Source organism: Streptomyces saintjeani, from assembly GCF_055409605.1.
Map to the genome: position 1 here is coordinate 7,714,306 of NZ_CP189624.1, position 115,343 is coordinate 7,829,648.

A 115,343-nucleotide genomic window follows, 5' to 3' on the forward strand; every position below is an offset into this window, starting at 1 on the left:
AGGCCGTCGTCCGCCTCCACGCGCGCGTGGCCGACGCCGTGCACAGCATCGCTGTCACGGCGGGCGCACTGTCCCGGCCCCCGCGCGCGGGGCGTCATGTGTACGTCGATCTGGGCCCCCTGCATTCCGCTCTCGCCGCGCGCGGGGTCGGCGACGCCCAGGAACTGGAGGACCACCTCACCGGACGGCTCGGCATGCCCGCGCCCGGCGGCCACCGGTTCGGCGACGATCTGGGCGCCCTGCGCGTACGCCTGTCCACGGGCGCCCTGCTGGGTGCGACGGACGCCGAACGGGCGGAATGCCTCACGTCACCCTCGCCGTTGGAACTGCCACACGTGCACCGCACGTTGACCCACATGAGGTCGGTCTTCGACGGCCTCCGGAGCGACGCTCAGCGATGGGAGCCCCGATGACGCAGCAGTCCGAGTCGGCAGCGGCCACAACCACGCGGGACAGCACGGTCCCGGCGGACCCCTCCTCCCTCGCGCCCCCGTACCCGCCGCTGGCCGAACCCCGGCCGCTGGGCGAGCGCAGGGTGTGGCCGCGGGCGTTCCACGACCGGCTGACCGCGCCGCTGCCCGGCCTGAAGGCGATGGCCCGCTTCGCCCGCGAGGGCTCCGTGCGCCCCGGCAGGCAGGGCCTCGCGGACGTCACCCGGCTGCCCGTCACCCCCGGCGCACCGCCCCGCGTGGACGCCGGCACGATCGCCGTCACCTGGGCGGGACACGCCAGTTGGGTGGTGGGCGTCGGCGGGCTCACCGTCCTCACCGACCCGGTCTGGTCGCGCCGCATCCTCGGCACGCCCGCGCGCATCACCCCCGTCGGCGTCCCCTGGGAGACCCTCCCCAAGGTCGACGCCGTCGTCATCAGCCACAACCACTACGACCACCTCGACGCCCCCACCCTGCGCCGCCTCCCGCGCGACACGCCCGTGTTCGTGCCCGCGGGGCTCGGCGTCTGGTTCCGGCGGCGCCGCTTCACGCGCGTGACGGAACTCGACTGGTGGGAGGCCGCCGAACTCTCCGGTGTGCGCTTCGACTTCGTGCCCGCCCACCACTGGTCCAAGCGCACCCTGACCGACACCTGCCAGTCCCTGTGGGGCGGCTGGGTCCTCACCGCGCCCGACGGGCGGCGCGTCTACTTCGCCGGGGACACCGGCTACGGCCACTGGTTCTCCCGCATCGGCCGGCGCTACCCCGGCATCGACCTCGCCCTGCTGCCGATCGGCGCCTACGACCCGCGCTGGTGGCTCAGCGACGTGCACTGCGACCCCGAGGAGGCCGTACGCGCCGCGCGGGACGTCGGCGCGCGCAGGATGGCGCCGATGCACTGGGGGACGTTCGTCCTGTCGGCGGAACCCGTCCTGGAACCCCTCACGCGCGTGCGGGCCGCCTGGGAGACGGCGGGGCTGGACCGGGACGACCTGTGGGACCTGCCGATCGGAGGGTCCAGGCTGCTGGCCTAGTGCGCCCGCGACGGCCCCCGCAGCCGCCGCCACAGCACCGGCGCCGCGCTGATCGACACGGTCAGCGCGACCGCCGCGACGACACCCTCCCAGGGCTCCGGGAACAGCGAACCGCCCAGGATGCCGATCAGCTGGTAGGTCACCGCCCACGCGAGACAGGCCGGCAGGTTGCCCCGCACGAAACGCCGCAGCGGCCAGTCCGCGAGGAGACACGCCAGCATCACCGGGAGCCGCCCGGCGGGGACGAGCCGGGACAGGACGAGGACGGCGATGTTGTGCTCGGCGAGCCGCGCCTGTGCCTGCGCCAGCTTCTCCTCCGGCGCCCGCGCGCGGATCGCCGCCAGCCACCGCGAGCCGTTCTTCGACCTCATCCCGCGCCGCCCCAGCCAGTACAGCGCCGCGTCCCCGCAGAACGCCGCGAAGGACGCCGTCACGAACACCAGCGCCAGCGCGAACGGCGCCGTCTGATGGAACGCCACCACGGCCGCCGAACTCACCAGCGCCCCCGTCGGCACCACCGGCACCAGCGCCCCGAGCAGCACCAGCAGGAACAGCGTCGGATACCCGATCGCCTGCTGTGTCGACTCGGTGGCCCCGGTCGACGCGCCCGCCGCCAGCCACCCCCAGCTCACCGGGCGACCTCCGGGCGCACGCTCTGCCCGTGCGCCAGCTTGTGCACCGCGACCTGGGGTGCGCGCTCGGCGGCCAGGCGCACGAACTCGTCACCCGGCGCATGGAACTCATGGGGGCGCACGGCGTCCATCCCGATCGGCCAGTACGTGCCGTAGTGCACCGGAACGGCGCTGCGCGGCCCCAGGAGCGCGAGCGCCTCGGCCGCGCGCCCCGCGTCCAGATGCCCCTCCCCGAGGTACGGGCCCCAGCCGCCCACCGGCAGCAGCGCCACGTCGACCGGCCCGACCTCCTTCGCCATCCCCTCGAACAGCCCCGTGTCCCCGGCGAAGTAGGTCCGCGCCGCGCCCTCCACGACGTACCCCAGCGCGGGCGCGCGCTGAGGGCCCACCGGCAGCCGCCGGCCGTCGTGCCGCGCCGGGACCGCGCGCACGCGCACCTGCCCGACAGCCGTCTCGTCACCCGGCGCCACCTCGGTGACGTCCAGGTGGGACAGGCGCCGCAGACCCGGGACGGCGCGCGGAGCACCCCGGGGCACCAGCAGGCGCGTACCCGGCGCGAGCCGCGCCAGCGAGGGAATGTGCAGATGATCGGAGTGCAGGTGGGAGACGAGCACCGCGTCCGCGCGCAGGGCCTCCTCGGGGGGTGTCGCGCCCCGCCGCCGCCTCAGGTGCGCCAGTCTGCGTGCGAACAGGGGGTCGGTCAGCAGGCGCACGTTCGAATCCGTGACCGTGCAGGTGGCGTGACCCCACCAGGTGATCTCCACCGGCACCCCTTTGCCTCCTTCGCGCGACTCCCCCGAAGCCTACGGGCAGGAGTAGGGTCGGCGGCGAAACCCAGAGGTGAGGGGGCGCCATGGGACCGGTGCGCGTCACGGCGATCGCGAGTCTGACGCCGCTTCAGGAGCTCGACGACGACCCCTTCCTCGTGGACTCCCGCACCCAGCACGCCATCTGCGCCCGCTGGGCCGAGGAGCACGGCTACACCGTCGTCCGCGAACTCGTCGTCAGCGGACTCCGCGCCGACCACTGCGTCCTGTGGGACGGCGTCCGCCCCGGTGCCGACCTGTTCGTCGCCCCCAGCGCGCGCGTACTGGCGAGCGCCCTGTCCTCCGTCGAGGAGTTCACCGCCGAGTGCACCCGCCGAGGTGTGCGGGTGGAGACCGTGGGCGGCGCGGAACCGGCGTACGACGCCCAGATGAAGGCCCGCGTCCACCGCAGGCTGTCCATGCCGACGGCCGGGTACGACGGCCGGTAGGCGGCTTGCGGACGGCGTTGTCAGTGGCGTGTGACAGGGTGGAACCGTGAAGAGCGGAGGGCACTGGCGGCGGATCGCCAGCCAGATCGGGCGCAGCATCACGGTGTGGGCGGCGTCCACGCTCACGATGCTCATCCTCGCCGGGATCCTCCCCGACTTCCGGCTCACCTCGAACGACGGCGACAGCGCCACCCGCATCGCCGTCACCGCCGGCGCCGGAGCCGGTGTGTTCGGTGTGCTGTCGGCGCTGGCCTGGCCCGTCCTCGTCCGGCTGCTGCTGCTCGTCCCCGCGCTCGTCCTCGGCCTGCTGGTGTTCGCGCTCAACGGCTCGCTGCTGCTGGTCGCGCTGCGCGTCAACCCGTCCGCGCAGGGCGCAGCCGCCCCCGAGACCGCCGTGATCGTCGCCGCCGTCATGTCCGCCGTCGCCTCCGCGACCGGCGGCGCGCTCGCGGTCCGCGACGACGACGCCTACCGCCGCCGCCTCTACCGCCTCGCGGACCGTCGCCGGCGCAGCGGCCCCGCGAGCCCGCAGACGCCCGGGACGGTCTTCCTCCAGTTCGACGGCGTCGGCCACGACCTCCTGCACACGGCCGCGCACACGGGCCTCATGCCGACCGTCGCCCGCTGGCTCGACACGGACGGCGGCAGTCACCGCCTCACCCCCTGGCGCACCGACTGGTCCAGCCAGACCGGCGCCAGCCAGCTCGGCATCCTGCACGGCTCCAACCACGACATCCCCGCCTTCCGCTGGTACGAGAAGGACACCCGGGAGGTCATGGTCTGCAACCGTCCCACCAGCGCCGCCGAACTCCAGCGCCGCGCGGTCGAGCGCACCCGCGACACCGGCCTGCTGTCCGCCGACGGCGCGAGCCGTGGCAACCTCTTCGGCGGCGGCGCCGACGAACAGGCCCTCGTGCTGTCCGTCGCCGCCCGCCGCAGGCGCGAGAACCGCTCCCGCGCCGGGTACTTCGCCTACTTCTCCGACCCCGCCAACGCCGTACGCACGGTCTTGTCGTTCGTCGCCGAGGTCGGCCGGGAGATCGGGCAGTCCACCCGCGCGCGGGTACGCCGCAAGCGCCCGCGCGTGAAGCGCGGCGGCCTCTATCCGCTGGTGCGCGCGTTCGCGACGGTCGTCGAACGGGACGTCGTGGTCGCCGCCGTCATGGGCGACATGCTCGCCGGGCGCACGTCCGTGTACGCCGACCTCGTCGCCTACGACGAGGTCGCCCACCACTCCGGGCCGCTCAGCCGCGACGCCGAGAAGGTCCTCGCCCGCCTCGACCGCTCCCTCGCGCTGATCGAGAAGGTCGCCGAGCACGCGCCGCGCCCGTACCGGATCGTCGTCCTGTCCGACCACGGCCAGAGCCCCGGCGAGACCTTCCAGGCGCGCTACGGCCTCACCCTGGGCGACCTGGTCCGGGCCGGCTGCGGGCTGCCTGTGCCGCGCCGCGCGGAGCGCACGCACAGCGGCGCCGAGGCGCGGGCCGCCGTCCGCGCGGCGCTGCGCCGGCCCGTCGAGGAGCGCGGCGAGCGCCACCGGCCCGCGCGCCGCTCCGAACCGATCGTGCTGGCCTCCGGGAACCTCGGCCTGATCTCCTTCCCCGACGTCCCGCACCGGATGACCAAGGAGGAGATCGACGCCCGCCACCCCGCGCTGCTGACGACCCTCGCGAACCACCCCGGCGTCGGCTTCCTGCTGGTGGCCAGCGCCGAGCACGGCGGGGTCGTCCTCGGCGCGTACGGCGCGGAGATCCCGGTCGCCGAACTCGCCGACTGCCGGGGGCCGTTGACCGCCTTCGGACGCGGCGCCGCCGACGCCGTACGCCGGACGCACGGCTTCCCGCACACCGCCGACGTGATGGTCAACTCCTTCCACGAACCGGCCGACGGGGAGGTGCTCGCCTTCGAGGAGCAGATCGGGTCGCACGGAGGGCTCGGAGGTGCGCAGGGGAAGCCGTTCCTGATGTCCCCGCGCGCGTTGTCGCAGCCCGTCGAGGAGGGGGCGGAGCTGGTGGGCGCGGAGCAGGTGCACCGGGTGCTGCGGCGCTGGCTGGGGGAGGCGAACGGGCCGCAGGTACCGGTGCAGGACACGGACGAGGACCGGCAGGCGGCATAGGCGCGGGGGCGCGGTGCGCCGGGTGAGTCATAGTCGTACAAGCCGAAAATAAGCTGCAAACCTTCACGGCGCCCACCCACACTGTCCTGGTGCAAGCAGCCGTCACCATCACGCCCGCCCGTCTCCCCGAACTCCTCCTCGGTCTCGCCACCGTCCGGCCGGTGTTCGTGTGGGGTGCGCCCGGCATCGGAAAGTCCTCCCTGGTACGGGAGTTCGCCGCCTCGCTGGGACTGGAGTGCGTGAGCCTGCTCGGTACGCAGCTCGCCCCGGAGGACCTGATCGGGGTGCCGCAGATCCGGGACGGCCGCTCGGTGTTCTGCCCGCCGGAGACGATCGCCCGCGACGAGCCGTACTGCCTGTTCCTGGACGAGCTGAACGCGGCCACCCCTGACGTGCAGAAGGCGTTCTACTCGCTGATCCTCGACCGCCGCATCGGCACCTACGAACTCCCCGAGGGGTCGATCGTCGTCGGCGCCGGGAACCGCGCCACCGACAACGCGCTCGCCCGCCCCATCTCGTCCGCGCTGGTCAACCGCCTCGCGCACGTCCACCTGGAGGTGTCCGCGAAGGACTGGCTGGCCTGGGCTGCGGGCGCCGGCATCCACCCGTGGATCCTCGACCACCTCACCGACCGCCCCGACCACCTCTGGTCCAAGCCCCCGAAGACCGAGGAGCCGTTCTCCACGCCCCGCTCCTGGCACATGCTCTCCGACGCCCTGCACTCCTTCGGCCAGGGACTCGACGAGGAGACCCTCAAGGTCCTCGCGCACGGCACGCTGACGCCCGCGCACGCGACCGCGTTCAGCGGGTACGTCAAGATCGTGCGCAGCCGCTTCGGCATCGAGGCCGTCCTGCGCGGCGACGCCCGCTGGCCGCACCGGGTCGAGGACCGCGACCTGCTGTACTTCCTCGCCGAGTCGTTCCGCGAGCGCCTCGTGAAGGAACTCCCCGCGAGCAAGGAGCACATGTCGGCGAACGGCCGCCAGACCGCGTACCGCGCGAAGGCGCTGCTCGTCCAACTCGCCGAGATCTCCGTGGAGATCGCCCAGGGCGTCATCGCCTCCGACGCCGACGGCAACCCTCTCCTGCCGTCCTGGTTCCTCGTCGAGGCGGCCCGCGACATGCCCCGGCTCGTCGAGGCGCGCAAGTGAGCCGGGGCGGGCGGCAGAAGAAGAAGCGGGACGTCGCCGGGGAGGCGTTCGCCGAGGGGATGCGGCTCATGCGGGCCAACCCGGCGCTCAACTCCGTGCCGCTCAGCACCTGTCGGCACGAGGACTGCCGACTCGCGCCCCGCGACGGCCTGTTGCGCGTCCGGTCCGACGGCGTCGCCCACGCCGACCCGGCCCGGTTCGCCGAACCCGCCGACTGGGCCTGGGCGTTGGCCCACGCCGCCCTCCACCTCGGCTTCGGCCACGTACCCGCCGCGCGCGGCGAACGCGTCCAGCCCGACCGCTTCGACCTCGCCGCGCGCTGCGCCGTCGTCAACCGGTTCCTGCTCACGTTCCCCGTCGGCCGCACCCCCGAGGATCTGCCGCCCTCCTATCCCGACGGTGACGAGGAGCAACTCGCCGCGCGCTGGCGGCGCGACGGGATTCCGCCCGCCTACGACCGCTGCGGCACGGCCGGTTCCGGGGCCGACCAGGTGCTCGTCACCTGGGGCGACAAGTACACCCAACCCCCGGACTGGCAGCCGGAGTTCGCGCAGGCCCTCACCCGTACGATGAGCGCCGCCCTGGACGTCGCGGGCGGGCGGCGCGACAGCGTCACCGGCGAGCGGGAACCCCTGCGGCCCTGGCATCGGGCGCTGAGCTGGTTCGTCTCCTCCTACCCCCTGCTCGGCGGCATCGCCTCCGGCATCACCCTCGTCGCCGACGCCGAACTCGCCCGCGCCCACGGCATATCCGTCGCCGCCGTCGACGCCGAGGCCGGGGAGATCTACGTCAACCCGCTGTGCCAACTGGAGGACGAGGAATGGCGGTTCGTCCTCGCGCACGAGATGCTGCACGCCGCCCTGCGCCACGGCGACCGGTGCGGACCCCGCGACCCGTACCTCTTCAACGTCGCCTGCGACTACGTCGTCAACGCCTGGCTGCGCGAGATGCAGGTCGGCGTCATGCCCCAAGGGCTGCTGTACGACGCCGAGTTGACGGGGCTGTCCGCCGAGGAGGTGTACGACCGGATCGCCGGAGACCTGCGGCGGATGCGGCGCCTGGGGACCCTGCGCGGGAAGGGGCTCGGCGACCTGCTCGGCGGGCCCGTCGGGGCGCCCCGCGAGCATGTCGACCTCGACGAGTTCTACCGGCGCGGGCTGTGCCAGGGGTTCGAACTCCACGACCGGCAGCAACGCGGGTACCTGCCCGCCGGGTTGGTCGAGGAGATCCGGGCGCTCAGCCAACCGCCGCTGCCGTGGGACGCCCGACTCGCCCGCTGGTTCGACGAGTTCGTGCCACGTCCCGAACCCCTGCGGACGTACTCCCGGCCCTCCCGGCGGCAGGCCGCCACCCCCGATGTCCCGCGCGCCGGGCGGTACTTCCCGCCCGAGGAGGTCGCCCGCTGCACCTTCGGCGTCGTCCTCGACACCTCCGGGTCCATGGAACGGACGCTGCTCGGAAAGGCGCTCGGCGCGATCGCCTCGTACGCCGAGGCCCGGGACGTGCCCGCCGCGCGCGTCGTGTTCTGCGATGCCGCGCCCTACGACGCCGGGTACCTGCCGGTCGCCGAGATCGCCGGGCGGGTCCGGGTGCGCGGGCGTGGCGGGACCGAACTCCAGCCCGGCATCGACCTGTTGACGCGCGCCGGGGACTTTCCCGAGGGAGCGCCCGTGCTCGTCATCACCGACGGGTGGTGCGATGTGCTGCGCGTGCGGCAGGAGCACGCCTACCTTCTTCCCCAAGGGCGCCGGCTGCCGTTCACCCCACGAGGGCCGGTCTTCCACGTGCGGTGATGTGGAGTGTGATCGGATAGGGGGTACGACGTCCCGGTACCGGGACCGATGTGACAGCGAAAGGGACTCAACGTGGCCACCACGCGTACCGCACACACCGTCTGGGAAGGCAACCTGGTCGAGGGGAACGGGACCGTCTCCTTCGACTCCTCCGGCATCGGCTCGCAGGCCGTGTCGTGGCCGTCGCGCGCGGAGGCCGCGAACGGGAAGACCAGCCCCGAGGAGCTGATCGCCGCCGCGCACTCCAGCTGCTTCTCCATGGCGCTCTCGCACGGCCTCACCGGCGCCGGGACCCCTCCCACCCGGCTGGAGGCCAAGGCCGACGTCACGTTCCAGCCCGGTACCGGGATCACCGGGATCCACCTCACCGTCCGTGGTGAGGTCCCCGGCCTCGACGCGGAGGGCTTCGCCGCCGCCGCCGAGGACGCGAAGAAGAACTGCCCGGTGAGCCAGGCGCTCACGGGCACGACGATCACGCTGACGGCCGAGTTGGTCTGAAACAGGGCGTAAGCGGTTACTGCCGTTTGCCGGCGCGCGGGTCTCCTTCGAGGGCCCGCGCGCTTTGTCGTGTGGCGGATGCGGGGCGGTGGGCGGGGCGGCTGTCCGCCGTTGCGGGACGGTAGGCCCCCTTGACAAGGGGGTGCTCAAGTTTTCTGCTGGAGAGTCCGAGGTGCCCGGTAGGGAAGGGGACGGCTATGGGACGGCCGGTCGGGATCGATCTGGGGACCACGAATTCGGTGGTGGCCGTGCTGGAGGGTGGGGAGCCGACCGTTGTCGCCAATGCCGAAGGGGCGCGGACCACTCCCTCTGTCGTCGCCTTCGCCAAGAACGGGGAGGTGTTGGTCGGGGAGGTCGCCAAACGGCAGGCCGTCACCAACGTCGATCGGACCGCCCGGTCCGTCAAACGGCATATGGGGGACGGGAGTTGGCGGTTCCCCGAGCAGGGGGAGATCGACGGCGCGCGGTTGCGGGCTCAGGAGCTTTCCGCGCGGGTGTTGCAGAAGCTCAAGCGGGACGCGGAGGCTTACCTCGGTGAGGACGTGACCGACGCCGTCATCACCGTGCCCGCCTACTTCGACGATTCCCAGCGGCAGGCGACCAAAGAGGCCGGGGAGATCGCCGGGCTGAAGGTGCTGCGGATCATCAACGAGCCGACGGCCGCAGCCCTCGCGTACGGACTCGACCGGGGCGACGAGCAGACCGTGCTCGTCTTCGACCTCGGCGGCGGCACGTTCGACGTCTCGCTCCTGGAGATCGGCGACGGCGTCATCGAGGTCAAGGCCACCAACGGCGACACCCTGCTCGGCGGGGACGACTGGGACCAGCGGATCGTGGAACACCTGGTCAAGAGGTTCAAGAACCAGTACGGCGTGGACCTCGGCAAGGACAAGATGGCCGTCCAACGCCTGCGCGAGGCCGCCGAGAAGGCGAAGATCGAGCTGTCGTCGTCGACCGAGACCACCGTCAACCTGCCGTACATCACCGCGTCCGCGGAAGGCCCCCTCCACCTCGACGAGAAACTGACGAGGGCTCAGTTCCAGGAGCTCACCGCCGACTTGCTCGACCGCTGCCGCACACCGTTCCACCAGGCCGTCAAGGACGCGAAGGTGAAGCTCTCGGCGGTCGACCACGTCATCCTGGTCGGCGGCTCGACGCGGATGCCCGCAGTGTCGGACCTGGTACGGGAGTTGACCGGCAAGGACCCGCACAAGGGCGTCAACCCGGACGAGGTCGTGGCGCTCGGTGCCTCGCTCCAGGCCGGGGTGATCCGGGGCGACGTGAAGGACGTCCTCCTCCTCGACGTCACCCCGCTGTCCCTCGGCATCGAGACCAAGGGCGGCATCATGACGAAGCTCATCGAGCGCAACACCACGATCCCCACCCGGCGTTCGGAGATCTTCACGACCGCCGTCGACAACCAGCCGTCCGTAGGCATCCAGGTCTACCAGGGTGAACGGGAGATCGCCGCGTACAACAAGAAGCTCGGCGTCTTCGACCTCACCGGGCTGCCGCCCGCCCCGCGCGGAGTCCCGCAGATCGAGGTCGCGTTCGACATCGACGCCAACGGGATCATGCACGTCTTCGCCAAGGACCTGGCGACGGGCCGCGAGCAGAAGATGACCGTCACCGGCGGCTCGGCGCTGCCCAAGGACGCCATCGACCGGATGATGCGCGACGCCGAGCAGTACGCCGACGACGACCGCAGGCGGCGCGAGTCCGTCGAGATCCGCAACCAGGCCGAGCAACTCGTGTACCAGACCGAGAAGTTCGTCCGGGAGAACGAACAGAGCGTCCCGGCGGAGACCCGCGCGGAGGTGACCGGCGCGGTCGGCGAGGTGAAGACGCTGCTCCAAGGGGAGCCGGACACGGCCGAGTTGAGGGCCGCGGTCGAGAAACTGTCCGCCGTGAGCCAGCGGATGGGGGAGGCGATGTACGCGCGCGCCCAGGAGCCGGCCGAGCCGCAGTCCCGGCCGGAGGAGGACGGCGTGGTGGACGCCGAGATCATCGACGACGAACAGGAGAAATAAGGCGGAGCGGCGTAGAAACCGCCTACTGAAACGCGGCTGGGGAAATCACCCCGCGCATGCGTACAGTGGCCGAAAGAGGTACGAACAGGGGGAGTGGTCATGGCCACCAGAGAGCAGGTCGGCGCCGAGCAGATGATCGCGGAGGCGCGCAAGGCGTTCTTCGTGATGTTCGCCTTCGTGGCCGTCGTCTGGGCGATCCAGCTCGCCAATTTCGCCGACGACTACGCCCTTTCCCGCGACTACGGCATCGTCTCCGGCGACGCGGGCTCCCTCACGCACATCCTCACCGCGCCGTTCCTGCACTGGAACTGGGACCACCTGGAGAGCAACTCGGGCCCGCTGTTCGTCTTCGGGTTCCTCGCCGCGTACCGGGGCGTCGCCAAGTTCCTCGTGCTGTCCGGGCTGGTCGCCGTGGTCAGCGGCGCGGCCGTCTGGCTCTTCGAGGCCGACCGCGTCTCGACCGTCGGCGCGAGCGGGCTGATCTTCGGTTACTTCGGGTACGTCGTCGTCCGCGGCCTCTTCGACCGGCACCTGATCGACAGCCTCGTCGGCGTCGTCATGGGCGCGTCGTTCGCGTACCTCCTCACGGTCGCCGTCCCCGGCACGCCCGGCGTGAGCTGGCTCGGCCACCTCGGAGGGCTCGTCGGCGGGCTGCTCGGGGCGTGGCTGCTGCGCGACCGCAGGGCGAAGGCGCCGAAGAGCGAGCCGAGCGCTCCCGCGACGCCCTCGGTGACCGGCGGGGGCGGTACGAAGGGCGAGCTGCCCGCGTCGCCGGCCGACGGCTCACGGGCCGACCTGCACAAGGAACTCAAGGACCTGGGGTTGTTGTAGCAACCGGTTGCGGCAACCGGTTGCTACGGAGTCACCGCTTTCGGTACCGGAGCAACCGCTTTCAGTAACTGTCGCGGATCTCGCGCAGGATGTCCTGCGTACGCTGCGCCGACGCCGCGTGCGTCGTCATGTGGTCCAGGACTTCGAGGTGCGCCGAGACCTCCTTGCGGGAGTCGAGGTAGAGCGCGCCCGTCAGGTACTCGGTGACGACCATGTCGGGGAGTTCGGGTTCGGCGAAGCGGAACAGGGAGAACGGCGCGTACGTCCCCGGATGCGGGCCCGCCGCGAACTCGGCGACCTGGAGCGTGACCCGGTCGCGCCGGCTGAACTCCAGGAGCCTGTCGAGCTGTTCGCGCATCACCGAGCCGTCGATGCTGACCGGGCGGCGCAGCACCGTCTCGTCCATGACGGTCCACAGGTGCGGCGGGTTGTCGCGCTCCAGGAGGGACTGGCGGGCGATGCGCAGCGTGACGTGCCGCTCGATGGTCTCCGGGGTGGTGTGCCCGACCGTCCCCGCCTCCAGGACGGCGCGCGCGTACCGCTCGGTCTGGAGGAGGCCCGGCACGAAGTGCGGCTCGTAGGAGCGGATCATCCGCGCCGCGCCCTCCAGGCTGACGTAGAGGCTGAACCACTCGGGCAGCACGTCGTGGAACCGCTGCCACCAGCCGGGCCGGTTGGCGTCCTCGGCGAGCATGACGAACGCCGCCGCCTCGTCGTTCGGCACGCCGTACGTCTCCAGCAGGACCTGGACGTACGGGATCTTGAGGGCCACCTCGGCGGTCTCCATGCGGCGGACCGTGGCGGGCGCCACCCGCAGGGCGCGGGCCGCTTCCTCCCGGCCGAGGCCGGCCGTCTCCCTCAGCTCCTGGAGCCGTCTGCCGAGTACCACCTGGCCCACGGTGGGCGCGGGTCGCCGCTCACTCACGCCACGTCTCCCCTGCGCGTCGAGAACTGTGTGCAGTGTGTCATGTTCCGGTGTGCGTCTCACGGGGGTGAAGAGAGAAACGGGGGCGAGACCGTGGGTGCATGATCTGTGACATATGGTACGCCATTCGGGTGGTCTGTGACATGTCACGGACCGTGGTTTTACCTTTCCGGTGCCGGCCTTTGTCTTGACGGACCATCAGGAATCCGGCTCCTGAAGGTACTTCGCGGTCGCCGGGTCGGCCGGGAGGAACGTCTCCACGGCCAGTTCGGCGACCGTCACGTCCATCGGGGTGTTGAACGTGGAGATCGACGACACGAACGACAGGGTCCGTCCCCCGTGCGTGATCCGCAAGGGCAGCGCGAACGCCGGGGCGGCGGGGGCGGGTTCGGCCTCCCGCGTCCGCCGGGGCACCGGGTACGCGGCGACCTCGTCGTACAGCTCCCGCAGTTTCGGCGAGCGGTGCAGGGCCAGCTGGCGTTCCATCTGGTGCAGGAGATGGCCGCGCCACTCGGGGAGGTTGAGGATGCGCGGCGCGAGGCCCTCCGGGTGCAGGGTCAGGCGCATCGCGTTGAGCGGGGGAGCCAGGAGGGTGTCCGGGACGCCGTCCAGGAGCATCGCGATGCCCCGGTTCGCGGCGACGACCGTGTAGACGCCGTCCACCACCATGGCCGGGTACGGCTCGTAGCCCTGGAGCAGCTGGTCCAGGCCCGCGCGGACTCCCGCGAGCGCCGGGTCGTCGAGCGGGGTCTGCGCGTAGCGCGGGGCGTAACCCGCCGCCAGCAGAAGGGCGTTGCGCTCGCGGACCGGAACCTCCAGGTGCTCGGCGAGCTTCAGCACCATGTCCTCGCTCGGCTTCGAGCGTCCCGTCTCCACGAAGCTGATGTGCCGGGCCGAGGAGTCCGCGCGGAGCGCCAGCTCCAGTTGGCTGACCTTGCGGTGCTCCCGCCAGGCGCGCAGCAGAGGTCCGACGCTCTGTCCGGGGGCGGTGGAAGGGGGCTCGGTGCGGCTCGTGACCATGGTCATGCGGATGACCGTATCCGAACGACCGCAAGGGGGAACCGGTTGCGTGAAAAGGGGGAGTACGCCAGTTGGCAACCGGTTGCTGGTGGCAGGCTGGAAGAACGCCCGCAGCCAGGAAAGGGAATGCCGCCATGCCCGCCGAACCGTTGTCCCGGAAAGAGGTCGAGGAGCAGCTCGCCGAACTGCCCGGCTGGACCGTCGAGGGCGGTGCCCTCGGCTGTCGGTACCGGTTCTCCTCCCACTTCGCCGCCACCGCCTTCGTCGTCCATGTCGCCCGTATCCAGGACGAGTTGAACCATCACTCCGACCTCACCCTCGGATACGACACGGTGACCCTGGCCGTCCGTACCCACGACGCCGGGGGCGCCCTCACCGCCCTCGATTTCGGGCTCGCCCGGCGGGTGCGGGAGTCGGCGGTCGCTCACGAGGCGCGTTGAGTTGCTCGACTACGACAAGGAGGCCGAGCGGTACGACGCGCTGCGGGGTGGGGAGCCCCGGGCGCAGGCCGCTGCCGGGGCCGTACTCGGGCTGATTCCCCAGGACGCCCGTTCCCTCCTCGACCTGGGGTGCGGGACCGGCATCGTCACCCGACGGCTCGCCGCTGCCCGGCCGGGGCTGAGGGTGGCCGGCGCGGATCTGACGTACGGGATGGCGCGCCATGCGGCGGCTCGGCTCCCCGGTGCGATCGTCCTTGCGGACAGCCGGCAACTGCCCTTCGGGGAAAGTCAGTTCGATGCCGTGACCAGCGTCTGGCTGCTCCATCTTCTGCCCGACCCGGACGACGTCCGCCGTACCGTCGCCGAGTGCGCGCGGCTGCTGCGGCCGGGCGGGGTGTATGTCACGACGGTCGACAAGGGGCCCTCGCACAATGTCGGGAGTGACATCGACGCCGTCCTCGCCGGGCGTCCCAGGTCACCGGTGCCGGACAGGTCCGAGGTGGTCGAGGGGTACGCCGCCGAGGCGGGGCTGAGTCCGGCGGGCGAGGCGGGGTTCACCGGGCGGGGACAGGGGCGCAGCCCACGCCGGACCATCAGCGATCTCAGGCGGGGCTGGTTCATGACCCTGCCGCCGGGGCACCCCCTCGCGGCCGGCTTCGAGGAACGGCTCGCCGCGCTGCCGGACCAGGAACGGCCGCGCCCGGACCCGGAGTTCAGGCTGAGGGCGTTCAGGAGAACGCCGTAGCCCCCCGGCAACTCCTCCCGCCCGGTGACTTCGTCGGTGAACCCGGCAACTCCTCCGACCCGCCCGGCAGATACTCCCTCTCACCCGGCAACTCCCCTCCCCCCGGCGGCGACTGACCCACCAGAAGCCGTCCGCCCTTCCGGGAGGTACCCCCACCATGCAGCACCCGCACCGAAGGAAGCCCACCCCCCGCCACAGACACCCCCTCGCCCTCCTCGCCGCAACAGCCCTCGCGGCGACCGGACTTGTCACCCTCACCCCCCACACGGCCACCGCCGCCACCGCCCGCCAGGTCGAGGCCCTCGACCGAGGCGTGGTCAGTGTCCACACCGACGCCGGGAACCTGGTCAGCTGGCGGTGGCTCGGCACCGACTCCAACGACGTCTCGTTCAACGTCTATCGAGCCGGTACGAAGGTCAACTCCACCCCGGTCACCGGCTCGACGAACTACTTCCACTCCGGCGCCCCCAGCCAGGCCGACTACACGGTCCGCGCGATCGTCGGCGGCGTCGAGCAGGCCGACTCCGTGCACGCGGTCCAACTCCGCACCGGATACAAGGACGTTCCGATCTCCCCGCCCGCAGGCGGCACGACCCCCGACGGCGTCGCCTACACCTACGAGGCGAACGACGCGTCCGTGGGCGACCTCGACGGAGACGGCGCGCTGGACTTCGTCCTCAAGTGGCAGCCGACGAACGCGAAGGACAACTCCCAGTCGGGGTACACCGGGAACACGATCCTCGACGGGATCAAGCTCGACGGCACCCGGCTGTGGCGGATCGACCTGGGCCGCAACATCCGTTCCGGCGCGCACTACACGCAGTTCCAGGTGTACGACTACGACGGCGATCGCAAGGCCGAGGTCGCCGTGAAGACGGCCGACGGGACGGTCGACGGCGGTGGCACGGTGATCGGCAACTCCGGTGCCGACCACCGCAATGCGAGCGGGTACGTGCTGTCGGGGCCGGAGTACCTGACGATGTTCAACGGCCTGACAGGCCGCGCGATGCAGACCGTCGACTACGTCCCGGCGCGCGGCACGGTCTCGTCCTGGGGCGACTCGTACGGCAACCGGGTGGACCGATTCCTCGCGGGTACCGCCTACTTGGACGGCGCCCGGCCCTCGCTGATCATGGCGCGCGGCTACTACACGCGCACCGTGATCGCGGCCTGGGACTGGCGAGGCGGCGCCTTCACGCGCCGGTGGACCTTCGACACCACCTCGTCCACCAACTCCGGCAGGGGGTACGACGGTCAGGGCTCGCACAGCCTCTCCGTCGGGGACGTCGACAACGACGGCCGGGACGAGATCGTGTACGGCGCGATGGCCGTCGACGACAACGGCAACGGGCTGTGGACCACGAAGACCGGTCACGGCGACGCGCAGCACCTCGGCGACCTCGACCCCTCGCACGCGGGCCTGGAGTACTTCAAGGTCTCCGAGTCGACGTCCCAGCCCGCCGAGCTGTACATCAACCCCGCGAACGGCACGGTCGATTGGCGGCTCGCCGCCTGCTGCGACAACGGGCGCGGTGTCGCCGGTGACATCTGGGCCGGCAACGACGGCGCCGAGGTCTGGTCGGCCTCGGACAGCTCGATCCGCGACGAGGCGGGCGCGGCCAAGGGACGCGAGCCGTCCAGTACCAACTTCCTGTCCTGGTGGGACGGTGACACCGTCCGCGAACTCCTCGACGGCACGCACATCGACAAGTACGGCCCCTCGTCGGACACGCGGCTGCTGACCGGCTCGGGGGTCCACTCCGACAACGGCACGAAGGCGACCCCCGCGCTGTCCGGCGACATCCTCGGCGACTGGCGTGAGGAAGTGGTCTGGGCGACGTCCGACAACACGGCCCTGCGGATCTACTCGACGCCGTACGAGACGTCCACGAAGATCACGACCCTGCTGCACGACCCCATGTACCGCACGGGTCTTGCCTGGCAGAACACCGCCTACAACCAGCCCCCGCACCCCAGCTTCTTCATCGGCGACAAGATGCCGACCGCGCCGAGGCCGACGGTGTACACGCCGTGACACCGCGCTAGCCGGGCACCGATGCCGAGGCGGCCACCCCCACGAGAGGTGGCCGCCTCTCGGCTGCCTCTCACAGCTGACTCTCGGCCGTCTCAGGCCGACTCCGGCCATCTCCGGCCGACGGCCGACTCCGGCGCTCCCGGCTCTCGCCCGGCGCTCCCGGCTCTCGCCCGGCGCCCCCAGCTCCTGCCCGGCGCCCCCGGCCCCCGCCCGGCGCCCCGGCCCCCGCTCACTGAACCGACGGCGCCGGAATCACCTTGCCGTTCTCGTCCAGCGTCCGCGTCTGCCAGTACTCGTCCCACTTGTCCCCGACCTTCTCGGGAACCTTCCCCGCCGGGTACCGGGCCCAGCCCTTCTCCGGTTCCTGGCCGTTCGTGACGCAGGCGCTGCCGGAGTTGCCCACGGCCAGCGCCGGGTACTCGCCGTCGGAGCAGATCGACTCCTCGATGGAGCAGCCGGTCAGCAGGGTGCCGGCCAGCCCGGCGAGGGCGAGCAGCGGCAGAAGGCGGTGGCGTGACATGGTGGGCTCCCTGGTCGGTGGATGTGACCAGCCTGCCGGAGACGCCACCGCCTCCTCATGAGTAGCCGTACTCATCCGTACTGGGTGATCAGAGCACCGTGCAGCTCTGATCACCCACCTTGAACGCGGCCGGTTTCCCGTTCGTCCCCGACCAGCTCCCCGTGAACCCGAAGCTCACGGACGACCCGGCCGCGACGCCCCCGTTCCAGCCGGCGTTCTTCGCGGAGACGGCGGCACCGGACTGCGTGTACTCGGCGTTCCACATGGACGAGATGGCCTGGGAGTTGGGGAACGACCACCCCAGCGTCCACGAAGTCCACGCCGACGTACCGGTGTTGGTGAGCTTCACGTCCGCTTGGAAGCCGCCGGACCACTGCCCGGTGACCGTGTAGGCGACCGAACAGGCGCCCGTGGGCTGAGGATCGCCGCCACCCCCACCGCCGCCGCTCGTGTCGGACGTGTCCCCGTAGATCACGCCCCGCCCGTTGGTGGAGACGTACACCCGCCCGTACACCCGAGGGTCACCGGTGATCGCCCCACCCGTCCAACCCCACTGGTGTGCGTCGTCGTTGACCCGGACCCAGCTCGCCCCCTTGTCCGTCGACCGGAAGATGCCCCGCACCCCGCCGATCTTCGCGCTGGTGAAGAGCGTCTGGTACGAGGCCCCGCTCGCCGCCTTCCCGAACCCGACCGTGTCGGCCTGTTCGACGTTCGACAGCTTCGTGAAGGTCGCCCCGGAGTCGGTGGAGTGCCACAGCCCGTACGCCGAGTCGCTCGCGCCGCCCGCCAGCCAGATGTCGCCCTTCACGCCGGGCAGCGCCTTGAAGCGGACGCTGTCGCCCGCGGGCAGGCCGGTCGCGGCGGACGCGGCGAAGGTCGCGCCGCCGTCCGAACTGACGTAGAACTTGCCCGACTTGAAGCCGTAGAACGTCTTCGCGTCGACCCGGTCCGACTCGACGATCGCACCGGCCGGGATACCGCTGGACGCCTGCCAGGACGTACCGAACCCGGTCGTGTACTGCACGCCGGTCCCCGCCGGGGACCACACGAAGCGGCTGCCGTCGGAGGACGCCGCGACCGTGCCGCCGCCGCTCACGCCCGAAGGGTCGCTCCCGGCGAACCAGTTGGCGCCGTTGTCGGTCGAGAACGCCACGTGCGGACCGGAGTCGAGGTCCCCGACGCGCACGACCGTGTTCGGGCTGGTCTCGGCGAAGTCGAGGCTCGTGGTCGTCGTGAAGTTCGGCTGCGTGAACATCATCGGCGGTACGGCCGTCAGGCTCGTGTGCCGGAACCCGCCGATGTCACCGAGCGCGCTGAGCAGGGGGGCGCCGGCGGGAGGCGAGGCGAGGTCGTTGACGGCCGTCTCCTCCAGGCCCTGCACCATCGGCTTGATGGTGAACTGGCCGCCGCTGTCCCAGTTCCCGAGGTTCTCGGTGCCGTAGACCGTCGCGCCCGTCCCGTACATCATCCGTGCCGAGTTGAACGGGTCGATCTCCAACGCCTCGGTCATCCAGCCGAGTTTGGGCGTCTGCTCGGGCGGCGCCGGGTTCGCGCCCCAGGTCAGCCACGGCGTCGAGGAGACGTCCATGGTGAAGCGGTTCGCGCGGCTCGGGTACGACGTGTAGTCCCACGCCTTCGTCCAGGTCGCCCCGGAGTCCGTCGAGCGGAAGATCTGCGTGTCCGGCCACCAGGAGCTGTACGCGGTCGCCATGACCGTACCCGGCTTCTGGCGGTCGACCGTCAGGCCGCTGAAGCCGAAGTAGGTGTCGGCCTCGGCGACGGGGCTGATGTCCGTCCAGGTGCCCGTGGCCGTCGCGTACCGCCACAGCCGGCCCTTGCCGCCGTCGTACGGGCCGCCCTTGTCGCTGTACGCGAGGTACAGGCTGCCGCCCGCCAACACCCCTTTGTGCGGGAGGTATCCGGTCGGCTGGCCGGCGAGGCGGGACCAGGTGGCGCCCGCGTCCGTGGAGCGGTAGACGGCGTTGTCCTTGTCGGCGACGCCCACGTAGATCGTGCGGGTCGCGTTGCCCGAGGTGCCCGTCGACTCGTCGAACGTGACCCAGACGACGCCCTGGTTGTCGCTCGCGTACCCGCTCGTGTCGGTCGGATCCTGCGCGTAGTTGCCGGCGTTGGGGAACGCCGTCACCTGCGACCAGGTCACCCCCGAGTCCGTCGAACGCCACAGCCCCTTGCCGCTCGGCGCCGCCAGGTACAGCACGCTGTTGCGGTTCGGGTCGACGGCCAGGCGCTCGCCCATGCCCCGGCCCGGCATGTTGCCGCCGAGCTTGAACGGCAGGTCGGTCTTCTGCCAGGTCGCGCCCCGGTCGCCGGAGCGCAGGACCGCGCCGTTGCCGGGGTCCCAGCTGTTCGTGTACGTCCCTACGGCCGCGTACACCTTGTTCGCGTCGACCGGGTCCGCCGCGAGGCTCGCGACGCCGGTGTGGCCCCAGTCGGTCCAGCCGACCGAGTCCAGCAGCGGCGTCCAGGTCTTCGACGACTCCTGCCAGCGGTAGGCGCCGCCGATGTCGGTGCGCGCGTAGAGGAGGTTCTTCTCCTTGCGGCTGAACACGATGCCGGGGACGAAACCGCCCCCGTCGATACGGGCGTTCTTCCAGGTGTACGACTCCGCCGCGAGCGTCGGCGCGGGCGCGGCGTCGGGGGAGGCGAGGGCGGACGGCGCTCCCGCGAGCAGACCGGCGGCGAGCGCCAGTACGGTCGTGAGGATGCGGGTTCTTCGCACGGTGGGGGTTCCTTCCTCGTGCGGCCATGTGCGGAAGGTGCGTTGACCCTGAAACAGGTCGACGACCGGGCGACCCCCTGTGCGGGTGGGGGTCGCCCGGCGGATACACGGAGCCTCAGCGGGGACTTATTCGAGCAGCTCCGCGTACGAACCCAAGGCCAGTGCGATGTCGGCCTGGGCCCAGAACCGGTGGTAGGTGAACGTCGGCGCGGCTCCACCCGCGAGATACGCCTCGATCTTCGACCAGTTGGGGTCGTTCTTGTAGAACGAGCGCAACGAGGCGAACGTCGAGGAGGAGTTGATGGTGTCGCCGTTCGGCATCTTGCCGGTCCAGCCGCTCGGGACGTACACGCCGTCGTCGAAGCGGTTGTAGTCGGCCCGGGTCTCCAGGATCGCGACGCCGAGGCTGTCCTGGTAGTGCGACCACATGCCGTCGAGCAGCGCCTTGGCGACCGTCTTGGCCTGTGCGTTACCGGACTTGGCGGCGTAGTACGTCAACGTCCGTGCGTACGCGCCCGCCACGCCGACGTCGCTGGTGTAGTCGACGACGTTGACGTGAAGTCCCGCGTTGGCGCCCGGACTCGACGCGCTCCAGGTGTCCGGCTGACCGGACCAGGCGAGCGTGGACGGGAACCGGTAGGTGCCGTCGGGGTTGACGGTGGTCTGCGACAGCGCCCAGTCCACCCACTTGTCGAGGACGGCCTTGGCCTGCGCGTTGCCCGTCTGCTGGTAGTACTCGGCGACCCGCTCCATGGACCACGCCTGGAAGCCGAACCACTGGTTGGACGGCGGGTCGTGGTAGACGGGCTGCTCGTCGTAGTACATGCCGTAGAAGGTCGACTTGCCGGCCGGGGGAGTGGCGTACCGCCCCGCCCAGCTGTTCGTCGCGCCACCGGCGATGGCGCCCTCGTTCGACTGGAGCCAGCGGTAGAACTCCAGCTGGCGGGTGAGCGAGGTCGCCCAGTCCGCGGAACCCGTCGCCGACTTGGGCTTCAGCGGCGCGTAGGAGCTGAGCGCGTAGGCGGCCAAGGGGTTCTGGTAGCCGCTGTGGCTGTGGCTGGAGCCGATCCGCCAGGCCCAGCCCGCTGAGGTGTCGGTCGCGCCGCCCCAGGCGTAGTACCAGGACAGCAGATAGGCCGAGGAGTTCTTGCCGGACCCGGCCGGGCAGGCGGACGGACCGACGCAGTTGCCGATCTTCTTGAAGTACTTGTCGTACATCGAGTACCGCAGATAGTCGCCCATCTTCGCGGCCTTGCCGACGGCCGCCGAGACGTCGGCGCCCTTGCCCTGCTGCTTGGCCCAGACGTCCGCCCAGTACGCGGCCTGCACGGCGCGCGCGTCGGCGTCGGGGGCGTTGGTGAACTTCCACTGCTTCGAGTAGGAGTTGTCACCGGTGAACAGGTCCAGGTACCCGTTCGTGCCACCGTACTTGAACTGGTCGCAGGTCGGCTGCGGCACGGTCTCCCACACGGATTCCTGCGCACCGCGCTGGAAGGTGTTGATGTACGAGGGCCCGGTGGCCGTCGGCCCCGCCTCGCACTTGCCGGGCTCGTTGCCGTACCCGTAGACGTTGTCCACGTCCTGGAGCCAGTGCATGCCGTAGATGTCGTCCGTGCCGTACGCGGACTTCAGCTCGGCCGCGATCGGGTCCTGGCCCACCGACACGGACGTGTCCAGGCGTGCCGGGTACTCGTTCGGGGTGTCCAGCTCGGGCGCGTAGGTCGCCGGCTTGGAGGCGTTGTAGAACGAGTTGGTCGGCTGGTCGGCGTGGGTGGGGATCATGTACTTCTCCATGAGGTCCCACGCGCCGTTGAACTTCGACCAGTCGCCGGTGATCCTGCCGTACGTCGCCTGGAGCCACAGCAGGTAGCTGTACGCCTCGGACGTCGTCTCGTGGCCCTGGTCCGGCGCCTCGACGATCAGCGTCTCCACCGAGTGGTACGGGATGCCCTCCGGCGAGAAGTAGCCGCTCGCCGGGTTGGTGATCTTCCCGTACAGCTCCAGGAACCGGGCGTCGTACGTCTTCTGCCCGGCGATCTGGGTCGCCGTGACCGTCGCCTTCGCGAGGCCCGTCGCCGTCGAGTCGAACGCCGCAGCGCCGGTGCCGGTCGCGTTGCCGGTGATCGTCACCGTCTGCGGGGTGTTCCAGTTCGACGAGGTGAAGGTGAGCGAGGCGCCGCCGGTCACCGTCAGGCCGGTGTTGCCGGAGACGCGCGCGGTCGACACCGTCACGTTCGACGAGGGCTGCGTCGACAGCCGCAGCGTGTACGTCCCCGTCTTCCCCTGCTGGACGGCGAGTTGGGTCACCGACGCGACGACCGCCGGGCCCGAGGCCACGGTGATGCCGACCGGCGTCGAGGTCCCGGCCGCGCCGAGGCTGTCGTACGCCTTCGCGACCAGGGAGTGCGCGCCGACGGCGAGGCCGGTCGCGGAGAACGTGTACGGCGCGGTGGTGTCCGTGCCGAGCAGCGTCGTGTCGTCGTAGAACTCGACCTTGCTGATCGTCGCGTTGTCCGCGGCGGCGGCGGTCGCCGCGAGCGGTACGGCCGTGCCCTGCGAGTAGATCGCGCCGGCGGTCGGGCTGGTCAGCACGGTGATCGGCGGCTGGTGCGCGCCGACGCAGGAGGTGCCGTTGATGGTGAAGGCGGTCGGCGCGGCGTTCGTGCCGCTGTACGAGAACTGGGCGCCGGTGCTCACGGCCGCGCCCGCCGCGATGTTCGCGTTGTACGTGGCGCTCTGGACGGAGACCGTGCTGCCGGACTGCGTCCAGGTGCCGTTCCAGCCGTTCGACAGCTTCTGGTTGCCGCTGTACGCGTAGCCGAGCGTCCAGCCGTTGATGGGGTCGGTGCCCCGGTTGGTGATCGTGAGGTCGGCGGTGAAACCGCTGCCCCAGTCGTTCGTCTTGTAGTCGACGCTGCACTGAAGTGCCGCCGCCTGGGCGGTGGTCGACAGTGTGCTCAGGGTGGCCAGCGGGAGCGCGAGGGCCGCCAGTGCGGCGGTCCACAGGCGCCGTGTCCTTCGGCGTCTGCGTCGTGGGTCCATGTGCTGGTTCCTCCTTGCGGCTCGGGGAGTGCTCGGCGGAAGAAGTGGGGGAGGAGCAACAAGCCTTGAACCAGTGGGAGCGCTCCCATAGTGGGGATGGGGGTGTCAGGGGTCAAGGCTCTTGAAGAGTCGAAAAGATTCGACGCCCGTTCGTTGAGGGAAAGTCAGTGACTCCCCTGTTCTTTACCGGGCCTTGCCGCTAGCTTCGTTGACACCAGTGGGAGCGATTCCATCAGTCGGTGCGTCCGCCTTGACGTGCCTGAGCTGCGAGGAGTCGCTCATGCGACACCCTTTGCGTTCAGTCTTCTTCGCCGCCGCGCGAGCCGCCGCGGCCTGCTCCCTGAACCGTGCGTCGCTCGTTCCTGGGCCCGTCTCGTGAAGTGGTCCGACGATCACGCGCGCGCCGTCGATGGATGACCCCGTGAGCAACCCCGCAAGGAACCCCTCAAGGAAACGAGAAGCACCCGCACCCCCGAAGAGAAGGAAACCCGCACTCATGAGCCGTAGCAGAACAGCGATGCTCGCCGCCGTGGCGCTCGTCGCCGGCGCCTCCGGGACCGCGCTGGCGATGGTCCCGGACGCCGGGTCGATCGCCGCGATCCCGTGCACCGTCGACTACCAGGTCCAGAACCAGTGGGGCACCGGCTTCACCGCCAACGTCGTCGTCACCAACAACTCGGCCGCCAAGTCGAGTTGGGCCGTGAAGTGGTCGTACGGCGGCAACCAGCAGGTCACCAGTGGCTGGAACGCGAAGGTCACCCAGGCCGGGACGGCCGTCACCGCCGCCAACGAGACGTACAACGGGTCGCTGCCGACGGGCGGTTCGGTCAGCTTCGGGTTCCAGGCGTCCTACAGCGGCAGCAACGCGCTGCCCGCGACGTTCACGCTCGACGGCGTCACCTGCAACGTCGACAGCGGCGGCGGCACCGGCAGCCCGACCCCCACCCCGACCCCGACCGGCTCCGGCGGCCCCTCGAACCGCGTCGACAACCCGTACGCGGGCGCCAAGGTGTACGTCAACCCGGACTGGTCGGCCAAGGCGGCGGCCGAGCCCGGCGGTTCGCGGGTCTCCAACCAGCCGACCGGCATCTGGCTCGACCGGATCGCCGCGATCACCGGCACGAGCACCGGCCGCGGCCTGCGCGCCCACCTCGACACGGCGCTCACCCAGAAGGGCAGCGGCGAGATGGTCGTCCAGCTCGTCGTCTACGACCTCCCCGGCCGCGACTGCTCGGCGCTCGCCTCCAACGGCGAACTCGGCCCGACGGAGATCGACAAGTACAAGACGCAGTTCATCGACCCGATCGCGGCGATCCTCGCCGACCCCAAGTACGCCTCGCTGCGGATCGTCAACGCGGTCGAGATCGACTCGCTGCCCAACCTCGTCACCAACACGGGCAGCCGTCCCACCGCTGTCCCGGCCTGCGACACGATGAAGGCCAACGGCAACTACGTGAAGGGCGTCGGGTACGCGCTCAACAAGCTCGGCGCGATCCCCAACGTCTACAACTACGTGGACGCCGGTCACCACGGCTGGCTCGGCTGGGACGACAACTTCGCCCCCACCGCCCAGATCCTCCACGACGCCGCGACCGCCGAGGGCGCGACCGTCGACGACGTCCACGGCTTCATCACCAACACGGCCAACTACAGCGCCCTGAAGGAGAACAACTTCTCCATCGGCGACAACGTCGCCGGGAAGTCGGTGCGCGAGTCGAAGTGGGTCGACTGGAACCGCTACACGGACGAGCAGTCGTATGCGCTGGCCCTGCGCAATCAGCTGGTCACCGCCGGGTTCCGGTCCAACATCGGCATGCTGATCGACACCTCCCGCAACGGCTGGGGCGGCAGCGCGCGGCCGGCCGGTCCCGGCCCGCAGACCAGCGTGGACACGTACGTCGACGGCGGGCGCTACGACCGCCGTATCCACGTCGGGAACTGGTGCAACCAGTCCGGTGCCGGGCTCGGCGAACGCCCGAAGGCCGCTCCCGCCGCCGGGCTCGACGCGTACGTGTGGATGAAGCCGCCGGGTGAGTCCGACGGTGCCTCCTCGGCGGTCCCGAACGACGAGGGCAAGGGCTTCGACCGCATGTGCGACCCGACGTACACCGGCAACCCGCGCAACAACAACAACCTGTCCGGCGCCCTGCCGGGCGCGCCGCTGTCCGGGCACTGGTTCTCCGCGCAGTTCCAGCAGCTGATGCAGAACGCGTACCCGCCGCTCAGCTGACTTCCCCGTTCCCGCGTCCGCCGGACCCCGGCGGACGCGGGCGCCACAGCCGAGCCGGTTTTGCCGGTACCGCAGTTTTTTGCGGTACCGGCAAGAGAACTGGCCCCCTCCCGGTGCGGCGGCGCACGCTGTCGCCACCACCGACGAGAGGGTGACCGTCATGGCACACCAGCACCACGACCACACGCACGACCACGGCGCCGACACCGGCATCGACTGGGCCGCGATGTCCCACCACCTGGAGTCCCAGGCCGAGTTGTACGCCCCCTGGTACGAGCGGGCGCTCGCCTGGCTCGGCAGGGAGATCACCGAGCCCGGCCTGATCGTGGACCTCGGCAGCGGACCCGGCGTCGTCACCGGCCTGTTCGCGGAGACGTTCCCCGGCGCCCGCGTCATCGCCGCCGACGGCTCGCAGCCGTTGCTGGACCGGGCCCGCGAGCGCGCGCAGCGCCTCGGGTACGGCGACCGGTTCGCCTCCCTCGTCGGCGAACTCCCCGGCAGCCTCGCCGAGTTGGACTACCCCGCCGACCTGATCTGGGCCGGCCGCAGCCTGCACCACCTCGGCGACCAGCGTGCCGCACTCGCCGCCTGCGCGCAGCGCCTCGCCCCCGGCGGCACCCTCGCGCTCATGGAGGGCGGCCTCCCCGCCCGCTACCTCCCCCGCGACCTCGGCTTCGGCCGCCCCGGTCTGGAGTCCCGCATCGAGGCGCTCACGGCGGACTGGTTCGCCCGGATGCGCGCGGACCTGCCGGGCGCGGTGGAGGAACGCGAGGACTGGGCGGGCCTGTTGACCTCGGCGGGCCTCAAGCACACGCGTACCCGCAGCTTCCTCCTCGACCTCCCGTCCCCCGCCTCGGACCGCGCCCGCACGTACGTCGTCGAACAGTTCACGCGGGTCCGCGACGGCATCGGCGAACACCTCGACGCGCAGGACCGGGAGACGATCGGCCGTCTGCTGGACCCGCGGGACCCGGCGAGCATCCAGCGCCGCCCCGACCTGTACGTGCTGGCGGCCCACACGGTGCACACGGCGGTGCGACCGGCGTGACGCACTGAACCGGCGTGACTCCCTGAACGCGCTTGACTTCGAGAGCGCTCCAAATGGTGAACTCCCTCTCGTTCACGCACGACACAGGGGGTACACCATGACTCGCGTAGCTCTCATCACCGGCGGCGGCAGCGGCATCGGCGCCGCAGTCGCCTGCCAACTCCTCGCCAAGGGCTGGAAAGTAGCCGTCACGGGCCGGGGCGAGGACCGTCTCGCCGCCTTCGCCAAGGAACTCGGCAATCCCGAAAGCCTGTTGACGTTCCCCGGCAGCACGGCCGAGTACGCCGACGTCCAGCACGCCGTCGGCAACACCCTTCAGGCGTACGGCCGTCTGGACGCCGTCGTCGCCAACGCCGGTACGGCCACGCACGATTCGGTCGCCGAGGGCGATCCGTCCGGCTGGCCGGAGATGATCCTCACCAACGTGCTGGGCCCGGCGCTGCTGATCCGCGCCTCGATCGACGCCCTGAAGGAGACCAAGGGCCGGATCGTGCTGGTCGGCAGCGTCGCCGGGTTCGTCCACGGCCCCGGCAACCTGTACGGGGCGACGAAGTGGGCGATCACCGGACTCGCCGAGAACACCCGCCGCCAGGTCACGGAGTGGGGGGTGGGTGTCACCCACATCGCCCCGGGCCGCACCGAGACGCCGTTCTGGGACAGCTACGGAAGCCTGCCGCCGGGCCACCTCCTGACGGCGGATCAGATCGCCGACTCGGTGGTCTGGTCGATGGACCAGCCGGAGGGCGTGGACGTCAACACCGTCGTCGTACGGCCGATCGGCCAGCCCAACTAGCGCGAAAGGGGCGGGACATCACGTCCCGCCCCTCAAGTCGCCGTGCGTCAGGCGAGGTTGAACTCCGCCGGGTCGGGACCGATGCGCCGGTCCTCGTTCAGCGCGCTGATCGCCGCCAGGTCCTCGGTGTCGAGGGAGAAGTCGAACACCTCGATGTTCTCCTTGATCCGCGACGGGGTCACCGACTTGGGGATGACGACGTTGCCGAGCTGGAGGTGCCAGCGGAGCACGACCTGGGCCGGGGTGCGGCCGTGCTTCTGGGCGATGGCGACGATCGCCGGGACCTCCAGGAGGCCCTTGCCCTGGCCGAGCGGGGACCACGCCTCAGTGGCGATGCCCTGCTCCGCGTGCGCCTCGCGCAGCGCGTGCTGCTGGAGGTGGGGGTGCAGCTCGATCTGGTTGACCGCCGGGATCACCGAGGTCTCGGCGATGAGCCGCTCCAGGTGGCCGACGGGGAAGTTGGAGACGCCGATCGCCTTGACGCGGCCGTCGGAGTACAGCTTCTCGAACGCCTTGTACGTGTCGACGTACAGGTCGCGCGCCGGGGTCGGCCAGTGGATCAGGTACAGGTCGACGTAGTCGAGGCCCAGCTTGCCGAGGGACTCGTCGAACGCGCGCAGCGTCGAGTCGTAGCCCTGCTCGGTGTTCCACAGCTTCGTCGTGACGAAGAGGTCCTCGCGGGCCACTCCGGAGGCGGCGACCGCCTTGCCGGTGCCCTCCTCGTTGCCGTAGATCGCGGCCGTGTCGATGGAGCGGTAGCCGGCCTCCAGGGCGGTGGCGACCGCGCGCTCCGCCTCGTCGTCCGGCACCTGCCACACGCCGAAGCCCAGCTGGGGCATCTCGACGCCGTTGTTCAGGATGATCGGGGGGACCTTGCTGCTCACGCGCTCTCGATCCTTCGGTTGTCCGTCATGGATGCTTCCATAGTCAACGATCACGGTACGCGGCGCATTCCTCCCGAGGGAATCCGGCTCAGGAGCGGTACAGCGCCTCGACCTCTTTCGCGTAGGCGTTCTCGATGGCCTTGCGCTTCAGTTTCAGCGACGGCGTCAGCAGGCCGTGCTCCTCGGTGAACGGCTGCGCGAGGATGCGGAACGTACGGATCTGCTCGGCCTGCGAGACCAGCGTGTTCGCGGCGACGACGGCCCGGCGCACCTCGGCCTCCAGGTCGGCGTCGCGCACGAGTTCGGTGGGGGACAGGCCGGGTTTCCCGCGCATCCCGAGCCAGTGCTCGACGCCCTCCAGGTCCAGGGTGACCAGCGCGGCGACGAAGGGCCGGTCGTTGCCGACGAGGATGCACTGGCCGATCAGCGGATGGTCGCGCACCCGCTCCTCCAGCAGCCCCGGCGAGACGCTCTTGCCGCCGGAGGTGACCAGGATCTCCTTCTTGCGGCCGGTGATGGTCAGATAGCCGTCGCCGTCGAGGGAGCCGAGGTCGCCGGTGGCGAGCCAGCCGTCGTGCAGGGCCTGGTCGGTGGCCTTCGGGTTGTTCAGGTAGGCGGGGAAGACGTTCTCGCCGCGCAGCCAGATCTCGCCGTCGTCCGCGATGTGCACGGTCATGCCGGGGATGGGCCGGCCGACCGTGCCGTAGCGGGTGCGGCCGGGCGGGTTCGCGGTGGCGGCGGCCGTCGTCTCCGTCAGCCCGTACCCCTCGTAGATCTGCACGCCCGCGCCCGCGAAGAACAGCCCGAGCCGCCGGTCCATCGCCGACCCCCCGGACACCGCCTGCCGGACCCGGCCGCCCATCGCGGCGCGGACCTTCGCGTACACCAGCTTGTCGTAGATCTGGTGCTGCATCCGCAGCCCGGCGGACGGCCCGGGACCGGTGCCCCACGCCTTCGCCTCCACGGCCTCCGCGTACGCGACGGCGATGTCCACGGCCTTCTCGAACGGCCCCGAGCGGCCCTCGCGCTCCGCCTTGCGGCGGGCGGCGGAGAACACCTTCTCGAAGATGTACGGCACGGCGAGGAAGAACGTCGGTCTGAACGCGGCGAGGTCGGGCAGCAGGACGGCCGCCTGCATCTGCGGCTGGTGCCCGAAGCGCACCTTGCCGCGCAACGCCGCGACCTGCACCATCCGCCCGAAGACGTGCGCCAGCGGCAGGAACAGCAGCGTCGCCGGCTCGTCGCCGCGCCGGGAGCGGAAGATCGGCTCCCAGTAGCGGATCACCGTGTCGGCCTCGAACATCAGGTTGCCGTGCGTGATCACACAGCCCTTGGGGCGGCCGGTCGTCCCCGAGGTGTAGATGACGCTCGCCACCGATTCCGGGGTGACGGCCTCGCGGTGGCGGTGGACCACCTCGTCGTCGAGGTGCGCGCCGCCGTCGTACAGCTCCCGTACGACGCCGGTGTCGAGCTGCCACAGTTCGCGCAGTCGCGGGAGGCGGTCGATGACGGTGGCGATCGTCATCGCGTGGTCCTCGTGCTCGACGACGGCCGCGACGCAGTCACTGTCGTACAGCATCCAGAAGCACTGCTCGGCGGACGACGTCGGGTACACCGGCACCACGTGCGCGCCGATCGTCCACAGGGCGTAGTCGAAGAGCGTCCACTCGTAGCGGGTGCGGGACATGATCGCGACGCGGTCGCCGAAGCGGATGCCGCGCGCGAGCAGGCCCTTGGCCAGCGCGAGGACCTCGTCGCGGAACTCGGCGGCCGTGACGTCCCGCCACTGACCCCCCTCGTCGCGGCGCCCGAGCGCGATGTACCGGGGGTCGTCCTCGGCGTACCGGAACACGGAATCGGCGAGGCCGCCGACGGGCGGGGGCAGCGCCAACGCAGGGTTGGTGAACTCGCGCAACCTCACACCCCGCTTCTTTCCGGCCGTTTTGCGCGGTGAAAGCTACCCCACGGGGGCGAGGGGCGGGAGGGTGCCGAAAGTGGAGTGATGCTCCGATACGGGGTGGCCGGGACGGGAGAAAGGTGCACACAGGGGAAGAGAACGGACAGAAAACTGACGGTTCGGTAAGTTTCGGTGCCGCAATCTCCACGGAATCTGCGCGCGGACGGTCACGGTCGGTGCAGGCGTACGCCGCCCGCGAGGATCGCCGCGGCCAGCGCGTCCGCCGCCTCCGTCGCCGGGGGCCTGCTCCGGCCGTGCACCAGGACGAAGTCCACCGGCCCCAGCTCCGGCAGCCCGAACCGGTCCGGTACGCGGACCAGGCCCGGCGGCATCACCGTCCGCGAGTGCGCCATCACCCCGAGCCCCGCGCGCGCCGCCGCGACCAGCCCGTTCAGGCTGCCGCTCGTGCACACGATCCGCCACGGCCGGCCCTGCCGCTCCAGCGCCTCCAGCGCGAGGGCGCGCGTGATGCCGGGCGGCGGGTAGACGATCAGCGGTACGGGGCGCTCCGCGTCCAGCCTCAGCCGCTCGGCGCCGATCCACACCAGCTCGTCGTGCCAGACCAGCTCGCCCCGGGGGTCCTCGGGACGCCGCTTGGCGAGGACGAGGTCCAGCTTCCCGGCGGCCAGCCGCTCGTGCAGGGTGCCGGACAGCTCGACCGTCAACTCCAGGTCCACCTCGGGATGTTCGTACCGGAAACCCTCCAGGATCTCCGGCAGCCGGGTCAGCACGAAGTCCTCCGACGCGCCGAACCGGAGGCGGCCCCGCAGGCGCGTGCCCGTGAAGAACGCGGTGGCCTGCTCGTGCACGGCGAGGATGCGCCGCGCGAAGCCGAGCATCGCCTCGCCGTCCTCCGTCAGCTCGACGGAGTGCGTGTCCCGGGTGAACAGGGTGCGGCCGACCGCGTCCTCCAGGCGGCGTACGTGCTGACTGACGGTCGACTGACGCAGGCCCAGACGGCGGGCGGCCTGCGTGAAGCTGAGCGTCTGGGAGACGGTGAGGAAGGTCCGCAGGTGGGAGGGGTCGTACATGCGTGTCAGGCTAGCCGGTCATCGCCGTTCGCGATAACAGTGAGTGCGGTATGCCGGATTCCCGATCACGGACGGAGGGGGCAGCATGGAGAGGGGCGGTTCCGCCCCCGAGACCCCCTACGAACGCGCACGTGGAGCACAGTGAAACGCCTGCGGTGGCCCAGCCGGATGCCGATCGACCCCTACATCCTTCTCCTCCTGGGGACCGTCGGCCTCGCGGCGCTGCTCCCGGCGCGCGGAGTGGCCGCCGACACGGTCTCCGGGTTCTCCACCGGCGCCATCGCCTTCCTCTTCTTCCTGTACGGCGCCCGCCTCTCGACCCGCGAGGCGCTGGACGGGCTACGGCACTGGCGGCTGCACATCACCGTCCTGGCCTGTACGTTCGTGATCTTCCCGCTCCTCGGCCTCGCGACCGGCGCGCTCGTCCCGACGATCCTGACGCACCCCCTCTACCAGGGCGTCCTCTTCCTCACGCTGGTCCCCTCGACGATCCAGTCCTCCATCGCCTTCACGTCGATGGCCCGCGGCAACGTCCCGGCGGCCATCTGCGCGGGCTCCTTCTCCTCGCTGATCGGCATCATCCTGACGCCGCTGCTGGCGGCGGCCCTGCTGGGCAGCGCGGGCGGCGGCTTCTCGGCGGACTCGCTGCTGGAGATCGTCCTCCAGCTCCTCGTGCCGTTCCTGGCCGGGCAGGTGACCCGGCGCTGGATCGGGGGCTTCATCGCACGGCACAAGAAGGTGCTCGGGCTGGTCGACCGGGGCTCGATCCTCCTGGTCGTCTACTCCGCGTTCAGCGAGGGCATGGTGCGGGGCATCTGGCACCAGGTGAGCCCCGCGCGGCTCGGGGCGCTGCTCGTCGTCGAGGCCGTGATCCTCGCGGTGATGCTGGCGCTGACCTGGTACGGCGGCAAGGCGCTCGGGTTCGACCGCGAGGACCGGATCGCGATCCAGTTCGCGGGGTCGAAGAAGTCGCTGGCGTCGGGGCTGCCGATGGCCAGCGTGCTGTTCGGGGCGCAGGCTTCGCTGGCGGTGCTGCCGTTGATGCTGTTCCACCAGATGCAGTTGATGGTGTGCGCGGTGATCGCGAAGAGGCGGGCGCGGGACGAGGCCGTCGTCGAGCAGCCGGTGACGGATTCGCTCACACCAGGGGTGCGGAGCTGACCGTCGTCTCGATCCTCTCCGCCCCCGCGTAGATGTTCATCGAATTCCCCCGCAGGAAACCCACCAGCGTCAGTCCCGTCTCCTCGGCCAGATCCACCGCCAATGACGACGGCGCCGAAACCGCCGCCAGCACCGGAATTCCCGCCATCACCGCTTTCTGCGCCAATTCGAACGAAGCGCGTCCCGAGACCAGGAGAACGCTGCGGGACAACGGCAGGTCGCCGTTCTGGAGGGCGCGGCCCACCAGTTTGTCGACCGCGTTGTGACGGCCCACGTCCTCGCGGATGTCCAGGAGTTCGCCCTGGTCGGTGAAGAGGGCGGCGGCGTGCAGACCGCCGGTGCGGTCGAAGACGCGCTGGGCTTCGCGCAGCCGGTCGGGCAGTGCGGCGAGCAGGTCGATTCCGATACGGACCGGCGGATCGTCGGAAATGGGCCAGCGCGCGGTGGTCCGTACGGCGTCGAGGCTGGCCTTTCCGCACAGACCGCAGGACGACGTCGTATAGACGTTCCGTTCGAGCGTGATATCCGGTACGACGACCTGCGGTGTGGTGCGCACGTCGACAACGTTGTAGGAATTGCCGCCGTCGACGGTCGCGCCCGCGCAGTACACGATGTTCTGGAGATCCCCGGCGTGCGCCAGCACTCCTTCGCTCACCAGGAAGCCCGCCGCCAGGGCGAAATCGTCGCCCGGGGTGCGCATCGTGATCGCGAGGGGCTTGCCGTTGAGGCGGATCTCCAGCGGCTCCTCCGCCACCAGCGTGTCGGCGCGCGTGGACACGGCCCCGTCCCGGATGCGGACCACTCTGCGGCGTTCGGTGACTCGTCCCATGCCGTTCATTGTCCCGCAGGGTTCCCCGTACGGCGGAACGATCGGTCCGACCGTTCGGCGCGCGGTGCGTACCGCTCACCGCACACCACCGACCCGGTGGCTTCTCAACCGGCCGAAAGATTCCTACGGTTCCGGATTCATGAGTCCCCCCATCGCCCCACCCGGCTGGAGCCGCTGGCTCGTTCCCCCGGCCGCCCTCTCCGTCCATCTGTCGATCGGCCAGGCGTACGCCTGGAGCGTGTTCAAGCCGGCGCTGGAGTCCTCGCTCGACCTCAGCGGGACACAGAGCGCGCTGCCGTTCCAGCTCGCCATCGTGATGCTGGGGCTGTCCGCCGCGTTCGGCGGGACGCTCGTCGAGCGCAACGGGCCGCGCTGGGCGATGACGGTCGCGCTGGTGTGCTTCTCGACCGGGTTCCTGGTCTCCGCGCTGGGCGCCGCGACCGAGCAGTACTGGCTGATCGTGTTCGGGTACGGGTTCATCGGCGGGATCGGGCTCGGCATCGGCTACATCTCGCCGGTCTCGACGCTGATCAAGTGGTTCCCGGACCGGCCGGGCATGGCGACGGGCATCGCCATCATGGGCTTCGGCGGCGGCGCGCTGATCGCCTCGCCGTGGTCGGCGCAGATGCTGGAGTCGTTCGGCAGGGACAGCGAGGGGATCGCGCTCGCGTTCCTCGTGCACGGGCTGACGTACGCGGTGTTCATGACGCTCGGCGTGCTGCTGGTGCGGGTGCCGAGGCCGGTGGAGACGGCGTCCACGGGGGCGGCGGTCGCTGTCTCCGGGCCGCAGGTCTCCGCCGACAGCGCTGTCCGTACACCGCAGTTCTGGTGCCTGTGGGTCGTCCTGTGCATGAACGTGACCGCCGGGATCGGCATCCTGGAGAAGGCCGCGCCCATGATCACGGACTTCTTCGCCAACACGTCGCAAACGGTTACCGCAACAGCCGCCGCCGGGTTCGTGGCGCTGCTGTCGGCCGCGAACATGGCGGGCCGGATCGGCTGGTCGTCGGCGTCCGACCTGATCGGCCGCAAGAACATCTACCGTGTGTACCTGGGCGCGGGCGCGGTGATGTACGCGCTGATCGCGACCTTCGGCGACTCCTCGAAGCCGCTGTTCGTGGTCTGCGCGCTGGTCATCCTGTCGTTCTACGGCGGCGGGTTCGCGACGATCCCCGCGTACCTGAAGGACCTGTTCGGGACCCACCAGGTCGGCGCGATCCACGGGCGGCTGCTCACCGCCTGGTCGACGGCCGGCGTACTCGGTCCGCTGATCGTCAACTGGATCGCCGACCGGCAGGAGGAGGCCGGCAAGGACGGCGCCTCCCTCTACACGCTCTCCCTGTTCATCATGATCGGCCTGCTCGCCGTCGGTTTCGTCGCCAACGAGCTGGTCCGCCCCGTCCACCCCCGTCACCATGTGACGGCCACCCCGAAGGAGGCCGCCGATGTCCCCGCAGAGTCCGCCTGACCGGCGTCCGCTGATCGTCTTCGCCTGGGTGTGGGTGGGGGCGCCGCTGGCCTATGGTCTCTACGAACTCGTCCAGAAGGCCACGAAACTGTTTACCGGCTAGTAGTGGTGATACGGGTGTTCGGGCGCTCTCTGTTGTGAGGGAAGCTGACAACAGGTGCGCCCGATTCCTGTTGCTTCACCTGTCCTCCTACCCGTGAGTCACTGACCAGACTGGGGAATCCCGCTACCCAAGGCCACTAGGGGATCCCAGATGAACGGCTCTCGCATCGCCGCGGTCGGCCACTACCAGCCCGCCAAACTGCTCACGAACGCGGAACTGGCGGGCATCGTCGACACCAATGACGAGTGGATCACGTCGCGGGTGGGTATCCGCACCCGCCATATCGCCGGTCCCGACGAACCCGTCGACGAACTCGCCGCGCACGCCGCCGCCAAGGCCCTCGCCGCCGCCGGGCTCGGACCCGACGACATCGACCTCGTGCTCGTCGCGACGTCCACGGCCGTCGACCGCTCGCCCAACATGGCCGCCCGGGTCGCCGCCCGCCTCGGCATTCCCGGTCCCGCCGTGATGGACCTCAACGTCGTGTGCGCCGGGTTCACCCACACGCTGGCCACCGCCGACCACATCGTGCGCGGGGGCGGGGCGAACCGGGCGCTGGTCATCGGCGCCGACAAGATGTCCGAGGTCGTCGACTGGACCGACCGCACGACCTGCGTCCTCGTCGGGGACGGGGCGGGCGCGGCCGTCGTCGAGCGGTCCGAGGAGGCCGGGATCTCGCCGGTGCTGTGGGGGTCGGTGCCGGAGATGGGGAACGCCGTGCGCATCGAGGGGCAGCCCGCGCGGTTCGCGCAGGAGGGGCAGAGCGTGTACCGGTGGGCCACGACCCAGTTGCCGCCGCTCGCCCGGCAGGCATGCGAACGCGCCGGGCTCACGCCGGCCGACCTCGCGGCGGTCGTGCTGCACCAGGCCAACCTGCGCATCATCGAGCCGCTCGCGGACAAGATCGGGGCGGTGAACGCGGTGGTGGCGCGGGATGTGGTCGAGTCGGGGAACACGTCCGCGGCGAGTATTCCGCTGGCGTTCTCGAAGCTGGTGGAGCGGGGGGAGATCTCCAAGGGGGATCCGGTGCTGTTGTTCGGGTTCGGGGGGAACCTGTCGTACGCGGGACAGGTGGTGCGGTGCCCGTAAGGGGTTTCCGGGGCCGGTGGCGGGTTCGCGGCTCCGGGGCGGGCCTTCTCGTGCCGTGAGCGGGCCTTCTTGTGCCGAGGGGCGGGCTTTCTCGTGCCGAGGGGTGGGCTTTTTCGCGCCGTAGACTGTAGACGAAAGACAATCGATACTGGCTTTCCGACGCAGGTGCGCGATTGCTTGGTGCTGGGGCGCCGCCCCGGAGGGGGACGCGATGTTGACGTCTGGACTGCCGCACGGCTCGGTGCCCCGGCTGGAGCGGCCCGGGCCCCTGCGGGACCGCGTCTACGAGGCGCTGCTCGAACTGATCATCACGCGCGCGCTGCGGCCCGGCCAGCACCTCGTGGAGAGCGAGCTCGCCGGGCACCTCGGGGTCTCGCGCCAGCCCGTGCGGGAGGCGTTGCAGCGGCTGAACACCGAGGGGTGGGTGGATCTGCGGCCCGCGCAGGGGGCGTTCGTGCACGAGCCCACGGAGGAGGAGGCCGACCAACTCCTCACGGTACGCACGCTGTTGGAGGCCGAGGCGGCCCGCCTCGCCGCCGCGCAGCCGACCGAGGCGGGGCTCGCGGAGCTGCGGGAGATCCACGGACAGGGCCTCGACGCGGTCGCCCGGGACGACGTGGACGCGACCGTCGCCCTCAACGCCCGCTTCCACGCGGTCATCATGGACCTGGCCGGCAACACGGTCCTCGGGGAGCTCGCGGCGCAGGTGGACCGGCGGGTGCGGTGGTACTACACGCCGATCGCGCGGCAGCGGGGGCGCAAGTCCTGGGACGAACACCGGGAGTTGATCGCGGCGATCGCGGAGGGGGACGGGGAGCGGGCGACGCGGTTGATGCGGGAGCACACGGAGCACACGCGGCGCTCGTACCACGAGCGGGAGAAGTAGGCGCCGGTCCGTTCGCGAGTGCCGTCACGTTCCTCGACTGCCCGGACATTTCCCCCTCTTCGGTGCCGGCGGACGATCTCGCCCCGATCTTTGTCCTGCGAGTGGAGAAAGTCGGCGGTAATTCGTGCACAACTTCTTCCCAGGTCCGGCGCCCGCTGCTACGTTCCCTTCGAAAGCACGGAACGGACGGCCGACGCGAGGCGGGGAGGGGCACGTGAGACGGATGACGGCACGGCCCGCGAACGCCCACCAGGCCAGGCTGCTGCACCTGTTGCGGGACGGCGGCCAGAGTTCCCGGGCCCAGCTCGGCGATCGGGTCGACCTCTCGCGGTCGAAGCTGGCCGTGGAGGTGGACCGGCTCCTGGAGACGGGACTGGTCGTCGCCGACGGCCTCGCCGCCTCCCGGGGCGGACGGCGCTCGCACAACGTGCGCCTCAACCCCGAACTGCGCTTCCTGGGCGTCGACATCGGCGCGACCTCTGTCGACGTCGCCGTCACCAACGCCGAGCTGGAGATACTCGGCCACCTCAACCAACCGCTCGACGTCCGCGAGGGACCCGTCGCGGTCTTCGAGCAAGTCCTCGCCATGACCGCCAAGTTGAGGGCCACCGGCCTCGCCGACGGCATCGACGGCGCGGGCATCGGCGTCCCCGGCCCGGTCCGCTTCCCCGAGGGCGTCCCCGTGGCGCCGCCGATCATGCCGGGCTGGGACGGCTTCCCCGTACGGGAGGCGCTCAGCCAGGAACTCGGCTGCCCGGTGATGGTCGACAACGACGTGAACCTGATGGCGATGGGGGAGCAGCACGCCGGGGTCGCCCGGTCCGTCGCCGACTTCCTCTGCGTCAAGATCGGCACCGGCATCGGCTGCGGCATCGTCGTCGGCGGTCAGGTCTACCGGGGTACGACCGGCAGCGCCGGCGACATCGGCCACATCCGGGCCGTACCGGACGGCAGGCCCTGCGCCTGCGGCAACCGGGGCTGCCTGGAGGCCCACTTCAGCGGCGCGGCGCTGGCCAGGGACGCGATGGAGGCGGCCCGGCAAGGGCTGTCCGCCGAACTCGCCGACCGGCTCGCGGTGAGCGGCACGCTGACCGGCGCGGACGTCGCCGCGGCGGCGGTCGCCGGTGACACCACCGCGCTCGACCTGATCCGTGAAGGGGGGAGCCAGGTCGGGCAGGTCATCGCCGGGCTCGTCTCCTTCTTCAACCCCGGCCTGGTGGTGATCGGCGGCGGGGTGACCGGCCTCGGCCACAACCTGCTCGCCGCGATCCGTACCCAGGTCTACCGCCAGTCGCTGCCCCTGGCGACCGGCAACCTGCCCATCGTCCTGGGGGAGCTGGGCCCCACCGCCGGAGTCATCGGCGCGGCCCGGCTGATCAGCGACCACCTGTTCTCACCCGCGTAGGCGACACCCGCCGCCTCTCTGTACAGCGCTGCCCTCTCTTCCTCGCACAGTCGCTCAACAGGCTCGCCCCGCACCGGAGTTCACCCGTCCGGCAGTCCACCGCGCCCTGACACCGGCCCGCACCCGCCCGCCGAGGGGATCCACCATGGCACCACAAGCACCGCTGCTCAGCATGTCCGGCATCACCAAGTCGTTCCCCGGCGTCCGTGCCCTGGACGGCGTCGACCTCGACGTCCAGGCCGGTGAAGTGCACTGTCTGCTCGGCCAGAACGGCGCGGGAAAGTCCACGCTGATCAAGATCCTGGCCGGCGCCCACCAGCCCGACGACGGCACGATCCGCTGGCGCGGCGAGGAGGTCACGCTGCGCTCCCCGATCGCCGCGATGCGCCTCGGCATCGCCACCATCTACCAGGAACTCGACCTCGTCGAGCACCTGTCGGTGGCCGAGAACGTCTACCTGGGCCACGAGCCCACGGCCGCCGGGTTCGTCGTCCGGTCCAGGTCGGCGAAAGCGTCGACCGCCGCGCTGCTCAAGCGACTTGGCCACCCGGAGGTCCAACCGGGGAAGCTGGTCGGGGAGTTGTCGGCGGCACAGCGGCAGATCGTGTCGATGGCCCGGGCGCTCTCGCACGACGTACGGCTCATCGTGATGGACGAGCCGTCCGCCGCGCTCGACCCCGACGAGGTCGACAACCTGTTCCGGATCGTCGCCGACCTCACCGCCGACGGGGTCGCCGTCGTCTACATCTCGCACCGGCTGGAGGAGATCCGCCGGATCGGGGACCGGGTGACCGTCCTCAAGGACGGCCGCGCGGTCGCGGGGGGCCTGCCCGCCGAGTCGACGCCGACGAGCGAGGTGGTCGCGCTGATGACCGGCCGCAATGTCGAGTACGTCTTTCCCGACAGGCCGGTCGACGCGGCGTCAGGGACTCCGGTGCTTGAGGTGCGCGGGCTGGCCCGGGACGGCGAGTTCGAGCCCGTCGACTTCGAGGTGCGGGCCGGGGAGATCGTCGGACTCGCGGGCCTGGTCGGCTCCGGGCGCTCCGAGATCCTGGAGACCGTGTACGGCGCCCGCAAGCCGACGGCCGGTCAAGTCCTCGTGGAGGGCAAGCGGTTGAGGCCGGGCAGCGTACCCGCCGCCGTCCGCGCCGGACTCGGGCTCGCCCCCGAGGAACGCAAGGCGCAGGCCCTGCTGATGCTCCAGTCCGTCACCCGCAACGTCTCCGTGTCCACCCTCTCCCGCTTCGCGCGGGCCGGCTGGATCGACCGCGCCGCCGAACAGGGCGCCGCCCGCGCCGCGACCCGTGAACTCTCGCTGCGGCCGGACAACCCGTCCGTCGCCGTGCGCACCCTCTCCGGCGGCAACCAGCAGAAAGCGGTCCTCGCCCGCTGGCTGCTGCGCGGCTGCAAGGTGCTCCTCCTCGACGAGCCGACGCGCGGCGTCGACGTCGGAGCGCGCGCCGAACTCTACGCCGTCGTACGGCGGTTGGCCGACGAAGGGCTCGCCGTGCTGCTCGTCTCCAGCGAGGTGCCTGAAGTCCTCGGCCTCGCCGACCGCGTCCTGGTCCTGCGCGAGGGCCGGGTCGTCCACACCGCCCCCGCCCGCGAACTCGACGAACACCGTGTCCTCGACCTCGTCATGGAAGGAAGCCCCGCGTCATGACGCAGCCCGTCTCCCCGCCGCGGGACAGCGCCGACAAGATGCCGCACGTGGCCCAAGTCCCCGCCTGGCGCGGCCTCCTGGCCCGCGCGGACGTCCGTACCCTGTCCCTCCTCGGCGTCCTCGCCGTCCTGATCGTCATCGGCGGGATCACCAAGCCCGACGAGTTCCTCGACACCCGCAACCTCCAACTCGTCCTCACCCAGGCGTCGGTGATCGGCGTCGTCACCGTCGGCATGACCTTCGTCATCACCTCCGGCGGCATCGACCTCTCCGTCGGGGCGATCGTCGCCCTCTCCTCGGTGTGGGCGACCACCGTCGCCACCCAGGAGTACGGCTTCGCCGGCGTCCTGTTCACCGCCGTCCTCGTCGGCCTCGGCTGCGGACTCGTCAACGGGGTGCTCATCGCGTACGGCGGGATGGTGCCGTTCATCGCGACGCTCGCCATGCTCGCCTCGGCGCGCGGACTCGCCCTCCAGATCACCGACGGGCAGACCCAGATCGTCACCATCAGCAGCATCCTGGACCTCGGCGAGCGCGACGCCTACGTGCTCGGCGTCCCGCCGCTCGTCCTGGTGTTCGCGTTCGTGACGGTCGTCGGGTGGCTGCTGCTGAACCGGACCACGTTCGGGCGCCGGGCCGTCGCGGTCGGCGGCAACCCCGAGGCCGCGCGGCTCGCCGGCATCGACGTACGGCGCCAGCGGCTCTACCTCTACCTGCTGTCCGGGCTGTGCTGCGGGATCGCCGCGTTCCTGCTGATCATCCTGTCCGGCTCCGGCCAGAACACCAACGGCAACCTGTACGAACTCGACGCCATCGCCGCCGCCATCATCGGCGGAACCCTGCTCAGCGGGGGTCGCGGCACCATCGTCGGCTCCGTCCTCGGCGTGCTGATCTTCACCACGATCACCAACATCTTCGCCCTGAACAACCTCCAGACCGACGTCCAGCAGATCGCCAAGGGCGCGATCATCGTCGCCGCCGTCCTGGTCCAGCGCCGCACCGCGAACGCGACCTGAGGAAAGGTTTTCACCGCCATGGCACACATCCCCAGCCGCAGAGGGCTGCTCTTCGGGACGGCCGCCGTCTCGGCCGCCGCCGTCCTCACCGCTTGCACCAGCAACGAGACGAGCGACGACAAGGACCAGGCCGCCGACACCAGCGGGCAGCCCGCCGCCGACGACCAGCCCGGCAAACAGGTCACCGTCGGGTTCGCCGGGCCCCAGGCCGACCACGGCTGGCTCAACGCGATCAACGACCAGGCCAAGAAGCGCGCCCAGAAGTACTCGGACGTCACGCTGGAGATCACCGAGGGGTCCAACGACACCGCCCAGCAGATCGGGCAGATCGAGACCCTCATCAACAAGAAGGTCGACGTCCTCGTCATCCTGCCCGCCGACGGCAAGGCCCTCACCCAGGTCGGCCTCAAGGCGATGCGCGCCGGGATCCCCGTCGTCAACCTCGACCGGATCTTCAACACCCCCCAGGCGTACCGCTGTTGGATCGGCGGCGACAACTACGGCATGGGCTTCAACGCCGGGCGGTACATCGGCGAGAAGCTCAAGGGCAAGGCGAACGCGAAGGTCGTCGAACTCGCCGGCATCGACAACCTGGAGCTGACCCGCCAGCGCACCCAGGGCTTCGACGACGCGCTGAAGAACTACCCGAACATCCGCAAGGTGGCCCGCCAGGCGGCCGACTTCACCGTCGAGTCCGGACAGGCCAAGATGGCCCAACTCCTCCAGGCCCAGCCCCAGTTCGACGCCCTGTGGAACCACGACGACGACCAGGGCGTGGGCGCCCTGCGCGCCGTCTCGCAGGCCGGGCGCGACGACTTCCTCATGGTCGGCGGCGCGGGCGCGCTCTCCGCGATGCAGGCCATCAAGCAGGACAACGGCGTCCTCAAGGCGACCGTCCTGTACCCGCCGACGATGGCCGCCTCCGCGATCGACCTCGCCCGCGCCCTCGGCCAGGGCAAGGGCGTCGGCGGACTCGCCGAGTTCGAGATCCCCGCCTCGATCACCCTGTACTCGGCCGTCGTCGACAAGACCAACGTCGACCAGTACCTGCCCACCGGCTTCAGGTGACAGACCCGGCCGGGCCCCGGGAGCGGCCCGGCCCGCATCCCCCCACCGCGCGCACCACCACGAGGAGGACCACCGCATGGAACAGCCGCAGGAGCCGAAGGAGCCGGCCGGGAAACCGCCGCTGCGCGTCGGCATGGTCGGCTACGCCTTCATGGGCGCCGCCCACTCCCAGGGCTGGCGCACCGTCGGCCGGGCCTTCGACCTCCCCCTCACCCCGGTCCTCGCCGCGATCTGCGGACGCGACCCGGACGCGGTGCGCCGGGCCGCGGACCGGTACGGCTGGGAGTCCGCCGAGACCGACTGGCGCGAGCTGATCGCCCGCGACGACATCGACCTCGTCGACATCTGCACCCCCGGCGACAGCCACGCCGAGATCGCCCTCGCGGCCCTCGCGGCCGGCAAGCACGTGCTGTGCGAGAAACCCCTCGCGAACACCGTCGAAGAGGCCGAGGGGATGGTCCGGGCCGCCGAAGAGGCGTACGGGCGTGGGCAGTTGGCGATGGTCGGGTTCAACTACCGCCGGGTTCCCGCGACCGCTTTCGCCCGGCAGCTGGTGGACGCGGGGCGGCTCGGCAGGCTGCGGCACCTACGGGTGACGTACCTTCAGGACTGGCTCGTCGACCCGGAGTTCCCGCTCACCTGGCGGTTGCGGAAGGAGCTTGCCGGGTCCGGGGCGCTGGGTGACCTCGGTGCTCATATCGTCGACCTCGCCCAGTACCTGGCGGGGGAGCGGCTTGCCGGGGTGTCGGCGCTGACCGAGACGTTCGTACGGGAACGTCCGCTGCCCGTCGGGTCTTCGGGGGGTCTGTCCGGCGGTGCCGTCGGGGCTGAGACCGGTGCCGTCACCGTCGACGACGCCGCCCTGTTCACCGGGCGGTTCGCCTCCGGTGCCCTCGCCTCCTTCGAGGCCACCCGCTACGCCACCGGCCGCAAGAACGCCCTGCGCATCGAACTCAACGGCGAGAAGGGCTCGTTGTGGTTCGACCTGGAGCGGCTCAACGAACTCTGGTTCCACGACGGCGCGTTGCCCGACACCGAGGGCGGCTTCCGCCGCATCCTCGTCACCGAGCCCGACCACCCCTACCTCGGCGCCTGGTGGCCCCCGGGGCACGGACTCGGCTACGAGCACACCTTCACCCACCAGGCCCACGACCTCGTCCACGCCATCGCCGAACTCCGTTGCCCCGAACCGTCGTTCGCCGACGGGCTCCAGGTGCAGCGGGTGCTCGCGGCGGTCGAGGAGAGCGCCGAGAAGAACTCCGTCTACACCCCGGTCACCTGAGGAGGCCCGAACATGCCGCGCCCGTTCACCCTGTTCACCGGCCAGTGGGCCGACCTTCCGCTGGAGGAGGTCTGCCGGCTCGCCCGCGACTTCGGCTACGACGGTCTCGAACTCGCCTGCTGGGGCGACCACTTCGAGGTCGACAAGGCCCTTGCCGATCCGTCCTACGTCGAGTCCCGGCACCAACTCCTCGACAAGTACGGCCTGAAGTGCTGGGCCGTCTCCAACCACCTGGTCGGGCAGGCCGTCTGCGACGCCATCATCGACGAGCGGCACCAGGCGATCCTTCCCGCCGAGGTGTGGGGGGACGGTGACCCCGAAGGCGTACGGCGCCGGGCCGCCGAGCGGATGCGGGACACGGCGCGGGCCGCCGCCGCGTTCGGGGTCGACACCGTCGTGGGGTTCACCGGGTCCGCGATCTGGCACCTCGTCGCCATGTTCCCGCCCGCGCCCGAGTCGATGATCGAGCGGGGGTACGAGGACTTCGCCTCGCGGTGGAACCCGATCCTGGACGTCTTCGACGCCGAGGGGGTGCGGTTCGCGCACGAGGTCCACCCCAGTGAGATCGCCTACGACTACTGGACCACCCATCGCGCGCTGGAGGCCGTCGGGCACCGGGCCGCGTTCGGGCTCAACTTCGACCCCTCCCATTTCGTGTGGCAGGACCTCGATCCCGTCGGGTTCCTCTGGGACTTCCGGGACCGGATCTACCACGTCGACTGCAAGGAGGCGCGCAAGCGGCTGGACGGCCGTAACGGGCGGCTCGGTTCCCACCTGCCGTGGGGCGACCCCCGGCGCGGCTGGGACTTCGTGTCGGCCGGGCACGGGGACGTTCCCTGGGAGGACGTGTTCCGGATGCTGCGGTCCATCGACTACCAGGGGCCGATCTCCGTCGAGTGGGAGGACGCCGGGATGGACCGGCTCCAGGGGGCGCCGGAGGCGCTGACCCGCTTGAAGGGGTTCGACTTCGAGCCGCCGTCGACTTCGTTCGATGCGGCGTTCTCCAGCTGAGGTGAGGTGAGGTGAGGTGAGGTGGGCCGGGGGAGGGGGCTCGGTGGCTGAGCCACTTTGCCACTGGGCCACCGGGCCACTGAGTCATCGAACCGGCTGAAGTGGCTGAGCCACTGGGCCATTTGGCCACGGGGTGGCTCAGCCGCTGGGCCGGGCGAAGTGGCTGAGCCACTTTGCCACCGAGCCATCGAGCCATCGAGCCACCGTATCGGCAGAAGTGGCTGAGCCACTCAGCCACTGATCCATCGATCCACTCGTTCTGTCCGGGCTGACCGCAGCACCGTGCTGTCAGCCCGTCACTCCCCGCTCCGGGATGACGGCGCATCCCGGCGTACGCACCCGCACGCACCACCCTGGAGGCACCCGTGCACGGGAACGACCCCACCAACCGCACCCCGAGAAGACGTCCAGCGCTGCGCAGAGCCGTCGCGCTGACGACCGGCGCCCTGCTCGCGGGGGCGTCGCTCACTCTCACCTCACCCGTCGCCGGCGCGGCCGACGCCCGCTCCTCGACCGCCGCCGAGGACTTCCAGCAGGTCACCCTCGCGAAGGGCGAGGCGGAGGTCGGTGAGCCGATGTCGCTCGCCGTCCTGCCCGACCGTTCCGTCCTGCACACCTCCCGCGACGGCGAACTCCGCCTCACGGACGCGGCAGGGAACACCCGTCTGATCGGCAAGCTCGACGTCTACTCCCACGACGAGGAGGGCCTCCAAGGCATCGGCGTCGACCCGCAGTTCAGCTCCAACCGCTTCATCTACCTCTACTACGCACCCAAGTTGAACACCCCGGCCGGCGACGCCCCCGAGAACGGCACCGCCGCCGACTTCGCGCCCTTTGACGGCGTCAACCGCCTCTCCCGGTTCACGCTGAACGCGGACGGCACCCTGAACACGGCCAGCGAGAAGCAGATCCTGGACGTCCCGGCCTCGCGCGGCCTGTGCTGTCACGTCGGCGGGGACATCGACTTCGACGCGGCGGGCAACCTGTACCTGTCGACGGGCGACGACACGAACCCGTTCCAGTCCGACGGGTTCACCCCCATCGACCAGCGCGACGGCCGCAACCCCGCCTTCGACGCCCGGCGTTCGGCCGGCAACACCAACGACCTGCGCGGCAAGATCCTGCGCATCAAGGTGAACGCCGACGGCTCGTACACGGTGCCCGACGGCAACCTCTTCGCGCCCGGCACTGCCAAGACGCGGCCCGAGATCTACGCGATGGGGTTCCGCAACCCGTTCCGCTTCAGCGTCGACAAGGCCACCGGTTACCTCTACATCGGCGACTACGGCCCCGACGCGGGCGCCGCCGACCCGAACCGGGGCCCGGCAGGACAGGTCGAGTTCAACCGCGTCACCGGTCCCGGCAACTTCGGCTGGCCGTACTGCACCGGCGCCAACGACGCCTACAAGCAGTACGACTTCGGCACGAAGACCTCCGGCACGGCCTTCGACTGCGACGCCCCGAAGAACACCTCCCCGCACAACACGGGCCTCGTCGATCTGCCCCCGGCGCAGCCCGCGTGGATTCCCTACGACGGCCCCTCCAAGCCGGAGTTCGGCGACGGCTCCGAGTCCCCGATGGGCGGCCCGGTCTACCACTACGACGCGAACCTCGACTCGCCGGTCAAGTTCCCCGAGGCGTACGACGGGGACTTCTTCGCCGGGGAGTTCGGCCGCCGCTGGATCAAGCGCATCTCCAGCGACGCGAACGGCACCGTCCAGTCCATCAGCGACATCCCCTGGTCCGGCACCCAGGTGATGGACATGGCGTTCGGCCCCGACGGCGCGCTGTACGTCCTCGACTACGGCCTCTCCTGGTTCGGCGGCGACGAGCACTCGGCGCTGTACCGCATCGAGAACGCGACCGACGGCCACTCGCCCGTGGCGCAGGCAGCCGCCAACAGGACCTCCGGACAAGCCTCGTTGAAGGTGAAGTTCTCCTCGGCCGGGACGTCCGACCAGGACGGCGACGCGCTCACCTACCGCTGGGACTTCGGTGACGGCGCGACCTCGACGTCCGCGAACCCGTCGCACACGTACCGTCAGAACGGCACCTACACAGCCACGTTGACCGCGAAGGACCCCTCCGGCCGTACCGGCAGCGCGAGCGTCCAGATCGTCGTCGGCAACACCGCGCCGACCGTCGTCGTCCAAACCCCCCTGGACGGACAGCTGTTCAGCTTCGGTGACGCGATCCCGTTCACGGTGAAGGTCACCGACCCCGAGGATGGCAAGGCCATCGACTGCTCGAAGATCACCGTCCGCTTCATCCTCGGCCACGACAGCCACGGCCACCCGATCACCTCCGGGACCGGCTGCACCGGCACCCTCCAGACCAGCGCCGACGGCGGCCACGACCCCAACGCCAACATCTTCGGAGTGCTCGACGCCGAGTACACGGACAACGGGGGCGGCGGCCAGGCCGCGCTCACCTCGCACGACCAGAACGTCCTCCAGCCCCGGCACCGGCAGGCCGAGCACTTCAACAACTCCAGTGGTGTGACGGTGACTTCGCGGACGTCCGCGAACGGCGCGAAGACCGTGGGCGCCATCGAGAACGGCGACTGGATCTCGTTCACGCCGTACGCGCTGCGGGGCTCCGCCTCGGTGACGGCGAGGGTGGCCTCCGCCGGAGCCGGCGGCACGCTGGAGATCCGCGCGGGATCGGCCAAGGGCACCCTCCTCGGCAAGGCCCACGTGCCGGTGACAGGCGGCTGGGAGACCTACCAGGACGTCACCGCGAAGCTGTCCCGGGTACCGCGCGGGACCACCGCCCTCTACCTCGTCTTCAAGGGCCGCAGCGGTCAACCCCTGTACGAGATCGACGACTTCACCTTCACCAAGAACTGAGAGGCAAGCTCCCATGATGCGCGCACTGAGCGCGGTCGCGGGCGCCACCCTGCTCCTCGGCGCCCTCGCCGAACCAACTGCCCTGGCCCGCCCGGACGATGCGACGCCCCGCGTCCTCGTCTTCTCCAAGACGGCCGCCTTCCGGCACGACTCCATCCCCGACGGCATCAACGCGATCCGTGAACTCGGTGTATCCAGCGGCGAGTTCAAGGTCGACGCGACGGAGGACGCGAGCGCGTTCAATACCGCGAACCTCCGCCGCTACGCCGCCGTCGTCTTCCTCTCCACCACCGGGAACGTCCTCGACGAGACCCAGCAGACCGCGTTCGAGAGGTACATACACAAAGGAGGTGCCTACGTCGGCGTCCACGCCGCCGCCGACACCGAGTACGACTGGGCGTTCTACGGCGGCCTCGTCGGCGCCTACTTCCGCGGCCACCCGGCGATCCAGCCGGCCGACATGGTCGTCGAGGACCGCGCCCACCCGGCGACGTCCTCTCTCCCGCCGACCTGGCACCGCACCGACGAATGGTACGACTACCGCTCCAACCCCCGTTCTTCCGTACGGGTGTTGGCGTCCCTGGACGAGTCGTCCTACACCGGCGGCGGCATGAACGGCGATCACCCGATCGCCTGGTGCCAGACCTACCAGGGGGGCCGCGCCTTCTACACCGGCGCGGGACACACCAAGGAGTCGTACACGGACCCGAGTTACCGGGCACACCTGCTCGGCGGGATCCGGTACGCGATCGGCGCGGCCCAGGCCGACTGCCGGCCGGAGAGCGGCTATACGCAACTCGCCGACGGTGACTGGCGGCAGGCCGGCCCCGGCTCCTTCACCCGCTCCACGGACGGGACATGGACCTCGTCCGGCGGGATGGGGCTCCTCTGGTACGCCGGACGCGCCTTCTCCTCGTACTCGCTGAAGCTCGACTGGAAGGTGACCGGCGACTCCAACTCCGGTGTGTTCGTGGGGTTTCCGGCCTCCGACGACCCCTGGTCGGCCGTCGATCGCGGGTACGAGGTGCAGATCGACGCCACCGACGTGGCCTGGCGTACGACCGGCGCCGTGTACGGGTTCAAGTCCGCCGACCTGTGGAAGCGCGACCGTGCGCTGAATCCGCCGGGGGAGTGGAACACGTACGAGATCCGGGTGGAGGGCGAGCGGCTGCGCGTCTGGCTCAACGGCGTGCGGATCAACGACTACACCAACCGTGACCCGGTGCGCAGTCTGCGCGACGGACACATCGGGCTCCAGAACCACGGGCCCGCCGACGAGGTGTCGTTCCGCGACATCCGCGTCAAGGAACTGCCCGCCAAGGGCCGTTGACCGGCGGTGGGCGGGAGCCGCCGGACTCCCGCCCACCGTCCCTCTCTCAACTCACGTACATAGCAAGGAGGTTGCCATGCCTGACGTAGGCGTCTGGCTGATCGGCGCACGAGGCTCCGTCGCCACCACCGCCGTCGCGGGCTGCGCGGCCGTGACGGCTGGACTCCGTCCCCCGACCGGACTCGTCACGGAGAAACCGGAGTTCGCGAACTCGGGCCTGCCGCCACTGACTTCGCTGGTCTTCGGGGGTCACGACATCTCGGACACGCCCCTCGTGAAACGAGCGGAGGAACTGGCGGCGGAGGGGGTGCTTCCGGTGGGGCTCGCGGCTGCGGTGGAGACGGAACTGGCCACCGCCGACCGGGAGATCAGGGTGGGGCGGGGGAGGGGTGGAGCTGGGGATGTGCGTGTTGTCGCCGACGGTGGACCTGGGCATGTGGGTGCCGGGCGTGAGGGCGGTGGCGGGGTGGGGGATGTGGATGCTGGGCATGAGGGCAGTTACGGGGCGCAGGGCCTGGACTTTGGGCGTGAGGGCAGTGGCGAGGCGGGGGATCTGGATGCCGGGCGCGAGGCCGGTGACGGGGTGGAGGGCCTGGGCGCCGGGTGTGAGGTCGGTGGTGAGGCGGATGCCGTACGTGCCGGTGCCGGGGCTCGTGTTGATACCGGTGGTTCGGGCGAGGCGCGGTGGCCGGCGGGTCTCGGTGTCGCCGTCGCCGGTAGCGAGGGCCCGTCCGGGCTGCTGGAGCGTGACGAGCAGTACGTCGCCGCTCTTGCCGCCGATATTCAGGACTTCATGCGGCGCCGGGGGCTTGCCCGCGTGGTCGTCGTGAACGTCGCGTCCACCGAGGCCGCGGTCAACGGGGCCGCCCTGCCGCCGAGTTCGCTGTACGCGGCGGCTGCTCTGCGGGCCGGCTGTCCCTACGTCAACTTCACGCCCTCCACGGGGCTGCACCACCCCGCGCTCGCGGGGCTCGCGGAGGCGCGCGGACTGCCGTACGCCGGGCGGGACGGGAAGACCGGGCAGACCCTCCTGCGTTCCGTCCTCGGTCCGATGTTCAACCGGCGTGCGCTGGAGGTCCGTTCCTGGTCCGGCGTCAACCTCCTCGGCGGCGGGGACGGTGCCGCGCTGGCCGACCCCGGCGCCGCCGCCGCGAAGAACGCGGGCAAGGAACGGGTCCTCGCCGACACGCTGGGCACGACCCCCGAGGGCCGCGTCCACATCGACGACGTCCCCACCCTCGGCGACTGGAAGACCGCGTGGGACCACATCGCCTTCGACGGCTTCCTCGGCACGCGGATGACGCTCCAGACGACCTGGCAGGGCTGTGACTCGGCTCTCGCCGCACCCCTGGTCCTCGACCTCGCCCGCCTGACGCTGCGCGCACACGAACTCGGGCTGTCCGGGGCGCTGCCCGCCTTGGCGTTCTTCTTCAAGGACCCGGTGGGGGAGGCGGCTTCGGGGCTGGAGGAGCAGTGGGGGGAACTGGTGAGGTTCGCGGGGGAGTTGGGGGTCGGTGAGGTCGGTGAGGTCGGTGAGGTCGGTGAGGTCGGTGAGGTCGGTGAGGTCGGTGAGGTCGGTGAGGTCGGTGAGGTCGGTGGGAGGGCGGCTGGGCGGGGGTTCATGGCGGGAGGTGAGGGGGCGTGAGCGGAGGTGAGAAGGCGGGTCGGGCCGGTGCGGTTGGGGGTGAGGGCGGGGAGGGGAGAAGTGGCGTGCGTGAGGTCGACACGGTGAGCGGAGGTGATGCGCGTGGGACAGGCGGAGGGAGCGGGGACGGCGTGCGCGAGGCGGCCAGGGTGGGTGAGGGCGGCGTGTGGGGGACAGGCAGGGTGCGTGAAGTCGGTGGGGTCAGGTTCGGCTACGGCACCAACGGCCTCACCGACCTCCGGCTCGACGACGCCCTCGCGCTCCTCGCCGATCTCGGCTACGACGGGGTCGGGCTGACCCTCGACCACATGCACCTCGACCCCCTCGCCCCGGACCTGATGACCCGCACCCGGCGTCTGGCTCGCCAACTCGACGCGCTCGGGCTGGCCGTGACCGTAGAGACGGGGGCCCGCTACGTCCTGGACCCGCGTCGCAAGCACGGCCCTTCGCTCGTCGACCCCGACCCGCAGGACCGCGCCCGCCGGACCGACCTGCTGATCCGCGCACTGGACGTCGCCGAGGAACTGGGCGCGGAGGCCGTGCACTGTTTCAGCGGCGTACCCCCCGAGGCCACCCCTGACGACACGGCGTGGAAGCGGCTCACGGAGAGCCTCACCCCCGTCCTGGAGCGGAGCGCCACCGCCGGCATCCCCCTCGCGATCGAACCCGAACCAGGTCACCTCCTCGCCACCCTCGCCGACTTCCACCGCCTGCGCGGCCTCCTGGGCGACCCCGCCGACCTGGGCCTGACCCTGGACATCGGCCACTGCCAGTGCCTGGAACCCCTCGCGCCCGCCGACTGCGTCCGCGCCGCCGCGCCCTGGCTGCGGCACGTCCAGATCGAGGACATGCGGCGCGGCGTCCACGAACACCTTCCCTTCGGTGAGGGCGAGATCGACTTCCCGTCCGTCCTCGCGGCCCTCACCGCGACCGGCTACCGGGGCCTGACCGTCGTGGAACTCCCCCGCCACTCCCACGCGGGCCCCCACCAGGCCACCCGCTCCCTCCCCTTCCTCAAGTCCGCGGCCACTCCCTGAAGGAGGCCCCCCGATGCCCGACCCGCACCGCCCCCCGTCCCCACGGGCCTCCGAAAACACCCCCGCCCACACCCCTCCCCCCACCCTCCACGACCACCTCCGCACCCACCTGCCCCCCACCCCCCTCGCCTGGCTGAACAGCGCCCTGACCCAACTCCCCTCCTGGGAACGCCACTTCACCGAAGCCGCCCGCCGCTGCGGCCCCCGGTACGCCGACGCCGCCCGGGTCCTCCTCCTGTACGCGGCCCAACCCGACACCCCCGCCCTGACCCGCCTGTACGCCCACGCCACCCCACCCGAACGCCGGGCGATCCTGCACGCGCTCCCGCACCTCACCGACACCCCGGACGCCCTCCCCCTCATCGAGGACGCCCTGCGGACCAACGACACGACCCTCGTCGCCGCCGCGCTGGGCCCGTACGCCGCCCGCCACCTCGACGCACACGCCTGGCGCCACGCCGTACTGAAGTGCCTGTTCACCGGCGTCCCCGTGGACGAGGTGACCGGCCTGGCGGACCGCGCCCGGGGTGACACGGAACTCGCACGGATGCTCCGGGACCAGGCGGCGGAACGCACCGCAGCGAACCGCCCGGTCCAGCAGGACCTGCACCGCGTCCTGACCCTGACCGAAGCGCCGAAGCCGAAGCCGAAGGCGGCACCGAGGCCCGAGGCCGAAGCGCCGCAGCCCGAGCCGAAGGCTGCACCGAAGCCCGATGCCAGAGCCCCGAACCCCAACCCCCCGGCAGAAGCGCCGAGCCCCCCGCTCCAAGCCCCCCGACGGACGGAGCCGTGATGCGCCTCTTCGACCCCCACATCCACATGACGTCCCGCACGACGGACGACTACGAGGCCATGTACGCCGCAGGCGTCCGCGCCCTCGTGGAGCCCGCGTTCTGGCTCGGCCAGCCCCGCACCTCCCCCCAGACCTTCTACGACTACTTCGACGCCCTCCTCGGCTGGGAACCCTTCCGCGCGGCCCAGTACGGCATAGCGCACCACTGCACGATCGCCCTGAACCCGAAGGAGGCGAACGACCCGCGCTGCACCCCCGTCCTGGACGAGCTGCCCCGCTACCTCCTGAAGGACCACGTCGTCGCCGTGGGGGAGATCGGCTACGACAGCATGACCCCCGCGGAGGACACCGCCCTCGCGACGCAGCTCCAGCTCGCCGCCGACCACGGCCTGCCCGCCCTGGTCCACACCCCGCACCGAGACAAACTCGCGGGCCTGCACCGCACCCTCGACGTACTCCGGGAATCCGGACTCCCCCCGGAACGCGTCCTGTTGGACCACCTCAACGAGACGACGGTCACCGCGGCCCTGGACAGCGGCTGCTGGCTCGGCTTCTCCGTCTACCCGGACACGAAGATGGACGAGAAGCGCACGGTCACCCTCCTGCGCCGCCACGGCCTCGACAGGATGCTCGTCAATTCGGCGGCGGACTGGGGAAGGAGCGACCCCCTCAAGACGCGCGCGGTCGCCGACCTGATGCTCGCGGAGGGGTTCACCGAGGACGACGTGGACCGCGTCCTGTGGCGCAACCCCGTCGCGTTCTACGGCGCGAGCGGCCGGCTCGACCTGGACGTCGTCGCCCCCGAACCCACGCACGAGGGCAACTCCGTGCTGCGCGGAGGGGAGTGACCGATGCGCTTCCGCCACCCCGACGGCTCCACCGTCCACCTCGCGTACTGCACGAACGTCCACCCCGCCGAGACCACCGACGGCGTCCTCGCCCAGCTCCGCGACCACTGCGAACCCGTACGGCGCCGGCTCGGCCGCGACCGCCTGGGCATCGGCCTGTGGCTCGCGCGGGACGCCGCGCACACCCTGGACACCGACCCGTCCGCCCTGCGCGCCCTGCGCACCGCCCTCGACCAGCGGGGCCTGGAGGTCGTCACCCTCAACGGGTTCCCGTACGACGGATTCGGCACCGGCGAGGTCAAGTACCGCGTGTACAGGCCGGACTGGGCCGACCCCGAACGCCTCGACCACACCACCGCCCTCGCCCGGGTCCTCGCCGGGCTCCTCCCCGACGACGTCACCGAGGGCAGCGTCTCCACCCTGCCGCTCGCCTGGCGCACCCGCCTGGACGAGGAACGCGGCGACACGGCGCGCACCGCGCTGCACACGCTCGCCGAACGCCTCGACGCGCTGGAGGAACTGACGGGCCGGTCCGTACGCGTCGGACTCGAACCCGAACCCGGCTGCGCCGTCGAGACCACCGCCGACGCCCTCGCCCCGCTCGCCGCCATCGCGCACCCCCGCATCGGGATCTGCGTCGACACCTGCCACCTCGCCACCTCCTTCGAAGATCCGCACACCGCCCTGGACGCCCTGGCCGCAGCCCGCGTCCCCGTCGTCAAGTCCCAGCTCTCCGCCGCCCTGCACGCCGAGCGGCCCGACCTCCCCGCCGTCCGCGAGGCCCTCGCTGCCTTCGCCGAACCCCGCTACCTGCACCAGACCCGCACCGTCACCGAGGCCGGCCTGCTCACCGGCACCGACGACCTCGCGGAAGCGCTCACCACCGACGCCCTGTCCCGTACGGCGCCCTGGCGCGCCCACTTCCACGTCCCGCTGCACGCGACACCCGCCGCGCCCCTCACCTCCACGCTCCCCGTCCTGCGCACCGCGCTGACCCGCCTCGTCGGCGGCCCGCACCCGCTCACCCGGCATCTCGAAGTCGAGACCTACACCTGGCAGACCCTCCCTCCCGCTCTGCGGCCCCGCACCCGGTCCCAGCTCGCCGACGGCATCGCCGCCGAACTGGCCCTGGCCCGCGACCTCCTGACCGACCTGGGCCTCAAGGAACTCCCCTGAGCCCCCGGCCGAGCCCCGCCGGCCGACCTGTTCGACCGCCGTGACTCAACGTAACCACACGCCACTGACAACGGGGTCCGCGGACCGTCGAGCAGCCCCCGCCCTCCGCCGGACGAACCCCAGGTCACCGGCCGGAGAACCGATACGTCACCCCCCCGGAAATCCCGCTCCACCGACCCGAAAGCGAGACACCGTGACCGCGTTCAACGACGAATCCGGCACCGCCGAGACCCTGCGCCGCACCCTCGGCATCGGCCGCCGCCGCTTCCTCAGCACCTGCACCGCCGTCGCGGGCGCCGCGATCGCCGCCCCCGTCCTCGGCGCCGCACCGGCCGCCGCCCAGAACCTCGGCAGAGGCCAGGGCCACGGCCACGGCCACGGCCGTGACGCCCTCGTGCCCGCCAACCGGCGCGGCATCATCCTGTACACCGTCCGCGACGCCACCGGACGCGACCCGCTCACCTCCGACCTGCCCTCCGGCTTCCGCGAGGTCTTCAAGCAGCTCTCCCGGTTCGGCTACCGCCAGGTCGAGTTCGCCGGGTACGGGCAGCACGCGAACGCCCCCGGCGGGGCGAACCTGGAGTCCGTGCAGGGCGCGCGGCTGCTGCGGTCCTGGCTCGACGAGTACGGGCTGCGCGCCCGCGGCAACCACGGCTACATCCCGCCGTCCTGGCCGTTCGTGCCCGCCGAACTGGACACGTTCAAGAAGCACCTGGAGATCGCCAACATCCTCGGCCTGCCCCACATGGGCACCGGCGCCGACCCCACGAGCAGCTCCCACAAGGCCGACTGGGACGTCGCCGCCGACAAGTGGAACGCCCTCGGCGCGATCGCCCAGCGCGCGGGCGTCAAGCTGTACACCCACAACCACGACGCCGCCTACGGCTTCCTCCTCGACTCCGGCCCCCTCGACGCGCAGGGCAGGCCGACCCGCAGCTCCGGCATCCGCAAACTGGAGTACTTCCTCAAGGTCACCGACCCCCGGCTCGTCTGGCTGGAGCTGGACGTCTTCTGGGCCCACGTCGCCCAGTACAAGTTCCACACGTACACCGCCCCCGACGGCTCGACCCGCGAGAAGGTCTTCGACCCGGCGGCCCTGGTCGTCCGCAACAGCCGCCGCTACCCCCTCTTCCACGCCAAGGACGGCACCGTCAACACCACCAACGGCATGGGCTACGACATGGTCCCCTTCGGCACCGGAGTCATCGACTACACGTCGTTCTTCTCCCGCATAGGCGACCCGAACTACCGCAACCCCATGGTCGAACAGGACAACGCCCCCAGCACCACCGACCCCGCCCAGTCCCTGACGTACGCCCGCATCGGCTACGACAACCTGGCCTCCCTCAGAGGCTGCCGCTGACACACACGCACGCACGCGGGGACGTCGGAAACGGCCTCCCCGCGCGCGTGCTGTCCACCGGCCCGTTCTCAGCCGGCTCCGCCCGGTGCCCCGGCCTTCCCCGGCTGCCGCAGCAGCAGGGCGATCACCGCCGCCACCATCGACACGCCTCCCGCGAGCGCGTACGCGCCGTCATAGCCCCAGGAGGCGACGACGAGGGAGCCCAGGCCGCCCCCGAACAACCCGCTGACCAGCTTGCCGCTGTACACCAGGCCGTAGTTGGTGGCGTTGTAGTTCTCGCCGAAGTAGTCGGGGGTGAGGGCGGCGAACAACGGGTAGAACGCGCCGCCGCCGAAGCCGGAGAGGAACGCGAAGAACAGGAACAGGGCCTCGCTGCGGACGTCGCCCGCCCAGATCACGCCGAACTGGGCGAGGCCGAGGACGACGATGACGAAGACGAGGGTGGGCTTGCGGCCCCAGCGGTCGGAGAGCCAGCCGACGACGCCTCGGCCGACGCCGTTGACGACGGCCATGACGCCCATGGAGGAGGCGGCGACGAGGGGACCGAAGCCGATCTCCTTGGCGTAGTCGACCTGGAAGGAGATGCCGAAGATCGAGACACCGGCGGTCATGACGATGGACAGCCACATCAGGGGCAGCATGCCGGTGCGGACGGCTTCCCTGGGGGTGAACTGCCGTACGGCGGGCGGGTTCTTCGCGAGAGTCCCCGAGGCGGACCCGGCGCCCGCGTGCGCGAGCGGATCGACGTCGGCGGGCCACCAGTTCTTCGGCGGGTCCTTGAAGAAGAACGCGCACCCGAACACGACGATCATGATGTAGCAGCCGATGAGGTCGAGCACCCGGTGGTAGTTGGCCGTGTCGAACCCGTAGTTGAAGACGAAGATGAACGGCAGCGACCCGTACGCGAACCCGCCGTTGACGAACCCGGTCCGCGCCCCGCGCCGCTCGGGGAACCACTTGCCGACCATGTTGATGCAGGTCGCGTAGACGAGCCCGGCCCCGATGCCGCCGACGACGCCGAAGCCCAGAACGGCCATCAGGACGTCGTCGAGATGGGAGAGGGCCAGGAACCCCACGAGACACAGTGCTGAGCCCGCGTACATGGCCTGACGGGCCGTGAGGAGGCCCTTCTCGCGTAACCAACCGGCCGGGAAGGCGACGCCGGCCTGGAAGAACACCCAGACGCTGAGGATCCAGAACGTGTTCGACTGCGTCCAGCCGTGCGCGTGGGACAGCGTGTCCTCGGCGGAGCCGTACGCGTACTCGAAGACGCTGATCGCCATCATCGCGAGCCACGGAAGCCAGATCATCAGCTTGCGGGAGTGACCGAGGACGTCCCGGTCGGTCTCGCCCACGCGGTACACACGCCCGCGCGCGTCGGTCACTTCACGGTAGGGGACGTGCCGAGAGGACTGTGCTGCGTACGGATCTGCCGTCATGTCAGGCCATTTCCTCACCGAGCGGATGCGGATTGGGAACGATGCGACGCAGGGCCCGCGGCCTGTCCGGAGCCCTCAGGAACAGCGCCAGGACGGCGGACGCCAGCCCGATCGACCCCGCCAGGACGAACGCGCCCTCGTAGTCCCACGCGCCGACGACGATCGAGCCGACACCGGAACCGACGAGGCCGGAGACGAGCTTGGAGCTGTAGACCATCCCGTAGTTGCCGGCGTTGTCGTTCTCGCCGAAGTAGTCGGCCGTCATCGCGGCGAACAGCGGGAAGACCGCGCCCCCGCCGAACCCGGAGACCATGGAGCACAGCAGGAAGAACGGCATGCTGCCCGTCTGTCCGGACACCAGCACCCCGAACTGGGCGGTGCCCAGGACGACACACACGACGACGAGCGTGTGGCGCCGCCCGCAGCGGTCGGAGATCCAGCCGATCACCCCGCGCCCGGTGCCGTTGACGATCGCCTTCAGGGACATCGCGGTGGCCACGATCCCGCCCGCGAACCCCATGTCCTTGCCGAACGGCACCTGGAAGGCGATCCCGAAGATGTTGATCCCGGCCGTGCACAGCAGGCAGAACCACATCATCCACAGCACGGGCGTGCGCGCGGCCTCCCGGGGCGTGTACTGCCGCACCGCGGGCGGGTTCTTCAGCAGCGCCCGGCGGATCTTCGGGTCGTCGGTCATCCGCAGCGGGTCGACGTCGGCGGGCCACCAGTTCTTCGGCGGGTCCTGGAAGAACCACCCCGCGACCGCGACGACCGCGCAGCAGACCAGCCCTACGGCGATCAGGACGCCCTGGTAGTTGCCGAGGTCCATGTACGACGTGAACAGGAACACGAACGGCACCGAGCCGTAGGCGAACCCGCCGTTGACCATGCCGGTCTTGCCGCCCTTGCGCTCCGGATACCACTTGCCGACCATGTTCACGCAGGTCGCGTAGACCAGGCCCGCGCCGATGCCGCTGCACATCCCGAAGCCGAGATAGGCGACCACGACGTGCGGCGCGTACGCCAGCGACACATAGCCCAGCACCGTGCCCAGCGCGCCGAGCAGCATCGCGTACCGCGCGGGGAGCCGTCCGCTCTCCCGCAGCCGGCCCGCGGGGAAGGCCACGGCCGCCTGGAAGAACACCCAGACGCCCATCAGCCAGAAGACGTGCCCGCCGCTCCACAGATGCGCCTCGTGGAGCGTGTCCTCGGCGGACGTGAACGCGTACTCCGAGGAGCTGATGCCCAGCATCCCCAGCCACGGGAAGAGCACCATGCTCCAGCGGGGCCGCCCCATGACGTCCCGGTCGCTCTCCCCGGTCCGGTACACGCGCCCGTGCCGGTCCGTCACCTCCCGGTAGGGCACGGACGCGGCGTCGTACCCGGTGGTCTTCATCAACCACCCCCGAGGAGCCCGGCGGCCCGCGCCCACCGGTACTTCGCGCCCAGCACGGCGACCGGCCGCTCGGTCGTGTACGGGTACGCCACGACCCCCCGCTCGAAGAGGTACTGGCACGCCTCCTCCACCTCGACGTCGCCCGCCAGCGACGCCACGACGGGCTTGTCGACGCCCCGCGCGCGGAACTCGGCCACCACGCGCGCGGTGAGCTCCGCGAAGACCATCGGCGGCGTGACGATCGTGTGCCAGTAACCGAGCACCAGCGCGTGCACGCGCGGGTCTTCGAGACCGAGCCGGATCGTCGCCTCGTACGTCGCCGGAGGCTCGCCGCCGGTGATGTCCACCGGGTTGCCGGCCGCTCCGAACGGCGGGATGAACCGGCGGAACGCCGCGTCGAGGTCCGGCGGGATCTCCATCAGCGACAGCCCGTTGTCCGTCACCGCGTCCGACAGCAGGACGCCGCTGCCGCCCGCGCCGGTGATGATGACGACGTTGTCGCCGCGCGGCGTCGGAAGCACCGGCAACGCGCGCGCGTACTCCAGCATGTCGTGCAGCCCCGGCGCACGGATCACCCCGGCCTGCCGCAGGATGTCGTCGTAGACGGCGTCGTCGCCCGCCAGAGCGCCCGTGTGCGAACCGGCAGCCCGCGCGCCCGCCGCCGTCCGCCCGGCCTTCAGGACGACGACAGGCTTCACCGGCACGGTCGCCCGCGCGGCCTCCACGAACGCCCGCCCGTCCTTCAGGTCCTCCAGGTGCATCGCCACGCACTCGGTGTGCGGGTCCTGCGCGAACCACGTCAGCAGGTCGTCCTCGTCCAGGTCCGACTTGTTGCCGAGCCCCACGATCGCCGACACGCCCGTGCGCGTACTGCGCGCGAACCCCAGGATCGCCATCCCGATGCCGCCCGACTGCGAGGTCAGCGCCACCCCGCCCTTCACGTCGTAGGGCGTGCAGAACGTCGCGCACAGGTCCTGCCACGTCGAGTAGTAGCCGTAGATGTTCGGCCCGAGCAGCCGTACGCCGTACCGCTCGGCGATCTCCACGATCTCGTCCTGGAGGGCGTGCTCCCCGGTCTCCGCGAAGCCCGACGGGATCAGCACGGCGTTCGGGACGCCCTTGCGGCCGGTCTCCTCCAGGGCGGCGGCGACGAACCGCGCGGGGATCGCGAACACGGCGACGTCCACCTCGCCCGGCACGTCCATGACACTCCGGTACGCCTTGCGCCCCAGGATGTCGTCCGCCTTCGGGTTGACGGGCAGGATGTCCCCCGTGAACCCGCCGTCGACCAGGTTGCGCATCACCGAATGGCCGATCTTGCCCGGCTCGCCCGACGCCCCGATGACGGCCACCGACCGGGGCCGCATCAGCCGCTCCATCGACGCGAGGATCTCCTCGCGCGAGTAGCGCCGCCGCTCCCGCGCGGGCGCGTCGGACAGGATGATCCGTACGTCCGCCGCGCGCGCCCCCTCAGGGGTCGCGATCACCGGGTTGAGGTCCACCTCGGCGATCTGAGGGAACTCCGCGACCAGCAGCGACACCCGCCGGATCTGCTCCGCGAGCGCCCACCGGTCCACCCCGGGCCGCCCCCGCACCCCCGCCAGCACAGGAGCCGCGCGGATCGAGTCCAGCATCGACAGCGCCTCGTTCGCGCTGACCGGCGCCAGCCGGAACGTCACGTCCTTCAGCACCTCGACGAGCACCCCGCCGAGCCCGAACGCCACCACCTTCCCGAACGTCGGATCGGTCACCGCCCCGACGATCACCTCCTGCCCCTCGGGCAGCAGCTCCTGGATCTGTACGCCCGTGACGCGCGCGTTCGCGTCGTACGCGCGCGCGTTGTCGACGATCCGGCGGAACGCGGCCCGCACCTCGGCCGCCCCCTCGACACCGACGACCACCCCGCCGGCCTCCGTCTTGTGCAGGATGTCCGGCGACACGATCTTCATCACCACCGGCCCGCCGAACCGGGCCGCGTGCGCCACCGCCTCCTCGACGTCGCGGGCCAGTTCCTCGCCCGGTACGGCGATCCCATACGCGTCGGCGACCTCCTTGCCCTCCGGCGCCGTCAGCGTCGTCCGTCCCTCGGCGCGCACGGCGTCCAGCACCGCGCGCACGCGTGTCTCCCGGTCCTCGGCGAGCACCTCAGATCACCCCGTCCGACTTCAGCAGCCGCAGTTCGTCCGCGCCGAGGCCCAGCTCGGCGGCGTAGATCTCCTCGTTGTGCTCGCCGAGCAGCGGCGAACTCTTCACCTCGACGGGGGAGTCGGACAGCTTCAGCGGGCTGCCGACCGTCACGAACTCGCCCCGCTGCGGGTGCTCGACGCGCACGATCATCTCGTTCGCGATCAGCGACTCGTCCTCGACGATCTCCTTCGTCGACAGGATCGGCCCGCACGGCACGCCCCGGGCGTTCAGCCGGTCCAGGACCTCCCACTTCGGGAGCGTCGCCGACCACTCCTCGACCAGCTGGAACATCTTGTTCAGCTTCGGGAGCCGGGCCTGCGGAGTCGCCCACTCGGGGTCGTCGGCCAGCTCCGGACGCCCGATCAGCTCGGCGATCGGCCGCCAGCCGACGGGCTGCACGATGACGTACACGTAGTCGTTCGGACCCCCCGGCGCACACCGCACCGCCCAGCCCGGCTGGCCGCCGCCGGACGCGTTTCCGGAACGGGGAACTTCCGCGCCGAAGTCGTCGTTCGGATATTCAGAGAGCGGCCCTCGTGCCAGGCGCTGCTGGTCCCGGAGCTTCACCCGGCACAGGTTGAGTACGGCGTGCTGCATGGCCACGCCGACCCGCTGACCACGCCCGGTCCTCTCGCGCTGGAGCAGAGCCGCGAGAATCCCCGCCACGGCGTGCACCCCCGTCCCCGAGTCCCCGATCTGGGCCCCCGTCGCCAGCGGCGGCCCGTCCTCGAACCCCGTGGTCGACATCGACCCGCCCATCGCCTGAGCGACCACCTCGTACGCCTTGAAGTCGGTGTACGGGCCGTCCCCGAACCCCTTGATGGAGGCATAGACGATCCGTGGATTGATCTCCTGGACCCGCTCCCAGGTGAACCCCATCCGGTCCACCGCGCCGGGGCCGAAGTTCTCGACGAGGACGTCCGAGCGCCGGATCAGCTCGGTGAGGATCTCCTTGCCGCGCTCGGTCTTGGTGTTGAGGGTGATGCTGCGCTTGTTGCAGTTCAGCATCGTGAAGTAGAGCGAGTCGACGTCCGGGACGTCGCGCAACTGGCCGCGCGTGATGTCCCCGGCCAGCGCCTCCAGCTTCACGACGTCCGCGCCGAGCCAGGCGAGCAGTTGGGTGGCGGAGGGTCCGGACTGGACGTGGGTCATGTCGAGGACACGGATGCCGTCGAGCGCCTTGCCGGTCGTACCGGCGGTCAGGGGGGTGGTCATGGGTGCCGACCTCACTTGTACATCGTCTGGTTCATGGTTCCGGGGGCGTACGCGTCCGGATCGACCCAGACGTTGACCAGCGAGGGTTTGCCCGACTCGCGGGCGCGCCTGAGGGCGGGGCCGATGTCGGCGGGGTCGCGGACCTCCTCGCCGTAGCCGCCGAGCATCCGCGCGAACTGGTCGTAGTGGACGTCGCCGAGGGTGTTGCCGACCCGCTGGCGGGCCTCGCCGTACTTGCGGGCCTGGCCGTAACGGATCTGGTTCATCGAGGAGTTGTTGCCGACGACGCCGACGAAGGGGAGGTCGTAGCGCACGAGGGTCTCGAAGTCCCAGCCGGTCAGGGAGAACGCGCCGTCCCCGAACAGTGCGACGACCTCCTTGTCCGGGCGGGCCTGCTTCGCGGCGAGCACGAAGGGGACGCCGACGCCGAGGGTGCCCAGCGGGCCCGGGTCCATCCAGTGGCCGGGGGACTTGGGCTGCACGACCTGCCCGGAGAAGGTGACGATGTCGCCGCCGTCGCCGATGTAGATCGAGTCCTCGGTGAGGAAGTCGTTGATCTCGCTCACCAGCCGGTACGGGTGGATCGGCGAGGCGTCCGACCGGAGCTGCGGCAACCGCTTCTCGATCGCGGCCTGTTCGACGGCGCGCAGCTCGTCCAGCCACTCCTTGCGGTCCGCCGCACCGCCGTTGAGACGCCCGGACGCGGCCTCGGTGACCTGCTTCAGGATCAGCCCCGCGTCGCCGACGATGCCGAGGTCGATGTCGCGGTTCTTGCCGACGGTGCGGTAGTCGAGGTCGATCTGGACGACCGTCGCGTCGGGGGAGAGGCGCTTGCCGTACCCCATGCGGAAGTCGAACGGGGTCCCGACGATCACGATGACGTCGGCGCCGGAGAAGGCGTACCGGCGCGAGAGCTGGAAGTGGTGGGGGTCGCCGGGCGGCAGGGTGCCACGGCCGGCGCCGTTCATGTACGCCGGGATGTCGAGGGTGCGGACCAGGTCGGTCGCCGCCTCGGTGCCGCGCGTCGTCCAGACCTGGCTGCCCAGCAGGATCGCCGGTTTCGCGGCGTGCACGAGGAGGTCGGCGAGCCGCTCGACCGCCTCGGGGTCGCCGGCCGAGCGGGTCGAGGCGCGGTAGGCGCCGGGCTGCGGGACGCGGGCCTTGTCGACGGGGACCTTCGCGTCCAGGACGTCGCGCGGGATCTCCAGGAAGGCGGGGCCGGGGGCGCCGTGGTAGCACTCGCGGAACGCCATCGACACCATGTCGGCGGCGCGGGCCGTGTCGGGGACGGTCGCCGCGAACTTCGTGATCGGCGCCATCATGTCGACGTGCGGCAGGTCCTGGAGGGAGCCCATCCTGTGCTGGGCGAGCGCCCCTTGACCGCCGATCAGCAGCATCGGTGACTCGGCGCGGAAGGCGTTCGCGACGCCGGTCACCGCGTCCGTCGTCCCCGGTCCGGCGGTGACGACCGCGCAGCCGGGCTTGCCGGTGATCCGTGCGTAGCCGTCGGCGGCGTGCGCGGCGACCTGCTCGTGGCGGACGTCGACGACTTCTATCCCCTCGTCCACGCAGCCGTCGTAGATGTCGATGATGTGGCCGCCGCAGAGCGTGTAGATGCGGTCGACCCCTTCGGCCTTCAACGCCTTGGCGACGAGATGGCCGCCGGAGACGGTGTTCTCGGCGTCCTGAATTTCCTCGGGCATGGCGGAACCTGTCCCTTCGTAGGGGTGGTCGCAGGAGGGGAGAATGCCGTATGCGGCACATTGCATACAGTCGACGAATACTGTATGGACCTTGTTATCCCGCATCCCGGGGGTGCTGTCCAGGGGGTGCGCGGCACTTTCGGACATCCGGATTCCGGCCTCGCGGGGGTGCCGGGGCGGGGGGTGCCGAGATCGCCGGGCGTGCGGCCCGTGCCGGCCTGTGCCTTCGTGCACTCTGAGGAGGGCCGGAACCCGGCACCCCGGCGCCGGGGCGGTCTTGACGGGGTCGCGTGACCGTGCGATCACTCAAGGTCGCCTGGTCGCAGGGCCTCCCCGCGCTGCCTCCGGCCTGCGGATACGCAGGTGAAACGGACCCCGAAACCTTGGTATTGTTGTCCATGTCGCCGCGGGGAACACCCCACGGAGACAGACACCTTGTCCGGGTGGCGGAATGGCAGACGCGCTAGCTTGAGGTGCTAGTGCCCTTTATCGGGCGTGGGGGTTCAAGTCCCCCCTCGGACACCAGCGAAGACCCCTGTGGATCAGGGGTCTTCTTGCTGTCCGGCCACGGCGTGACCCACCGCGTGACCAACCCCCGCCGGGACCCGCCGAAGCGGAATCTTCCCGAAACTCCTGTGGAACAAGGGCTTGTGGCTCGATTTGATCGAGGGTTAATTTAACCGCCACGCAAAGCCGCGGCTGGCTGATCGGAACGTCCTGCTGTGCGTTCGCACACCTCAACCAGGGGATGAGTCATGCCAGTTGACAGAATTCAGATGTCTCGCCGGGGGTTCCTCGGCATGAGTGCGGCGGCCGGGGTCGTCACGCTCACCGCGTGCGGGGGCTCCGCCTCGGGCTCCAGCGGTGGTCCGCTCGTGATGACCGTGTGGGGCGGCGACCCCGACCGCAAGGCGTACCAGGCACGCATCGACGCGCTGGTGAAGAAGTACCCGGAGCTGAAGGTGAAGCTCCAGCTCATCCCCAGCGACTCGTACCCGCAGAAGGTCCAGACGATGATCGCCGGCGGTAGTGGGCCGGACATCATGCAGGTCGCCGAGAGCGTCAACACCTACGCCAGCAAGAACCAGTTGCTGCCCCTCGACGACCTGGCCAAGAAGGCGTCCCTCGACACCACGCAGCGCTTCGGCCCGGTTGGCGACATCTACGCCTACCAGGACAAGAAGTACGCGATCCCGGACCGCTCCGGCGCCATGATCGTCTACTACAACAAGGAACTGTTCGAGAAGAACGGCATCAAGGCGCCCACCGCCGAATGGACGTGGGACGACGCGCTCGCCGCGTTCAAGGAGCTCACGATCCCCGGCAAGCAGTGGGGCTACGGCGGCGCCGGCTGGTGGCCGCAGTGGTGGAGCTTCGTCTACCAGAACGGCGGCCAGATCATCGACGACAGCGGCCGTCCCGCGGTCGACAGCGACGCGGCGGTCGAGGCCCTCCAGTGGGCCGGCGACCTGGTCTTCAAGCACAAGGTCGTGCCCAGCGCCAAGGACTACGCCGACATGGGCGCCGACATCGGCGGCGACCAGGCGTTCGCCAACCAGAAGGTCGCCGTCAACGCGACCGGCTTCTGGGCCATCGCCGGTCTGACGACCACGAAGTTCGCCTGGGACATCGCCCCGATGTGGCGCGGCAAGAAGCAGGCGGTGTCCGCGTTCGGCAGCGGCCTCGCCATCTCCCGTACCTCGAAGCAGTCCGAGAACGCGTTCAAGGCCATCGACTTCCTCACCTCCCCCGAGGCGCAGAAGGAGATCATCGCCTCCGGCCAGGACGTCCCCGCCAACCTCGACGTGCAGAAGAGCGACGCGTTCCTGAAGCCGGCGTGGATGAAGACCCAGGTCGACATGGGGGTGTTCGCCGAGTCCAGCTCGTTCGTCTTCCGCGCGCCCTTCATCCCCGAGTGGAACGAGATGCAGGCGGCGATCGAGAGCGGCCTCGCCGACTTCTGGCTCGGCAAGCAGACCGACGCGAAGAAGGTCCTGACGGCCCTCCAGAAGAACCTCGAATCCATCATCAAGTCCGCGGGATGACCGGCCATGGCAACCCCCACCATGACCTCGACTCCCCTGAAGAAGCCGGGCAGTTCGAAGCGCCGCAGGCGTGAGGCCCTCGCCTTCTACCTCTTCGTCTCCCCCTGGATCATCGGCTTCCTGGTCTTCCTCCTCGGACCGATGATCGCGTCGGTGTACTACTCGCTGACCGACTGGGACTCCTTCACCCCGCCCAAGTGGGTCGGCCTCGACAACTACACCAAACTCCTCACCGACGACCCGGTGTTCTGGAAGGCACTCGGGAACACCTTCTACTACGCGGCCATTTCGGTGCCCCTCGGCCTGATCCTCGGCCTGTGGCTCGCGAACCTCCTCAACAAGCAGGTCAGAGCACGGAAGTTGTTCCGCACCCTCATCTACCTGCCCACGCTGGTCCCGCTCGTCGCCACCGCGATGATCTTCAAGATGGTGCTCGCCCCCTCAGGACCGGTCAACGACTTCCTCGGCCTCTTCGGCATCTCGGGTCCCGCCTGGCTGATCGACGGACCCTGGGTCAAACCCGCCCTCATCCTGATGTCCGTCTGGGGCGCGGGCAGCGCGACCGTCCTGCTGCTCGCCGCGATGAAAGGCATCCCGAGAGAGCTGTACGAGGCCGCCGAGGTCGACGGCGCCAGCGCCACCCGGCAGTTCTGGAGCATCACCCTGCCGCACCTGACGCCGATCATCTTCTTCAACCTGATCATGGGTCTGATCGGCGCGTTCCAGGTGTTCGCGCAGGTGTACATCCTCACCCCGAAGAGCAACGCGGCAGCCCACGACGCGGCCCAGACCATGGTGCCGCTCCTGTTCGACCAGGCATTCGGCTTCTACCACATGGGATACGCCTCGGCGATCTCCTGGCTCCTGTTCGCCGTGATCCTCGTCTTCACGGTGCTCGCCTTCCGCACCGCCCGCCGCTGGGTGTTCTACGAGACCGAGGTGAAGTGATGGCCGGCCTGCTCACCGCCGCGCCGCAGGCAACGGACGCGGCCCCCGCTCCCCGCAAGCCCCGCAGGAAAGAGGCGCCCGCCGTACGGGCGTACCGCGCGACCCCGTTCACCTACGGCACCCTGCTGATCGTCGCGGCGATCCTCTCCACCCCGCTGGTCTTCGTCGGCTCGATCGCACTGTCCAGCGACGCGACCGTGAACGCCAACACGTTCACGATCATCCCGCGCGAGTTCCACTGGGAGAACTTCTCCCGGGTCTTCGGCACCGAGCTGCCGATGGGCACCTTCCTGCTCAACTCCGTGCTCATCTCGCTCTTCTCGGTCGTCGGCCAGGTCCTCTCCAGCGGCCTCGTCGGCTACGCCTTCGCCCGGCTGCGCGCCCCCGGCAAGAACGCGATCTTCCTCGTCGTCATCGCCACGATGATGATCCCCACACAGATCACGATGATCCCCCAGTTCATCCTCTTCCGGGACCTCGGCTGGGTGAACACGTATCTCCCCCTGATCGTGCCGAACTTCTTCTCCAACGCCTTCAACGTGTTCCTGGTACGGCAGTTCGTCTCCCGGCTGCCCAGCCAGCTCGACGAGGCGGCCATGATGGACGGCCTCGGCTTCTTCGGGATCTACCGGCGCATCATGTTCCCGATGCTGCGTCCCGTCCTGATCGCCATCGGCATCTTCACCCTCACCCACACCTGGGGCGACTTCATGGGCCCCCTGATCTACCTCAACGACGAGTCCAAGATGCCGCTCGCACTCGGCGTGCAGTACATCACCAGCACCTCGGCCGCCATGCAGGCCCCGCCGTGGAACCTGGTCATGGTCGGCTCGATCCTGCTCGCCCTGCCCATGATCGTCGTCTACTACATCGGACAGAAATACCTCTACGAGATGGACATCAGCGGCGGAAGCGCGGGAGTCAAGTGAGCATCCGTATCGACGGCCGAGCCATCTGGCTCGACGGCCGCCCCCGCACCCTCCTGTGCGCCTCCCTCTTCTACTTCCGCCTCCCCCGCGAACAGTGGCGCGCCCGTCTCGCCCAGGTGAAGGCGTCCGGATACACCTGCATCGACGTCTACCTCCCCTGGAACTTCCACGAACTCGCCCCGGGCGACTGGTCGTTCGAGGGGCGTCGCGACGTCGCCGCGTTCCTCGACCTCGCCCACCAGCAGGGCCTGTACGTCATCGCCCGCCCCGGCCCCTACATCTGCTCGGAGTGGGACGGCGGCGCGCTGCCCGCCTGGCTGGGTCTGGAACCGGAGTTGAGGGTCCGTCAGAACGAGCCGCGCTATCTGGAGCAGGTCACCGCCTGGTTCGACCGGGTGCTGCCCCTGCTGGCCGAACGCCAACTCCCGGCCGGCGGCCCGATCATCATGGTGCAGCTGGAGAACGAGCTGGACTTCTTCGACTGCGAGGACCGGGAAGGGTACGTAACCTCCCTGCGGGACACGGCACTTCGGCACGGCATCACCGTCCCCCTGATCGCCTGCTCCGGGCAGGGCGACATCGCGGGCGCCACCGGCGACGTCGAAGGGGTCGTACCGGCCTGCAACTTCTACCCCGACGACGACTCCCCGGACATCGAGCCCGAAGTCCGGCACTACGCCGACCTGTTGGCCACAAGAGACGTCCCCCTCCTCGTCACCGAGACCAACCGCCGCCACCGCACCCTGCGCCGGCTGCTCGCGAGCGGGGCCAAGCTGATCGCGCCGTATCTCCAGGCGTCCGGCTGGAACTTCGGCTACACCCCGTCCACCGGGAACTGGGGCAGCCCCGGCAACTTCATGAGCCACGGCTACGACTTCGGCGGCTACGTCTCCTCGACCGGCGCCGAACGCCCCGAGTTCACCGAGGCCAAGCTCCTCGCGCGAGTCCTCGACACCTGGGGCGACCGGCTGGCCCTCGCGACGCCGGGGGCCCGACTCCCGGACGTCCACTGCGACTTCGCGACCAGCTCGACGGCCGCCACGCTGGACCTCCCGGGCGGCGGGCACCTCGTCGCCGTACCGCATCTGGGGACGGCGGAGGGTACGGCCGTCGTCGCCGGCACCCCCGTCGCCGTCGCCCCCGACTCGTGCCCCCTGATGGCCCTCGGCGTACCCCTGGACCCCTGGGGACTCGACGCGACCCTGACCCTCGCCTCGGCGGACCTCGTCGCGGCCGGGAACGGCACCCTGGTGTTCGCCTCCACGGTCCCGGTGACCGTCGTCATCGACGGATCCCACGTCGTCGTCCCCGTCCCGGGGCGGACGTCGGTTGCGGGAGCGGCGGTCGTCGTCCTGCCGCCGGACGAGGCGGTGCGGGTGCGCGAGGTCGGCGCGGACGGCGCCGTCGGCCTCGCCGACGCCGTACCCGCGCCGGTCGTGGCGGAGCCGGCCGGCGTGGAGGAGGTGCGGGTGCGCACGGAGGCGGCGCCCGAGAAGGCGGCCGGGATGCACGCGCTGCCGCCCGCCCTGGAGGCGCTCGGCGTGTACCGGGGGCGCGGCGCCTACCGGGCCGTCACCGACCTGACCGGCGTCGACGAACTGCTCCTGACCGGGGCCGCCGACATCGTGGACCTGACGGTCGCGGGGCGCGCCCACCCCACGCTCACCGGGTTCGGGGCCGCCCGCTCCATCGGTGTACGGGACGTGACGGGCACCGTCGCCGTCGAGGCCGTCGTCGAGATCTGGGGGCACGCCAACTTCGACGACGCCCGGCTGCCCGCGCTCCGGCTCGGCGCGCTGCGGGGGCTCGGGCGGCTGTGGAAGGTCCGGGAGTCGGCCGACGTGTCCGCGGTGTGGACGGTCGGCGGCCACTGGGCGGGCGAGCCCGCGCCGCTGCGGACGCTCGGCGGCTGGAGCAGCACGCGGGTCGGGGTGCCGGTCACCTATACCCGTACGGTGCACGCCGCGACCGACGCCGCGTTGCAGGTGCAAGGGGTCGTGGAGCCCCTCGTGGCGAGCGTCGACGAGGGTGAGCCGCAGGTCCTCAACGCCGAGAACCCGTGGCTGCTGCTGTCCCCCGGCACCCATGTCGTCGCCCTGACCTGGCCGCATCACCCGAGCGGTCCCGGGCCGCGGGCGCGGCTGCTCGGCCTGGACGCCGTGCGGGAGTGGTCCTGCGCCGTGCAGGACGACGTCCTGCTCACGGAGTTCGCGGGGGTGCGGGGGCTCGCGGAGGTCGTCCGGCTGCCGCTGGCGCTGAAGCCGGGGGAGGAGAGGTGGATCGACCTCGATCTCCCGGACGACACAGGGCGGTTGATCCGGTTCGACGCCTCGCAGGTACGGGTCACCGGGTGGGCCGGCGGGGAGTGCCTCGGGCGGGTCTGGGCCGGGGAGCGGCCCGAGTTCTCCGGCGGGAACCCGGACGTGCTGTGGGTGCCGCGCGGCTGGCCGGGACCCGTCACCCTGCTCGCGCGGGGAATGGAGGGGCGTGGCGAGCCGGAGATCCGTACCCTGACGCTGGAGCCGGCGACAAGAGAATGAACGAGGGGGAACGCGTGGCGCGGCACACGGCACGGGACCTGCGCGGCGAGAACCGTTTCGCGGTGCTGCACGCTCTGTTCGACCTCGGCCCCTCCTCCCGCCAGGAGCTGGCCCGGCACACCGGGCTGAGCCAGGCCACCGTCACGACCCTGGTCGGCGAGTTCCTGGCGGAGGGCGTCCTCGTCATCGCGGCGAGGGAGCGCGGCGGGGTCGGCCGCCCGTACGAGCGGCTTGCCATCGACCCCGACCGGGGGCGGATCGTCGGCGTCGACGTCGCCGAGACGTACGTCGTCGCCACGGTCTACGACCTCACCCTGGGCGTCCTCGGCCAGGGTGAGGTGGCGCTCGACGAGCACGAGAACGGGCAGGGGTACGTCGTCGACGGCATCGTCTCCGCGATCGGGACGGCCGTCGACGCGGGGGGCGTCGGGCGGGAGCGGATCGTCGGTGTCGGGGTGAGCATGCCGGGCCATGTCCACCCCGGGGCGGGCGTCTCGGTGTTCGCCCCGAACTGGGACTGGCACGACGTACGGATCGAGGAACTCCTCGCCGCCCGGCTGGAGTTGCCCGTCCACGTCGACAATCCGCTGAAGGCGGTCGCGCTGTCCGAGATGTGGTTCGGGGTGGGGCGGAGCGTCGACAGCATGGCCGTCGTCAATCTCGGTACGGGCGTCGGTGTCGGGATCGCCCTCGGCGGTTCGCTGATCCGGGGCACCACCAACAACGCGGGGGAGTGGGGGCACACGCTCCTGGAGCTGGACGGCCGCCTGTGCCGCTGCGGGCGGCGCGGCTGCGTCGAGGCGTACGTCGGGGCAGCCGGCCTTGAGGCGACGCTCGCCGCGATCGCGCCGGACCACCCGGCGCTGCGGCGCAGGGGGCAGCGGGACTTCGTGATCGCCGTCGCCGACGGGCTCGCCGCGGGCGACCCCGTCGTGGCGGAACTCCTCGCGCGCACCGCGCACTATCTGGCCGCGGCGCTCGGGGACCTGGTCAATCTGCTGAACGTGCCGACGGTCACGCTCACCGGCTGGATGTCCCGCGCGCTCGCCGACCGGCTGGTTCCGGCCGTCCGTGAGGAGCTGCCCCGGCACGTCCTGCCGGGCTCGTTGCCGGGGCTGACGGTCCAGGCGTCACCGGTGCCGGGGAACGCCGTCGCGCTGGGCATGGCCGCGTTCACGCTGGAGCGGTTCCTGGAGCGGCTGGGGCTGGCGAGTCCGGCCCGCGCGCGGGTTCAGTAGGCCGTCACCGGCCCCCGACTGACTGACCGTCAATGTCCGTTCGGGGCACGGGATTGGCGGTCCTTGACCGGTTCTCGCGGTGATACGATCACGGCGCTTGCAGAGCGGGCGGATGGGTGCACGACGATGCCCCCGGTGCGGGCGGTCCGCCGGTCCACCCGTGTTGACGGGAATTCAGCTACTGGCCGTCAGTCGCCTGAAGAGAGTCTTATGACGCATTACATAGAGAAACCGGCCTTCTGGGCTCTCCTCGCATTGCTGGCCTTGTTGGCCCTCGCGATCGCCCTCGTCGTCCGCCTGCGCCGGGCGGCCCGCGAATTGAGGCAGGAAGTCACCGGTCTCAAGACGCATTACGCCGAACTGGAGAACCAGTACACGGAATCCGTCGAAGCCGCCCAGGAAAGGGCGGAAGAAGCGACGAAGACGGTACTGAAATCCGCCATGCGCACCCTCCAGGGCCTCGCCCTGGAACAGCAGCTGATCGTCTCCCGGCTCCAGAACAAATACGGCGACTCGGTCATGCTCCAGGACCTTCTGGAGATCGACCACACCAACTCCCAGTTCGGCCGCCGCGCCCAGTCCATCGCGGTGCTCTGCGACGGCTGGCTCGGCCGCCAGCGCGACGTCGCCTCCGTCTACGACGTCGTCCGCAGCGCCCAGGGACGGGTCCGGCACTACCGCCGCATCGAGATCCTCTCGCAGGTCGACTTCGGCATCACCAGCCGCGCCGTCGAACCCGTCGCGCTCGCCCTCGCCGAGATCCTCGACAACGCCACCAGCTATTCCAGCCCGGACACGGTCGTCGAGATCAACATCCGTACCGTGCCCAAGGGAATCTGCATCGTCGTCGACGACGCCGGTGTCGGCATGAACGACGAGGAACGCGTCAAGGCGGAGAAACTCCTCTCCAGCGAACGCGTCACCGGTGTCTCCGCGCTCGGAAATCCCCCGCAGTTCGGCTTCGCGGTCATCGGCGTGCTCAGCGAGCGCTTCGGCTTCGAGGTGTCCGTCGACTCCTCCTCCCCGTACGGCGGCGTCCGCGCCGTCCTGCTCCTGCCGCACGACCTCCTCACCGGCGCGCCCCAGCAGAAGGAGCCCGCGCCGGTCGTCACCACGGTCAGCGTGCCCGAGTACGGCGCGCCCGAGGCGACGCCCCTCGCCACCGCCACGACCTCCGACGGCCTGCCCAAGCGGCGCCGCAAGCGGCCGATGGCGATCGTGCCGGGCAGCGGCTCCACGGAGAGCGGCACCCCGGGCCGGTCCCGCTCCGGCGCCGAGACCGCCGCGATCATGGGGGCCTTCCAGCGCGGCACCCAGTCCGGCCGCGGCGACGGGGCGGACCAGACGAGCAGCACAAGAGGTGCGAGCAGCGAAGGGCATGATGTCTCGTGAACGCCGATCTGTCATGGATGCTTGACAGCGCCCTGGAGATTCCCGGGGCCCTGCACGCCGTCCTGATCTCCGCCGACGGGCTCCTGATGGCCCGCACCAAGGAGTTCGACAAGGACAACGCCGACCGGGTGGCCGCCGCGATGAGCGGCGTCCAGTCGCTCAGCCGCTCGCTCGCGTTCTTCTGCGAGGACCGCTCCCAGCAGTGGCGCCAGACCCTCGTGGAGTTCGACGGCGGCTGGGTCTTCCTCATCTCCGCCGGGGAGGGCGCCTACCTCGGCGTCTCCGCGACGCCCGAGGTCGACATGCAGGACATCACGTTCCGCATGCAGCAGCTCGTCGGCCAGCTCGGCAAGGCGCTCACCACGCCGCCGCGCGAGAACATCGGCGTCCAGGCATGAGCGGATACGGCGAACTCGAGCCCCAGACGCCGGAGTTAGTGCGACCGTACGTCATCACCAGGGGACGCGTACTGCCCGACGAGGGCCAGCTCTCGCTCATCACCCTGGTCACGGCCGCCCCCGGCGACCGGCGCCGCCCGACCCGGCTCACCCCCGAGGAACAGAGCCTCCTCGACATCTGCGACGCCGGCTACCTGTCCGTCGCCGAGATCGCCGGCCACACCCAACTGCCCCTGGGCGTCGTGAAGATCCTCCTCGCCGCACTCGTCGAGGCCGGTCATCTCGTCACCCGCCCGCCCGTCCAGCGGGCTCCCCTCGCCGACCGGGAAATCCTGGAGGAGGTGCTGAATGGTCTCCGCGCAAAGTTTGGATGAGACGGCGTACGTCCGCGGCGGCGAGCAGCAGACGGCCGTCAAGATCCTCGTGGTCGGCCACTTCGCGGTGGGCAAGACCACGTTCATCGGGGCGATCTCCGAGATCGAACCGCTGACCACCGAGGAGACGATGACCCGGGCCGCCGAGTCCGTCGACGACCTCAAGGGTGTCCAGGGCAAGACCACCACCACGGTCGCCATGGACTTCGGCCGCCTCACCATCAGCGACCGCGTCGTGCTCTACCTGTTCGGCACCCCCGGACAGCAGCGCTTCGTCCAGATGTGGGAGGACATGGCACGCGGCGCCCTCGGCGCCCTCGTCCTCGTCGACCCCGAGCGGCTCGCCGACTCCTTCGAAGTCATCGACCTCATCGAGCAGTTCGGCCTCGACTACGCCATCGCCGTCAACCACTTCGACGGCACGCCCCCGCGCGACGAGGCGGCCCTGCGCGAGGCACTCGACCTGCTGGACGACACCCCGATCGTGACCTGTGACGCGCGCGACGAGAAATCCTCGGCCGAGGCGCTGATCAGGCTGGTCGAGTTCCTGATGGCACGCTCCCACTGACCCCCACTCTTCTGACGCGGGACCAACGGGGGTCCCGCCACGGCGAGTTGTCCGGCGTATGCCGTAACACGTTCACCGAACCTGTTCACTCGAAGAGGCAGACCAAGCAGACATGGACGACGACCGATCCACCACCCCGGTGCCCCCGCCCGGGTGCCCGGCGCACAACTCGGGCGGCCGAGTGCCGCTGTACGGTCCGGAGTTCGCGGCGGACCCCCAGGCGTACTACACCTATCTGCGCCACTACGGACCCACCGCCCCGGTGGAGATCGCGCCCGGCGTCGAGGCCACCCTCGTCACCGACTACACCACCGCCCTCCAACTCCTCCAGGACACCGGCTCGTTCCGCAAGGACGCGCGGCGCTGGCGGGACTTCAACGAGGGCAAGGTGGCCCCGGACAGCCCGGTCGCCCCGCTGCTCGCCTACCGGCCCAACGTCATGTTCAGCGACGGCGCCGACCATCTGAGGCTCCGTCAGGCCGTCACCGACAGCCTCGCCCGGATCGACTCCCGCAAGCTCGCCCAGAGCATCGAGCGGATCTCCGGCTACCTCATCTCCCAGTTCTCCACCCGGGGTTCGGCCGACCTCCTCGGCGACTACGCCAAGCAGCTCCCGCTGTTCGTCTTCAACGAACTCTTCGGCTGCCCCGCCGACATCGGCGACCGTGTCCTGTTCGGCATCTCCGGCATGTTCGACGGCGTCAACGCGGAGAAGAGCGCCGAGGTCCTCTACCAGGCCATCGGCGAACTCGTCGTCCTCAAGCGCTCCCGGCCCGGCGAGGACGTCACCACCTGGCTGATGCGCCATCAGTCGGCGCTCACCGACGAGGAGATGGTCCACCAGCTCGCCCTCCTCCTCGGCGCCGGCATCGAGCCGCTGCGCAACCTCATCGGCAACACCCTGCACCGGCTCCTCACCCACGACCGGTACGGCGGGGGCGGCGGACTCATCGAGGAGGCGATGGACGACACCCTGTGGGAGAACCCCCCGATATCGAACTTCGCCGCCCACTACCCCTCCGCCGACCTGGAGTTCGCCGGCCACAAGGCCACCGAGGGCGACCTCATGCTCATCAGCTTCGTCGCCGCCAACACCGGCCCCACGCTGACCGCCGCCCGGCAGGCCGGCAGCAACCGCGCCCACCTCTCCTGGAGCGCGGGACCGCACGCCTGCCCCTCGAAGGACCCCGCGCGGCACATCGCCGTCGCCGCCATCGAGAACCTCCTCAACCAGCTCCCCGACGTCGAACTCGCCGTCCCCGAAGGCAGCTTGACCTGGCGTCCGGGCCCCTTCCACCGGGCGCTCGCCGCACTGCCCGCGCGCTTCACGCCGGTCCAGCCCGTGCACAGGCCCGCGCCGCAGCCGCGTACGCAGGCCCCGGCGCCCAGCGTCGACGCCGGACGGCGGCCCGAACGCGGGGGTGTGTGGAGCCAGTTCCTCAACTGGCTCACGAAGTGATTCACACAACATCCACAGGGTTCGCGACACCTGCATGAAGGTTCGTCACCGGGGGTAGTGAGCAACGCGGTATCCGTGTTGCTCATGAGACGAAGGAGGTGTCATGAACCTCAGGTTCCGCGACACCACTGCGCTCCGGCGCCCCGTACGGCAAGCCCGCAGCGGGCCGTACATAACCGGGGGGCGGTCGCACGCCCCCACCCCGACGGCCCAACTCCACAGCAGCGACCACGAGATACCCGCCCGACAGGGCGGGTATCTTCATGCCCGCACTCTCTTCCGGGCCGGCGTCGTGTTCCCGGAGGTGGCGCGATGAACGCCACCGCACCCCGGACCGGCGACGGCGCGCCCACGCTCGGGGCCCTCACCGTCGGCCAGTTGCTCCGCCTCTGCGACGTCTCGGGGCTCGCCCCCGCCGACGCCGAGCGCTACGCCGCCGTCCTGCTCACCGCCCTCGGACCCGTCGCCGAACGGCCGTTGGACCTGCCGCCACCCACCCGTACCTTCCTCTCCGACGACCACACCCCCGTCGAGTTCTCCCTCGCCCACCTCCCCGGCGAGCCCCCCGCCCTGCGCGTCCTGGTCGAACCCGGCTGCCTGGAACCGGACTTGGCGAGCAACGGCCGCACCGGGCTGGCCGTCGTCCACGAACTCGCCCGCGCCTGGGACTTCTCCACCGTCCAACTCGACGCGCTCACCGACCTGTTCCTCCCCGACGACCCCCACGGGCCGCTCGCCCTGTGGATCGCCCTCGAACTGCGGCCCGGCGGCATCCCGGCTGTCAAGGTCTACCTCAACCCCTCCGCCTCGGGACCCGCGCGAGCCGCCGCGACCGTCCGTGAGGCGCTCCAACGCCTGGGCCACCACGAGGCGTTCGCGTCGCTGCCCGACGCCGACGGCTACCCGTTCCTCGCCCTCGACCTCGGGGACTGGGACACACCCCGGGCGAAGGTCTACCTCCGGCACGACGACCTCACCGCCGCGCGCGCCGGGACCCTCTCCAGGACCGTACCCGGGCCGTCCGCCGGGGAGGTCGAGGAGTTCCTCACGCTCGCGGGGGGCTTCGACGAGGCTCCGGGCGACGACCGGCTACACGTGCCACTGGCCGGGCGGCCTGGCCTGACCTGCCACGCCTTCACCGAGAACCGGACGGGGCGGCCGAGCGGGTTCACCCTCCACGTCCCGGTCCGCGACTACGTCCGCCACGACGGGGACGCCCTCGGCCGCGCGGCCCGCGCCCTGCGCCGGCACGGCATGGACCCGGCGGGTCTGCGCCGGGCCATGGGCGCGCTCACCTCGCGGCGGCCCGAGGACGGTGCCGGGCTCATCGCCTACCTGGCGCTCGTCCATCAGCAGGGGCGGCCGACGCGGATCACCACGTATCTCTCGGCCGAGGCGTACGAGGTGCGTGCGCCGCTGGTGCGGGTGCCTGCGCATGTCAGGGTTATGTCTGATATGTGATGTGTCATGAGCATGGCATGAAATGCCGAGGGGGGTGGGGGGACTCCCCTCGGAGCGTGAGGTGCGGGGTGCGGGGTGCGGGGTGCGGGTGTGAGGGTGTGAGGGTGTGAGGGTTTGGGGTTGCGAGGTGTACGGCGCTGTGGCGCTCCGCCTCACTCGGCGCGCAGTTCCTCCAGGTACTGAGCCACGCCGACCTGCGTCGACGAGCCTTCCGTCTGGCCGTACTGGCCCGCGATCCCGGCGAGGTAGTCCGCGATCTCCTTGCGCATGACCTCGGGGGCCGGGAGGGACGCCTCGCCCGTGAGGACGCGGGCGATCCAGCGGGCCTGCGCCTCGACGAGGCGGGTGATGGAGCCCAGCGGGCGGACCATGCCGGCGAAGTACAGGCCCGGGCGGTCGGCCGCGACGACCCGCTTGTACAGCTCCACCGCGCCGCCCGGCCCGGTCGGGCAACCGGCGGGCAGGTACGGGAAGTCCATGCGGTAGCCGGTGCAGTAGACGATCGTGTCGGCGGCCACGGACGTGCCGTCGGTGAACACGACCCGGCCACCGTCGAGACGGTCGATCGCCGGTTTCGCGGTCACCTCGCCGTGCCGTATCCGGCTGAGGATCTCGTCGGAGATCGTGACCGCCGACGCGAACAGCGGGTGGTCGGGCTCGGGGAGGCCGTAGTCGGAGATCTTGCCGCGCACGACGAGCAACGCCTGTTCGATCAGGCGCCGTTGCTCCTCCAGGGACATCGCCGTCCACCACGGCGCGTCCGCGATCTCGTCCAGGGACATGCCGAAGAGCTGCTTCGGCAGCACGTGCAGGCCCCGGCGTACCGACATCACGGTGTGCTCGGCGTGCCGGGACACGTCGGCGGCGATGTCCACGGCCGAGGCGCCGAGGCCGACGACCACGACCCTGCGGCCGGTGAAGTCGCTGCCGTCGCGGTAGTCCAGGGCGTGCAGAATCGTTCCGTCGAAGGTGTCGGCGCCGTCGGGGAGGGCCGGCATCACGGGCTGCGTGTTGTGGCCCGAGGCGACGATGACGTGGGCGAAGCCGCGGGTGGCGGTGCCATCCGGGCCCTTGCTGACGACGGTCCACGAACCGTCGTCCTCCTGGCGCACCGACTCGACCGTGGTGTCCAGCTCGATGTGGTCCAGCAGGCCGGCCCACTCCGCGAACGACCGCAGGTACGCCGCGACTTGGCTGTGCCGGGGGTACAGGGGGTACGAGTCCGGCATCGGGAAACCGGCGTAACCGGTGAGCTGCTTGGCCGTGTTGAGGTGCAGCGACAGGTAACCCGGGCCGCGCTCACCGGAGTCCGGCTGACGCCACAGGCCGCCGACGTCCGGGGCCTTCTCCAGGCAGACGAACTCGACGCCGTGCTCCTTGAGTTGCCGCGCGGTCGCCAGTCCCGACAGACCCGCGCCGATCAGGCACACTCGCATGCTGATTTCCCCACTTCCCGCACAGGAACGGCACGATCCTTTCGCTCAACGGGGATTGACATGCCCGTGCGGCACTGGTGTCACGCGTGTCACGTCAGCGACAAGGATCACAGGAGGCGGTCTTGTGCATGGGCGGAAGACGGGGGTGTCCTACCTCCGTGCCGTCGCCCACAACCCTCGTACGTGGCCCAGGTGTTGGGTCATGGTCGTGCGAACGGCCCCCTCGTCGCGGGCCAACAGGGCGTCGACCAGGGTGAGATGCTCGGCGGCGGACGCGGGGAGGCGGCCGGAGGCGGCGAGTGCTTCGAGGCCGTACAGGCGGGAGCGGCTCCGCAGGTCGCGGACCACCTCCACCAGGTGCGCGTTGCCGGCGAGCGCGAGCAGGTCCAGGTGGAAGCGGGTGTCCGCCTCGACGTACGCGACGAGGTCGCCGGCCGCCGACGCGGTGACGATCTCCTGCGCGAGGGGGCGCAGCGCCTCCAGGGACGCCGGGTCCGCACTGTGAGTGAGACCCACCACCGTGGGGATCTCGATCAGCGCCCTGATCTGCGTGTACTCGTCGAGCTGTACGTCGGACACCTCGGTCACCCGGAAGCCCTTGTTCGGCACCGCGTCGACCAGCCCCTCCTTCGCCAGCTCCAGCATCGCCTCCCGTACCGGCGTCACCGACACGCCGAACCGCGCTGCCACTCCCGGCGCCGAGTACACATCCCCGGGGCGGAGTTCGCCCGCGATCAGCGCGGCCCGCAGTGCGTCCACGACCTTCTGCCGGTAGCTGCTGCGCCGCCCCAGCGCGGGGAGGTTCTCCGGCGCAGGGTTCCCGGGCGCAGGGTTTTCTGGCACAGGGTTCTCGGGCACAGGGTTCTCGGTCACAGGACGAACCCCGCCGGGAAGGGGTCCGTCGGGTCCAGCAGGTACTGCGCCGTCGCCGTGATCCAGGCGCGGCCGGTGAAACTCGGGAGTACGGCGGGGAGTCCGGCCACCTCCGTCGTGCCGAGGAGGCGGCCGGTGAAGCTGGTGCCGATGAAGGACTCGTTCACGAACTCGGTGTGCAGGGGGAGTTCGCCGCGCGCGTGGAGCTGCGCCATGCGGGCGCTCGTGCCCGTACCGCAGGGAGAGCGGTCGAACCAGCCGGGGTGGATCGCCATCGCGTGCCGCGAGTGACGGGCCGTCGAACCGGGGGCGATCAGGTGAACGTGATGGCAGCCCCGGATCGACGGATCCTCCGGATGCACCGGCTCCTCCTCGGAGTTGATCGCCTCCATCAACTCCAGTCCCGCGCGCAGGATGTCGTCCTTGCGGGCCCGGTCGAACGGCAGCCCGAACTCGTCCAGCGGCAGGATCGCGTAGAAGTTGCCGCCGTACGCCAGGTCGTACGTCACCGTACGGCCGTCCCCGAGCGTGATCTTGCGGTCCAGGGCGACCGCGTACGACGGGACGTTCCGCAGCGTCACCGCCTTCGCCGCGCCGCCCTCCACCTCGACCTCGGCGACGACCACTCCGGCCGGGGTGTCCAGGCGGATCGTCGTGACCGGTTCCGTCACCTCCACCATGCCGGTCTCCACCAGGACGGTCGCCACGCCGATCGTGCCGTGTCCGCACATCGGGAGATAGCCGGAGACCTCGATGTAGACCACGCCCCAGTCGCAGTCCGGGCGGGTCGGGGGCTGGAGGATCGCGCCGCTCATCGCGGCGTGGCCGCGCGGCTCGTTCATCAGCAACTGCTTGATGTCGTCGCGGTGTTCGCGGAAGTAGAGGCGCCGCTCGTTCATCGTGGCGCCGGGGATGGTGCCGATGCCGCCGGTGATCACTCGGGTGGGCATGCCCTCGGTGTGCGAGTCGACGGCGTGGAGGACCAGTTTGCTGCGCATGGTCGGGGGCCTTTCCGTGAGGTGGGGGAGTCGGGGTTGATGCGGGCGGGCGGTGGGGTGGGAGTGAAGTCGATGCGGGCGTGCGGGAAGCGGGGGTGGCGCGCGGGGTCGGTGGTGGCGCGCGCCAATCCCCCGGCCGCTTCGGCGAGTTGGCCAAGTCGCCGGTGGTGTACGGGAGTTCGCTTGTCACGCGAGTCCGGCTGCCACCGCCTTCTCCGTCGCCGACCGTACGGCCGTCTCCTGCTCCGGCAGCAACGGGACGCGGGGCGGGCGGCATCGGCCTCCGTGGCGGCCCACGATGTCCATCGACAGCTTGATCGCCTGGACGAACTCGACGCGGGAGTCCCAGCGGAGCAGCGGGTGCAGTTGGCGGTACAGCGGGAGCGCCGTGGTGAGGTCGCCGGCCACCGCCGCGCGGTACAACTCGACCGACGCGCGCGGCAATGCGTTCGGGTAGCCGGCGACCCAGCCCTTCGCCCCGGCCACGGCCAGCTCCAGCAGGACGTCGTCCGCGCCGATCAACAGGTCCAGTTCCGGGGCGAGTTCGGCCAGGCGGTAGGCGCGGCGGACGTCGCCGGAGAACTCCTTCACGCCCTGGATGTATCCCTCGCCGTGGAGTTGCGCGAGGAGTTCGGGTACCAGGTCGACCTTGGTGTCGATGGGGTTGTTGTAGGCCACGACCGGCAGTCCCGCTTTCGCGACCTCGGCGTAGTGGCCGAGCACCGCGCGCTCGTCGGCCCGGTACGCGTTCGGCGGGAGCAGCATCACCGCGCCGCAGCCCGCCTCGGCCGCGCGCTCGGCCCAACGCCGGGATTCCGCCGCGCCGTACGCGGCCACGCCGGGCATGACCCGGTCGCCGCCGATCGCCGCGACGGCCGTCTCCATGACCTTGGTGCGCTCCTCGGGGGTGAGGACCTGGTACTCGCCGAGGGAGCCGTTCGGGACGACGCCGTCGCAGCCGTTGGCGATGAGCCAGGTGCAGTGGTCGGCGTACTTGTCGTAGTCGACGGAGAGGTCGTCGTTGAGGGGGAGGGCGGTGGCGACGAGGACGCCGTGCCAGGGGCGGGGGGTGGGGGGCGTGGACATGTGGGCCTCCGGGGCAGGTGAGGGGGTGGTCGGCGGGTGGTGGGGCGAGGGCGGGGGCATGTCGGGGAGGATGGGCCGTGCGGGGGTGTCGTGTGACGGAGGGCGTGTCACGTGCTCCGCCGTTCCCGCCGGGTGGTGCGTCGTGCGGGTTGCTGTTCTCGCCGGGGGGTACGTCTGCGGGGCGGGCATCGTGCGGGTTGCCGTTCTCGCCGGTGGCGCGTCCGGATCGCGGTTTCTGCGGGGCGGGCGTCGGGTGGGCCGCCGCTTCGCCGGGGGCGTGTCACGTGTCGTCGGCCTCTTTGCCGCCCTCCTCCGCCAGCACCCCGAGCGGTACGGGGCGGGCCAGCAGGCGTCGGCCGGGGACGGGTGCGCAGCCCGCGATCCCGGCCACCCCCGGCTCGCACATGCGGCCCTGGCACCAGCCCATTCCGGCCCGCGTCAGCAGCTTCACGGTGCGCAGGTCGCCCGCGCCGTGAACGTTCACGGCAACGCGCACGGCGCCGGCGGTGACCTCCTCGCAGCGGCACACGACCGTGTCGTCCGTGACCTGGTCCGGCCAGTGGGCGGGTGGGGCGTAGGCGCCGTCGAGCGCCGCGAAGAACGTGCGCAGGCGGGTCCGGGTGCGGGCGGCCGGCGCCCAGGCGGTGGGGTCGGGGTCGGTTCCGTGGAGGCGGGCCGAGGCCGAGCGGCCCGCGATGTGGCCCTCCGCGAGGGAGAGGGCCGCGCCGCCGATGCCGGTGGCCTCTCCGGCGGCCCAGACGCCGGGGACGTCGGTGCGCTGCTCGGCGTCGACGCGTACGGCGGGGCCGTCGAGGGCGCAGCCGAGGCCGTCGGCGAGGTCGGTGTGGGGGAGGAGGCCGTGGCTGACGGCGAGGGTGTCGCAGGGGATGGTGCGGTTCGACCGGCCGTCGGTGACGGTCACGGCCTCCAGGCGGTCGGCGCCGTGCGCCTCCAGGATGGTGTGACGCATCATCACTTTCGTTCTGTGGCACAGGAGTTGGGCCGCGTACCCCGCCCCCTCGGCAAGCTTGGCCGGCTCCCGGACGAGGGCACCCGTACGCCGTACGAAGGCCCGGGGGTCGGCCGAGTCGACCAGCGCGACGACCCGCGTACCCGCCGACGCGAGCCCGGTCGCGACCGGCAGGAGCAGGGGGCCGGTGCCCGCGACGACGGCGGTGCGGCCGGGGACGACGAGGGAGCCCTTGAGCATGGCCTGGGCGCCGCCCGCGGTGAGGACGCCGGGGAGGGTCCAGCCGGGGAAGGGGAGGACCTTCTCGTATCCGCCGGTCGCGAGCAGGACGCCGTCGGCGCGTACCGCGACGGAGCGTTGTTGCTCGGGGCCGAGGAGCGCGTGCACGGCGAAACCCGCCGACTCCCGTTCCACGCACCAGACATGATGATCCGTCAGCTGCGCGATGCCGTGGGTTTCGAGGCCCGCGCGCAGACGTTGCCAGGTGCGCCACTGGTGGTGCAGCGCCTGTGGACGGCGAGCGCCGAGAGCAGGTGCGGGCTGGCGGTAGAACTGGCCGCCGGGCCCCTGACCGGCGTCGACGAGCGTGACGCGTACGCCGCGTGCGGCGGCGGCCAGCGCGGCGGCGAGGCCCGCCGGTCCCGCGCCGATCACCGCGAGGTGGGGAGGTTCAGCCATGGCCCGTTCCTGACTGGGTGCGGACGTCCGCGCCGGGTTCGGCCGGGATGAGGCAGGCGCGCTGGTTGGGGCGGCCGTCGACGGTGACGAGGCAGTCGTGGCAGACCCCGATCCCGCAGAAGACGCCGCGTGCCGTGCCGTCGCCCCGGGTGGTGCGCCAGGACATGACACCCGCCGTCCACAGCGCGGCGGCCACCGTCTGGCCGGGCAGCGCTTCGACGGGGTGGCCGTCGAACGTGAGGGTGAAGGCGGGGCCGGGGCGGGCGCGGACCAGATTCAGGGGGTTCACGCGGTGGCCTCCTCGGTGAAGCGGTCCGGGCGGAACGGGGTCAGGTCGAGCTCGGGCCTTTGCCCGCCCAGGAGTTGGGCAAGGAGATGGCCGGTGCCGGTCGCGAGGCCGATGCCCGCGCCCTCGTGACCGCAGGCGTGGTAGAGGCCGGGGGCTCTCGGATCGGCGCCGATGGCCGGGAGATGGTCGGGGAGGTAGGGGCGGAAGCCCAAGTAGGTGCGCATCGCCCGGACTTGGGCGAGGAACGGGAACAGCCGGGTGGCGCCCGCGGCGAGGGACCGTACGACGGGAAGAGCGAACGAGCGGTCGAAGCCCACGCGTTCACGGCTCGCGCCGATCAGGACGGGACCGGCCGCGGTGCCCTCCACGACCGGCGAGGTCTGGAGTGCCGCCGAGTCGCTGGCGACATCCGCGACGTAGTCGGCGGCGTACACCTTGTGCCGGATACGGCGCGGCAGTGGCTCGGTGACCAGTACGAATCCGCGCCGGGGGAGGACGGGGAGGTGGACCCCGGCGAGCGCGGCGACCTCGCCGCCCCAGGTGCCGGCCGCGTTCACGACGGCCGGTGCGTGCAGGTCGCCCCGGTCGGTGCGTACGCCGCGTACGGCGCCGTCGGGCGTGCGCAGGATCTCGGTGACGGTCCGGCCGGTCTCGGCGCGGGCCCCCGATGCCCGTAGCAGGTGGGCGGCGGCGAGGGTCGGCATGACCTGGGCGTCCTGCGGGTACAGCACCCCGCCCGCCAGACCCGGCGCCAAGTAGGGCTCCAGGGAAGGGAGTTCGTCCGAGGAGACGTGGGCTGTCGTCACCCCGGCCGCGCGCTGCGCCTCGGCCAGTTCCGTGAGGGCCGTGAGGCTCTCGGGCGTGGACGCGACGACCAGGCCGCCCTTCGGTTCGTACTCGTAGGCGGGGCCGTGCTCCTGCGCCAGGTCGGTCCACAACCGGGCCGAGAGCAGGGCGAGTTCGAGTTCCGGTCCGGGCTCCTTGTCGGAGACGAGGAGGTTCCCCTCACCCGCGCCGGTCGTACCACCGGCCACCGGGCCCCGGTCCACCACGACGACGTCGAGTCCGGCACGGGCGGCGTACAGCGCGCAGGCGGCGCCGACCATGCCGGCACCCACGACCACGACATCACAGCTGGACTGCTTGGTCACGACAGTAATATGTCACACACTATTCAAGGCCGAAATACCCCGAAGGTCAGGGTCGCGGAAAACCTGGAGGTGGGCGGGGCGGCCGGGACGGCATCATGTCCGGGTCAAGGCGATCACCACGGGGGTAGGGCATGACCGTCCAGAACATTCTGCTGTCCGGCGTCGTCGGTTCGACCGCGTACGGGCTCGCCCGCGAGGGCTCCGACATCGACCGCCTCGGCATGTTCGCGGTTCCCACGGAGGAGTTGCACGGTCTGCACCGGCCGAAGGAGTCCTACGTCACCACCGCACCCGACCGGACTCTGCACGAGGCGGGGAAATGGTGCCGGCTCGCCCTGTCCGGTAACCCGACGGTGATGGAACTCGTCTGGCTGCCCGACGAGTTGTACGAGACGCGGACCGGCCTCGGGGACGAACTGATCGGCATCCGGGAGTCGTTGCTCAGCGCCGGGCGGGTCCGGGACGCCTATCTCGGGTACGCCACGCAGCAGTTCAGGCGGCTTCAGGGGCGGGCGGACGGGGCGTTCTCGGCGGACACGCGGAAGCGGACCGCCAAGCACGCGCGGCATCTCAAGAGGCTGTGCCGGCAGGGGTTCGAGCTGTACAGCACCGGGCGGTTGACCGTGCGCGTCGAGGACCCGGAGAGCTATCACCGGTTCGGGGAGGAGGTCGCCGCCGACGCCGATGCGGCCCTGCCGGTGCTGGAGCGCTTCGAGGAGGCGTTCGCGGTGACGCGGACGGTGTTGCCGGAGGAGCCGGACGAGCGGGTTGTCGAGGCGTGGTTGCGGAGGGTGCGGCGGGAGTTCTGCGCCGGGTAGCCGGGTAGCCGGGTAGCCGGGGGCGTTGGGGGCGTCGGGCGCGGAAAACCGTGTGACCCGGTTGTCCCTTCCTCCCTACACTCACGTCTGTCGTCGCGCCGCCCACGGCAAGGGGCGCGCGTTCACCGAGTCGCAGAAGGGGAGTCGGCCATGTGTGAGCACACCGCTGTCGCCACTCCCCGCGTCCGGTACGAGGTGATCCTCGTGTCCTGGGGTGCCCGGTGCTCGCTGCGCGCCCGGCACCGGTCTCTGTGACGAAGTTCTGACCAACGTCAACTCGCTTGCGGTTATCGCAGTTTGACGTTCCGTCATGTCTGTTTCCGCAGGCGGTACTTCGTCCTTCCATCGCGCCTTCCCTCACTCGGACGCATCTCGAAAGGCCATAGGGCCATGCGCGACAACCTCGACCGCCAGCTCTCCGCCGTACGCAATCTCGGCATCCTCGCCCACGTCGACGCGGGCAAGACCACCGTCACGGAGCGGATTCTCTATGCCACCGGAACCACCCACAAGCGAGGGGAAGTCCACGACGGAACGACCGTCACCGACTTCGATCCTCAGGAACGCGACCGGGGTATCACCATCTTCGCCGCGGCCGTCAGTTGTGACTGGGACGGGCATCGGCTCAACCTGATCGACACCCCCGGGCACGTCGACTTCGCCGACGAGGTCGAGCGTGCTCTGCGGGTGCTGGACGGGGCCGTCGCCGTGTTCGACGCGGTGGCCGGTGTCGAGCCGCAGAGCGAGTCCGTGTGGCGTCAGGCGGATCGGCACGGGGTGCCGCGTATCGCCTTCGTCAACAAGCTCGATCGCGCGGGCGCCGACCTCGACCGGGCCGTCGACTCCATCCGTGAACGCCTTCACCCGACGCCGCTGGTGGTCCAACTGCCTATCGGTTCCGAGGAGTTGTTCGCCGGGGTCGTCGACCTCGTCCAACTGCGGGCGCTGACCTGGGCCGACGGTGACGACGGTGTCGTATCCGCCGAGATCCCCGAGGAGTTGCGGGACGAGGCGCTGCGTCGGCGGCGGCTTCTGGAGGAGGCCGTTGCCGAGCGGCATCCGGTGGCGCTGGAGGAGTTCTGCGGGCGGGGGACGGTGTCGGCGGCGACGCTGGCCGCCGCGCTGCGGGAGCTGTCGATCAGCGGGGACGGCGTGGTCGTGCTGTGCGGTTCCGCCTATCGCAACCGGGGGATCGAGCCGTTGCTCGACGCGGTGGTGGCGTACCTGCCGGCGCCGTCGGACGTGCCTGCGGTGCGGGGAATGCCGGTGGAGGGTGGGCGGCACGTGATGCGTCACGCGCCAACTGCCGGACCCGCCACACGCGATGCGTCGGTGTCCGACACCGCCTCGGCCCTCGTCGAGTCCCGCCCCGCCGACCCCTCCGCTCCTTTCGCCGCGCTCGTGTTCAAGGTCGCCGTCACGCCCACCGGGCGGCTGACCTACCTGCGGATCTACTCCGGGACCATCGAGAAAGGGGACGCCGTATGGGACGCAACAGCCGGACGCAGTGAGCGAGTTGGGCGGATTCTGCGCGTGCAGGCCGATCGGCATGCGCAGCTGGAGCGGGCCGTGGCCGGGGACATCGTGGCCGTCGTCGGGGTCAAGTCGGCGCGGACCGGGGCGACTTTGTGCGCGCCGGACGCTCCGCTGGTGCTGGAGCCGCCCGGTGTGGCGGAGCCGGTCGTCTCCGTCGCGGTCGAGGCGTGCCGGGGCGCGCAGGCCGAGAAGCTGGCGTCGGCGCTGGCCCGACTCGCCGAGGAGGACCCGTCGTTGGCGGTGCGGACCGATCCGGAGACGGGTCAGACCGTGCTGTCCGGCATGGGGGAACTGCATCTGGAGGTCGCCGTGGAGAAGATCCGGGGGACGCTCGGGGTGGACGTCAACATCGGCCGTCCCCGGGTGACTTACCGCGAGACCGTCGGGCGAGGCGTGTCCGGCGTCGTGTACCGGCACGTCAAACAGGACGGCGGCGCGGGTCAGTTCGCCCAGGTCGTGCTCGAAGTCGAGCCGTACGACGGGGAGTTCTCCTTCCGGTCGGCGGTCGTCGGCGGGCGGGTGCCGCAGGAGTACGTCCGTGCCGTCGAGGCCGGCTGCCGCGACGCCCTCGCCGAAGGGCCGCTCGGCGGGCACCGGGTGACCGGGCTGCGCGTCACGCTCACCGACGGGGCGACGCATGTGAAGGACTCGTCCGAGCAGGCGTTCCGTACGGCGGGGAGGTTCGGGCTGCGGGAGGCGCTGCGGGGCTGTGCGATGGTGCTGCTCGAACCGGTCGCCGAGGTCACGGTGACCGTGCCCGAGGCTGTCGTCGGCGTGGTGCTCGGGGATCTCGCGGCGCGGCGGGGGCGGGTCGGCGGGTCCTCGGTGCGCTCCGGTGCGGCGGTCGTCACGGCTACCGTGCCGCTGGCCGAACTCTTCGGTTATGCGGGGCGGTTGCGGGGGCGGACGCAGGGGCGAGGTACGTTCACGGCTCGGCCCAGCGGGTATGCGCCGGCGCCGGCTGGCGTGCTGTCGGGCGGCGAGCGGTGATGGTGGGCGGTGCGGAGTGAAGGTGACCGGCGTGTGGTGACGGTCGCTGGTAGATAGGGGGCGCGCCGCTCGGCACGGTCAATGGAAAACCGAATGTCACCCTATCGAGTGACATTTCGAATTCTGGGCACGTGTTCGAGGGGCGGTCCGTTGGCCGGGTGTCGGGAGATTTTCCCGGCACCCGGACCAGACGGAGGTAATGAGATGGGCCTTCTCCAGTGCGACCCGCCGATCCTGCCGCCGGCTCCCGGCCGGCACCGTTTCGTGCTGGTGCACGAGGAGTTCGAGGGCGGTTCCTTCGACGACGAGCGGTACGAGGGGCTGCGGGCGAACCCACCCGATGGGTGCAGGCCGGTCAACGGGGGGTGCTTCGCTCTCCGCTGCGAGCGGCCCGGCCCGACGATGCTCGACGCGATCACCGGGACGCTCGCCGAGATCCGCCGTGCGCACGGACTCGTGATGAACAGTCTCGGGATCGACCCGAAGGAGTGGATGGACGACGGGAAGGACGGATACGGGGCGCAGATCGTGGCCCACCTGGTGCTGATGGCCCGCTACCGCGCCGAGTCCCTCGGGTACGGACGCGCGGAGCTGGTGCGGCTGCTCGACGCGACGGGGGCGTGAGGCGCCGGTTCAGCAGTCCCGGAACTCCGGGGACTGGTTGAGGAGCTGAGAGCGGACGGAGGTGAAGCGGGCGTACGTCTCCCCGGTGCGGGCGTCCGGGTGGAAGGCCGCCACGCGGTGGCAGTTCTGGAAGGCGAGGGCCACACCGAAGTGGCGCTCCAGGCTGGTGCGGATGGCGTCGCTGGCGAGGGCGCGCAGGAGCTGGCCGCGTTCGTGTTCGGAGGGAGGCGGGGTCTGGTTGTCGGTGAACTCGGCGGTGCCGCTGGTGAGGTCGGCGGCGAGGGAGGCGATCAGGTCGTAGGCGTAGGGGAGGGAGGTGCGGACGGTGTCCACGAAGTCCTCCTCGCGGACGTCGCCGGCTTCGGCCTGGGCGAGGAGGGTGGGGGAGACGTCGAGAGACATGGGGGTCCTGTTCGAGAGAGTGGGGGTGGGAGAACGAGGGGGTGAAAGGAGGGGGTGAAAGGAGCGGGGTGAAAGGAGAGGCCGCTTTACGGCGGGGCGTGATGTTGTGCCCCGGGTCAGGCGCTCGGGAGTCTGCCCGGTACGTACTCCGGGTCCACCTGGGCCGCCAGGTCCAGTCCGGTCGCGGTGTTTGCCCAGGCGCGGGCGTTGCGGAGGTGGAAGTCGACGGCGTGGCGGTGCAGCGCCGGCCAGTCCTTGGGGCGGGCGTCGACCGCGGCGCGCAGGACGTCGAGGGCGTGGCGGTTGGTGTCCTCCAGCTCGCCCTGGGGGGTGCCGCGTTCCGCGGAGCGTACCCAGGGGGAGTGGGTGAGGTAGGTGAGCAGGTGGTCGCCGGTCTGCTCCTTGAGGAAGAGGAGGTCGTCCTCGCCGGTCACCTTGTTGCCCACGACGGCCAGGGGGATGCCGAACTCTCGGGCGTGGTCGCGGTACTGGCGGTACACGGAGACGCCCCGCCGGGTGGGTTCGGCGACCAGGAACGTCATGTCGAACCGGGTGAACAGTCCCGAGGCGAAGGCGTCCGCGCCGGCGGTCATGTCGACGACGACGTACTCGCCGGGGCCGTCCACGAGGTGCCCGAGGTACAGCTCCACCGCGCCGAGCTTGGAGTGGTAGCAGGCCACCCCGAGATCGCTCTCGTCGAACTCGCCGGTCACCATCAGGGGGACGCCGCCGATCCGCTGGACATGGCGGGTGTGGAGTTCGTCGTCACCGAGGAGGCTCAGCAGGCGGGAGCCGCGTCCGGGCGGGGTCGTCTTGACCATCGCCTCGCGGGACGGGATCAGGGGGTTGGTCCCGCGCAGAAGATCCTTGATCTCGCCGATGTGCCCGGCGAGCGGGGGTGCGGTGAACGGCTCGGCGTCGGGGTCGAGTGCCTCGGCCAGGTGCTGGTTGATGTCACCGTCCACGGCGAGGACGGGGGTGCTGGTCCGGGCCAGGTGTCGGGCGAAGAGGGCGGAGAGGGTGGTCTTTCCGCTGCCGCCTTTGCCGACGAAGGCTATGCGCATCGCTGGTGACTCTCTATGGGGCGGGGGTGAGGGAGGGCGGGAGTGTTGAGGGGGCCGGGACTTGGCGGGACGGAGACGGTGTGAGGGGCGGGGCGGCTATGGGGGCGAGCTTCGTCGGGGTGGTGCGTGTGGTCCGTCTGCCTCCTTGTGTCTTCCGCTGCGAGGCTCGGTTCGGTAGGGCGTCCGGTGTGAGCCGCCTCTTCCCGTGCCCCGCCCGCCGTGAGGTGCGGGTGTACTAGGGCCCGCTCCTCGGCCTCCTTGACGAGGCTCGGCGTTTTGAAAATGGGTTTCATGTGACTAGGTTTTAGGAGAGCGGATGGGGGCTGTCAAATCGAGGGGGTGGCGTGGTCGGCGGCGCCCTCTTGATCGCACTGGCGTACTAGCTGCGTATGATGTGCAAGTGCGTGACTACTGCATAAGGCCGGCCGGCCCGGAGGACCTCGACGAGGCGCGGGCCGTCATGCTCGACACGGTGTACCGGGACTTCGGGACGGGGTACGTGCCGAGATGGCACGGGGACATCATCGACCTGGCCGGTGCGTACGTGGCGCCGGTGCGGCACACGTTGCTGGTCGCGGTGGACGCCGAGGGCGAGGTCGTGGCGACGGGGGCGTTGGACTCGCGCGGCCCCCTGCACCCACCGAACCCCCGGCACCTCGCCGAGCGCTACCCCTCCGGGACGACCGCGCAGCTCAGGCGGATCTACACCCGGCCCGAACACCGCCGCCGGGGACTGGCCCGGCGCCTGGTCGCGGAGCTGCTCGACTTCGCGGCGGCGGACGGCGGCTACAGCTCCGTGTACCTCCACACCGACCCGTCGGTGGAGGGCGCCGAGGGCTTCTGGCGCTCACTCGGCGAGGTGGTACTCGACGAACGGGACCCCACCCAGGGCGCGGCCCAGCCGATCGTGCACTTCGAGATCCCGTTCGACGCGGTCCGCCGGGACAGGGCCCCTACGCACAAGGCCCACTCGGCCCGGCACCCTGCGGACAGAACTCCGGCGAACCGGACCACCGCACCCCCCGCCAGGCCCCGCACAGCCACCTCCCCGTCCCCCCTCCTGACAGACCGGTAGATCATGCGCATCCCCCACGGCCACCGCCTCCTCGTCGCCCTCTTCGCTCTGCCGCTGCTTGCCGGCTGCTTCGCGTCAGGCGCTGGTGGCGACGACAACGCGTCCGGCAAGGACGACGGTGCCCGCCTCCGGGTCGCCCTCGCCTTCCCGCCCGCCGAGAAGCTCTCCCCGTACGGTTCCGACGCGACGATCCTCAGCAGGCTCGGGGTCACCGAGGGGCTGACCGCGTTGGATGCGAACGGGGCGCCCGCGCCGGCGCTCGCTCAGTCGTGGAAGCGGGTGGACGAGCGGACCTGGGTGTTCACCCTCAGGGACGCCACCTTCCAGGACGGCACCCGTGTCACCCCCGCCGCCGTGTCCGGCTCGCTCGGGCGTGCCGCGCAGGCCAAGCCCGCCCCCGCCGCGCTCGCCGGAGTGACGCTCAGTGCCAAGGCCGACGGCGCCGACGGCGTACGGATCACGACGGCCGTCGCCGATCCCGTGCTGCCGTTGCGGCTGACCAGTCCGAGCCTGGCGATTCTCGCGCCGAAGGCGTACGGCACGCAGGGCGCGGCGGACCCGGTGGGGACCGCCACCGGGCCGTTCGAGATCAGCAAGGTGAGCGGTACGACCGCCGCCACACTCGACCGTTTCGACGACTACTGGGGCGGCCGTGCCCAAGCGTCCGGCATCGACGCCCGCTTCATAGCCGACGGCACCGCACGCGCCAACGCCCTGCGCACCGGCGAGGTCGACATGGCCGAGGCGATCCCCGTCGCGCAGGCGGCCACCCTCGACGCCGCGACCCGCAAGGAGACGGCGACGACCCGCACCACCAGCCTCCTGCTCAACAGCAGGACGGGCGCCTTCAAGGACCCGGCGCTGAGGGCCGCCGCAAGGGCCGCCGTCGACACCTCGACGCTGGCCAAGGGCGTGTACGAGGGCCACGCGGACGCGGGCACCGGCATCTACGGCCCCGCCGTCACCTGGGCCGCGGGCAAGCGCACCGCACCCGTCGGCCGGGCCGCCCCCGGCAAGCCGGACAACACGGCCGTCACCCTCGCGACGTACGACAACCGCCCCGAACTCCCCGAGGCCGCACAGGTGCTGAAGCAGCAGCTGGAGAAGGCCGGTTTCAAGGTCACCCTGGAGGTGAGGGAGTACTCGCGCCTGGAGGGCGACGCGCTGGCGGGGAAGTTCGACGCGTTCGTGCAGGCCCGCAACACCCTCCTCGACACCGGCGACCCGGTCGCGGTCCTGGCCAGCGACTACACCTGCGACGGCGGCTTCAACATCGCGCAGCTCTGCGACAAGAAGGCCGACCAGGCCGTCGCGGCGGCACAGGGCGTCGCCGACACCGGCAAGCGCCAGGACGCGGCGATGACGGCCGAGGCCGCGATACTCGGCACGGACGCGGTCGTCCCCCTCGTCCACCAAAGGGTCATCACCGGCGTCGGCACGAGCGTGCGCGGCGTCCTCCTCGACCCGTACGAGCGCACGCTCGTCGGCATCGGCACCCGGCGCTGACCGCGTGGCACGGGTCACGGCGCTCCTGTGGCGGGCGGCCCTCGCCGCGGCCCTGGTCTGCGGCATCGGCCTCCTGCCCTGGCTGACGGACACGGACCCGGCGCTGACCGTCCTCAAGGCCCGCGCCGTCGACCGCGACCCCACCCCGCAGGTCCTGGCCGACATCCGCGACCAACTCGGCCTCGCCGACGGCCCGTCGCACCTCCTCGGCCAGTGGCTGTCCGGCCTCCCGCAGGGCGACGCCGGCCGGTCCTGGATCTCCGGCGAGGAGGTCACCCCGGCCGTCCTCCAGGCGCTCGGCGCGTCCCTGCTGCTGGTGACGGTCGCCCTGGCCGTCGCGACCCTCACCGCCGCCCTGATCTGTACGCCCACCCTCCGCCGCACCAGGCGCGCCCCCGCGAGGTCCGGCTCCGCGATGCTCGCCGCGCTGCCGGAGTTCCTCACGGCGTCCGTGCTCGCCACGGTCGTAGGCGTCCAGCTCGGCTGGCTGCCCGCGCTCGGCTGGTACGGGCTCAAGTGGACGATCCTCCCGGCGCTCGCGCTCGGGCTGCCCGCCGGGGCCGTGCTCGGGCGGCTGCTGGACGATCTGCTGCCGGGCGCGTTCGCCGAACCCTGGGCGAAGGCGGCCACCGCGCGCGGGGTCCCCGGCAGCAGGATCGCCCGGCACGCGGTACGGCGCTGCCTGCCCGGACTGCTGCCCAACCTGGGCCTGTTCGCGGTCGGGCTGACCGGCGGGTCCGTCGTCGTGGAGCAGATCTTCGACATCCCCGGCCTCGGCCGCACCACCCTCCAGGCCGCCCTCGCCCAGGACCTCCCGGTCCTCCAGGCGGGCACCCTCGCGCTGGTCCTGTTCGCCGCGCTCGTCACCGGCGCCGCCCGCCTCGCCGCCCGCCCCCTCCTCGGCCCCGCCCTGCGCGACGGCGCCCTCCCCACCCTGCATCGCCCCGACCCGCCCGCGCGCAGACTCCCGCCGCTGCTGTACGGCGGACTCCTGGCCACCGTCGTCGCGGCCGGACTGCCCCGCGACCCGCTCGCCGTCGACACCACCCGGCGCCTCCAACCCCCGTCCGCCGCGCACCCGTTCGGTACCGACGCCCTCGGCCGCGACCTCCTCGCCCGCGTCGCGCACGGCGCGCTGGACACGCTGCTGCTCGCGGGCGGGATCAGCCTCGCCGCGTATGTCATCGGCGTCCTGCTGGGGCTCGTGCCGAGGCTGTCGGCGCCGCTCGTGGACACCGTCAACGCCGTGCCGCCCGTCCTCGCCGCGCTGCTGGTCGCCGCCGTGTGGGGAAGCGGTGCGAGTACGCCCGCGCTCGCGGTGACCGTCGTCGCCTGGGCGCCCCTCGCCGCGCACACCTCCGCGCTGCTCGCCCAGGAGAAGGCGGCCGTCCACCTCGCCTCGACCCGCGCGCTCGGCGCCGGACGCCTCCACCTCCTGCGGCGCGCGCTGCTGCCCGCGATCCTCCCGCCCGTCGCCCGCCATGCCGCCCTGCGCCTGCCCGGCAACGCCCTCGCGCTCGCGACCCTCGGCTTCCTCGGCCTCGGCGCCGGGCCCCCGTCCCCGGAATGGGGGTTGCTGCTCGCCGAGAACCAGCCGTACGCGGAACGCGCACCGTGGGCCGTCCTCGCGCCCGCCGCCGCGCTCGCCGTCCTCGGCGCGCTGGCCGTGACTGCCGGAGGGCTCCGCAGACGCCGGGCGAGCGACCCCGGCGACCCGCGGATTCCCGAACTGCCCGAACCTGTACGAGAGTTGGTGACCGCCCGATGAGCGTGACGACCGGCGCCGAGAAGGCGCGGCTCTCCCCGCTGCTGCGCCTGCTGATCCTCACCCAACTCGCCTTCAACGTCGGGTTCTTCGCGGTCCTGCCGTTCCTCGCCGAGCACCTCGGGACCGGCATCGGGCTCGCCGGGTGGCTCGTCGGGTTCGTGCTCGGGCTCAGGACGTTCAGCCAGCAGGGGCTGTTCGTCGTCGGGGGCGCGCTCACCGACCGGTACGGGGTACGGCCCGTCGTCCTCGTCGGCTGCGTCCTCAGGATCGCCGGGTTCGCCTGGCTCGGGTACGCCGACCACATCGCGTCCGTCATCGGGGCCGTCCTGCTCATCGGGTTCGCCGCCGCCCTCTTCTCCCCGGCCGTCGAGAGCGAGGTCGCCCGCCAGGCCGTCCTGTGGGAGGAGGCCGGCAACGGGCCGCGCACCCGGGTCCTCGCGCTGCTGACCGTCGCCGGACAGGCCGGGGCGTTCGTCGGTCCGCTGATCGGCGCGCTGCTGCTGTCCGTCGACTTCCGTACGGTGTGCCTGGCCGGGGCCGGGATCTTCGTCCTCGTCCTCGCCGGGCATGCGTGGCTGCTGCCGCAGCACATACCCGGGCGCCAGAGGACGCGGGTCAAGGGCGGGGTCGGGCCGATGCTGCGCAACCGGCGCTTCCTCGCGCTGTGCTGCGCGTACGGGGCCTACCTCCTCGCCTACAACCAGCTCTACCTGGCCCTGCCCGCCGAGGTCGAGCGCGCGGCCGGGTCGCAGACGCCGCTGTCGTGGCTGTTCGCGCTCTCCTCCGCGCTCGTCGTCGCAGCCCAACTGCCCGTCACCCGCTGGGTGGGGGAGCGGCTCAGCCTCCGTACGTCCATGGCGGGCGGACTCGCTCTCATCGCCGCCGGGTTCGCGGTCGTCGCCGCCGCACTCCCCGCCGACCTCACGGGCAACACCGGGCTGCTGCCCGCCGCCGGGTTCGTCGTCCTGCTCACGTTCGGGCAGATGCTGGTCGCGCCGGCCGCGCGGGCCTGGGTGCCCGACCTCGCGGCTGAGGGGCGGCTCGGGCTGTACACGGGGGCGCTGTCGTCGGTGTCCGGGCTGATCGTGCTGATCGGGAGTTCGCTGACGGGGACGCTGCTGGATTCGGGGTTGCCCGCGGCGGTGCCGTGGGTGGTGCTGGCGGTGGTTCCGGTGGGGGCGATCGCGTTGTTGCCGCGTACGGAAACGGCCGGGTCCAGGGAAACGGCCGTGTACGCCGAACCTGTCGAGGAGAGCGCGTCGATTTCCAAGAACAGTCAAGGCGGGTGAAGCGGCGCGCGTGGGCGTGGCAGGATCCCGGGACATGAGTGCGTCGCCGGGGGTTCGGGGGTTGCGTGCCGCCGTGTTCGCGGCGGTGTGCGTGCTGCTGGCTGTCGGGGCGCATCTGGTGGCGGTGGGGGAGATGCCGTCCGCCGGTGCGCAGGGGTTCGGGTTCTGTGTCGTCTTCGGTGCCGGGTGGGTGCTCGGGGGGCGGGAGCGGAGTCTCGTCGGGATCGGCGGGGCGACGCTGGTGGCGCAGGGTGCGCTGCACGTGGGGTTCGGGAGGGTGACGAGGGGTGGGAGCGGGATGAAGGGCATGAACATGCCGCTCCCCTCGCACTCCGCTCACCTCGGCTCCGCTCACTCCAACCTCGCGCACCCCGACTCCGCTCACCTCACCCTCGTACACCACTCCACCCCGCACACCCTCGCCGCCCACTTCCTCGCCGCCCTCCTCACCTCCTGGTGGCTCCGGCGCGGTGAGGCCGCCCTGTGGTCCCTCCTGCGCCGCGCCGTCGCGCTGGTCCCGGGGCTCGTCGCCTGGTGGCGCGGACCCGTGCGGATCGCCACCGGCGCCAGAAGAGGCGTACGGCGGTGGCGGCACCTGCCCGCGCCGCGACGTCTCCTGCTGCGGCACGCCGTACGGCGCAGAGGTCCGCCCGAGCCGGTTCCGTACCCGGCCTGAAGGAATCGACTCAATTCGTACGGAGATCAGTCAGCCATGTTCCGCACACGTACCGCGGCCCTCGCCGTCCTGCTCGCGGCGGGCGGTGTCCTCGCGGCGGCCGGCGCCGCGTCCGCGCACGTCACCGTCCACCCGGAGAGCTACGCCCAGGGAGCCACCGACGGCCTCCTGACGTTCCGCGTCCCCAACGAGGACGACAAGGCCAGTACCTCTCGGGTACAGGTCTTCCTCCCCACCGACCACCCCCTCCTCGGCGTCCTGGTCCACCCTCAGGACGGCTGGACCCCCAAGGTCACCACCGCCAAGCTGAAGACCCCGGTCAAGACCGACGACGGGACGATCACCGACGCGGTCTCCGAGATCACCTGGACCGGCGGGAAGATCGCGCCGGGACAGTTCGAGGACTTCGACGTCGCCTTCGGCCAGCTCCCCGAGGACGCGGCGAAACTGGAGTTCAAGACCCTCCAGACGTACGACAGCGGCAAGGTCGTCCGCTGGATCGAGGCGGCCGGCCAGGGCGACGACGACCCGGAGAACCCGGCGCCGGTCCTCACCCTGACCCCGGGGAAGCCGGTGGCGTCGGCGGCACCCGTCGCGAAGAGCGCCGTCGGCCACGACTCGACGGCCCGCGAGCTGGGCATCGGCGGACTGGCGCTCGGCGCGGTCGCGCTGGGGGCGGGCGGCTTCGCGGTGGTGCGGGCGCGCTCGCCACGGTCGTAGGCAGCACGCCGTAGACACGCGGCCGTGGACACACGGCCGTGGACACGAAAAGGCCCGGACTCCCCCCGCGGGGTCCGGGCCTGTCGTACGAGAAGTCAGCGGGCCGCGAGCACCGGCCTCTCCTGGGAAGCCAGCGCGGCCACGATCGGCTCCGATATCACGACGACCGGCTCGGGCCGGACGACGACCGGCTCGGCGACAGCCGTAGCCGTAGCCGCGCTCTCCACCGCCTTCTCCGCCTGCTTCCCCGCCCCCGGCCGCGTCCGGAACAGCCACAGCACGTCCCGTCCGAACGACCAGACCAGCGCTGCCAGCGACGTCCCCGCGATCGCCAGGTTCGCCGCGTACGGCAGCAGTCCGGAGCCGGCGAGGAGCAGGCACACACCCTGCGTCGCGGCGACCGTCTTGCGCGCCATGCTGTGCGGCAGCGCGGAGTTGAGCCACGGCCAGACGTACGAGGCGGCGACGAACACGTACCGCATCGCGCCCATCAGCAGCGCCCACGCCCCGAGCTGGGTCGAGACGTACACGCTGAGCACCAGGATCAGGAACGCGTCGACCTCCATGTCGAACCGCGCGCCGAGCGGCGTCGACGTCCCCGTACGGCGGGCCACCTTGCCGTCGACCCCGTCCAGGATCAGCGCGACCGCCGTGAGGCCGACCAGCAGTGTGACCGGCGGCGCGGACTCGAAGGAGTCGGCGACCAGGGCCGTCACCCCGCCGACGAGGACCGCGCGGCCGAGCGTGACGCGGTTGGCGGGACCGAACGTGCGGATTCCGGAGCGGTGGCAGGCGCCGGACAGCAGGGCCCAGGTGCCGAGGGCGAAGACGAGGCCGGTCGCCCAGCCCGCCGTCCCCATGCCGATCACCGAGCCGAGCAGGGCCAGCAACAGGAGCTGAGCGCCCGCTCCCAGAGCGGTCTCCTGCTGGACCAGCCTTGCCTCGTACGTGTTGTTCAGGGCCACCGCACATCCTCCGGCCGAGTGACAGAGTCGATCATCGCCGCGTACTGTGCGCGGCCTGTGCCACATCTCGGTACGTGAACCGGATGCGGATCGTTCAGGAGGTTTTCTATGAAGGGCGCCGCACGCGCGTTCTGGGTCGGCCGTCCAGGCGAGGGGGAACTGCGTGATACGGCGGTTCCCGCGCCCGGCGAGGGCGAGGTGCTGGTGCGGACGCTGTGGTCCGGGATCAGCCGTGGCACCGAGACGCTGGTGTTCGCCGGCAAGGTCCCCGAGAACCAGCACACGGCGATGCGCGCGCCGTTCCAGGAGGGCGACTTCCCGGCTCCGGTGAAGTACGGGTACCTCAATGTGGGCGAGGTCGAACAGGGCCCGGCGCAACTCGTCGGGAAGACGGTGTTCTGCCTGTACCCCCACCAGACGAGGTACGTCGTACCAGCCGAACGTGTGATGGTCGTACCTGAAAACGTCCCCGCCGGACGAGCCATCCTCGCCGGCACCGTGGAAACCGCCGTCAACGCCCTCTGGGACGCCGCCCCCATGATCGGCGACCGCGTGGCGGTCATCGGCGGCGGCATGGTCGGCTCCTCGGTCGCGGCCCTCCTCGCCAGGTTCCCCGGCGTGAAAGCCCAGCTCATCGACGCCGACCCCGCCCGAGCCGAGACGGCCGCGAAACTCGGCATCGACTTCGCCCTTCCCCAGGACGCGGCCGGCGACCTCGACCTCGTGATCCACGCCAGCGCCACCGAGGCCGGCCTCGACCGGGCCCTCGGACTCCTGCGCCCCGAGGGAACCGTGGTGGAACTCAGCTGGTACGGCGACCGCCGTATCGCCCTCCCGCTCGGCGAGGCGTTCCACTCCCGGCGCCTGACGATCCGCAGCAGCCAGGTCGGCACCGTCTCGCCCGCGCGCGCGAGCCGCTCCTACGCCGACCGCCTCGCGCTCGCCCTCGACCTGCTCGCCGACCCGGCGCTCGACGCGCTGATCACCGGTGAGTGCGCGTTCGAGGAACTCCCCGCCGTGCTCCCGAAGCTGGCCTCCGGAGAGATCCCCGCGCTGTGTCACCGCGTTCGCTACCCGGCGCCTTGACGGGCGTCGTACGCCTGACCTGAGAAAAGAGTGAGTGGCCGCTGAACAAGGGGAAGCGGCCGGCCGTACTACACGGCATCCTCCGGCGCGAGAAGGCCGGGGGACCAGACGTGCCGCACCTGGAGGGTCGTCCGTTGTTCAGTGTCACCGTCCGCGATCACATCATGATCGCCCACAGCTTCAGCGGCGAGGTCTTCGGACCCGCGCAGCGCCTGCACGGAGCGACGTTCCTCGTGGACGCCACCTTCCGCCGCGAGCAGCTGGACGACGACAACATCGTCGTCGACATGGGACTCGCGAGCCAGGAACTCGGCGCCGTGGTCGCGGAACTGAACTACCGGAATCTGGACAACGAGCCGGATTTCGCGGGGGTCAACACCTCCACCGAGTACCTGGCGAAGGTCATCGCCGACCGGCTCGCCGAGCGGATCGGGAAGGGAGCGCTCGGGGAGGGCGCGCGGGGCATCTCCGCGCTCTCCGTCACGCTGCACGAGTCGCACATCGCCTGGGCGAGTTACGAGCGTGCGCTGTGACCGACGTGACGATGGAGCGGACGGCGGTCCGGCTCGACAAGCCGGCGCTCGGGTACCTGCCGAAGCAGCAGCCGGTGCAGCCGGTCGCCAGGAAGAACGGCGATCTCATCCCGATGTCCCTGCGGACCGTGCACTTCGTCCTTCCGGGCGGGGTCGACGACCCGAGCCGTCCCAGCGGCGGCAACGCCTACGACCGCCGCGTCTGCCTCGACCTGCCCGGCTTCGGCTGGCAGGTCCGCAAGCACCTCGCCACCGGTGAGTGGCCGCGTCCCGCCGCCGAGGACCGCGACGCGCTCGCGCGCACGCTGCGCGACCTGCCCGACGGGTCGGTCGTCCTGCTCGACGGGATCGTGGCCTGCGGGGTCCCCGAGGTCGTCGTCCCCGAGGCCGAGCGGCTGCGGCTCGCCGTCCTCGTCCACCTCCCCCTCGGCGACGAGACGGGCCTCGCGCCCGAGGTCGCCGCCGAACTCGACGCCCGCGAACGGGCCGTGCTGCGCGCGGTGCCCGCCGTCATCGCCACCAGCGACTGGGCCGTACGCCGCCTCGTCTCGCACCACGGCCTCGCCCCCGAGAAGGTGCACGTCGCCGCCCCCGGCGCCGACATCGCGCCGCTCGCCTCCGGCACCGACGGCGTCTCGCACCTGGTGTGCGTCGCCGCCGTCACCCCCCGCAAGGGCCAGCACCGGCTCGTCGAGGCGCTCGCCACCGTCACCGACCTGCCGTGGAGCTGCGACCTGGTCGGCGGCGTCGACCAGGACCCCGAGTACGTCGCCCACCTGCGCGAACTCATCGCCCGGCACGGCCTGGAAGACCGGCTGCACCTGGTCGGCGCGAAGACCGGCGCCGCCCTCGACGCCAGCTACGCCTGCGCCGACCTGATGGTCCTCACCTCGTACGCCGAGACGTACGGCATGGCCGTCACCGAGGCCCTCGCGCGCGGCATCCCCGTCCTCGCCACCGACGTCGGCGGCGTCCCCGAGGCCGTCGGGCGCGCACCCGACGGCGGGGTCCCCGGGATTCTCGTGCCCCCGGAGAACCCGGCCGCCCTCGCGGCCGAACTGCGCGGCTGGTTCGGGGAGGCGGACGTGCGCCGCCGCCTCAAGTCCGCCGCCCGCGGCCGGCGCGCCGCACTCGGCGGCTGGGCCTCCACCGCCAAGAGCCTCGCCGGCGTCCTCGGCCGGCTTCCCCGCGAGTCCTGGAGGGCCGCATGAGCAGCGCGGACGTCATCCCCGGCGCCGGACCGGTCGCCGAACGCGCCACCGTACGGCTGCGCGAGTCCGGCCCCGACGACCCGCCCCGGTACGCCCCCGAGTGGCTCCAGCTGCGCGAGGGCGCCGACGCGGGCGCCCGTGCGCTGGACCTCCTCGACCCGCTGCGGATACGGCTCGCGAACCTCCCCCGGGGGAAGGCCGGGGTCGTCGTGCACGACCTCGGGTGCGGGACCGGGTCCATGGGGCGCTGGCTCGCGCCCCGCCTTGACGGGGCCCAGCACTGGGTCCTCCACGACCGGGACCCCTACCTGCTGCACTTCGCGGCCGTCGCCTCGCCCCGGGCCGCCGCCGACGGCAGCCGGGTGACCGTCGAGACGCGGCGCGGTGACGTCGCCCGGCTGACCCCGGACGCGCTCGGCGGGGCGTCCCTCGTCACCGCGTCCGCTCTGCTCGACGTCCTGACCCGCGAGGAGATCGACGCCCTCGTCGACGCGTGCGTGGGCGCCGGGTGCCCCGCGCTGCTCACACTGTCCGTCGCCGGGCGTGTCGAATTCTCCGACCCCGACCCGCTCGACACGGAGATCCAGGACGCCTTCAACGCCCACCAGCGGCGGGACGGGCTCCTCGGCCCCGACGCGGTGAACGTGGCCGCCGAGGCGTTCGGCGAACGGGGGGCCACGGTGAAACTGCACCCCAGCGCCTGGCGCCTGGGGCCCGCCGAGGCCGCGTTGACCGCGCAGTGGCTGCGGGGCTGGGTGGGCGCCGCCGTCGAGGAACGCCCCTCGCTCGCCGCCCGCGCGCAGGCGTACCTGGAGGCGCGGCTGGCCGCTGCCGCCGCCGGGGAGCTGCGGGTCGTCGTCCACCACACGGATCTGCTGGCGCTGGCCCGGCCGGTGAGGAGCGCCTGATGGCCGAGGGGTCGGGGGGTGTCGGAACGGGTGGGGTGGGCGTGCGGCCTTCGTCCGAGGTGCGGCAGGACGTGGAGGTTCTGTCGCACGGGTACGAGGGTGAGGCGGCCGGTGGTGTCGGGGCGGCGGGCGTTGGCGCGGGCCGTGCCGGTGAGGCGGCCGGTGTCGACGAGGTCCCCGCTGCCGGTGCGGCTCGGGCTCGTGGCGAGAGCCCGGCGCCGGGTCCGCGGGCCTGGGTACGGGTTGTGCGCACCCACTTCGGGACACTCGCCGGGGTCGTCATCATCGGGGTGTTGCTCTGGCGCATGGGCACCGGCGTCTTTCTCGACGGGCTGCGGCGGATCGACGCCGTGTCGCTGCTGCTCGCGCTCGCCATCGGCGGGGTGACCACCTTCTTCAGCGCCTGGCGCTGGGCGCTGGTCGCGCGGGGGCTGAAGATCCGGCTGCCGCTCGGGGCCGCGTTCGGCGACTACTACCGGGCGCTGTTCCTCAACGCGGCGCTGCCGGGCGGGATTCTCGGCGACGTCCACCGGGCCGTGCGGCACGGGCAGAGCGAGGGGGACGTCGGGCGGGGGGTGCGGGCCGTGTTCTGGGAACGCGCCGCCGGACAGATCACGCTGGCCGTCGTCGGGCTGGGCGTGCTCCTCGCCGTGCCCTCGCCGGTCGCCGGTCAGGTGCGGCACATCGTCCCGCCGGCCGTGCTCGCCGGGGTCGGGGCGCTGGCCGTCCTGCTCGCCGTCCGCATGAACCGGACGCCTGTGCCGTCCCGGCGCGGGAAGGCGGTACGGGGAATGCTGGGCGAGGGGCGGGGGGCGCTGCTGTCCCGCCGTAACGGGCCGGGGGTCGCGCTGTCCTCGGCCGTCGTCCTCGCCGGGCACATCGGTACGTTCGTCATCGCCGCGCGGGTCGCCGGGGCGTCCACCTCCGTCGTACGGCTGCTGCCGCTCGCCGTGCTGGCGCTGCTCGCGATGGGGGTGCCGCTGAACGTCGGCGGGTGGGGACCCCGGGAAGGGGTCACGGCGTGGGCGTTCGGGGCGGCGGGGCTGGGGGCCGACATGGGGTTCTCGGTGTCGGTGGTGTACGGGGTGCTGTGCTTCGTGGCGGCGCTGCCGGGGGCCGGGGTGCTGGTGGTGCGGTGGTGGACGGGGATGCGCGGGGGCGGGGCGGTGGTGCGCGGGAGCGGGGCGGTCGTGCGCGACACCTCCGTACCGCGCACCGTCGTACCCGCTCCGGCGTCGCCCTACACTCCCGACGCCTCGCCCGCGGCCTCTTCCGAAATCCGCGAACCCAGCAGCGAGAAATACGCCCCGAAGGAATCCACGAGGCTCGCCAGAAGCCGTTCCCCCTTTTCCGCCGAGCCGAGCGAAGGCCGGCCAATGACACCCGAATCGGTATAGGCGGACATTCCCGAGGTGAGGAGATGACGGCGGTCGTCGGCGGTGAAATCGGCGGACTCGTAGCCGGGCCTGACGACTTCCGGGTGCGCGTGCAGAAGGATGGACGTCTCGATTTCACCGGCGTGCATGTCGGTGAGGAGGGAGGTTTCGACCCCGGCGTGGACGCGGGCCTCCTCCCAGTCCTCCGGGGCCGGGAAGAGCGCGAGGTGCTCGCCGCGCGCGGACGCCTCCTGGACGGCGTTGCCGAGGACGTAGTTCCCGCCGTGCGCGTTGACCACGACCAGGCCCTCGACCCCGGAACGCCGCAGCGAGTCCGCGATGTCACGGACCACGGCGTGCAGGGTCACGGCGGAGATGCTGACGGTGCCCGGCCAGCCCGCGTGCTCGTGCGAGCAGGCGATGGTCACGGGCGGAAGGAGGTGCACGGGATGCGCTGCCGCGATCTCGCGCGCGATGGCACAGGCGACGAGCGTGTCGGTGGCCAGCGGGAGATACGCGCCGTGCTGCTCGTAGCTGCCGACGGGAAGGACCGCGATCCGCGTTGAGACAGCAGCCCCCCGCGTCCGTACGTCATCGGTGGTGTCCGTCGGCAGTGCCGAGGCCATCGTCCCACGCCCCGCCGCCCGTATCTCCGGACCACTCATCGCTTTCCCGCCCTTTCGACTCCCCATCGGACTCTTAGGAACCAGATCATGACAGAAAAAATCGGTGTACTCGGCAAGAAGACCCCGCAGCGCACGGGCGTGGAACGCGTGGTGAATGCCCCTCTTCCTACGGTCTATGGCAAATTCCAGGCGGTCGGTTACATGGACCACGACCGGGGTGACGAACAAGTCGCGCTGGTCTACGGCGAGATCGGCACCGAGGACGTCCTGACCCGGCTGCACTCGGAGTGCCTCACGGGTGACGCGTTCGGCTCGCAGCACTGCGAGTGCGGCGACCAGCTGGACTCCGCGCTGCGCGCGGTGGTCGCCGAGGGCAGCGGTGTCGTCGTCTACCTGCGCGGCCACGAGGGCCGGGGGATAGGCCTGTTGGGCAAGCTGCGCGCGATGGCGCTCCAGGCGGAGGGCCTGGACACGGTCGAGGCGAACGTCGCCCTCGGCTTCCCCGTCGACGCCCGCGACTACGGCGTGGCCGCCGAGATCCTGCGCGACCTGGGCGTGAAGTCGGTGCGCCTGATGTCCAACAACCCGCGCAAGCGCGAGGCGTTGACGGACAACGGCATCGAGGTCGCCGAGGAGGTGCCGCTGCTCATCCCGCCGTGCGAGAACAACATCACGTACCTGCGTACCAAGCGCGAACGCCTCGACCACCGCCTCCCGCACCTGGACGCCGTCGCCCACTGGTCCTGAACTCCCGCTGTCAGGACGGCCATCGCACGCCCCGGCCTCGGCAGACGGGCCGGGGCCGCCGCCCGCAAGGAGTCGCACGCTTGAACACGCATGCCTCGGTCGTCGTCATCGGCGGCGGGGTGATCGGCACCAGCGTCGCCTGTCACCTCGCCGCCGCCGGGGTCCGCGACGTGGTGCTCGTCGAACGGGACGAACTCGCCGCCGGGTCGACCTCGAAGGCCGCCGGAGGCGTCCGCGCCCAGTTCTCCGACGAGGTCAACATCCTGCTCGGCGCCCGCAGTCTGGAGGCGTTCGCGCGGTTCGGCGAGGACACGGGCCAGGACATCGGCCTGCACCGCACGGGCTACCTCTTCCTCCTCACCACCCCCGAGGAGGTCGCCTCCTTCGAGGCGGGCATCGCGCTCCAGAACTCCCTCGGCGTCCCGAGCCGCCTGATCGGCCCGGCCGAGGCACAGCGCCTCAACCCGCTGATCACCACGGACGGCCTGCTCGCCGCCGCGTACTCGCCCGACGACGGGCACTGCACGCCCGAGTCCGTCGTCCACGGCTACGCGGCCGTCGCCCGCCACCACGGCGTACGCATCCTGCGCCGCACCGAGGTCACCGGCATCGAAGTGCGCGGCACCGCGATCACCGCCGTGCACACCGGCATAGGCCGGATCACCACGAACACCGTGGTCTGCGCGGCGGGCGCCTGGTCGAAGGCGATCGGGGCGATGGTCGGGGTGGACCTGCCCGTTCAGCCGCTGAGACGCCAGGTCGCCGTCACGGAGGCCCTTCCCGGGCTGCCGCCGGACCTCCCGATGACGATCGACTTCACCACCAGCTTCTACTTCCACCCCGAGGGCCCCGGCCTGCTGGTCGGCATGTCCGACCCGGACGAGCGGCCCGGCTTCGCCACCGACGCCCACGACCGCTGGATCCCGCGCCTGGCCGCCGCGATGGAACACCGGGCGCCCGCCCTGCTCGACCTGCGCCGCACGGGCGGCTGGGCGGGCCTGTACGAGGTCACCCCGGACCACAACGCGCTGATCGGCGAGGCGAGTTCGGTCTCCCGGTTCCTGTACGCCACCGGCTTCTCCGGCCACGGGTTCCTCCAGGGGCCCGCCGTCGGCGAGGTGATGCGCGACCTGGTCCTCGGCCGCGTACCCTTCGTGGACGTCACCCCCCTGAGCGCCGGCCGCTTCGCCGCCGACGCCCCGCGCCCGGAGGCCAACCGCGTATGACCGCCGTCCACTTGTGGCTCCGCCACGAACCCCGCGCCACCGAACGCCGCACCCCGGTCGTCCCCGCCGACGCCCGCCGCCTGACCGAGGCCGGCATCACCCTGACGGTGGAGGACTCGCCCCAACGGATCTTCCCCACCGAGGAGTACGAGGCGGTGGGCGCCCACGTCGCCCCCGCGGGCTCGTGGGTGTCGGCGCCGGGCGACGCGGTGGTCCTGGGCCTGAAGGAACTCCCCGACGACCCTGCCGAGTTGGTCCACCGGCACATTTTCTTCGGCCACGCCTACAAGCGACAGCCCGGCGCCGAGGCTCTGTTGACACGGTTCGCCCGAGGTGGCGGCGCCCTCCTCGACCTGGAGTACCTGACGGACGACGACGGCCGACGCCTCGCCGCGTTCGGGTACTGGGCCGGGTTCCTCGGCGCCGCTCTCGCCGTCCTCCAGCATCGGGGGCGCCTCGCGGGGGAGTTGACGCCGACGGACGAGAAGTCGCTCCGGGAGCAGCTGAGTTCCGTACCCGGTGATGCGGACATCGCGGCTCTGGTCATCGGCGCGCTGGGCCGCAGCGGGCGGGGTGCGCGGGACGCTCTCGCGGCGGCGGGACTCGCACCGACCACCTGGGACCTCGCGGAGACCCAGAACATCGACCGCGACGCCCTGTTGGGCCACGATCTGCTGGTCAACTGCGTCCTCGCGACAACTCCCGTACCGCCGTTCGTCCGCCCCCAGGACCTCGACGACCCCGGCCGCCGGCTCCGTACGGTCGCCGACGTCACCTGCGACGTCGGCTCGCCCCTCAACGTCCTGCCGGTCTACGACCGTACGACCGAATGGACCGACCCCGTACGGCGGTTGCGCGACGAGCCGCCGTTCGACCTGATCGCGATCGACAACCTGCCCTCGCTGCTGCCGCTGGAGTCGAGCACCGACTTCTCGGCCAGTCTGCTGCCGCACCTGCTCGCCTTCCGTACGGACGGCGGGCCCTGGGCGCGCTGCCTGGCGCGTTTCGCGTCGGAGTCGAGGGAACTCGGCATCAAACAGGGCTAGTCGGGAAGGGTCAGTCCCGGGAGTGACGTCGAGGCAAGGGGAGGCAGCGGTGCCGCAGCACATACCCGCGAGCGGTACGGTCCACTGGATAGGCGCCGGCCTCTCCACAGGCAGCGGACTGACCGCGCTCACCGCGCAGGCGGACCGCGTCCGCCTGTGGCACCGCACCGTCGACCGCGCGGCCGAGGCCCTCGACCGCCTCGGCATCGCCGACCGGGCCGAGCCCCGCGCCTACACGCTCGACGCGCTCGCCGCCGAACTCGCCCCGGGGGACGTGGTGGTGTCGATGCTCCCGGCCGGCGACCATCCCGCGCTGCTCGCCGCGTGCGTTGCCGGGCAGGCCCACTTCGCCTGCTCCAGCTACGTCTCCGACGAGATCGCCGCGCAGGCCGAGGCGGCGCGGGCGGCGGGCCTGACCGTGCTCGCGGAGGCGGGGCTCGACCCCGGCATCGACCACCTCTTCGCCCACAGCCTCGTCTCGCGGGCCCGTGCGGAGATCGGCGCGGAGAACAGAGCGACCTACTCCCTCACCTCCTGGTGCGGCGGCCTCCCCGCCGTCCCCAACTCCTTCCGCTACCGCTTCAGCTGGGCACCCCTCGGTGTCCTCAACGCGCTGCGCTCACCCGCCCGCCACATCGAGTCCGGCGCGGAGAAGGTGACGCCCCTGCCCTGGGAGGCAACGCGTGAACTCGCCCTCGGCGGCGAGACGTTCGAGGCGTACCCCAACCGCGACAGCGTCCCCTTCATCGCCCAGTACGACCTGCCGTCCGACTGGCTGGCCGACACGTTCGTGCGCGGCACCCTCCGGCTCCAGGGCTGGCAGCAGGCGTGGGACTCCGTCTTCGCCGAGCTGAAGAAGGGCGACGACGCGCGGATCACCGAACTGGCGGGCGAGTTGGCCCGCACCTACCCCACGACCCGAGCGGACCGCGACCGCGTGGTCCTGGGCGTCTCCCTGTCGGTCCGCAGTCCCAACGGCCGCACCTGGTCCGGCAGTTACCTCCTCGACCGGGTCGGCACCGCCGAGGAGTCCGCCATGGCCCACACGGTCTCCCGCCCCCTCGCCCTCGGCGCCCGCCACATCCTGGACTCCTCCCTGCCGCCGGGCCTGAGCCGGGCGGCGGAAACGGCGGTGCGGTCGGAGGAGTGGCTGAACGAACTCGCGGAGGAAGGACTGGAGTTCACGATGAGGGTCGGCTAGCGTGCGAGCGCCTCGTGCACGAACCTCTTGATCTCCGGGTACAGGGCGTGGGACGAACGCGGGCGGACCTGGGTCATGAACTGGACCGTGACGTCGTGCTGCGGGTCGACCCAGAACGTCGTGGTCGCGACGCCGCTCCAGCCGTACGTGCCCTTGCCCGCCGGGGCCTTGGTGCGGTCGGGGTCGATGACCACCGAGACGCCCAGGCCGAAGCCGAGGCCGTCCTTGCTGGGTTCGTCGTGGGACGGGCGGCTGCCGAAGGTACGTATGTCGGCGCCGCCGGGGAGGTGGTTGCGGGTCATCAGGTCGACGGTGCCGGGCGAGAGCAGCCGTACGCCGTCCAACTCGCCGCGCCCGCGCAGGAACTCGGCGAACCGGTGGACGTCGTGCGCCCCCGCCACCATGCCACCGGCGCCGGACAGGAACCGGGGCCGCCCGCCCCTGAGCGGCAGCCCGGCGACCGGTCTGATCCCCCCGTCCTCCGTCTCCCCGTACAGCTCCGACAACCGCCCGGCCTGCACGTCACTCACACAGAACCCGGCGTCGGGCATGCCCAGCGGCCCGAACACCCGCTCCGCGAGGAACGCGTCCAGCGGCTGCCCGGACACCACTTCGACGACCCGCGCGAGGACGTTCGTCGCCACCGAGTAGTTCCACTCGGTGCCGGGTTCGAACTGGAGCGGCAGCGAGGCGTACACGTCGACCGTGCCCGCGAGGTCCGTGCCGGGCGCCACCGACGAGTCGAGGCCCGCCTCGCGGTACAGGGCGTCCACGGGGTGCGTGCCGTAGAACGCGAACGTCAGCCCGGCGGTGTGGGTGAGGAGATGGCGGACCAGTATCGGGCCGTCGGCGGGGCGCGTCACCAGGTCGCGCCCGCTGCCGCTGACGTACACGCGCGGCTCGGCGAACGACGGGATGTGCCGGGCCACCGGGTCGTCCAGGCCGAGCCTGCCCTCCTCGACCAGGAGCAGCGCCGCCACCGACGTCACCGGCTTGGTCATGGAGTACAGCCGCCACAGCGTGTCCGGCTCGACCGGAAGACCGGCGGCGACGTCACGGTGCCCGTGCGTCGTGAGATGGGCGACCCGGCCGCCGCGCGCCACGGAGACGAGGTAACCGGGGAGATGCCCCGCCGCCACCTCGTGCGCGATGTACTGGTCCATCCGGTCCAGCACCTTCGGATCCAGCCCGACCTCACTCGGGTCGACCTCTTGCCGCAGCAGTGCCATCGTTCTCCTCCGGGGGCGACTGTCGAGACGCCCCGGCCCACCTGCTCCGGAGCACCTCACTCCTCATCGTTCCGCAGGTGACGCCACACGGAACCCCTTTCGGACGTGTGCCGTGTGTGGGGTGCGTCGCTTCTGGTAGGGGTGGGGGAGAGGAGCGGGGGGAGGTATGTCGCGTATGGAGTGTGATGTGTCAAGTCGCCATCGGCGCCCGTCAGCCCCGGCAGGATGACCATGCCGGGGCCGTGTGGGGCGTCACCTCAGCAGGGCAGTACGTAGGCCCTGGCGAACCATGTTCCGATCTGCGCGCGGTGCACATGGCCCGATACCCCTCGGTCGCCTTCGACGGCCATGGTCGCGTGAATGTGTACGGTGCCGTCTGTGATCTCTCCAGCGCCGTGCATCTCGGCGGGTAGGTCGTAGTCCGTGATCACATCGGCGGAGGCGTCGGAGGCGGGCATGGTCGAGACGGTGAAGGTGTCCACTCCGCCGATGAGAGAGACGATCGCGCCGTTGGTGATGCCCAGTTCCTTCGCGCGCTGCGCGATGGTCTCCAGCAGCTCAGCGTTCTTGACCTCGATTACGTGCACGGTGGGGTTCCTTGCCGAGTAGGGGACTGATGTCCCGGAGCATTACAGCCGAGCACCAACGCGCGCCAGCGTCACGAGGGTTCGTCACCTCGGTGGCGAACCGAGCGGCGAGGAACGACGCCTTCGTAGGCATGGAGCAGGGATCGGCGGCGAGTCGTGCGGCCGTCGCCCAGTCGAGTCCGCAAACCCGCGAGGTTACGGCGGTCGTGTACAGGTGCTGTGCTTCGTGGTCGTTGGCAAGCGTGCGGCAGACGTCGGCGGCGGGGTCCTGCCCCGGAACCTTGGCGAGGATTCCGGCGGCGTTGACCCTCAGTACGGGGTTTGAGCCGTCGTACATCCAGCGTCGCAGTCTGCTCAGGCACGCAGCATCGGCGAGGGACGCGACCACGAGGTCAGTGCCGTGTGTGGTCTGAACGGTGGTCAGCGGCTTCCAGTCGCTACCGGCGATGCTGGACACCAGCTCACCCGCGAGTGCGCCGTGCGTCGCGGTCAACGCCGTGAGGCGCATGAAGTCTCTACGGTCCATACGGCTGAGGCTAGCCTCGTACTCCAGCGTGGAGTAAGGGACATCCAGACTCTGAGCCAGCCGTTCGAGCCAGAAGGCGGAGGGGATGACACCGCCTTGTACCCGCTCCCAGCGGCTGATGCGCTCACGGCCGATGGGGATTCCTGACGCATCGTGAAGTTTCTGGGCTAACTGACCTTGCGACAGGCCATTGGCCTCTCGGAGGTCCTTGATCAGTTGCGCAATGGCCACGTGTTCATAGTGGCACTAGGGGTGGCACTAGCACCGGCGTTCCGTTGGCCTGACGGTTGGTAACGAACAGACCCCCGCGACCGTGCGACCGGTCCGGGGGCGTGGCCACCAGCTTTGAAGGAGCTGACGACAGTGAGCATTATCCACGCGTTCGTGCGATGGGTGGTGGGCGTGTTGACGCCCGGTTCCGGTAAGCGTCGGGCGGGTTCCCGTCCGGTGCGGCCGTACGTCCTGGAGGCTGAGCGTTCCCGTGAGCGGGGGTGGGAGCGGCAGGCGTGGCGGCGGTTCGTGCTGGTTCTGACGGCTGGCTTCGGGGTCGATCTGGACCGCCGTGTGATCGGTGCTGAGGGGGTGGCCTGATGAGTGCGCGGAGTGAGCGTGGCGAGTTGGTCCCGGAGGCGTCCGGGGACGGTGCGGCGGCGATGGTCGTGCGGTTGGGGGACACGGTCGAGGACACGGGGAGCGGGAAGGTCGGGCGGGTGATGGGGTTCGTCGGCCCGTACGTGCAGGTGCGTCCGGTCGGGGGCGGCATCGAGTGGGACGCGCGCCGGGAGTTGCTGCGGCCGGTGCCCGGCGGGGAGGCGCTGCGCGCGGGTGTGTCCGTGGCCAACGCGCGGTTGAGGGGGGAGCGGCTGTGACGGGGAACGAGTCGCTTCCGGCCGATGCGGAGAGGATGCGCGCGACAACCGCGCGGGTCCTCGCGGAGGATGCCGGGGTGCCGACGGCCGATGAGCTGGAGACCCTGGTCCTGACGTACCGGGGGCATCTGATGGTACTGATCCCGGAGGTGGGGCGGGTGACGCTGGAGTGGCCGCAGGACGATGCGGCCGTGGTGACGGCGTGGGCGGGCATCGGGGAGGCACGGCGGCGGCTCGACGCGGTGGGAGACGGCGCGTTCCCTCGCGAGTTCGCGCACGCGCTGCGCCTGGCCCGGTCGGTCGTCTGCCTGCTCGGTCACCTGGAGCGCCTGGAGAGCGGGAGTGGTCGTCGTGAACCGTGAGCGGTGGCTGACGGTCGCGTACCTGACGGTGCTGGCCGTGTCCGGGGGATCTCTGCTCTGGAGCATCGCGCACGGCGGCGGATGATCCCCACCCCCTGAAACGGCCGTCCGCCTTGTCTGTCTTCCCCCGTGGCAGCAGGGCGGACGGTCCCCCCCTGAACGGCCAGCCGCCAGTGAACGACGCACCCGCCGCCCCCTCACGTAGGCGACACTGCCCCGCTGACGTTCCCGTTCATCCGCCGCAGTACGCCGAGCGCGGCCACGTACTCCTCGTCGCTGACGCACCCCCGTGAATCCGCGCCCGCACCCCCGCCATCACCCGGTGCCCCTGCGCGAGTCCCGTGTGCCCGGCATCCGTGAGGTGCAACCACCCGTCCCGGCCGACGGTGAGCCACCCTCGGTGCGCCGGCCCGTCCGCCGCCCGCCCGAGGTCCGACGACCCGAACTCGTCCGTGAACGCGTCGAGCCGTCGCCGTGTGCGATGTCACGCGCCGCACCGTAGAACCGCAGCCGGAGTCGAGGTCAACCACTCACCCCAGCCACCCCCGCCAGCTCCCCGATGTCCGCCAGCATCCGCCCGCTGTCCGGCTCCCGCCCCGTGAACAGCCGGAACGCGTCGGCGGCCTGGAACACGGCCATTCCGCCCCCGTCGAGGGTCGCGCACCCCAACGCCCGCGCGACGCGCAGCAGTTCCGTCTCCAACGGCCGGTACACCACCTCGGCGACCCACAGCTCGGTGCGCAACAACCCCACGGGAAGGGGCAGCCCCGGATGCGCAGCCATCCCCGTGGGCGTCGCGTGGACCAGGCCGTCCGCGTCGGCGAGCAGCACGGGAAGCGCGTCCGGGGTCGCGTACGCCGCGCGGCCCGGGCCGAAGTGGCCGTTCAGGGCGGCGGCCAGAGCGGCGGCCCGCTCCGGCACCGCGTCCACGACCGTCACTGTCCCCGCCCCCAGTGTCAGCGCGGCATGGGCGACGGCCGCCCCCGCGCCGCCCGCGCCCAGCTGGACGACCCGTTCCAGCGGTACGTCCGGCAGCCCCCGGGCGAACGAGGCCGCGAACCCGGTGACGTCCGTGTTGTGGCCCACCGCCCGCCCGTCCTGCTCGAAGACGACCGTGTTGACCGCGCCCAGCGCCTCGGCCTGCGGCGACAGCGCGTCCAGGTGGTCCAGCACGACCTGCTTGCAGGGATGCGTGATGTTCAGCCCGTCGAACCCGAGGTCCCGCGCCGCGCGCACCAGCTCCCCCACCGCCTCGGGACCCGCCCCGAGCGCGTCGAGGTCGATCAGCCGGTACAGGTACCGCAGCCCCTGCCGGTCCGCCTCGCGTTCGTGCAGCGCGGGGCTGAGGGACGGACCGATCCCGGAGCCGATCAGTCCGACGAGGTACGAGTCCTTGGCCACGCGGCCCTCCTGAACAGTCGCCGTAATGTACGAACCAGTACGTTAGCTATAGCAGCCGGACCCCGCCGCCGGGAACCCCCACCGCCCCGCCTTCTAGAATCTGCGCACTGTCCGCACTCCCGAAGGACTCCGATGACCAGCGTCGACGAACCAGCGCGCCCCGGCGGACGGATCCGCGACGCGGCCCGTACCCGGGCGGAGATCCTCGACGTGGCGACCCAGGAGTTCGCGCGGGCCGGGTACGACGGCGCCCGCGTCGACGAGATCGCGGCCCGCACCCGCACGACGAAGCGGATGATCTACTACTACTTCGGCGGCAAGGAACAGCTGTTCACGGCGGTCCTGGAGCGCGCGTACGGCGTGATCCGCGAGGCCGAACAGCGCCTGGACGTCGACCACCTGGACCCGGTCGCGGCGATCCGCCGGCTCGCGGAGGTGACGTTCGACCACCACGAGGCGCACCCCGACTTCATCCGCCTGGTGACGATCGAGAACATCCACGGCGCCGAGCACATCGCGGCGTCCGAGAAGCTCGGCCGGATGGGCTCGCCCGCGCTCGACGTGATCCGCCGCATCCTCGCCGCCGGGCAGAGGTCGGGCCTGTTCACGGCGGACGTCGACGCCGTCGACCTGCACGCGATGATCAGCTCGTTCTGCTTCTTCCGGGTCGCCAACCGGCACACGTTCGGCGCCCTGTTCGGCCGCGACCTCGTCGCCCCGGAGCGGCGCGAGCAGTACCGGGTGATGCTCGGCGACATGGTGATCGCGTACCTGACGGCGGAACGCGCAGCGGACTGACAGCCGTCGGCGACTGTCCGCGCGACCTCTTGACACGAGGGAAACCTCGGCGCAACATCCCTTCCCACCGAGACTAACTACCCAGTGGGTTAATTAAGCGCCTCATCCGGCCCGCGCCCTGCCCGCCCCTTCCTCACCGCTCGCCCCACGCCGTCGTGGAGCCCCCCGAAGGAGCCGCCGTGTCCGTCCCCGTCCCCTCCCCCGCCCCGCCGGGCCAGCCGAAGAAGGCCGCCGCCGCGGCCTGGATCGGCAGCGCCCTGGAGTACTACGACTTCTTCATCTACGGCAGCGCCGCCGCGCTGATCTTCCCGGACGTGTTCTTCGACGAGTCCGACCCGGCGACGGCGACGCTGCTCTCGCTGGCGACGTTCGGGGTCGCGTACGCCGCGCGGCCGGTCGGCGCGCTGTTCCTCGGCCACTTCGGGGACCGGGTCGGCCGCAAGAAGATCATGGTCTTCACGCTGATGCTGATGGGCCTGTCGACGTTCCTGATCGGCTGTCTGCCCACGCGTGAACAGGTCGGTACCCTCGCTCCGGTCCTGCTGGTGCTGTGCCGGGTCCTCCAGGGCATCTCGGCGGCGGGCGAACAGGCCAGCGCGGGGTCGATGACGCTGGAGCACGCGCCCTCGCACCGCCGGGGCTTCTTCACGAGCTTCACCCTCAGCGGCACGCAGGGCGGCCAGCTCATCGCCACCCTCGTGTTCATCCCGGTCGCCTCCCTGCCCGAGGACCAGTTGCTGTCGTGGGGCTGGCGCGTCCCGTTCTGGCTGAGCATCGCGGTCGCGGTGGCCGGGTACGTGATCCGCCGCAAGCTCGACGAGACCCCGGCGTTCGAGCGGCAGGCCGCGACCGAGGGCGTCGTGAAGATGCCGCTCCTCGTCCTGCTCCGCGAGCACTGGTCGGACGTCCTGCGGGTGATCGCGGGCGCGCTGGTCGCCTCCGTGAGCACGATCTTCACGGTCTGGGCCCTGTCGTACGCGACCAGCGACGCGGTCGGCATGAGCCGTACGTCGATGCTGTGGGTCGGCGCGCTCGCCAACCTCGTCGCCCTCGCGGCGATCCCCCTGTGGGCGACGCTCTCCGACCGCATCGGCCGCCGCCCGGTGTTCCTGGTCGGCGCGGCGGGCAGCGGAGCCATGATGTTCGCCTACCTGTGGTCGATCTCGACCGGCTCGTACCCGCTGATGATGCTGCTCGGCATCCTCACGTTCGGTGTCCTCTACAGCGCCGCGAACGGCGTCTGGCCGTCGTTCTACGGCGAGATGTTCACGACCCGGGTCCGTCTGTCGGGCATGGCGATCGGCACGCAGATCGGCTTCGCCATCGCCGGTTTCGCGGTCACGTTCGCGGCGGAGATCGCTGGTCCGGACGGCGACGACTGGTTCTCGGTGGCCCTGTTCACGTCGGCCCTGTGCGTCCCGCCGGTCATCGCCGTCCTCACGGCCCGCGAGACGGCGAAGATCCCGACCGAGTCCCTGGGCCTGCGCACCCCGGGAAACCACCCGGAACGCGAGTCCGTCTCGGCCTGACCCCCGCCGGGTCCCCGGACGCCTTCGGGCTCCGGGGCCTCGCCGTGTACGGAGGTTCAGCCGGCCTTCTTCGCCGGGATCCCGTACACCCGCTCCACCCTGAGACGGACCACGAGCCGCCGGTCACGGACCATCGCGGCACGGAAGTCGTCCCAGTCGGGGTGCTCGCCCTGGACGGCCCGATAAAGCCGGACCAACTCCTCGACCGTGTCGTCGGCGGGGTCCTCGGCGGGAGGCGTCAGGTCGGCGGTGCCCTCCACGACCGTGTAGGCCCAGCGGTCGTCACTGGTGACGTGGTAGCTCGTGCGGGGGTCGCGCTGGAGGTTACGGGTCTTGGCACGGTCGGCGGTGACGGAGATCCGCAGGGTGCGCCCGTCGGGGTCGTAGTGGTGGGTGACGTTCGAGAGCTGAGGCCGACCGTCACGCTTGAGGGTGACGAGCACTCCGCCCCGGGTACCGGAGAGCAGGGCGAGGAGGGCATCGTCCGTCGTGTCCTGAGTCATGTCGTTCCTCAACCATGGCCTGCGACCGCCGCATTCCCAGGCGGCGAACAGCGCGCCACCGGCGGTCACTGCCGGCTCACCGTCCGCGTGATGCCCGTGACCACCGTCGTCGCCAGGATCCAGCCCGTCACGATCAGGACGTACGACAGGGTCTGGTAGACGCCGGTCGG

The 115,343-nt window shown here is 71.2% G+C and carries 99 protein-coding genes, 1 tRNA gene and 2 pseudogenes (2 of these 102 only partly in view); 69 read left to right on the forward strand and 33 right to left on the reverse strand.

Annotated elements, in window-relative coordinates; translation table 11 throughout:
* Together ACQCO7_RS34895 and ACQCO7_RS34900 are read left to right on the forward strand one after the other, a co-directional pair.
* Positions 1-413 carry the end of an aminotransferase class I/II-fold pyridoxal phosphate-dependent enzyme gene (locus ACQCO7_RS34895; protein ID WP_464075545.1) on the forward strand. It extends 913 nt beyond the left edge of the window, so the window shows 413 of its 1,326 coding nt (coding positions 914-1,326); its start codon lies beyond the left edge, outside the window; its stop codon occupies positions 411-413.
* On the forward strand, positions 410-1,465 hold the full coding sequence (locus ACQCO7_RS34900) for an MBL fold metallo-hydrolase (protein WP_464075546.1): 1,056 nt from the start codon (positions 410-412) through the stop codon (positions 1,463-1,465). The genes ACQCO7_RS34895 and ACQCO7_RS34900 overlap by 4 nt, the downstream gene beginning before the upstream one ends.
* Here ACQCO7_RS34900 and ACQCO7_RS34905 read toward each other — a convergent pair.
* Complete coding sequence (locus tag ACQCO7_RS34905; protein ID WP_464075547.1) at positions 1,462-2,097, reverse strand: DedA family protein; 636 nt, start codon at positions 2,095-2,097, stop codon at positions 1,462-1,464. The two genes, ACQCO7_RS34900 and ACQCO7_RS34905, sit on opposite strands and share 4 nt — an antisense overlap.
* The gene (locus ACQCO7_RS34910; RefSeq protein ID WP_464075548.1) at positions 2,094-2,867 is read right to left on the reverse strand and encodes an MBL fold metallo-hydrolase; all 774 of its coding nucleotides are present in this window, start codon (positions 2,865-2,867) and stop codon (positions 2,094-2,096) included. The genes ACQCO7_RS34905 and ACQCO7_RS34910 overlap by 4 nt, the downstream gene beginning before the upstream one ends.
* A gap of 83 nt (positions 2,868-2,950) precedes the next feature.
* On the opposite strand from ACQCO7_RS34910, the gene ACQCO7_RS34915 reads away from it, so the two are divergent.
* The 7 genes from ACQCO7_RS34915 (at position 2,951) to ACQCO7_RS34945 (ending at position 11,771) form a co-directional block, all read left to right on the forward strand.
* Positions 2,951-3,352: a hypothetical protein gene (locus ACQCO7_RS34915; RefSeq protein WP_464075549.1), complete on the forward strand. Its 402-nt coding sequence runs from the start codon at positions 2,951-2,953 to the stop codon at positions 3,350-3,352.
* A 103-nt stretch (positions 3,353-3,455) separates the two neighbouring features.
* Entirely contained in the window at positions 3,456-5,468 is a 2,013-nt protein-coding gene (locus ACQCO7_RS34920; protein ID WP_464077362.1) for an alkaline phosphatase family protein, read from the forward strand.
* Positions 5,469-5,557: 89 nt separating this feature from the next.
* Complete coding sequence (locus ACQCO7_RS34925; protein WP_464075550.1) at positions 5,558-6,619, forward strand: AAA family ATPase; 1,062 nt, start codon at positions 5,558-5,560, stop codon at positions 6,617-6,619.
* A complete protein-coding gene (locus ACQCO7_RS34930; protein ID WP_464075551.1) occupies positions 6,616-8,412 on the forward strand; it encodes a vWA domain-containing protein in 1,797 nt (598 codons plus the stop codon). The genes ACQCO7_RS34925 and ACQCO7_RS34930 overlap by 4 nt, the downstream gene beginning before the upstream one ends.
* A 72-nt stretch (positions 8,413-8,484) precedes the next feature.
* Positions 8,485-8,910 (forward strand): OsmC family protein, encoded by a 426-nt coding sequence (locus tag ACQCO7_RS34935; protein WP_464075552.1) that lies wholly within the window; start codon positions 8,485-8,487, stop codon positions 8,908-8,910.
* A 197-nt stretch (positions 8,911-9,107) separates the two neighbouring features.
* Positions 9,108-10,940, forward strand: a complete 1,833-nt coding sequence (gene dnaK / locus ACQCO7_RS34940) for a molecular chaperone DnaK (RefSeq protein ID WP_464075553.1) — start codon at positions 9,108-9,110, stop codon at positions 10,938-10,940.
* A 99-nt stretch (positions 10,941-11,039) separates the two neighbouring features.
* Positions 11,040-11,771, forward strand: coding sequence for a rhomboid family intramembrane serine protease (locus tag ACQCO7_RS34945; protein ID WP_464075554.1), 732 nt, complete (start codon positions 11,040-11,042; stop codon positions 11,769-11,771).
* Between the two features lie 61 nt (positions 11,772-11,832).
* On the opposite strand, the gene ACQCO7_RS34950 is transcribed toward ACQCO7_RS34945, so the two are convergent.
* On the reverse strand, positions 11,833-12,696 hold the full coding sequence (locus tag ACQCO7_RS34950) for a helix-turn-helix domain-containing protein (protein ID WP_059042426.1): 864 nt from the start codon (positions 12,694-12,696) through the stop codon (positions 11,833-11,835).
* Positions 12,697-12,894: 198 nt separating this feature from the next.
* Complete coding sequence (locus ACQCO7_RS34955) at positions 12,895-13,722, reverse strand: helix-turn-helix domain-containing protein (protein ID WP_464075555.1); 828 nt, start codon at positions 13,720-13,722, stop codon at positions 12,895-12,897.
* Positions 13,723-13,850: 128 nt separating this feature from the next.
* Between ACQCO7_RS34955 and ACQCO7_RS34960 the strand changes: the two genes are divergently transcribed.
* The 3 genes from ACQCO7_RS34960 (at position 13,851) to ACQCO7_RS34970 (ending at position 16,936) form a co-directional block, all read left to right on the forward strand.
* Complete coding sequence (locus tag ACQCO7_RS34960) at positions 13,851-14,156, forward strand: 4a-hydroxytetrahydrobiopterin dehydratase (protein ID WP_464075556.1); 306 nt, start codon at positions 13,851-13,853, stop codon at positions 14,154-14,156.
* A gap of 1 nt (position 14,157) precedes the next feature.
* Complete coding sequence (locus ACQCO7_RS34965) at positions 14,158-14,901, forward strand: class I SAM-dependent methyltransferase (RefSeq protein WP_464075557.1); 744 nt, start codon at positions 14,158-14,160, stop codon at positions 14,899-14,901.
* 157 nt (positions 14,902-15,058) lie between these two features.
* A complete protein-coding gene (locus tag ACQCO7_RS34970; protein ID WP_464075558.1) occupies positions 15,059-16,936 on the forward strand; it encodes a rhamnogalacturonan lyase in 1,878 nt (625 codons plus the stop codon).
* A gap of 229 nt (positions 16,937-17,165) precedes the next feature.
* Here ACQCO7_RS34970 and ACQCO7_RS34975 read toward each other — a convergent pair whose 3' ends face one another.
* From ACQCO7_RS34975 to ACQCO7_RS34985, 3 genes are all read right to left on the reverse strand, one after another.
* A complete protein-coding gene (locus ACQCO7_RS34975) occupies positions 17,166-17,456 on the reverse strand; it encodes an SCO0607 family lipoprotein (protein ID WP_464075559.1) in 291 nt (96 codons plus the stop codon).
* An 88-nt stretch (positions 17,457-17,544) separates the two neighbouring features.
* Positions 17,545-20,196, reverse strand: coding sequence for a cellulose binding domain-containing protein (locus ACQCO7_RS34980; RefSeq protein ID WP_464075560.1), 2,652 nt, complete (start codon positions 20,194-20,196; stop codon positions 17,545-17,547).
* 126 nt (positions 20,197-20,322) lie between these two features.
* Positions 20,323-23,238 carry a glycoside hydrolase family 48 protein gene (locus ACQCO7_RS34985; protein ID WP_464075561.1) on the reverse strand — a complete coding sequence of 972 codons (2,916 nt, stop codon included), beginning with the start codon at positions 23,236-23,238 and terminating at the stop codon, positions 20,323-20,325.
* Between the two features lie 496 nt (positions 23,239-23,734).
* Between ACQCO7_RS34985 and ACQCO7_RS34990 the strand changes: the two genes are divergently transcribed.
* The 3 genes from ACQCO7_RS34990 to ACQCO7_RS35000 all read left to right on the forward strand — a co-directional run bounded on the left by ACQCO7_RS34990 (position 23,735) and on the right by ACQCO7_RS35000 (position 27,309).
* Positions 23,735-25,468, forward strand: a complete 1,734-nt coding sequence (locus tag ACQCO7_RS34990) for a glycoside hydrolase family 6 protein (RefSeq protein WP_464075562.1) — start codon at positions 23,735-23,737, stop codon at positions 25,466-25,468.
* A gap of 160 nt (positions 25,469-25,628) precedes the next feature.
* Positions 25,629-26,516 carry a class I SAM-dependent methyltransferase gene (locus ACQCO7_RS34995; RefSeq protein WP_464075563.1) on the forward strand — a complete coding sequence of 296 codons (888 nt, stop codon included), beginning with the start codon at positions 25,629-25,631 and terminating at the stop codon, positions 26,514-26,516.
* Between the two features lie 97 nt (positions 26,517-26,613).
* Entirely contained in the window at positions 26,614-27,309 is a 696-nt protein-coding gene (locus tag ACQCO7_RS35000) for an SDR family oxidoreductase (protein ID WP_464075564.1), read from the forward strand.
* A gap of 47 nt (positions 27,310-27,356) precedes the next feature.
* Here ACQCO7_RS35000 and ACQCO7_RS35005 read toward each other — a convergent pair whose 3' ends face one another.
* From ACQCO7_RS35005 to ACQCO7_RS35015, 3 genes are all read right to left on the reverse strand, one after another.
* Entirely contained in the window at positions 27,357-28,193 is an 837-nt protein-coding gene (locus ACQCO7_RS35005; protein WP_464075565.1) for an aldo/keto reductase, read from the reverse strand.
* A gap of 88 nt (positions 28,194-28,281) precedes the next feature.
* On the reverse strand, positions 28,282-30,108 hold the full coding sequence (locus ACQCO7_RS35010; protein WP_464077363.1) for an AMP-dependent synthetase/ligase: 1,827 nt from the start codon (positions 30,106-30,108) through the stop codon (positions 28,282-28,284).
* A 209-nt stretch (positions 30,109-30,317) separates the two neighbouring features.
* Positions 30,318-31,181 (reverse strand): LysR substrate-binding domain-containing protein, encoded by an 864-nt coding sequence (locus ACQCO7_RS35015; RefSeq protein WP_464075566.1) that lies wholly within the window; start codon positions 31,179-31,181, stop codon positions 30,318-30,320.
* 168 nt (positions 31,182-31,349) lie between these two features.
* Between ACQCO7_RS35015 and ACQCO7_RS35020 the strand changes: the two genes are divergently transcribed.
* Complete coding sequence (locus tag ACQCO7_RS35020; RefSeq protein ID WP_464075567.1) at positions 31,350-32,342, forward strand: bile acid:sodium symporter family protein; 993 nt, start codon at positions 31,350-31,352, stop codon at positions 32,340-32,342.
* Here the strand turns inward: ACQCO7_RS35020 and fdhD are convergent.
* Positions 32,320-33,171 carry a formate dehydrogenase accessory sulfurtransferase FdhD gene (fdhD, locus tag ACQCO7_RS35025; protein WP_464075568.1) on the reverse strand — a complete coding sequence of 284 codons (852 nt, stop codon included), beginning with the start codon at positions 33,169-33,171 and terminating at the stop codon, positions 32,320-32,322. The genes ACQCO7_RS35020 and fdhD overlap by 23 nt on opposite strands.
* 139 nt (positions 33,172-33,310) lie before the next feature.
* On the opposite strand from fdhD, the gene ACQCO7_RS35030 reads away from it, so the two are divergent.
* The 18 genes from ACQCO7_RS35030 to ACQCO7_RS35115 all read left to right on the forward strand — a co-directional run bounded on the left by ACQCO7_RS35030 (position 33,311) and on the right by ACQCO7_RS35115 (position 55,203).
* The gene (locus ACQCO7_RS35030; protein ID WP_464075569.1) at positions 33,311-34,639 is read left to right on the forward strand and encodes an OFA family MFS transporter; all 1,329 of its coding nucleotides are present in this window, start codon (positions 33,311-33,313) and stop codon (positions 34,637-34,639) included.
* On the forward strand, positions 34,617-34,742 hold the full coding sequence (locus ACQCO7_RS35035; protein ID WP_464075570.1) for an MFS transporter small subunit: 126 nt from the start codon (positions 34,617-34,619) through the stop codon (positions 34,740-34,742). The genes ACQCO7_RS35030 and ACQCO7_RS35035 overlap by 23 nt, the downstream gene beginning before the upstream one ends.
* Positions 34,743-34,892: 150 nt before the next feature.
* Positions 34,893-35,831 (forward strand): beta-ketoacyl-ACP synthase III, encoded by a 939-nt coding sequence (locus ACQCO7_RS35040; RefSeq protein WP_464075571.1) that lies wholly within the window; start codon positions 34,893-34,895, stop codon positions 35,829-35,831.
* Positions 35,832-36,042: 211 nt separating this feature from the next.
* Positions 36,043-36,717: a GntR family transcriptional regulator gene (locus ACQCO7_RS35045; protein WP_464075572.1), complete on the forward strand. Its 675-nt coding sequence runs from the start codon at positions 36,043-36,045 to the stop codon at positions 36,715-36,717.
* A gap of 223 nt (positions 36,718-36,940) precedes the next feature.
* Positions 36,941-38,122, forward strand: coding sequence for an ROK family transcriptional regulator (locus tag ACQCO7_RS35050; protein WP_464077364.1), 1,182 nt, complete (start codon positions 36,941-36,943; stop codon positions 38,120-38,122).
* A gap of 145 nt (positions 38,123-38,267) precedes the next feature.
* A complete protein-coding gene (locus ACQCO7_RS35055) occupies positions 38,268-39,785 on the forward strand; it encodes a sugar ABC transporter ATP-binding protein (protein ID WP_464075573.1) in 1,518 nt (505 codons plus the stop codon).
* Positions 39,782-40,801 carry an ABC transporter permease gene (locus ACQCO7_RS35060; protein WP_464075574.1) on the forward strand — a complete coding sequence of 340 codons (1,020 nt, stop codon included), beginning with the start codon at positions 39,782-39,784 and terminating at the stop codon, positions 40,799-40,801. Before ACQCO7_RS35055 ends, ACQCO7_RS35060 begins: the two co-directional genes overlap by 4 nt.
* Positions 40,802-40,819: 18 nt before the next feature.
* Positions 40,820-41,869, forward strand: coding sequence for a substrate-binding domain-containing protein (locus ACQCO7_RS35065; RefSeq protein ID WP_464075575.1), 1,050 nt, complete (start codon positions 40,820-40,822; stop codon positions 41,867-41,869).
* A 76-nt stretch (positions 41,870-41,945) separates the two neighbouring features.
* Positions 41,946-43,151: a Gfo/Idh/MocA family protein gene (locus ACQCO7_RS35070; protein ID WP_464075576.1), complete on the forward strand. Its 1,206-nt coding sequence runs from the start codon at positions 41,946-41,948 to the stop codon at positions 43,149-43,151.
* 12 nt (positions 43,152-43,163) lie between these two features.
* Positions 43,164-44,162, forward strand: coding sequence for a sugar phosphate isomerase/epimerase family protein (locus ACQCO7_RS35075; RefSeq protein WP_464075577.1), 999 nt, complete (start codon positions 43,164-43,166; stop codon positions 44,160-44,162).
* A 365-nt stretch (positions 44,163-44,527) separates the two neighbouring features.
* Positions 44,528-47,011, forward strand: a complete 2,484-nt coding sequence (locus ACQCO7_RS35080) for a PQQ-dependent sugar dehydrogenase (protein ID WP_464075578.1) — start codon at positions 44,528-44,530, stop codon at positions 47,009-47,011.
* A 16-nt stretch (positions 47,012-47,027) separates the two neighbouring features.
* Positions 47,028-48,341, forward strand: coding sequence for a ThuA domain-containing protein (locus tag ACQCO7_RS35085; protein ID WP_464075579.1), 1,314 nt, complete (start codon positions 47,028-47,030; stop codon positions 48,339-48,341).
* A gap of 76 nt (positions 48,342-48,417) precedes the next feature.
* Entirely contained in the window at positions 48,418-49,986 is a 1,569-nt protein-coding gene (locus tag ACQCO7_RS35090; protein ID WP_464075580.1) for an inositol-3-phosphate synthase, read from the forward strand.
* Between the two features lie 182 nt (positions 49,987-50,168).
* Entirely contained in the window at positions 50,169-51,023 is an 855-nt protein-coding gene (locus ACQCO7_RS35095) for a sugar phosphate isomerase/epimerase family protein (RefSeq protein ID WP_464075581.1), read from the forward strand.
* Positions 51,024-51,036: 13 nt separating this feature from the next.
* Entirely contained in the window at positions 51,037-51,816 is a 780-nt protein-coding gene (locus ACQCO7_RS35100) for an EboA domain-containing protein (protein WP_464075582.1), read from the forward strand.
* Positions 51,816-52,664, forward strand: coding sequence for a TatD family hydrolase (locus tag ACQCO7_RS35105; RefSeq protein WP_464075583.1), 849 nt, complete (start codon positions 51,816-51,818; stop codon positions 52,662-52,664). The genes ACQCO7_RS35100 and ACQCO7_RS35105 overlap by 1 nt, the downstream gene beginning before the upstream one ends.
* Before the next feature lie 3 nt (positions 52,665-52,667).
* A complete protein-coding gene (eboE, locus tag ACQCO7_RS35110; protein WP_464075584.1) occupies positions 52,668-53,840 on the forward strand; it encodes a metabolite traffic protein EboE in 1,173 nt (390 codons plus the stop codon).
* Between the two features lie 193 nt (positions 53,841-54,033).
* A complete protein-coding gene (locus ACQCO7_RS35115; RefSeq protein WP_464075585.1) occupies positions 54,034-55,203 on the forward strand; it encodes a sugar phosphate isomerase/epimerase family protein in 1,170 nt (389 codons plus the stop codon).
* A 68-nt stretch (positions 55,204-55,271) separates the two neighbouring features.
* Here the strand turns inward: ACQCO7_RS35115 and ACQCO7_RS35120 are convergent, their stop codons facing one another.
* The 5 genes from ACQCO7_RS35120 to ACQCO7_RS35140 are packed head-to-tail and all read right to left on the reverse strand — an operon-like array spanning position 55,272 to position 63,143.
* On the reverse strand, positions 55,272-56,642 hold the full coding sequence (locus tag ACQCO7_RS35120; RefSeq protein WP_464075586.1) for an OFA family MFS transporter: 1,371 nt from the start codon (positions 56,640-56,642) through the stop codon (positions 55,272-55,274).
* 1 nt (position 56,643) lies between these two features.
* Positions 56,644-58,038 carry an OFA family MFS transporter gene (locus tag ACQCO7_RS35125; RefSeq protein ID WP_464075587.1) on the reverse strand — a complete coding sequence of 465 codons (1,395 nt, stop codon included), beginning with the start codon at positions 58,036-58,038 and terminating at the stop codon, positions 56,644-56,646.
* Positions 58,038-60,182 (reverse strand): acetate--CoA ligase family protein, encoded by a 2,145-nt coding sequence (locus ACQCO7_RS35130; protein WP_464075588.1) that lies wholly within the window; start codon positions 60,180-60,182, stop codon positions 58,038-58,040. Before ACQCO7_RS35130 ends, ACQCO7_RS35125 begins: the two co-directional genes overlap by 1 nt.
* A gap of 1 nt (position 60,183) precedes the next feature.
* Entirely contained in the window at positions 60,184-61,440 is a 1,257-nt protein-coding gene (gene frc / locus ACQCO7_RS35135) for a formyl-CoA transferase (protein WP_464075589.1), read from the reverse strand.
* An 11-nt stretch (positions 61,441-61,451) separates the two neighbouring features.
* Positions 61,452-63,143, reverse strand: coding sequence for a thiamine pyrophosphate-binding protein (locus ACQCO7_RS35140; RefSeq protein WP_464075590.1), 1,692 nt, complete (start codon positions 63,141-63,143; stop codon positions 61,452-61,454).
* Positions 63,144-63,580: 437 nt separating this feature from the next.
* Between ACQCO7_RS35140 and ACQCO7_RS35145 the strand changes: the two genes are divergently transcribed.
* From ACQCO7_RS35145 to ACQCO7_RS35200, 12 genes are all read left to right on the forward strand, one after another.
* Positions 63,581-63,668 (forward strand) — tRNA-Leu (locus tag ACQCO7_RS35145).
* Positions 63,669-63,919: 251 nt separating this feature from the next.
* Positions 63,920-65,188, forward strand: a complete 1,269-nt coding sequence (locus tag ACQCO7_RS35150; RefSeq protein WP_464075591.1) for an ABC transporter substrate-binding protein — start codon at positions 63,920-63,922, stop codon at positions 65,186-65,188.
* Positions 65,189-65,194: 6 nt separating this feature from the next.
* A complete protein-coding gene (locus ACQCO7_RS35155) occupies positions 65,195-66,136 on the forward strand; it encodes a carbohydrate ABC transporter permease (RefSeq protein WP_464075592.1) in 942 nt (313 codons plus the stop codon).
* Positions 66,136-67,065: a carbohydrate ABC transporter permease gene (locus ACQCO7_RS35160; RefSeq protein WP_464075593.1), complete on the forward strand. Its 930-nt coding sequence runs from the start codon at positions 66,136-66,138 to the stop codon at positions 67,063-67,065. Before ACQCO7_RS35155 ends, ACQCO7_RS35160 begins: the two co-directional genes overlap by 1 nt.
* The gene (locus tag ACQCO7_RS35165) at positions 67,062-69,605 is read left to right on the forward strand and encodes a beta-galactosidase (RefSeq protein WP_464075594.1); all 2,544 of its coding nucleotides are present in this window, start codon (positions 67,062-67,064) and stop codon (positions 69,603-69,605) included. Before ACQCO7_RS35160 ends, ACQCO7_RS35165 begins: the two co-directional genes overlap by 4 nt.
* 14 nt (positions 69,606-69,619) lie before the next feature.
* Positions 69,620-70,843 carry an ROK family protein gene (locus ACQCO7_RS35170; RefSeq protein WP_464075595.1) on the forward strand — a complete coding sequence of 408 codons (1,224 nt, stop codon included), beginning with the start codon at positions 69,620-69,622 and terminating at the stop codon, positions 70,841-70,843.
* Positions 70,844-71,053: 210 nt separating this feature from the next.
* Positions 71,054-72,235, forward strand: a complete 1,182-nt coding sequence (locus ACQCO7_RS35175; RefSeq protein ID WP_464075596.1) for an ATP-binding protein — start codon at positions 71,054-71,056, stop codon at positions 72,233-72,235.
* Positions 72,232-72,633, forward strand: a complete 402-nt coding sequence (locus tag ACQCO7_RS35180) for a roadblock/LC7 domain-containing protein (protein ID WP_010358086.1) — start codon at positions 72,232-72,234, stop codon at positions 72,631-72,633. Before ACQCO7_RS35175 ends, ACQCO7_RS35180 begins: the two co-directional genes overlap by 4 nt.
* A complete protein-coding gene (locus ACQCO7_RS35185) occupies positions 72,630-73,007 on the forward strand; it encodes a DUF742 domain-containing protein (protein WP_464075597.1) in 378 nt (125 codons plus the stop codon). Before ACQCO7_RS35180 ends, ACQCO7_RS35185 begins: the two co-directional genes overlap by 4 nt.
* The gene (locus tag ACQCO7_RS35190; RefSeq protein WP_409116314.1) at positions 72,982-73,575 is read left to right on the forward strand and encodes a GTP-binding protein; all 594 of its coding nucleotides are present in this window, start codon (positions 72,982-72,984) and stop codon (positions 73,573-73,575) included. Before ACQCO7_RS35185 ends, ACQCO7_RS35190 begins: the two co-directional genes overlap by 26 nt.
* 112 nt (positions 73,576-73,687) lie before the next feature.
* On the forward strand, positions 73,688-75,034 hold the full coding sequence (locus ACQCO7_RS35195; protein WP_464075598.1) for a cytochrome P450: 1,347 nt from the start codon (positions 73,688-73,690) through the stop codon (positions 75,032-75,034).
* Between the two features lie 312 nt (positions 75,035-75,346).
* Positions 75,347-76,495 carry a tryptophan dimethylallyltransferase family protein gene (locus ACQCO7_RS35200; protein WP_464075599.1) on the forward strand — a complete coding sequence of 383 codons (1,149 nt, stop codon included), beginning with the start codon at positions 75,347-75,349 and terminating at the stop codon, positions 76,493-76,495.
* A 152-nt stretch (positions 76,496-76,647) separates the two neighbouring features.
* Here the strand turns inward: ACQCO7_RS35200 and ACQCO7_RS35205 are convergent, their stop codons facing one another.
* The 7 genes from ACQCO7_RS35205 to ACQCO7_RS35235 form a co-directional block, all read right to left on the reverse strand.
* Positions 76,648-77,931 carry a flavin-containing monooxygenase gene (locus tag ACQCO7_RS35205; protein ID WP_464075600.1) on the reverse strand — a complete coding sequence of 428 codons (1,284 nt, stop codon included), beginning with the start codon at positions 77,929-77,931 and terminating at the stop codon, positions 76,648-76,650.
* Positions 77,932-78,081: 150 nt separating this feature from the next.
* Positions 78,082-78,774, reverse strand: coding sequence for a GntR family transcriptional regulator (locus ACQCO7_RS35210; protein WP_464075601.1), 693 nt, complete (start codon positions 78,772-78,774; stop codon positions 78,082-78,084).
* 26 nt (positions 78,775-78,800) lie between these two features.
* Positions 78,801-79,802 carry a proline racemase family protein gene (locus ACQCO7_RS35215; protein WP_464075602.1) on the reverse strand — a complete coding sequence of 334 codons (1,002 nt, stop codon included), beginning with the start codon at positions 79,800-79,802 and terminating at the stop codon, positions 78,801-78,803.
* Positions 79,803-79,988: 186 nt separating this feature from the next.
* Complete coding sequence (locus ACQCO7_RS35220) at positions 79,989-80,888, reverse strand: dihydrodipicolinate synthase family protein (protein WP_464075603.1); 900 nt, start codon at positions 80,886-80,888, stop codon at positions 79,989-79,991.
* Between the two features lie 280 nt (positions 80,889-81,168).
* On the reverse strand, positions 81,169-82,536 hold the full coding sequence (locus ACQCO7_RS35225; protein WP_464075604.1) for an FAD/NAD(P)-dependent oxidoreductase: 1,368 nt from the start codon (positions 82,534-82,536) through the stop codon (positions 81,169-81,171).
* Positions 82,529-82,825 carry a (2Fe-2S)-binding protein gene (locus ACQCO7_RS35230; protein WP_464075605.1) on the reverse strand — a complete coding sequence of 99 codons (297 nt, stop codon included), beginning with the start codon at positions 82,823-82,825 and terminating at the stop codon, positions 82,529-82,531. Before ACQCO7_RS35230 ends, ACQCO7_RS35225 begins: the two co-directional genes overlap by 8 nt.
* Positions 82,822-83,976, reverse strand: a complete 1,155-nt coding sequence (locus ACQCO7_RS35235; RefSeq protein ID WP_464075606.1) for an NAD(P)/FAD-dependent oxidoreductase — start codon at positions 83,974-83,976, stop codon at positions 82,822-82,824. The genes ACQCO7_RS35230 and ACQCO7_RS35235 overlap by 4 nt, the downstream gene beginning before the upstream one ends.
* A 131-nt stretch (positions 83,977-84,107) precedes the next feature.
* Here ACQCO7_RS35235 and ACQCO7_RS35240 point away from each other — a divergent pair, with 131 nt between their 5' ends.
* The 3 genes from ACQCO7_RS35240 (at position 84,108) to ACQCO7_RS35250 (ending at position 87,944) form a co-directional block, all read left to right on the forward strand.
* Positions 84,108-84,794 (forward strand): nucleotidyltransferase domain-containing protein, encoded by a 687-nt coding sequence (locus ACQCO7_RS35240; RefSeq protein ID WP_464075607.1) that lies wholly within the window; start codon positions 84,108-84,110, stop codon positions 84,792-84,794.
* A 390-nt stretch (positions 84,795-85,184) separates the two neighbouring features.
* A complete protein-coding gene (locus ACQCO7_RS35245) occupies positions 85,185-87,320 on the forward strand; it encodes an elongation factor G (RefSeq protein ID WP_464075608.1) in 2,136 nt (711 codons plus the stop codon).
* 204 nt (positions 87,321-87,524) lie between these two features.
* Positions 87,525-87,944, forward strand: coding sequence for a hypothetical protein (locus ACQCO7_RS35250; RefSeq protein WP_464075609.1), 420 nt, complete (start codon positions 87,525-87,527; stop codon positions 87,942-87,944).
* 9 nt (positions 87,945-87,953) lie between these two features.
* Here the strand turns inward: ACQCO7_RS35250 and ACQCO7_RS35255 are convergent, their stop codons facing one another.
* Together ACQCO7_RS35255 and ACQCO7_RS35260 are read right to left on the reverse strand one after the other, a co-directional pair.
* Positions 87,954-88,346, reverse strand: a complete 393-nt coding sequence (locus tag ACQCO7_RS35255) for an SCO5389 family protein (protein ID WP_010357544.1) — start codon at positions 88,344-88,346, stop codon at positions 87,954-87,956.
* 116 nt (positions 88,347-88,462) lie between these two features.
* Positions 88,463-89,410 carry an ATP-binding protein gene (locus ACQCO7_RS35260; RefSeq protein ID WP_464075610.1) on the reverse strand — a complete coding sequence of 316 codons (948 nt, stop codon included), beginning with the start codon at positions 89,408-89,410 and terminating at the stop codon, positions 88,463-88,465.
* 400 nt (positions 89,411-89,810) lie between these two features.
* On the opposite strand from ACQCO7_RS35260, the pseudogene ACQCO7_RS35265 reads away from it, so the two are divergent.
* The 6 genes and pseudogenes from ACQCO7_RS35265 to ACQCO7_RS35290 form a co-directional block, all read left to right on the forward strand.
* Positions 89,811-90,338 (forward strand): annotated as a pseudogene (locus ACQCO7_RS35265) (GNAT family N-acetyltransferase); the annotation flags it as partial.
* A gap of 150 nt (positions 90,339-90,488) precedes the next feature.
* Positions 90,489-91,991: an ABC transporter substrate-binding protein gene (locus ACQCO7_RS35270; RefSeq protein WP_464075611.1), complete on the forward strand. Its 1,503-nt coding sequence runs from the start codon at positions 90,489-90,491 to the stop codon at positions 91,989-91,991.
* Between the two features lie 4 nt (positions 91,992-91,995).
* Positions 91,996-93,759 (forward strand): ABC transporter permease subunit, encoded by a 1,764-nt coding sequence (locus ACQCO7_RS35275; protein WP_464075612.1) that lies wholly within the window; start codon positions 91,996-91,998, stop codon positions 93,757-93,759.
* Entirely contained in the window at positions 93,756-95,048 is a 1,293-nt protein-coding gene (locus ACQCO7_RS35280; protein WP_464075613.1) for an MDR family MFS transporter, read from the forward strand. Before ACQCO7_RS35275 ends, ACQCO7_RS35280 begins: the two co-directional genes overlap by 4 nt.
* 34 nt (positions 95,049-95,082) lie before the next feature.
* Positions 95,083-95,724, forward strand: coding sequence for a hypothetical protein (locus ACQCO7_RS35285; protein WP_464075614.1), 642 nt, complete (start codon positions 95,083-95,085; stop codon positions 95,722-95,724).
* A 36-nt stretch (positions 95,725-95,760) separates the two neighbouring features.
* Positions 95,761-96,444 carry a YcnI family protein gene (locus ACQCO7_RS35290; protein ID WP_464075615.1) on the forward strand — a complete coding sequence of 228 codons (684 nt, stop codon included), beginning with the start codon at positions 95,761-95,763 and terminating at the stop codon, positions 96,442-96,444.
* Between the two features lie 95 nt (positions 96,445-96,539).
* On the opposite strand, the gene ACQCO7_RS35295 is transcribed toward ACQCO7_RS35290, so the two are convergent.
* Positions 96,540-97,409, reverse strand: coding sequence for a CDP-alcohol phosphatidyltransferase family protein (locus tag ACQCO7_RS35295; RefSeq protein WP_464075616.1), 870 nt, complete (start codon positions 97,407-97,409; stop codon positions 96,540-96,542).
* A 108-nt stretch (positions 97,410-97,517) separates the two neighbouring features.
* Here ACQCO7_RS35295 and ACQCO7_RS35300 point away from each other — a divergent pair, with 108 nt between their 5' ends.
* The 5 genes and pseudogenes from ACQCO7_RS35300 to ACQCO7_RS35320 form a co-directional block, all read left to right on the forward strand.
* On the forward strand, positions 97,518-98,495 hold the full coding sequence (locus ACQCO7_RS35300; protein ID WP_464075617.1) for a zinc-dependent alcohol dehydrogenase: 978 nt from the start codon (positions 97,518-97,520) through the stop codon (positions 98,493-98,495).
* Positions 98,496-98,629: 134 nt separating this feature from the next.
* Complete coding sequence (locus tag ACQCO7_RS35305) at positions 98,630-99,028, forward strand: 6-pyruvoyl trahydropterin synthase family protein (protein WP_050375292.1); 399 nt, start codon at positions 98,630-98,632, stop codon at positions 99,026-99,028.
* A complete protein-coding gene (locus tag ACQCO7_RS35310) occupies positions 99,025-100,239 on the forward strand; it encodes a glycosyltransferase family 4 protein (RefSeq protein WP_464075618.1) in 1,215 nt (404 codons plus the stop codon). Before ACQCO7_RS35305 ends, ACQCO7_RS35310 begins: the two co-directional genes overlap by 4 nt.
* The gene (locus tag ACQCO7_RS35315; RefSeq protein WP_464075619.1) at positions 100,236-101,147 is read left to right on the forward strand and encodes a class I SAM-dependent methyltransferase; all 912 of its coding nucleotides are present in this window, start codon (positions 100,236-100,238) and stop codon (positions 101,145-101,147) included. Before ACQCO7_RS35310 ends, ACQCO7_RS35315 begins: the two co-directional genes overlap by 4 nt.
* A gap of 305 nt (positions 101,148-101,452) precedes the next feature.
* A pseudogene (locus ACQCO7_RS35320) lies at positions 101,453-102,196 on the forward strand (lysylphosphatidylglycerol synthase transmembrane domain-containing protein); the annotation flags it as partial.
* 191 nt (positions 102,197-102,387) lie between these two features.
* Here the strand turns inward: ACQCO7_RS35320 and ACQCO7_RS35325 are convergent.
* Positions 102,388-103,188, reverse strand: coding sequence for a creatininase family protein (locus tag ACQCO7_RS35325; protein ID WP_464075620.1), 801 nt, complete (start codon positions 103,186-103,188; stop codon positions 102,388-102,390).
* Between the two features lie 48 nt (positions 103,189-103,236).
* On the opposite strand from ACQCO7_RS35325, the gene ribA reads away from it, so the two are divergent.
* The 4 genes from ribA (at position 103,237) to ACQCO7_RS35345 (ending at position 107,369) form a co-directional block, all read left to right on the forward strand.
* Positions 103,237-103,896: a GTP cyclohydrolase II gene (gene ribA / locus ACQCO7_RS35330; protein ID WP_010357560.1), complete on the forward strand. Its 660-nt coding sequence runs from the start codon at positions 103,237-103,239 to the stop codon at positions 103,894-103,896.
* A gap of 80 nt (positions 103,897-103,976) precedes the next feature.
* Positions 103,977-105,122: an NAD(P)/FAD-dependent oxidoreductase gene (locus tag ACQCO7_RS35335; RefSeq protein ID WP_464075621.1), complete on the forward strand. Its 1,146-nt coding sequence runs from the start codon at positions 103,977-103,979 to the stop codon at positions 105,120-105,122.
* A complete protein-coding gene (locus ACQCO7_RS35340; RefSeq protein WP_464075622.1) occupies positions 105,119-106,168 on the forward strand; it encodes a saccharopine dehydrogenase in 1,050 nt (349 codons plus the stop codon). Before ACQCO7_RS35335 ends, ACQCO7_RS35340 begins: the two co-directional genes overlap by 4 nt.
* A gap of 49 nt (positions 106,169-106,217) precedes the next feature.
* Complete coding sequence (locus tag ACQCO7_RS35345) at positions 106,218-107,369, forward strand: saccharopine dehydrogenase family protein (RefSeq protein WP_464075623.1); 1,152 nt, start codon at positions 106,218-106,220, stop codon at positions 107,367-107,369.
* On the opposite strand, the gene ACQCO7_RS35350 is transcribed toward ACQCO7_RS35345, so the two are convergent.
* From ACQCO7_RS35350 to ACQCO7_RS35360, 3 genes are all read right to left on the reverse strand, one after another.
* On the reverse strand, positions 107,366-108,598 hold the full coding sequence (locus ACQCO7_RS35350; protein ID WP_464075624.1) for a serine hydrolase domain-containing protein: 1,233 nt from the start codon (positions 108,596-108,598) through the stop codon (positions 107,366-107,368). The two genes, ACQCO7_RS35345 and ACQCO7_RS35350, sit on opposite strands and share 4 nt — an antisense overlap.
* A 257-nt stretch (positions 108,599-108,855) precedes the next feature.
* Positions 108,856-109,185 carry a PCC domain-containing protein gene (locus ACQCO7_RS35355; protein ID WP_464075625.1) on the reverse strand — a complete coding sequence of 110 codons (330 nt, stop codon included), beginning with the start codon at positions 109,183-109,185 and terminating at the stop codon, positions 108,856-108,858.
* A complete protein-coding gene (locus ACQCO7_RS35360; RefSeq protein ID WP_464075626.1) occupies positions 109,157-109,942 on the reverse strand; it encodes a helix-turn-helix domain-containing protein in 786 nt (261 codons plus the stop codon). Before ACQCO7_RS35360 ends, ACQCO7_RS35355 begins: the two co-directional genes overlap by 29 nt.
* A gap of 132 nt (positions 109,943-110,074) precedes the next feature.
* On the opposite strand from ACQCO7_RS35360, the gene ACQCO7_RS35365 reads away from it, so the two are divergent.
* Genes ACQCO7_RS35365 through ACQCO7_RS35375 form a run of 3 tightly spaced genes read left to right on the forward strand, consistent with a single transcriptional unit; the run spans position 110,075 to position 110,942 of the window.
* A complete protein-coding gene (locus ACQCO7_RS35365) occupies positions 110,075-110,302 on the forward strand; it encodes a hypothetical protein (RefSeq protein WP_464075627.1) in 228 nt (75 codons plus the stop codon).
* Positions 110,302-110,580, forward strand: coding sequence for a hypothetical protein (locus ACQCO7_RS35370; RefSeq protein ID WP_464075628.1), 279 nt, complete (start codon positions 110,302-110,304; stop codon positions 110,578-110,580). Before ACQCO7_RS35365 ends, ACQCO7_RS35370 begins: the two co-directional genes overlap by 1 nt.
* 35 nt (positions 110,581-110,615) lie before the next feature.
* Positions 110,616-110,942, forward strand: coding sequence for a DUF6415 family natural product biosynthesis protein (locus ACQCO7_RS35375; RefSeq protein ID WP_464075629.1), 327 nt, complete (start codon positions 110,616-110,618; stop codon positions 110,940-110,942).
* 522 nt (positions 110,943-111,464) lie between these two features.
* On the opposite strand, the gene ACQCO7_RS35380 is transcribed toward ACQCO7_RS35375, so the two are convergent.
* A complete protein-coding gene (locus ACQCO7_RS35380; RefSeq protein WP_464075630.1) occupies positions 111,465-112,343 on the reverse strand; it encodes a shikimate dehydrogenase in 879 nt (292 codons plus the stop codon).
* Positions 112,344-112,475: 132 nt separating this feature from the next.
* On the opposite strand from ACQCO7_RS35380, the gene ACQCO7_RS35385 reads away from it, so the two are divergent.
* Together ACQCO7_RS35385 and ACQCO7_RS35390 are read left to right on the forward strand one after the other, a co-directional pair.
* Positions 112,476-113,141: a TetR family transcriptional regulator gene (locus ACQCO7_RS35385; protein ID WP_464075631.1), complete on the forward strand. Its 666-nt coding sequence runs from the start codon at positions 112,476-112,478 to the stop codon at positions 113,139-113,141.
* A gap of 179 nt (positions 113,142-113,320) precedes the next feature.
* Positions 113,321-114,670, forward strand: a complete 1,350-nt coding sequence (locus tag ACQCO7_RS35390; RefSeq protein ID WP_464075632.1) for an MFS transporter — start codon at positions 113,321-113,323, stop codon at positions 114,668-114,670.
* Positions 114,671-114,726: 56 nt separating this feature from the next.
* Here the strand turns inward: ACQCO7_RS35390 and ACQCO7_RS35395 are convergent, their stop codons facing one another.
* Both ACQCO7_RS35395 and ACQCO7_RS35400 read right to left on the reverse strand, forming a co-directional pair.
* Entirely contained in the window at positions 114,727-115,173 is a 447-nt protein-coding gene (locus ACQCO7_RS35395) for a PPOX class F420-dependent oxidoreductase (protein ID WP_464075633.1), read from the reverse strand.
* 65 nt (positions 115,174-115,238) lie between these two features.
* A protein-coding gene (locus ACQCO7_RS35400; protein WP_464075634.1) for a membrane-associated oxidoreductase crosses the window boundary here: on the reverse strand, positions 115,239-115,343 show its final stretch. 1,368 nt of this gene lie beyond the right edge of the window; the window shows 105 of its 1,473 coding nt (coding positions 1,369-1,473); its start codon lies beyond the right edge, outside the window; the stop codon is at positions 115,239-115,241.

Excerpts from the sequence above, each read along its gene's own strand:
- ACQCO7_RS34900 (WP_464075546.1), top strand. The coding sequence starts at position 410 with ATGACGCAGCAGTCCGAGTCGGCAGCGGCCACAACCACGCGGGACAGC.
- ACQCO7_RS34915 (WP_464075549.1), top strand. The coding sequence starts at position 2,951 with ATGGGACCGGTGCGCGTCACGGCGATCGCGAGTCTGACGCCGCTTCAG.
- dnaK (WP_464075553.1), top strand. The coding sequence starts at position 9,108 with ATGGGACGGCCGGTCGGGATCGATCTGGGGACCACGAATTCGGTGGTG.
- ACQCO7_RS34945 (WP_464075554.1), top strand. The coding sequence starts at position 11,040 with ATGGCCACCAGAGAGCAGGTCGGCGCCGAGCAGATGATCGCGGAGGCG.
- ACQCO7_RS34955 (WP_464075555.1), bottom strand. The coding sequence starts at position 13,722 with ATGACCATGGTCACGAGCCGCACCGAGCCCCCTTCCACCGCCCCCGGA.
- ACQCO7_RS34960 (WP_464075556.1), top strand. The coding sequence starts at position 13,851 with ATGCCCGCCGAACCGTTGTCCCGGAAAGAGGTCGAGGAGCAGCTCGCC.
- ACQCO7_RS34970 (WP_464075558.1), top strand. The coding sequence starts at position 15,059 with ATGCAGCACCCGCACCGAAGGAAGCCCACCCCCCGCCACAGACACCCC.
- ACQCO7_RS34975 (WP_464075559.1), bottom strand. The coding sequence starts at position 17,456 with ATGTCACGCCACCGCCTTCTGCCGCTGCTCGCCCTCGCCGGGCTGGCC.
- ACQCO7_RS34985 (WP_464075561.1), bottom strand. The coding sequence starts at position 23,238 with ATGGACCCACGACGCAGACGCCGAAGGACACGGCGCCTGTGGACCGCC.
- ACQCO7_RS34990 (WP_464075562.1), top strand. The coding sequence starts at position 23,735 with ATGAGCCGTAGCAGAACAGCGATGCTCGCCGCCGTGGCGCTCGTCGCC.
- ACQCO7_RS34995 (WP_464075563.1), top strand. The coding sequence starts at position 25,629 with ATGGCACACCAGCACCACGACCACACGCACGACCACGGCGCCGACACC.
- ACQCO7_RS35000 (WP_464075564.1), top strand. The coding sequence starts at position 26,614 with ATGACTCGCGTAGCTCTCATCACCGGCGGCGGCAGCGGCATCGGCGCC.
- ACQCO7_RS35015 (WP_464075566.1), bottom strand. The coding sequence starts at position 31,181 with ATGTACGACCCCTCCCACCTGCGGACCTTCCTCACCGTCTCCCAGACG.
- ACQCO7_RS35020 (WP_464075567.1), top strand. The coding sequence starts at position 31,350 with ATGCCGATCGACCCCTACATCCTTCTCCTCCTGGGGACCGTCGGCCTC.
- fdhD (WP_464075568.1), bottom strand. The coding sequence starts at position 33,171 with ATGGGACGAGTCACCGAACGCCGCAGAGTGGTCCGCATCCGGGACGGG.
- ACQCO7_RS35030 (WP_464075569.1), top strand. The coding sequence starts at position 33,311 with ATGAGTCCCCCCATCGCCCCACCCGGCTGGAGCCGCTGGCTCGTTCCC.
- ACQCO7_RS35035 (WP_464075570.1), top strand. The coding sequence starts at position 34,617 with ATGTCCCCGCAGAGTCCGCCTGACCGGCGTCCGCTGATCGTCTTCGCC.
- ACQCO7_RS35040 (WP_464075571.1), top strand. The coding sequence starts at position 34,893 with ATGAACGGCTCTCGCATCGCCGCGGTCGGCCACTACCAGCCCGCCAAA.
- ACQCO7_RS35045 (WP_464075572.1), top strand. The coding sequence starts at position 36,043 with ATGTTGACGTCTGGACTGCCGCACGGCTCGGTGCCCCGGCTGGAGCGG.
- ACQCO7_RS35050 (WP_464077364.1), top strand. The coding sequence starts at position 36,941 with ATGACGGCACGGCCCGCGAACGCCCACCAGGCCAGGCTGCTGCACCTG.
- ACQCO7_RS35055 (WP_464075573.1), top strand. The coding sequence starts at position 38,268 with ATGGCACCACAAGCACCGCTGCTCAGCATGTCCGGCATCACCAAGTCG.
- ACQCO7_RS35060 (WP_464075574.1), top strand. The coding sequence starts at position 39,782 with ATGACGCAGCCCGTCTCCCCGCCGCGGGACAGCGCCGACAAGATGCCG.
- ACQCO7_RS35065 (WP_464075575.1), top strand. The coding sequence starts at position 40,820 with ATGGCACACATCCCCAGCCGCAGAGGGCTGCTCTTCGGGACGGCCGCC.
- ACQCO7_RS35070 (WP_464075576.1), top strand. The coding sequence starts at position 41,946 with ATGGAACAGCCGCAGGAGCCGAAGGAGCCGGCCGGGAAACCGCCGCTG.
- ACQCO7_RS35075 (WP_464075577.1), top strand. The coding sequence starts at position 43,164 with ATGCCGCGCCCGTTCACCCTGTTCACCGGCCAGTGGGCCGACCTTCCG.
- ACQCO7_RS35085 (WP_464075579.1), top strand. The coding sequence starts at position 47,028 with ATGCGCGCACTGAGCGCGGTCGCGGGCGCCACCCTGCTCCTCGGCGCC.
- ACQCO7_RS35090 (WP_464075580.1), top strand. The coding sequence starts at position 48,418 with ATGCCTGACGTAGGCGTCTGGCTGATCGGCGCACGAGGCTCCGTCGCC.
- ACQCO7_RS35100 (WP_464075582.1), top strand. The coding sequence starts at position 51,037 with ATGCCCGACCCGCACCGCCCCCCGTCCCCACGGGCCTCCGAAAACACC.
- ACQCO7_RS35105 (WP_464075583.1), top strand. The coding sequence starts at position 51,816 with ATGCGCCTCTTCGACCCCCACATCCACATGACGTCCCGCACGACGGAC.
- eboE (WP_464075584.1), top strand. The coding sequence starts at position 52,668 with ATGCGCTTCCGCCACCCCGACGGCTCCACCGTCCACCTCGCGTACTGC.
- ACQCO7_RS35120 (WP_464075586.1), bottom strand. The coding sequence starts at position 56,642 with ATGACGGCAGATCCGTACGCAGCACAGTCCTCTCGGCACGTCCCCTAC.
- ACQCO7_RS35125 (WP_464075587.1), bottom strand. The coding sequence starts at position 58,038 with ATGAAGACCACCGGGTACGACGCCGCGTCCGTGCCCTACCGGGAGGTG.
- frc (WP_464075589.1), bottom strand. The coding sequence starts at position 61,440 with ATGACCACCCCCCTGACCGCCGGTACGACCGGCAAGGCGCTCGACGGC.
- ACQCO7_RS35140 (WP_464075590.1), bottom strand. The coding sequence starts at position 63,143 with ATGCCCGAGGAAATTCAGGACGCCGAGAACACCGTCTCCGGCGGCCAT.
- ACQCO7_RS35150 (WP_464075591.1), top strand. The coding sequence starts at position 63,920 with ATGTCTCGCCGGGGGTTCCTCGGCATGAGTGCGGCGGCCGGGGTCGTC.
- ACQCO7_RS35155 (WP_464075592.1), top strand. The coding sequence starts at position 65,195 with ATGGCAACCCCCACCATGACCTCGACTCCCCTGAAGAAGCCGGGCAGT.
- ACQCO7_RS35160 (WP_464075593.1), top strand. The coding sequence starts at position 66,136 with ATGGCCGGCCTGCTCACCGCCGCGCCGCAGGCAACGGACGCGGCCCCC.
- ACQCO7_RS35175 (WP_464075596.1), top strand. The coding sequence starts at position 71,054 with ATGACGCATTACATAGAGAAACCGGCCTTCTGGGCTCTCCTCGCATTG.
- ACQCO7_RS35185 (WP_464075597.1), top strand. The coding sequence starts at position 72,630 with ATGAGCGGATACGGCGAACTCGAGCCCCAGACGCCGGAGTTAGTGCGA.
- ACQCO7_RS35190 (WP_409116314.1), top strand. The coding sequence starts at position 72,982 with ATGGTCTCCGCGCAAAGTTTGGATGAGACGGCGTACGTCCGCGGCGGC.
- ACQCO7_RS35195 (WP_464075598.1), top strand. The coding sequence starts at position 73,688 with ATGGACGACGACCGATCCACCACCCCGGTGCCCCCGCCCGGGTGCCCG.
- ACQCO7_RS35200 (WP_464075599.1), top strand. The coding sequence starts at position 75,347 with ATGAACGCCACCGCACCCCGGACCGGCGACGGCGCGCCCACGCTCGGG.
- ACQCO7_RS35205 (WP_464075600.1), bottom strand. The coding sequence starts at position 77,931 with ATGCGAGTGTGCCTGATCGGCGCGGGTCTGTCGGGACTGGCGACCGCG.
- ACQCO7_RS35215 (WP_464075602.1), bottom strand. The coding sequence starts at position 79,802 with ATGCGCAGCAAACTGGTCCTCCACGCCGTCGACTCGCACACCGAGGGC.
- ACQCO7_RS35220 (WP_464075603.1), bottom strand. The coding sequence starts at position 80,888 with ATGTCCACGCCCCCCACCCCCCGCCCCTGGCACGGCGTCCTCGTCGCC.
- ACQCO7_RS35225 (WP_464075604.1), bottom strand. The coding sequence starts at position 82,536 with ATGGCTGAACCTCCCCACCTCGCGGTGATCGGCGCGGGACCGGCGGGC.
- ACQCO7_RS35240 (WP_464075607.1), top strand. The coding sequence starts at position 84,108 with ATGACCGTCCAGAACATTCTGCTGTCCGGCGTCGTCGGTTCGACCGCG.
- ACQCO7_RS35245 (WP_464075608.1), top strand. The coding sequence starts at position 85,185 with ATGCGCGACAACCTCGACCGCCAGCTCTCCGCCGTACGCAATCTCGGC.
- ACQCO7_RS35250 (WP_464075609.1), top strand. The coding sequence starts at position 87,525 with ATGGGCCTTCTCCAGTGCGACCCGCCGATCCTGCCGCCGGCTCCCGGC.
- ACQCO7_RS35255 (WP_010357544.1), bottom strand. The coding sequence starts at position 88,346 with ATGTCTCTCGACGTCTCCCCCACCCTCCTCGCCCAGGCCGAAGCCGGC.
- ACQCO7_RS35260 (WP_464075610.1), bottom strand. The coding sequence starts at position 89,410 with ATGCGCATAGCCTTCGTCGGCAAAGGCGGCAGCGGAAAGACCACCCTC.
- ACQCO7_RS35270 (WP_464075611.1), top strand. The coding sequence starts at position 90,489 with ATGCGCATCCCCCACGGCCACCGCCTCCTCGTCGCCCTCTTCGCTCTG.
- ACQCO7_RS35280 (WP_464075613.1), top strand. The coding sequence starts at position 93,756 with ATGAGCGTGACGACCGGCGCCGAGAAGGCGCGGCTCTCCCCGCTGCTG.
- ACQCO7_RS35285 (WP_464075614.1), top strand. The coding sequence starts at position 95,083 with ATGAGTGCGTCGCCGGGGGTTCGGGGGTTGCGTGCCGCCGTGTTCGCG.
- ACQCO7_RS35290 (WP_464075615.1), top strand. The coding sequence starts at position 95,761 with ATGTTCCGCACACGTACCGCGGCCCTCGCCGTCCTGCTCGCGGCGGGC.
- ACQCO7_RS35300 (WP_464075617.1), top strand. The coding sequence starts at position 97,518 with ATGAAGGGCGCCGCACGCGCGTTCTGGGTCGGCCGTCCAGGCGAGGGG.
- ACQCO7_RS35315 (WP_464075619.1), top strand. The coding sequence starts at position 100,236 with ATGAGCAGCGCGGACGTCATCCCCGGCGCCGGACCGGTCGCCGAACGC.
- ACQCO7_RS35325 (WP_464075620.1), bottom strand. The coding sequence starts at position 103,188 with ATGAGTGGTCCGGAGATACGGGCGGCGGGGCGTGGGACGATGGCCTCG.
- ribA (WP_010357560.1), top strand. The coding sequence starts at position 103,237 with ATGACAGAAAAAATCGGTGTACTCGGCAAGAAGACCCCGCAGCGCACG.
- ACQCO7_RS35340 (WP_464075622.1), top strand. The coding sequence starts at position 105,119 with ATGACCGCCGTCCACTTGTGGCTCCGCCACGAACCCCGCGCCACCGAA.
- ACQCO7_RS35350 (WP_464075624.1), bottom strand. The coding sequence starts at position 108,598 with ATGGCACTGCTGCGGCAAGAGGTCGACCCGAGTGAGGTCGGGCTGGAT.
- ACQCO7_RS35370 (WP_464075628.1), top strand. The coding sequence starts at position 110,302 with ATGAGTGCGCGGAGTGAGCGTGGCGAGTTGGTCCCGGAGGCGTCCGGG.
- ACQCO7_RS35375 (WP_464075629.1), top strand. The coding sequence starts at position 110,616 with ATGCGCGCGACAACCGCGCGGGTCCTCGCGGAGGATGCCGGGGTGCCG.
- ACQCO7_RS35385 (WP_464075631.1), top strand. The coding sequence starts at position 112,476 with ATGACCAGCGTCGACGAACCAGCGCGCCCCGGCGGACGGATCCGCGAC.
- ACQCO7_RS35395 (WP_464075633.1), bottom strand. The coding sequence starts at position 115,173 with ATGACTCAGGACACGACGGACGATGCCCTCCTCGCCCTGCTCTCCGGT.